We start from the raw sequence: 112,149 nt of genomic DNA, 5'->3' as shown, positions 1-112,149 counted from the left end.
GCCGACGCCGACGATGTCGTTCGGGCCGAGCAGCGCGGAGCCGCCCTTGGTGATCGGCTGGCCGTTGACGTACGTGCCGTTGTGCGAGCCCAGGTCGCGGATCTCGAAACGGCCGTCGGGCGTCGCGTGGAACTCGGCGTGGTGACGCGAGACCTGGAGGTCCGAGACCACCAGCTCGTTCTCCAGCGCACGGCCGATCCGCATCACACGGCCCAGCGAGAACTGGTGGAACGTGGTCGGGCTGCGGTCGCCGTAGACCGACGGCGCCCCCGCGCCGGCGCCGGATCCCTGCTGCGGCGGAATGTTCGCGCCGGCCACAGGAGCCTGATAACGCTGCTGCTCAGGCGTCTGCGCCGGAGCCTGCTGCGGTGGGGCCTGCTGCGCCCAGCCGGGGCCCGCCCCCTGTGCGGCGTACGGCTGTTGCTGCGGCTGCGCCTGCGGGGTCGCGACGGCCGCCGCGGCACCCGACAGGTTCAGGCGCGGGCCGTCGGTCGCGTTGCCCAGGTACACGGACGTGCCGGGGCCGATCTCCATCTGATGGATGCGCTGGCCCTGCACGAACGTGCCGTTGGTGCTGCCGTGGTCGTCGATGACCCAACTCCGGCCGCCCCAGCTGATCGTGGCGTGCCGCCAGGAGACCCTGGCGTCGTCGACCACGACGTCCCCCTGCGGATCACGTCCGAGGGTGTAGGACCGGGACGCGTCGAGCGTCCAGGTCCGTCCATTCAATTCCAGTACGAGTTCCGGCACTCCATGCCCCACTGAGTAGTCCCCCGAGTTACCCCCATCACAGGGAGTCTAGGGATGGCGAACATCGTCGGGAACTATTTCAGGCTGCACCCCCTGACCGAAAGTCGGGCCTTGTGAAGACCACGTCGGTACGCCTTCGCCGGTTCCGTTGACGGGGTTGAAACCGACCCGGAGAGTGGTAATCCACGCGAGGGGGACATGTGCGGTGTCCGCACCGCGCCGCGGATCGGGGGGTCTGTCATGAGCTCAGCGACGAGTGTCAGGACGACGCACGACGACACGAGGGTGCCCTGGAGCGACGTCCTGCTCTCCGCCGTCGCGGCGGTGAGCTGGGCCCTGATCGGCATGGCGGGCACGGCGGCCCTCGGCCTGCATCTGCTGGGCGCCGACGCGACCGGCTCGCTCGGCCCGATGACCGCGGCGGTGGTGGCCCTCGGCGCGGGCGGCTCGATCACCCCGACCGGCGACGTGTCGGCTTTCGGCATGACCGGCGCGCAGGCGAACACCGCCGTCACGATCACGCCGCTGGGCGTGAGCCTGGTGGGCGCCCTCCTGCTGTCGTACTTCTTCCTACGGTCCCTGCGGGCGGCCGGAGTCGTGATCGCGCCGGCCGAACTCCTCGCGCGCGCGGTCTCGGTGATCGCGCTCTTCGTGGCGATGCTGGGCGGGCTGGCGTGGGCCGGCCACGACGTCATCACGATCGACGGGAGCAAGCTGGGCCTCGACAGGCTGACGGGCGGCGGCGGGGGCGGGGGCGTGCACATCCCCGGCCTCGGCGACATCGGTGACATCGGCGGGCTGGTGCCGGGCAAGCTCGGCGACCTGGTCAAGGCGAAGGCGGCGGTCGGCTTCACGGTGGACACGGCACCGACCCTGCTGGGCGGGCTGGGCTGGTCGGCCGGCATCCTCCTGATCGCCCTGCTGGCCTCGCGCCGCACTCCCCTGCCGCGCGGCTGGGAGGCGGTCCACCGTGTCGTACGCCCGGCCGCGTCCGCCCTCGTCACGGTCCTGCTGGTCGCGGTGGCGGCGGGGCTCGCTGCGGCGGCGTACGCGGCGATCGGCGACGACCACCCGAAGCGGATCGCGGGCGCGGCCCTGCTGGGCGCCCCGAACGGCGTCTGGCTCGGCATCCCGCTCGGCCTCTTCGTCCCCTGGGACGGCCAGGCGACGGGCGAACTCTCGAAACTCCTCCCCCACCCCCTGGACCAACTCCTCAGCGCGAAGTCGAACCAGCCGGTGACGCTGGGCCGGCTGGCCGAACTGGACGGACGGGTCTGGCTGTTGGCGGTGGCCACGGCTCTGATGATGCTGCTGGCGGGGGTGCTGGCCGCCGCGCGGACGCCTGTGGGGATGGGCGCAGGTAGTCACGCCGGTGCACGTGGTCGGCAGGGTGCGGCGGGGTTCGCCGGGCGATGTGCCGTGCGGCTGGGGGTTGTCACCGCGCTGACGTTGCCATTGCTCGCATGGCTGACGGATGTGTCGGTGGACGCGTCGCTGTCGGTGCTCGGGTTCGACGCGTTCGGGGCGGGGATCGAGCTGCACGGGCACATGGGCATGGCGTTGGTGCTGGGTGCGGTGTGGGGAGCGGGGGCGGGGGGTGTCGGCGGACTGCTCGCGTACGCGACCGGCGCGGCGGGACAGCAGGCTTCGCGGCTGGCACGGGGTGACGTGGGGAAGTGGGGGTCAGGGACGGGGACGGGGACGGAGGAAGGGATCGGGGCCGGAGTCGGGGTGGGATCGGGGTCCGGGTCAGGGGCGGGTGGCTGGGGGCCTGGGGACCGTGGGGGCGGTTCGGGGCATGCGGGAGGGCCGGAGACCGCTGGCGACTCGGGGCCCTATGTGCCGAGCAGTCCCTACCGCGCGCCCAATCCCGCGACCAATCCGTATCTCCAAGTACCTGATGAGTTACGGCAACCGGAGGACCGCAGGCCGTCCGGGGATGCCCGACCTGGTGGTCCGGGGCCTGGCGGCGGAGGACCCGGCGGTGGAGGACCTGGAGGTGGGGATCGGTCCCGTGGGACTGCTCGGCCGACGGGTGCCGGATCACCCACGGAGGTCGTGTGGCCACCGAGTGCGGGTTCCCGGCAAGAGGGTCCGTGGCCGCCCGACGGACGGCTGCCGCAGCGAGGTGGCAGGCCCCAGGGTGGAGGGGAACCGGCCGCCGGTCACCCTCAACCGCCGGGCGGAGCTGGGCAGTTCGGGGCCGGTGGGGGCGGGCCGTACGCCGGAACCACGCGACCGCCCGGAGGCGTACCGCCCGACGACACCCAGCGCTACGACGGTCCGCAGCCACCCGGCCTCCCCCCGCCGCCCGGCGACATGTACGGCGCTCCGACCATGGCCCAGTCCTACGAGCCACCGTCCCGGTCACCCCGACGTCGGCCGGGGTCACGTTCGCGGGACTGGCCGGGGGACGACCCGGACGACGGTCAGCAACCTCCGCCTCCCCCGCCGACGACACCCCCACCGCCCCCTCCGGGGAGGCCCAAGGGGCGGCGGTGATCCATCCCGGTGCCGGGTGAGGCGTGGTTCCGGGTGCGGCGCGGTTCCGGGTACGGCGTGGTCGACGTCGGCCGGGGGACGGTCGAGGCATCTCACGGGCTGACGATGCTTACGCCGCTGGCGTTGCTAACGGTGCTGAGGGTGCTGACGGCTCAGCCTCCGACACACCGCGCCCCCACTCCCGACAACAGGTCACCCTCTGATCGACACCCCGCCCCAAAACGACCACCTCACCCCGCCTCCTGACCACTCCCGCCCCCTTCGTGATCGCCCCGTAAGGTCCGCGCCACCAGTCCGACACCCACTGTTCCGTGTCCGCTAGGCGGACCTCTGCGGCATAAGGCACTGCGTGCCGGATACGGTGGGTACACCATGAGCGCTTCGCAGACCTCTGACGTCCCCACTCTCCTCGTCAAGATCTTCGGCAAGGACAGGCCGGGCATCACCGCCGGGCTCTTCGACACCCTCGCCGCCTACTCCGTCGACGTGGTCGACATCGAGCAGGTCGTCACCCGTGGCCGGATGGTGCTGTGCGCACTCGTGACGCCGCCCCCCGCCGGGCTCGAAGGGGATCTCCGGGCCACCGTGCACAGCTGGGCCGAGTCGATGAAGATGCAGGCGGAGATCATCTCCGGCCTCGGCGACAACCGCCCGCGCGGGCTGGGCCGTTCGCTGGTGACGGTGCTGGGCCACCCCCTCACCGCGGAGTCCACCGCGGCCATCGCCGCCCGCATCACCCGCGCCGGCGGCAACATCGACCGTATCTTCCGGCTCGCCAAGTACCCCGTGACGGCGGTCGAGTTCGCGGTGTCCGGTGTGGAGACCGAGCCGCTGCGCACCGCCCTCGTCACCGACGCGGCGATGTTCGGCGTCGACGTCGCCGTCGTGGCGGCGGGACTGCACCGGCGGGCCCAGCGCCTGGTCGTCATGGACGTCGACTCCACGCTCATCCAGGACGAGGTCATCGAACTCTTCGCCGCACACGCCAGCTGCGAGGACGAGGTCGCCGAGGTCACCGCCGCCGCGATGCGCGGAGAACTGGACTTCGAGCAGTCGCTGCACGCGCGCGTGGCACTGCTGAAGGGGCTCGACGCGTCCGTCGTCGACAAGGTCCGCAGCGAGGTGCGCCTGACACCCGGCGCCCGCACCCTGATCCGCACGCTCAAGCGCCTCGGCTACCAAGTCGGCGTCGTGTCAGGCGGGTTCACCCAGGTCACCGACGACCTCAAGGACCGGCTCGGGCTCGACTTCGCCCAGGCCAACACGCTGGAGATCGTCGACGGGCGGCTCACCGGCAAGGTCACCGGCGAGATCGTCGACCGCGCGGGCAAGGCCCGGCTCCTGCGCCGCTTCGCCGCCGAGGCGGGCGTGCCGCTCGCCCAGACCGTGGCGATCGGCGACGGCGCCAACGACCTGGACATGCTCAACGCGGCCGGCCTCGGTGTCGCCTTCAACGCGAAGCCGGTCGTACGGAAGGCCGCGCACACCGCGGTGAACGTGCCGTTCCTCGACACCGTGCTGTACCTGCTGGGCGTCACCCGCGAAGAGGTCGAGGCCGCGGACACCCACGACGAGGACTGACCCCCCGACCCCGCACCACCCCGAACCGGACACGGGCCGAGGACCAAAGACCGAGGGTCGAGGCCCAGGCACCGGGCACCGGGCACCGGGCACCGATCCAGGCCTACGCCACTTTCAGGGGCCCGGCACCACACGGTGCCGGGCCCCTTGTCATGCACGGCCTGCACGGCCTGCACAGCACGCACGGGCCCGCACGGCCGATCCGACCGCCGTCCCGCCTGCTCAGCCCTGCCCTGCCTTGTCTGCTCAGCCCTGTCAGGTCCTGTCAGGCCTTGCCCTGCCTTGCCGTGCCTAGCCCGCTCCGTCTTACTCCGACGGCGCCCAGTAGTCGTCCAGCGTGGCCACACCCGGCTCCAGCGCCTTCCAGGAACCGGTGAAGGACAGCACGGCGAACCCTGCGGTCGCGAACCCCCTGCGAGCCAGCCGCTCCCGGGCCTCACCACCGGTGGGACCCGCACCCGGGAGAATCTCCGCCAGCGCCTGCACGCTCGGGTTGTGGCCGACGAGGATCACGTTCCGCGCGTCGTCCGGCGTCTCGTTCAGCACCGCGATCAGCTCGCCGGGAGAGGCTTCGTAGAGCCTCTCCTCGTAGACGGTTTTCGGCCGGTGCGCGAGCTCGTGGACGGCGAGCTTCCAGGTCTCCCGGGTCCGGACCGCGGTGGAGCAGAGGGCCAGATCGAAGGGGATGCCGGTGTCGGCCAGCCTGCTTCCGGCGGTGGCCGCGTCCAAGCGGCCCCGCTCAGCGAGCGGCCGCTCGTGATCGGTCACCTGGGGCCAGTCGGCTTTCGCATGCCGGAAGAGGACGATCCTGCGGGGTTCTGCGACGCTCATGGGATCCAGCTTCGCACGAAACAGGCCATGGGGCGCAGGGAGTTGACGGGGTGGCCGCGCGGATGCCCAGGGACTGCTCAGCGGGCTATGAGCTGGTGCGCGCGCTCGAAGAGGTGCGTGATCATCGGGTCCGAGCCGGCCGCTTGGGCGTCCGTCGGGTTGAGCATCAGCACGAGCAGCACGATGAACGCGAGCGTCGGCAGGGCGAGGGCCCACCACGGCAGCCTGATGTCGACGCCGCCCGTGGTCGCCGGGTGGGGCCGGGTGTGCGTAGGGGCCGACATGGATGCCTCCGCTGGTCTCCGAGTGGTCCGCGATCCGCTTCTCGCGGTCACACCATCGAAGTTACGGACGTTCCGGCCTCCAACCCATCCGGAGATCCACCCACTTGACCCTGAGCCTCACCCCCTAGGGGATGGTGGGGACAACCCCACCATCGGCCTGCGGAGGCACCTTGACGGGGACTCGGTCACGGACATCCGGTCACGGACGCCCGGTCACCGGGACGCGGTCACGGCGAGGCGATCGTCGCGATGATGGCGATGACGATGAAGATGGCGAAGAACGAGCCGAAGACGAGGAGCATCTTCCGCTGGCCGTTCTGGGGGTTCGGATCGAGCACTGGCATGCGCCCAGTCTCGCACCACCGGCCCGTACCGGACGCGCCGGGGTGAGGTCAGCGGACCGCCTCGTCCTCCACCGTGCGGTTGCGTCCCGCGAGGACGCCGACGGCCATCTGCGGGATCATCAGGCCTGCCATGAGGGCGATCGGGAGTCCCCAGCCGCCACTGCTCTGGTAGAGCACGCCGACCAGGAGCGGTCCCGGGATGGAGATCAGGTACCCGGTGCTCTGCGCGAACGCGGACAGCTGGGCGACGCCCGCACCGGTCCTGGCCCGCATGCCGACCATCGTCAGGGCCAGCGGGAAGGAGCAGTTGGCGATGCCGAGCAGTACGGCCCAGGCCCAGGCGCCGCCGGCCGGCGCGAGGTACAGGCCGGCGTATCCGGCGAGACCGCAGAGGCCGAGCGCGATGACGATCGGGCCCTGCCGGGGCAGCCGGGTGGCCAGCCGCGGGATGACGAAGGCCAGCGGCACGCCCATCACCATCGTGACGGCCAGGAGCAGCCCCGCCGTGCCCGCGGAGACCCCGGCGTCCCGGAAGATCTGTGCCATCCAGCCCATGGTGATGTAGGCGGCGGTGGCCTGGAGTCCGAAGAACACGGCGAGGGCCCAGGCGGTACGGCTGCGGGTGATCCGCAGCACCGGCTGCGCCCCGGTGGCGGGTGCCCTGTCGGCGCCCTCCCGCGCGCGGGGAGGCTGTTCCCCGGAGGGTGCTTCGCGGTGTCGTAGGAGTGCGATCCACGGGAGTACGGCCGCGGCGGCCAGCGTCGCCCAGACGGCGAGGCCCGAGCGCCAGCTGCCGCCCAGGGCATCGGTGACGGGGACGGTGATCGCGGCCGCGGCGGAGGTGCCGAGGGCCAGCGCCATCGAGTACAGGCCGGTCATCGAGCCGACCCGGTCGGGGAACCAGCGCTTGACGATCACCGGCATCAGGACGTTGCTGACGGCGATGCCCATGAGGGCGAGCGCGCTGCCGATCAGGAAGCCGGGTGTGCCGCCGATGTAGGGCCGTATGAGGAGGCCCGCGGTGATGGCCGCCATGCCCGCGCAGACCACCGCGGCCGGGCCGAAGCGGCGGGCGAGGCGGGGGGCCATGACGCCGAAGAGGGCGAAGCAGAGCGGGGGTACGGAGGTGAGCAGTCCGGCGACGCTGCCGCTCATGCCGAGGCCGTCGCGGACCTCTTCGAGGAGGGCGCCGAGGCTGGTGATGGCGGGGCGGAGGTTCAGCGCGGCCAGCACGATGCCGACGACGATCAGACGTTTGGTCCACGCGCGCGTGGGGGTGCCTCCGGTGGACTCCGGGGAGTCTGCCGGGGCCGGTTCGCCGATGTTCGTCGTGGACTTCAGTGCGCCTGTTTCCTCACGTACCATGTCGCCCATCATAGAATGATGGGATGATTGGTTGTCCATCCCCGGGTGGCCCGCTCCCGCCCCGCCCATGCGAAGGTGTGCCATGCCCCTGAGTCACCCCCGTCGCTCGGCGCTCTCCGAGCAGGTCATCGCCGCGCTGCGGAACCAGATCACCTCGGGCGAGTGGCCGGTCGGCTCCCGGATCCCGACCGAGCCGGAGCTGGTCGAGCAGCTCGGGGTCGCTCGCAACACGGTCCGGGAGGCCGTCCGCGCGCTCGCGCACAACGGCCTGCTGGACATCCGCCAGGGCTCCGGCACCTACGTCGTCGCGACGAGCGAGCTGGCGGGTGTGATGCACCGCCGCTTCGCGGACGCCGACCCCCGGCACATCGCCGAACTGCGCTCCACCCTGGAGTCGTCGGCGGCGCAGCTGGCGGCCGAGCGGCGCACGGAGAAGGACCTCAAGCAGCTGGACGCCCTCCTCGTACGGCGTGAGGAGGCGTGGGCGTCGGGTGACACGGAGGCCTTCGTGACGGCCGACGCGACCCTGCACATGGCCGTGGTGGCGGCCTCGCACAACGACGTCATGACGGCGATGTACGCCGACCTGGGCGAGGTGCTGCGGGAGTGGCTGCGCGCGGACGTCGGCGAGGCGCTGACCCCGGAGACCTACATGGACCACACGCGGCTGGTGGACGCGATCCGCGTGGGGGACGCGCAGGCGGCCGCCGAGGAGGCCGCGGGCTATCCGTTCGTGTGCCGTGCGCTGCGCTTCAGCTCGCCCGCTTCTGGTGACTGACCCACACCGCGCGGACGTCCTCCCAGCAGCGGCCGGTGAGCCGTACGGTCTGCGCCGGTCCCGCGTCGGTCGCGATGCCGTCGCTGTCGATGTCCCACCAGCGGTCGCACTCGATGTGCAGGCTGACGCGGTCGGTCCGGGGGTACGGGTTGTGGCAGTACGCGATCACGTGCGAGCCGTGGACGGCGGTGCGGCAGTCGGCGCCGAACAGCTGGGGCGCGGACGGTTTTCGTGCCTCCACGCGTGCGTGGGGCATCGCCTCGTAGGCCAGGGAGATGACGAGCGCGACGGCGACGGTCACTGAGGCCAGGCTGCGGGACAGGCGCACAAGGGGAACCTCCTCGGCGGTGCTGGGGAGGAAATCGTGTGGTGAACGCGTAATCCAGGGTGCGCAGTTGTCCTCGGTCCCCGCCCGGCCGGGTGGGCCGAACGGGTGACGCGCAAAGGGCCCGCCCCGTCTCCGGTGCGGGCCCTTTCCGTGCTTCCGTGGCGGTGTTACGCGCCGATGGCGTGCAGGCCGCCGTCGACGTGGACGATCTCGCCGGTGGTCTTCGGGAACCAGTCGCTCAGCAGGGCGACGACGGCCTTGCCGGCCGGCTCCGGGTCGTTGAGGTCCCACTCCAGGGGGGAGCGGTTGTCCCACACGGAGGCCAGCTCGCTGAAGCCCGGGATGGACTTGGCGGCCATCGAGCCGAGCGGGCCGGCGGAGACGAGGTTGCAGCGGATGTTCTGCTTGCCCAGGTCGCGGGCGAGGTAGCGGCTGGTGGCCTCCAGGGCGGCCTTGGCCGGGCCCATCCAGTCGTACTGCGGCCACGCGAAGGACGCGTCGAAGGTGAGGCCGACGACCGAGCCGCCGTTCTGCATCAGCGGCAGGCAGGCCATGGTCAGCGACTTCAGGGAGAACGCCGAGACGTGCATCGCCGTGGCGACCGACTCGAACGGCGTGTTGAGGAAGTTGCCGCCGAGCGCGTCCGCGGGCGCGAACCCGATGGAGTGGACGACACCGTCCAGGCCGCCCAACTCCTCGCCCACGACGTCCGCGAGGCGCGCCAGGTGCTCGTCGTTGGTGACGTCGAGCTCGACGACCTTGGTGGGCTTCGGGAGCTTCTTGGCGATGCGCTCGGTCAGCGTGGGCCGCGGGAACGCGGTCAGGATGATCTCGGCGCCCTGCTCCTGGGCCTGCTTGGCGGCGTGGAAGGCGATGGAGGACTCCAGCAGCACACCGGAGATCAGGACGCGCTTGCCCTCGAGGATTCCGCTCATGGTGATCAGTGACCCATTCCCAGTCCGCCGTCTACGGGGATGACGGCTCCAGTGATGTACGAGGCGTCGTCCGAGGCGAGGAACCGCACCGTCGCGGCGACCTCCTCGGGCTGCGCGTACCGGCCCATCGGCACCTGCTTCATGATCGTTTCGCGCTGCTCGTCGGTGAGCGCCTTGGTCATGTCGGTGTCCACGAAGCCGGGCGCGACGACGTTGAAGGTGATGTTGCGCGAGCCCAGCTCACGGGCGAGGGAGCGCGCGAAGCCGACCAGGGCGGCCTTGGAGGCGGCGTAGTTCGACTGGCCGGGGCCGCCCATCAGGCCGACGACCGAGGAGATCAGGACGACACGGCCCTTCTTGGCGCGCAGCATCGCGCGGTTGGCGCGCTTGACGACCCGGAAGGTGCCGGTGAGGTTGGTGTCGATGACCGAGGTGAAGTCCTCCTCGGTCATGCGCATGAGGAGCTGGTCCTTGGTGACGCCGGCGTTGGCGATCAGGACCTCGACCGGGCCGTGCTCGGCCTCGATCTCCTTGTAGGCCTGCTCCACCTGCTCGGGGTCGGTGATGTCGCACTTGACGGCCAGGAAGCCGGCCGGCGGCTCACCCGAGCGGTATGTGACGGCGACCTTGTCGCCGGCGTCGGCGAATGCGCGGGCGATGGCGAGGCCGATGCCCCGGTTGCCTCCGGTGACGAGAACCGAGCGGCTCAACGGATCACCCTTTCGATAGCGGTTCTGCACGCTTGCCAGATACACCTGGTTGACAGGCGGCTTTATCGAAAACCTATCGGTCCGCCCCGTCCGGCGGACAATCGGGCACCGACAGTGGCTTACGGGACTCGCTGTCGGGTCCCTACAGAAAGTGCCGACCGGGCGCGGAAACGTGTGGTCCCCGCGCCCGCTCGCGCGACATGATCGGACCCGACAGGCGACGACAGCAGGGAGACCTCCGTGCCTCATTCCATCGACGAAGCCTTCACGGCGCTTCCGCTACGTGCTCTGGCCGACGCGGCGCTCGCACGCGCGCGTGCCCTCGGCGCGGAGCACGCGGACTTCCGGTTCGAGCGGGTGCGCAGCGCGTCCTGGCGGCTGCGGGACGCCCGCCCGGCCGGTACGTCGGACACCACCGACCTCGGGTACGCGGTGCGGGTCGTGCACGGCGGCACCTGGGGGTTCGCGTCGGGCGTCGACCTGAGCCTGGACGCCGCCGCCAAGGTCGCCTCCCAGGCGGTGGCGATGGCGAAGCTCTCCGCCCAGGTGATCAGGGCGGCCGGGTCGGACGAGCGGGTGGAGCTGGCCGCCGAGCCGGTGCACGAGGAGCGGACGTGGATCTCGTCGTACGAGATCGATCCGTTCTCGGTGCCCGCCGAGGAGAAGGCGGGGCTGCTGGCGGAGTGGAGTGCCCGGCTGCTGGCGGCGGACGGCGTCAACCACGTGGACGCGTCGCTGCTCACCGTGCACGAGAACAAGTTCTACGCCGACACCGCGGGGACGGTGACCACGCAGCAGCGGGTGCGGCTGCACCCGCAGCTGAACGCCGTGTCGGTCGACGAGTCGACCGGTGAGTTCGACTCCATGCGCACCATCGCGCCGCCCGTGGGCCGCGGCTGGGAGTACCTCACGGGCACCGGCTGGGACTGGGACGCCGAGCTGGAGCGGATCCCGGAGCTGCTCGCCGAGAAGATGCGGGCCCCGAGCGTCGAGGCGGGCCTGTACGACCTAGTCGTCGACCCGTCCAACCTCTGGCTGACGATCCACGAGTCCATCGGCCACGCCACCGAACTGGACCGCGCGCTCGGCTACGAGGCCGCCTACGCCGGCACCTCCTTCGCGACCTTCGACAAGCTCAACAAGCTCAAGTACGGCTCCGAGCGGATGAACGTCACCGGCGACCGCACCGCCGAACACGGCCTCGCGACGATCGGCTACGACGACGAGGGCGTCGAGGGCCAGTCCTGGGACCTGGTCAGGGACGGCACCCTGGTGGGCTACCAACTCGACCGCCGCATCGCGAAGCTGACCGGCTTCGAGCGCTCGAACGGCTGCGCCTACGCCGACTCCCCCGGCCATGTGCCGGTGCAGCGCATGGCGAACGTGTCGCTCCAGCCCGATCCGGCGGGGCTGTCCACGGAGGATCTGATCGGCGGGGTCGACCGCGGGATCTACGTGGTCGGCGACCGGTCCTGGTCGATCGACATGCAGCGCTACAACTTCCAGTTCACCGGGCAGCGGTTCTTCAGGATCGAGAACGGCCGGATCACCGGGCAGCTGAAGGACGTCGCCTACCAGGCGACGACCACCGACTTCTGGGGCTCCATGGCGGCCGTCGGCGGCCCGCAGACCTACGTCCTGGGCGGCGCCTTCAACTGCGGCAAGGCCCAGCCGGGCCAGGTCGCCTCGGTGTCGCACGGCTGCCCGTCCGCCCTCTTCACAGGCGTCAACATCCTCAACACCACGCAGGAGGCCGGTCGATGAGTCCTCGTACGAACAAGCCGCACGAGATCGTCGAGCGCGCCCTCGAACTCTCCCGGGCCGACGGCTGTGTCGTCATCGCCGACGAGCAGTCGACCGCCAACCTCCGCTGGGCGGGCAACGCGCTGACCACGAACGGGGTCACGCGCGGGCGCACGCTCACCGTCATCGCGACCGTCGACGGCAAGGAGGGCACCGCCTCGGGGGTCGTGTCCCGGTCCGCCGTCACCCCGGAGGAGCTGGAGCCGCTCGTCCGGGCCGCCGAGGCCGCCGCGCGCGGGGCCGCGCCCGCCGAGGACGCGCAGGCGCTCGTCACGGACGTACCCTCGTCGCCCGACTTCACGGACGGACCCGCCGAGACCTCCTCCACGGTGTTCGCGGACTTCGCCCCGTCGCTCGGCGAATCGTTCGCACGCGCGCGTGCGGGCGGTCGCGAGCTGTACGGCTTCGCCTACCACGAGCTGGTCTCCAGCTACCTGGGGACGTCGACCGGGCTGCGCCTGCGCCATGACCAGCCCAACGGCACCCTGGAGCTGAACGCCAAGTCCCCGGACCGTACGCGCTCGGCCTGGGCCGGCCGCTCGACCCGGGACTTCAAGGACGTCGACCCGGCCGCGCTGGACGCCGAACTGGCCGTACGGCTGGGCTGGGCGGAGCGGCGGATCGAGCTGCCCGCCGGACGGTACGAGACGCTGCTTCCGCCGACGGCCGTCGCGGACCTGCTGATCTACCAGATGTGGTCGGCGTCGGGCCGGGACGCGGTCGAGGGACGCACGGTGTTCTCCCAGCCCGGCGGCGGCACCCGCGTCGGCGAGAAGCTCACCGAACTGCCGCTGTCGCTGCGCAGCGACCCGAACGAACCCGGCCTGGAATCCGCCCCGTTCGTGCTCGCGCACAGCTCCGGGGGCGACCAGTCGGTGTTCGACAACGGGCTGCCGCTGACCGCCACCGACTGGGTGCGTGACGGCGAGCTCCGGCATCTGCTGACCAGCCGGCACAGCGCGGGTCTCACCGGGCTGCCGGTGGCGCCGGCGATCGACAACCTGATCCTGAGCGGGGGCGAGGACCGTTCCCTGGAGGAGATGGTCGCGAGCACCGAGCGCGGGCTGCTGCTGACCTGCCTCTGGTACATCCGCGAGGTCGACCCGGCGACGCTGCTGCTCACCGGGCTGACCCGGGACGGCGTCTACCTCGTGGAGAACGGCGAGGTCGCGGGCGAGGTGAACAACTTCCGGTTCAACGAGTCGCCGGTCGACCTGCTGGGGCGGGCCACCGAGGCGGGGCGGACGGAGAAGACCCTGCCGCGGGAGTGGAGCGACTGGTTCACCAGGGCCGCGATGCCCCCGCTGCGGGTGCCCGACTTCAATATGAGCTCTGTCAGTCGGGGCGTATAACCTCGTACCTGATCCACGAGACCATCCCAAGGAGATACGAGAACCGTGACGGACATCGTCGACGAGCTGAAGTGGCGGGGCCTGTTCGCCCTGTCCACCGACGAAGATGCTTTGCGCAAGGCGCTCGCGGACGGTCCCGTCACGTTCTATTGCGGCTTCGATCCGACGGCGCCCTCGCTCCACCTGGGCCACCTGGTGCAGGTGCTCACCGTGCGCCGGCTCCAGCGGGCCGGTCACCGGCCGCTGGCGCTGGTCGGCGGGGCCACCGGCCAGATCGGCGACCCCCGCCCGACGGCGGAGCGCACGCTGAACGACCCGGAGACGGTGGCCGGCTGGGTCCAGCGGCTGCGCCGTCAGATCGAGCCGTTCCTGTCCTTCGAGGGCGAGAACGCGGCGGTCATGGTCAACAACCTCGACTGGACGGCGAACCTCTCCGCGATCGAGTTCCTGCGGGACATCGGCAAGCACTTCCGCGTCAACAAGATGCTCGCGAAGGACTCCGTCGCCAAGCGCCTGGACTCCGACCAGGGCATCAGCTACACGGAGTTCAGTTACCAGATCCTCCAGGGCATGGACTTCCTCCAGCTCTACCGCAGGTACGGCTGCACCCTCCAGCAGGGCGGCAGCGACCAGTGGGGCAACCTCACGGCGGGCCTGGACCTGATCCACCGCCTGGAGCCGGACGCCACGGTGCACGCCTACGGCACCCCGCTGATGACCAAGGCCGACGGCACGAAGTTCAGCAAGTCCGAGGGCACCGCCATCTGGCTCGACCCGGAGATGACCACGCCGTACGCGTTCTACCAGTTCTGGCTGAACACGGACGACCGGGACATCTCCACGTACGCGCGCATGCTGTCCTTCAAGTCCCGCGCGGAGCTTGAGGAGTTGGAGCGGCAGACCGAGGAGCGGCCGCAGGCCCGTGCCGCGCAGCGCGCGCTGGCCGAGGAGCTGACGACGCTGGTGCACGGCGCCGAGCAGACGGCCGCGGTGACCGCCGCGTCCCGGGCGCTGTTCGGGCAGGGCGAGCTGGCGGAGCTGGACGAGAAGACGCTGACCGCGTCGCTCTCCGAGGTGCCGCACATCCAGGTCGCCGAGCTCGGTCCGGTCGTCGACCTGTTCGCCGAGGTGGGGCTGGTGGCCAGCAAGTCCGCCGCGCGCCGGACCGTGAAGGAGGGCGGGGCGTACGTGAACAACGTGAAGGTCGCGGCCGAGGACGCGGTTCCCTCCGAGGAGGACCTGCTGCACGGGCGGTGGCTGGTGCTGCGGCGCGGCAAGAAGAACCTGGCCGCGGTCGAGGTGACCGGAGCGTAGACGCCGAAGGGGCGCGGGGGCCGGGCGGTACCGCCCGCTCGCTGTGGCCGGTCGTGCCACGCGGTCGGGCGGTACATCGCCACGGCCCCCGCGCCCCTTCGAGGCGCGCTCCGGAGCGCTGTCCTCAGGCGCGTTGCTTGTTCTTGCCGATGGTCGCCATGTACGCCATGTCGACGACGAAGACGATGATGACCGCGGCGATGAGCTGGAACGCGTGGCGGCTCCAGTCGATGCCGCTGGTGGCGGCGACGCCGGCCGCTCGGGCGATCGCGTTGCCGACGATGGCGCCGAGAATGCCGCAAATGGTGGTCAGCCAGAGGGGACTGTGCTGCTTGCCCGGGATGATCGCCTTCGCGATCAGGCCCAGCACGAATCCCACGATGATGGCCCACAACCAGCCCATGGCTGCCTCCTTGTACGGCTCTACGTGAGCATTACGCCAAGTGTGGGCCCGGTCGCGGTACGGCGCATGTCGGGTGGGGCCGTACGGGGTACGGCGCAGTCCGGTCGCCGTGACCGGAGGTCCCCCGGTCTCGAAGGCGGCGGAGGCGCGGCGTAACGTAGGACGTGTCGGGGCCCCGTTCCCGGATCGGCTGTGAACCGGGGTTGCGGGCCGGGGAGAGTCCGATGCGGGCGGATGGTGGAATGTGATGCGGAAGCAGCACGGCGAGGGCAACGCCCAGGTGTTCCGGATCACCGGAGCCCGCACGGGACTCGCGGAGGACATCCGCGGCCGGCAGCGCCGCTACATCATCTCGATGTCGATCCGTACGGTGTCGGTGATCCTCGCCTGCGCACTGTGGAACGTCGAACGGCACGTCGCAATCGTCGCGCTGGTGCTCGGTCTGCTCCTCCCCTATGTCGCCGTGGTGATCGCGAACGCCGGGCGGGAGAACGCGCCGGGGCTTCCGTCCACATTCGTCACCACGCCGCTGCGGCCGATGATCGCACCGCCGAGGTCGGACGAGGCGTTCACGGGAGCCGTCCCGGAAGAGGCCGTGACCGAGCCGCCACCGGCTCCGGGAGGCGAACCGTACGACCGGTCGTGACCATGGCGAACGCGTCCGAACCGGAAGCCCAGCCCTCGCCAAGCTCAAGAAAAGCTCAGATCAATCATGTTGTTCCGGTGCCGGGCGGCCGGTTCCGCGTGACATACTTCGTACGCGCTCCGCATCCCCCGTCGGAGCGACGGACCGACGCCGGGCAGCTCCCCCCGTGGCTGCTCGGCGTCGCCATGTGAGGCCCAGGCAGCACCCTTCGGAACCGGGCCCGCGTCCCTCCCCTCATCGGCAGAGCCAAGCGCTGCCCACGTCGCTCCACGCGAGCGCGTTCCGGGCGGTGGGGATCCTCCGGCAGGTCGTCGAGGTGCTGGTGTCGGGGCCACAGGACGACCGCGGGGAACGGCTGACGCACCGGCTCGGTTAGGGTCGGGCGTGTGATGCTGAACGTCGGCGGCTCCGATCCCGTCTCCCCGATCTGCTCCGCCAAGGGGTGCCGTGCCGCTGCCGTGTGGGTGCTGGCCTGGAACAACCCGAAACTGCACACACCGGAGCGACGCAAGACCTGGCTCGCGTGCGAGGAGCACCGCGAGCACCTGTCCCAGTTCCTCGGCGTACGGGGCTTCCTGAAGGATGTCGTCGGCTTCGAGGACTGGGAAGAGCCCGAAACCCCGTAGGGCCCGTCTCCCGCGAAGGGCCCCTCGCCTACGACGGCCGGTCAGCCGCCGATCGCCGACATCGGGCGGTCCGGCTGCAGGAACGACGGGTCGTCCAGGCCCGAGCCGGCCTTCTTGCCCCACATCGCCTCGCGCCAGACGCGGGCGATCTCCGTGTCCGGGGCGTCCGAGCGCAGGGCGGTGCGGAGGCTGGTCTCCTCGCGGGCGAACAGGCAGTTGCGTATCTGGCCGTCGGCCGTGAGGCGGGTGCGGTCGCAGGCCGCGCAGAACGGCCGGGTGACCGAGGCGATGACACCCACGCGGTGCGGGCCGCCGTCCACGGTCCAGCGCTCGGCCGGTGCGGAACCGCGCTCGTCGTCGCGCTCGGGGGTCAGTTCGAAGCGGGTGCGGAGGGAGGCCAGGATGTCGCCTGCCGTGACCATGCCGTCGCGCTTCCAGCCGTGCTGGGCGTCCAGGGGCATCTGCTCGATGAAGCGCAGTTCGTAGTCGTGCTCCACGGCCCAGGCCAGCAGGTCCGGGGCCTCGTCGGCGTTGAGGCCCGGCATCAGCACCGAGTTGATCTTCACCGGGGTCAGGCCCGCGTCGTGGGCGGCTTCGAGGCCCTCGATGACGTCCTTGTGGCGGTCGCGGCGGGTGAGGCTCTTGAAGACGTCGGGGCGCAGGGTGTCCAGGGAGACGTTGACCCGGTCCAGGCCCGCCTTCTTCAGGGCGGCGGCCGTGCGCTTGAGGCCGATGCCGTTGGTGGTGATCGACATCCGGGGGCGGGGCTCCAGGGCCGCGACCCGCTCGACGATGCCGACCAGGCCGGGGCGCAGCAGGGGCTCGCCGCCGGTGAAACGGACCTCCTCGATGCCGAGGGAGGTGACCGCGATGTCGATCAGGCGGACGATCTCGTCGTCCGTGAGGAGGTCGGGCTTCGCCAGCCATTGCAGGCCCTCCTCGGGCATGCAGTACGTGCACCGGAGGTTGCACCGGTCGGTCAGCGAAACCCGCAGGTCGGTGGCTACCCGGCCATAGGTGTCGATCAGCATGTGTGCCCCCTCCCTCGTTTCGGATCGCATGTTTTCCGACACCTGCGAGCCTACGCGACACCTCTGACAACAGGGGCGGCCCGATCCCACGAGGTACGGCACGGCCGCGTCGTAGGGATCTACGACGCGGCCGTCGGTGTGGGGGGATGCGCGGAGGGACGTGCAGGGGACGTGTGGGGGCTCAGCGGGGCCGGGCGGGGCCGGTCAGTGGGCTCCGGTGCCGGTCAGGGACCGTACCTCCAGCTCCGCGTACTTGCCGGTGTCCGGCTCCTCCTTGGAGAGGATCGTGCCGAGCCAGCCGAGCAGGAAGCCGACGGGGATGGAGATGATGCCGGGGTTCTCCAGGGGGAACCATTGGAAGTCGACGTGGGGGAACATCGACGTCTCCTTGCCGGAGACCACCGGCGAGAACAGGACCAGGCCGACCGCGGTGACGAGGCCGCCGTAGATCGACCAGAGGGCGCCCTGGGTGGTGAACCGCTTCCAGAAGAGGCTGTAGAGGATCGTCGGGAGGTTGGCGGAGGCGGCGACCGCGAAGGCCAGGGCGACCAGGCCGGCGACGTTCAGGTCGCGGGCGAGGGCGCCCAGGACGATGGAGACGGCGCCGATGCCGACGGTGGCGTAGCGGGCGGCTGCCATCTCCTGTTTCTCGGTGGCCTGGCCGCGCTTGATGACGTTCGCGTAGATGTCGTGGGCGAACGACGAGGACGAGGCAAGGGTCAGCCCGGCGACGACCGCGAGGATCGTGGCGAAGGCGACCGCCGAGATGGTGGCCAGGAGGATGGCACCCCAGTTGGAGTCGACTCCGCCCAGATGCAGTGCCAGGAGGGGGGCGGCCGTGTTGCCCGCCTTGTTGGAGGCGATGATCTCGTCGGGCTTGATCAGCGCGGCGGCGCCGAAACCGAGGGCCAGGGTCATCAGGTAGAAGGCGCCGATCAGGCCGATGGCCCAGTTGACCGACTTACGGGCGGCCTTGGCGGTGGGCACCGTGTAGAAGCGGATCAGGATGTGCGGCAGTCCGGCGGTGCCGAGGACCAGGGCGAGGCCCAGGGAGATGAAGTCCAGTTTGGTCGTGCCGGTGGCGCCGTACTTGAGGCCGGGGTTCAGGAAGGCGGACCCCTTGCCGCTGTTGGAGGCGGCCTTGCCGAGCAGGTCGGAGACGTTGAAGTTGAACTTCAGCAGCACCAGGAAGGTCAGCAGCAGCGCGCCCGCGATGAGCAGGCAGGCCTTGACCATCTGGACCCAGGTGGTGCCCTTCATGCCGCCGATCGTGACGTACACGATCATCAGGACGCCGACCAGGGCGACGATGCCGATCTTGCCCGCGTCGGTGGTGATGCCGAGGAGCAGCGAGACCAGGACGCCCGCTCCGGCCATCTGGGCCAGCAGGTAGAAGATCGACACCACGATGGTGGAGGTGCCGGCCGCGGTGCGGACCGGGCGCTGCCGCATGCGGTAGGCGAGGACGTCGCCCATGGTGTAGCGGCCCGAGTTGCGCAGTGGTTCGGCGACCAGGAGCAGGGCGACCAGCCAGGCGACCAGGAAGCCGATGGAGTACAGGAAGCCGTCGTACCCGAAGAGGGCGATCGCTCCGGCGATGCCGAGGAACGACGCGGCGGACATGTAGTCGCCGGAGACGGCGAGGCCGTTCTGGAAGGCGGTGAACTGGCGGCCGCCCGCGTAGAAGTCAGCGGCGCTCTTGGTCTGGCGGCCCGCCCATACGGTGATGACGAGCGTCGCGGCGACGAAGACCGCGAACAGGGTGATGATCAGCGGCCGGTGCTCGCTCGCCTCGCCTGCGGCGAGGGTGATCGCGGGGCTCATGCGCCGTCCTCCATCCGGGACTTGATGGCTTCCGCCTTGGGGTCGAGCTTCGCGGCGGAGTACCGCGCGTACCACCAGGCGATGAGGAACGTGGTGAGGAACTGGGCGAGGCCCAGGACCAGGGCGACGTTGATGTTGCCGACGACCTTGGTGTCCATGAAGTCGCCCGCGTAGTTGCACAGCAGCACGTACAGCAGGTACCAGACGATGAAGGCGACGGTCAGCGGGAAGGCGAAGGAGCGGTGGGCGCGGCGCAGTTCGGCGAACTCCGCACTCTCCTGGACCTGTTCGAACTCCTCGGTACTGGGGAGTTGGCGTTCGGCTTTCGAGGGGGGTGGTGTCTCGGTGGCCACGGTGTCTCCTCGCGTTGCGGACCTGCGGGTACTGAGTCGGCTTGGCGCTTCCTGCCCAAGGGCACGGCGCCGCACCCCGACCGGTTCAACTCCTTTGACTTCTTTCGGTAGTCGTCTTTGGGAAATCATTGCTGGCCAGCCGTCGCGGGAGATAGCTTCGGGTCTGCACCACTCGTCATGTACCTGCCCGAGCACCAATCGTGTCTCGGGCCGTTTCGTTTCCGGATGATGTGGAGATCCCATGGCTCATCTGCGCCCCAGACGCCGGCTCGCCCTCGCCGTGCCGGTCGTGCTGTCGCTGACCGCCTCGCTCGGTTTCCTCCCGTCCGCGGCCTCGGCGGTCCCGGCCGCGGAGACCGGGACAGCGGTCCAGGCCGCCGACGCCCCGACTCTTGCGTATGTGGTCAACACACGGCTGGACCACCGGACGATCAACTCGGTCAAGAAGGCGGTCAATGCGGCCGGCGGCACCATCGTGGTGACGTACGAGAAGATCGGCGTGATCGTCGTCCACTCGGCGAACCCGGACTTCGGTCCGGCCATCCGCAAGGTGCCCGGTGTGCAGTCGGCCGGCGCCACGCGCACCGCGCCGCTGAGCCTCGCCTCGACGACCGACGAGGGCGCGGTGCAGTACCTCTCCAAGGACCAGGCCGCGAAGACGGCGAAGGCCTCCGCGGCCGCCGGTGACAGCGAGCCCCTGGAAGCCGACCAGTGGGACCTGCCGGCGATCGGCGCCGACAAGGCCGCGAAGGTCAACCCGGGCAGCAAGAGCGTGACGGTCGCCGTCATCGACGTCGGCGTGGACGACACCCACCCGGACATCGCCCCGAACTTCTCCCCCTCGCAGTCCGCGAACTGCGTGGGCGGCAAGGCGGACACCACGTACGGCTCCTGGCGTCCCGTGGACTCCGCCCACTACCACGGCACGCATGTTGCGGGCGAGATCGCCGCCGCCCGCAACGGCATCGGTGTGGCGGGCGTCGCGCCGGGCGTGAAGGTCTCCGGGATCACGGTGGCCCAGCCGGACTCGACCCAGTTGTTCTACCCGGAGAGCGTGGTCTGCGCGTTCGTGTTCGCCGCGGACCACGGCGTGGAGATCACCAACAACAGCTACTACGTTGATCCCTGGCTGTACAACTGCATGAACGACCCCGATCAACGTGCCATCGTGGACGCGGTCAACAGGGCCCAGCTGTACGCGCAGAGCAAGGGCACGCTCAATGTCGCGGCGGCCGGCAACTCGAACGACGACCTCGACTCCCACGCCCTCGTCGACGACTCCAGCCCCGACGACTCGACCGCGACGACCCGGACGGTCGACCCGCACGAGTGCTTCGACGTACCGACCCAGCTGCCGGGCGTCGTCACGGTCAGCTCGGTCGGCGTCAAGAAGGCCAAGTCGTACTTCTCCAGCTACGGCAAGGGCGTCATAGACGTGGCGGCGCCCGGCGGCGACGCCCTGCAGATCCCGGACACCCCGTCGAAGAACGGCCGCATTCTGTCCACCCTGCCGAACAACTCGTACGGCTATCTCCAGGGCACCTCGATGGCGACCCCGCACGTCGCCGCGGTGGCCGCGCTGCTCAAGTCGACCCACCGGCACGCCGGTCCGGCTCAGCTGCAGGCGCTGCTGAAGGCCGAGGCGGACAACCCGGGCTGCCCGACCGAGCCTTACGACACCAACGGTGACGGCGTCGTGGACGCGACCTGCGTAGGCGGCAAGCGGGTCAACGGCTTCTACGGGTTCGGCATCGTCAACGCGCTGCGCGCGGTGAAGTAGCCGACTCCTCACCCTGTTCACGGGCCGGGCGGACTTCCGCCCGGCCCGTTCGCGTCCGTACAGCCATGAGTACAGCCGTGCGTACAGTCATCCGTACATATATTGATTGAATCAATACTGCATAGTTCAATCATGACTGATACCGATGACGTCGATGGCATCAAGGTGGCATGGACAGCGATGGGCGGCGATCCCGCCCTGCTCTCGCGCGTCTCGACCGTCGCACGCGCGGGAGCACTGCAAGCACGCCTTCCCGTACGGGAGTTGGCGCGGGCCTGCGTGGGAGCGTGCGCGCTGGCCGCCGCCGAGCTGGGGGCGCAGCGGGCCGGGCTCCCGGAGGTGCCCGGGGTGCGGGTGGACGACGGGGCCGTGGCCACGGCGTTCGTCAGTGAGCGTCATCTGTTGATCGACGGTCGGGCGCCGGTCAACTTCGCGCCGCTGTCGCGGTTCTGGCGGACGGCCGACGGGTGGGTCCGCACCCACGCGAACTACCCGCACCACCGGGCGCGACTGCTGGGCGCGCTGGAGCTGCCGGAGGACGCCGGCGTGGAGACCGTGGCCGACGTGCTCGCCGAGCGGTCCGCCCTGGAGGTGGAGCGGACGGTCTACGGCGCCGGGGGCCTCGCGGTCGCGCTGCGCACGGCGGAGGAGTGGGCCGCGCATCAGCAGAGGGCCGCGGTCGCCGCCCGGCCGCTCGTCGAGCGCGAGCAGATCGGGACGGCACGCGCGCGCGTACTGCCGTCGCTCGACGGCGACCCGTCGCTGCCCGCCGCCGGGGTGCGCGTGCTCGACCTGACCCGGGTCATCGCGGGCCCGGTCGCCACGCGGACGCTCGCGCTGCTCGGTGCGGACGTGCTGCGGGTGGACACCCCGCGGTTGCCCGAGGACCCGGACGCGCACGCGGACACCGGGTTCGGGAAGCGGTCGACCCGGCTGGACCTGGGTCTCGCCGCCGATCGGCGTACCTTCGGGGAGTTGCTCGAACGGGCGGACGTGGTCGTCACCGGGTACCGGCCGGGCGTCCTGGACCGGTTCGGGCTCTCCGCCGGGGCGCTGCTCGACCGTAGGCCCGGGCTGGTCGTGGCGCAGTTGTCGGCGTGGGGCGGGTACGGGCCGTGGGGTGAGCGGCGGGGGTTCGACAGCCTGGTCCAGGTCGCCACGGGCATCGCGGCGACCGAGGGGACACCGGAGCGACCCGGCGCGCTGCCCGCGCAGGCCCTCGACCACGGGACGGGGTATCTGCTGGCGGGCGCGGTGCTCCGGGCGCTCACGGAGCGGTCGGAGCGGGGCGGTGGCATCGCCCTGCGGCTGGCGCTCGCGCGGACTGCCGGGTGGCTGATCGCGGGCGAGGGCGTACGGGCCCGGGCGACGGCTCGCGAGCGGGGCGCGCTCACCCGCGACGACAGCGGGACGGCGTACACCCGGCCCGACGCCTGGCTGGCCGAGACGGACAGCGCCATCGGGCGTCTCCGGCACGCCCTGTCGCCGGTGTCGTTCACCGGTGGGCCCTCGAACTGGACGCGCCCGCCGGGGCGTTGGGGCACGGATCCGGCGCGGTGGGCCTGATTCCGCAGGTGGCCGCCAACGCCTTCACGGACGAAATACGGCTCTTCAAGTCATTCAGTTGCACTTGCCCGGTTCTGTGACGGCTGGTGAAGATCTTTGTGTGACTCTGATACGACCGACTGTCGAAGCGGCCGACACCAGCGGCCCCGGGCGGCGCCCCGGTACGCGTCGGGCCGTCGCCGTGCTGGCCCTGGTGGTCCTCGCCGCACTGATCCCGCTGCTCGGCCCGTCCGCCGCGCTGCACGGCACCGGGGATGCCGCCGCGCCCGGCGCCGGGGGCATCGCGCTGCTGAGGTCGGTGCTGTTCGGGGCTTTGTGCGTGCCCCTGGGTGAGCTGTTCGTGAACCGGCTGGCGCGCACCGTGCCCGGCGCTCCCCCGAACGGTCCCCTCAGCTGGGCCCGGTACGCGTCCGGTGCCGGTGTCGTCGCCGCGCTGGGGCTCGCGTGGTTCGCGGCGACGGGCAGCCTGACCCGGGCCGGCCTCGACGGCCTCTACCGGTCCCGGGACGGCAGGCTCGCCCTTCTGGAGGCCGGCGCGTTCGCCGTGGCGGCCCTGTGCGCGCGGTCCCGGCGGCCCGGCGTGCAGGTGTGGCCCCTTGCCGCCGTGGTTCTCGCGGAGGCGCTGCGCGCGCACCCGGCGGGCGAGTACAGCCCCCTGGTCGGCTCCGAACTGACCCTGGTTCATCTGACGTGCGCGGCCCTGTGGGTGGGCGGCCTGCTGCATGTGCTGCGCACACTGCGACAGTGGCGGGGCACCGAGGCGGGCACCGCGCTGCTGGGTCTCTACGCGCGCGTGGCGGTCGTCCTGCTCGCCGCGATCACCGCCACGGGGGTGTGCAGTTCGCTGCGCAGAATGCCGGTCGGCACGATCCTGGACCAGCTGACGACGACGGCGTACGGGCGCACCCTGCTCGCCAAGGTGCTGCTCGTCGCCGCCGTCGCCGTCCTCGCGCTGTGGGCCCGGTCCCGGCTGCGGCGGGCCGCGGATCCGCTGACCGCCTGCTCACCCGCGCGGGCGGAGGTCGCCGCCCTGGGAGTGGTGGTCGTGCTCTCCGGGGTGTTGACGGCGTTGCCGGTACCGATCCGCTGGCATTGATCAGCCGTTGGTGACCAGGACCTTCAGGGCCGTGCGCTCGTCCATCGCCTTGTAGCCGTCGGGCACGCCCTCCAGGCCGACCGTGAGGTCGAAGACGGGCGACGGGTCGATCGTGCCGTCCAGAATGTCGGGCAGCAGTTCCGGGATGTACGCGCGGACCGGCGCGACCCCGCCGCGCAGGGCGATGTTCCGGTCGAACATGACCCCGAGGTCGAGGCCGGTGCCGCTGCCGTGCGGTACGCCGACGAAGCCGATCGCGCCGCCGTCGCGCGTGATCTCGACGGCCGTGCGCATGGACTGCTCGGTACCGACGGCCTCGACGACGGCGTGCGCGCCCTGGCCGCGGGTGAGTTCACGGACGGCCGCGACGGCCTCCTCGCCGCGTGCGGCGACGACGTCGGTGGCGCCGAAGCGGCGGGCGATGTCCGTACGGGTCTCGTGGCGGCCGAGCGCGATGATCCGCTCGGCGCCGAGGCGCTTGGCGGCGAGCACGGCGCACAGGCCGACCGCCCCGTCGCCCACGACCGCGACGGTGGCGCCCTTGCCGGCGCCCGCGCCGAGCGCCGCGTGGTGGCCGGTGCCCATGACGTCGGACAGGGTCAGCAGCGCGGACAGCAGGCGGTCGTCGGAGGCCGCCTCCCTGGGCAGCCCTACGAGGGTGCCGTCGGCGAAGGGCACGCGCACGGCCTCGCCCTGGCCGCCGTCGTAGCCCACGGCGCCCCAGAAGCCGCCGTGCACGCAGGAGGTCGTGAGGCCCTCGCGGCAGTAGTCGCAGACGCCGTCCGACCACATGAAGGGCGCGACCACGAGGTCGCCGGTCCTGACTCCGGTCACCTCGGAGCCGGTCTCCTCGACGATCCCGAGGAACTCGTGCCCGATGCGCTGCCCCGGCTTCCGGGCCGCCTCGCCGCGGTACGCCCACAGGTCGCTGCCGCAGATGCAGGCGCGCAGCACCCGGACGACGGCGTCGGTCGGCAGCTGGACCAGGGGCTCGGGCACGTCCTCCACGCGCATGTCGAACGGGGCGTGGATGGTGGTGGCGCGCATGAGGGTCCTTCTCGTCGCGGAGGTGCTGGTGGGGTGCGCTCAGGGGGTGGTCGAGCGCACTTCACGGTACGCCGCCGTCGGTGCGCGGCGCTCGGCGAGGGTGCCGAGCACGCCCTGGACCAGCAGGAACTGTGCGGCGACGTACGTCAGCATGATCCAGAAGTCGGGCCTCGGAGGCTGCGGCCAGTCGGCGACGCCGGTCGCGATGAGGGTGTCGGAGACCATGAAGAGGGCTCCGCCGAGCCCCGCGACGAGGCCGAGCCGGACAGCCGCCGCGCACGCCATGGCGGTGAGGAGCGCGCTGTAGACGGCCACGGGGACACGCAGGTCCGCCGGGAGGTCGGGCCACAGCAGCGTGACGGTGACGGCCAGGGCGACGGCGTACCCGGCGGCGAGGAGACCGGCACGCACGCGTGGAGCACGTTCGAGGCCGCCGTCCCTCCTGAAGAGGGCGAGATAGCAGACGTGGCCCGCCGCGAAACAGGCCATGCCGGCGAGGAACGCGGGGTCGGCGTCCGAGAGCAGCAGGGTGTCGCCGCCCCAGCCGAGGAGAAGTGCGGCGACGAGGAGCCGGGGCGCGCCGCGCAGGGCCGCGTACGCGGCGAGGAGCGGCATCAGGAGGGGCTTGGCGACGACGTGGGCGAGGTGGTGGCCGACGGCGAGCGCGAGCAGGTCCACGAGGGCGGCGAGGCCGAAGGCCGCCAGGAGGACGTGCTGCGCGGCCGGGCGTCCGGGACGTGGGTTCACGCGGCCGCGGTCTCCTCGGCGGCCGGAACACCCTGGTCCACGGCGGGCGCCGGCTGCCAGCCCGGCCCCCGGAAGACGCGTCCCGCGCGCTCGCGCCAGCCGGCCGCCGCCCTCAGGTCCTTGGCGATGGCGACGTACTCGTGGGTGGCGACCTTGATCGGGTTGAACGTGTTGATGTTCTTCGTCAACCCGTAGACCGGCCGCTCGACCTCCGGCACGAAGGACCCGAAGAGGCGGTCCCAGAGGATGAGGATGCCGCCGAAGTTGCGGTCCAGATAGCCGCCCTGGGAGGCGTGGTGGACGCGGTGGTGGGACGGGGTGTTGAAGACGAACTCGAACCATCGGGGCATCCGGTCGATCCGCTCGGTGTGGATCCAGAACTGGTAGACGAGGTTCACCGAGGAGCAGAACGCGAGCGCGGCGGGATGCACGCCCAGGGCGACGAGCGGGACGTAGAACGGCCAGACCGTGAGGGTCGTCCAGGGCTGGCGCAGGGCCGTGGTGAGGTTGAACCTGCGGCTGGAGTGGTGGACGACGTGGCAGGCCCACAGGATGCGGATGACGTGGTGGCCGCGGTGGGACCAGTAGTAGAAGAAGTCCTGTCCGAGCAGCATCAGCGGGATCGTCCACCACAGGACGGGCACGCGCAGGGGGGTGAGTTCGTAGATCGCCGTGTAGATCGCGACGATCGGGATCTTCCAGAGGAAGTCGAAGACGAGGCTGCCGAGCCCCATGCCGACGCTCGTCGCGGCGTCCTTCGCCTCGTAGCCCGCCGCGTCCTCGTCGGGATGGACGCGCACGCTGATCATCTCGATCACGGTGAGCAGCACGAAGGCGGGTATCGACCAGAGCACGGCATCGGGCAGGTTCGGCATGGATGAACCGTAGGACCGCGCATCGGCCGCGACTAGACGTTGTTACCCACAAGTATTACTCGGGGTACGCGCTTGCTTGTTGGTGATCTCCGCCAACGCGTCACGCTCCCGCGGCCCCCAGGAGCGTCCCCGCCACGTACGTCACGGCCATCGCCAGCGCTCCCCCGGCCACGTTCCGCGCCATCGCCGGTCTCGGGGCGGCCGCGCCGAGGCGGGCGCTGGCCCAGCCGGTGAGGACGAGGGCCGCCAGGGACGAGACGACCGTGACGCCCAGGCGCCAGTCGGCCGGGGGCAGGACGATCGCCAGGAGGGGCAGCAGGGCGCCGACCGTGAAGGACAGGAAGCTCGCCCCGGCGGCGTGCCAGGGGTTGGTGAGGTCGTCGGGGTCGATGTTGAGCTCCACGCGCGCGTGGGCGCGCAGCGCGTCGCGTTCCGTGAGCTGGGCCGCCGCCTCCATGGCCACGTCCCGGGTCAGCCCGCGGTCCTGGAGGAGTTCGGTCAACTCCTCCAGTTCGGCCTCCGGCTGCTCCTTCAGCTCGCGCTTCTCCATGGCCAGGGCGGCCTTCTCCGAGTCGCGCTGCGTCGAGACGGACACGTACTCCCCCGCCGCCATCGACATGGACCCGGCGAGGAGACCCGCGAGCCCGGCCGTCAGCAGTGCCGTGCGGTCGTCCGTGGCACCGGCCACGCCGACGACGAGTCCGGCGGTCGACAGGATGCCGTCGTTCGCGCCGAGGACCGCGGCCCGCAGCCAGTTCAGCCGGGAGCCGAGGCTGCCGCCGTGGGCCTCGGAGTGGGAGTCGCCGTTGGTTTCAGTCACCCCCGGAGGATTCCATCCCGGGCCTCACCACACCCGTACCGACGCTCCCCGCGCGAACACCGGACTCGTCGCGCCGACCGGCGGTTCGGCGAGGGGCTCCGCGATCTCGCTCACCAGGGGGCCGACCTTCGCCGCGATCGGGTCCAGGGCGCCGAGGTCGAAGCCGTAGACGCGGGCCGCGTTGCCGCCGAGCATGGCGGCGACCTCGTCGCGGGGCACGCGCGCGTACGCGAAGCGGAGGCCCTCCCTGGAGTACGGGTACGTGCCCTCGTCGTGCGGGAAGTCGCTGCCCCACATGATCTTCTCGATGCCGATGCGGTCGCGCAGGGGCACCTCGTGGGGGCGCATGAAACTGGCGCCCACGAAGCAGTTGTCGCGCCATACCTCCGACGGACCCCGGCCCATGGAATCGGCCAGTCCCGCGCCGAACTTGGACTCCGCCGTGGACGCCTTCGTGGCCGCCGCGACGAGCCGCCCGTGGTAGTAGTCCAGCATGTCCAGCACCCCGGGTATCCACCCGGAGCCCTGCTCGGTCAGGACCAGTCTCAGGTCCGGGTGGCGGCGGAAGGCGCCGCCGAAGATGAGGTGCCACAGGGCGCGGTGCGAGAACCAGGTCGTCTCGACCATGTACACCGCGCGGGCGGCCGGTTCGTCGCCCAGGGGCGGGGACGCCGAGCCCGCGTGGTGGTTGACGGGGACGCCGAGTTCCGCGCACACGGCCCAGATCGGGTCGTACACCGACGAGTACAGCTCCGGCAGTCCGGAACCCGGAGGAGTGCCCGGCAGCAGGAGTCCGCCCCGGAGGCCCGCCGCGACCGCCCACCGGATCTCCTGGACGGCCTCCTGGACGTCGTTGAGGAGGATCTGGAAAACGCCCGCCCGCCGGCCCGGCGCGGCCGCACAGAAGTCCGCCAGCCAGCGGTTGTGGGCGCGCAGGCCCGCCCAGCGGCGCCGGAACTCCTCGGCCGTGGGCGCGGGCGCCATCAGGGAGCCGGACGGGAAGAACGGCGGGATGGTGTTCGGGAAGACGACCTCCGCGACGATCCCGTCCTGCTCCAGCTCCGCGATCCGCCGCGCGGAGTTCCAGTTCCGGTCGGCCGTGTCGGCGACCAGGTCCTCGTACGGATTGACGTACGTGGCCGCCCACGCGTCGAACTCGTCGTGGTACCGCTGCTCCAGGTAGGGCCTGTAGTCGAGGAGGTCGGCGCCCGCGTGGCAGTCGGCGGAGACGACCGTGTACCGGTCAGCGCCGTCGGGACCCGCGGAGTCCAGAGGGTCCGTCGCGCTCATGGCGTCGCCCCCAGGACCGGGAAGTCGTGATCGGTCAGCCAGTGCCGCCCCACCTCCCGCGAGCGCGCCCAGGACGCCGTCACGGCCTCCTGGTCGTCCTGCTGGCCGAGTTCGGCGGGCGTCGGACCGATCCGGCGGGCCAGCGGCGTCAGCGCGGCCACGTCGAAGCCGAAGGCGTCCGCCGCCGCGAGGCCCAGCATCCGGCGGGTCTCGGCCACCGGGATGTCATGGAAGGTCCGCTTCAGCCACGCGCGCGTGTCGGGCCAGGTGCCCTCGGGGTGCGGGAAGTCGCTGCCCCAGAGGATGTTGTCGACGCCGATCTCGTAGCGCTGCGCCAGTTCACGGCGCTTGGTGTTGGTGGCGCAGATGAAGACCTGCCGGTCGAGGTACTCGTGCGGCGGCCGCTTCAACTCGGCGAAGGGCGACAGCTTCTTGCCGCCGTGGGCACCCAGGTAGAGGCGGTCCATGAACCACAGCTGGTTCGGCAGCCACCAGCAGCCCGACTCCGCCACACCGAACTTCAGACCGGGATGGCGTTCGAAGACACCGGACCAGAGCAGGAACCAGAGCGGCCGGGCGGGCCACCAGGTCACCTCGCTCACGTAGATGCCCAGGTGGTCGCCGTACTCGTGGCGGGGCGCCGCCCCGGAGTGGGTCAGTACGGGCATCCCGCACTCGGCGGCGGCCGCCCACACGGGGTCGTAACGGCGGTCGTGGTAGGGCTCCTTGTCGACCCACATGGAGGGGATCATCAGCGCGCCGAGACCGGACTCCCTGGCGCGGCGGATCTCCGCCACGGCCTTCTCCACAGGGGCCGTTATCGGCAACAGGGCGACACCGCAGTGCCGTTCGGGGTGCTCGGAGACGAACTCGGCGAGCCAGCGGTTGTGCGCCTGGGCACCCGCCATGCCCAGCTCGGGGTCCTGGTCGCCGGAGAGGCCGAGTCCGACGCCGAAGGGCGCGGCCGTCTGGCTGTCCACGGCGTCGGCGTCCGGGAAGACCACCTCGGCGGCCACCCCGTCCCCGTCCAGCTCCTTGAGGCGCTGCGCGGTGTCCCAACCGCCGCGCAGGCCCTCCTCGTTGTCGTGGAACCACTTGGCGGCGAACGCCTCGTTGCGGATGCCCAGCCGGGTCATCTCCTCGCGGCGCCGGTCGCGTCCGGCGAGGAACTCGTCGAAGTCCCGGTGGAACCGGGCGTCCAGATAGGGCCGGTACTCCTCGGTGGGCAGCCCGGCGTGGCAGTCGGAGGAGATGATCAGGTACGGCTCCTGGTCGGTCACAACAGCCCCCTCAGTCCAGGATGAAGCTCTCGAGGTACGACGGGTTCGTCCGGTCGAGCATGGAGCCCGCCCGCGCCCGGATCTGGGCGTCGCTGTGCTCGCTCTGCGGCAGCAGCCAGAAGCGGTCCGCGCGGATGCCGTCCACCACGAGGTCGGCGACCTCCTCCACGGGCGTGAAGGCGACCTCCTTGCCGGCCTCCTTCATCGCGCTCTCCCACTGGTCGAGGCTGCGGTACGGCGTCCTGCGCGGGCGCTCCTTGGCGTACCGGGCGGGCCGGTTGCGGTGCGACTCCCACAGCCCGGTGCGCAGCATGTGCGGCCCGGGGAAGAGCACCGAGGCACCCACACGCGCGTGCTCCGCCCTCAGGTGCGCGTACAGGGACTCGGTCATGGTGACGACGGCCGCCTTGGTGACGGCGTACACGGAGGCGGTGGGCAGCGGGGCGATCCCGCCGTCCCCGGAGGACGTGTTGACGACATGACCGGGTTGACCCGACGTGATCATCCTCGGGAGGAACGCCTGGATGCCGTGGAAGACACCCCACACGTTGACGGCGAACGCCCACTGCCAGTCGTTCGGTTCGTGCTCCCACATCCGGCCCTCGGCACCCGAGCCGACCCCGGCGTTGTTGCACAGGACGTGGACGGCGCCGTACGTCTCGTAGGCCGACTCGGCCAGATCCAGGACCTGTTGGCGTACGCCGACGTCGACCACGCGCGCGTGCACGTCGGCTCCGTCGGCGCGCAGGTCCGCGGCGGCCCTGTCGAGGGCGCCCTGCTCGACGTCGGCGAGGACCACCTTGAGTCCCTCGGCGGCGAACCGCCGTGCCATCGCGAGCCCGATCCCGCTCGCCGCCCCGGTCACGACGGCGACCTGCCCCTCCCTCAGCTCCATCAGACGCTCCCCTCGGGAGGCCCGTCGTGGATCTGGAGCGGGTCGTCGTAGCGCTGGTGGATGTACGGCAACAGGGCCTGCGCGTCGACTCGTTCGACGACCTTGCCGCGCTGGTCGCTGGTCTTCTCGCCGATGGTGATGTCGACCAGGGTGCGCACGGGCAGGTCGGCGACCGGGTCGTACATGGACTCGCGCAGGACGACGTCCCCGGTGACGCGTTCCAGCCTGCGGACCTTCTCGTTGCGCAGGCAGTGCACGAGCACCGGGTCGGCGTCGAAGCCCGAACCGTCCACCGCGGGAAGGAACTTGAAGTAGAAGTCGGTCTTCCGAGTGGGCCCCGGGAGGGGCAGTTCCTCGCTGACCGCGCCGCGCACCTCGACGAAGGCGATGCCGTGCCGGGCCAGGGAGGCGTGCACGACGAGGCCCACGCGCTCGACGGTCACCTCGCCGAGTTTCTTGGGCTCCCCGAAGACCTCGCGTCCGCCCGTGAGGGCCCGTTCGTGGGTCATCGGCATCACCAGGGGGTACCAGCCCTCGACGCCGTCGTGCGCCGCGGCGACCGCCAACGAGCCCGCGCCCAGCGGGTATCCGGTCAGTTCGACCTTGCTGATGTTCACCCGGACCAGGGGTCGCCCGGTGGGCTTGAGGGGCGGCGGCAGGACCGCCGCGACCGCGTCCGGGTCGCTCTCCCAGACGGCCACCACACCGGTGGACCAGATGTCGGGAAGTCTGGAACTCGCCGTGCGCGCGGCGGCGATCTCCGCCTCGGTCCGTGCCCCGTACCGTACGCGTGCCATACGCCGTACCGCCCTTCGTAGGCCGTCATCCGTCAGGCGGGCAGCACGTTCGCACCGGGCGGGCAAAAGGTCCATAGCCACGCGCACGCGCATTCGGCGGACCCGAACGGGCGGGCGGGCCGGGCGACCTGAGGGACAGGGCTGTCAGTGGCGGCCCGTATCCTCAGTGACCATGCTCGAAGACCACTCGCCCGCAGTGTCCGCAGCCACTCCGTGGCCGGCCGCGTATCCCCAGGGGTACGCGGTAGTTGACGTGGAGACCACCGGCCTGGCCCGGGACGACCGGATCATCTCCGCGGCCGTCTACCGCCTGGACGCGCTCGGCGAGGTCGAGGACCACTGGTACACGATGGTCAACCCGGAGCGCGATCCCGGCCCCGTGTGGATCCACGGTCTGACGAGTGACGTCCTGGAGGGCGCGCCCCTCTTCAAGGACATCGCCGACGAGTTCGCGATCCGCCTGGAGGGCCGCGTGCTGGTCGCGCACAACGCGGTCTTCGACTGGCAGATGATCGCCAGGGAGTACGCGCGCGTGCAGATCGATCCGCCGGTCCGTCAGCGCCTGTGCACCATCGCCCTGTCGAAGGAGCTGAGCCTCCCGCTGCCCAACCACAAACTGGAGTCCCTGGCCGCGCACTTCGGCGTCGTGCAGCAGCGCGCGCACCACGCGCTGGACGACGCGCGCGTGCTCGCCGAGGCGTTCCGGCCCAGCCTGCGCGCGGCGGCCCAGGGCGGGGTGCGGCTGCCGCTGCACGAGTGCCGGCCGCTGACCGAGTGGGCGGACCGCCCCACCCCCCGGATCGGCCGGCAGGCGGGCGGCTACAGCGGCTACGGGGCGGGCAGTTGGCGCCCCGCGCGCAAGCGCCCCGCGTGCCCGTACCCGAACCCGGGGCGGTTCGAGGACGGCAGGCCGCTCAAGCAGGGGATGCGGATCGCGTTCTCCGGGGACACGTCCATCGAGCGCGAGCTGCTGGAGGACCGCGCCGTGGAGGCGGGCCTGCATGTCGCAACGAGCCTGTCCCGACTGACCAGCCTCCTCGTCACGAACGACCCGGACTCGGGCACCTCGAAGGTCGTCAAGGCCAGGCAGTTCGGCACACCGGTGGTGGACGAGGCGGCGTTCGGACAGCTGCTGCGGGACGTCGAGGCGGCGGACTGACCGTACGGACGGGTGATTGTCGTACGACTCGCCCCGCGCGCGCTCGCCCGTGCCGGGCGGACGGCCCACCCTGTGGCGCATGGCGAGATGCGAAGTATGCGGCAATGATTACGGCATGAGCTTCGAGGTGCACGCGCAGGGCGCGGTGCACGTCTTCGACTGCTTCTCCTGCGCGATCCATCGCATGGCCCCCATCTGCGAGCACTGCCGGGTGCAGATCATCGGCCAGGGCGTGGAGGTCGAGGGCCACTGGTTCTGCGGGGGCCACTGCGCCCGGGCGGAGGGGATGGTGGGGATCATCGACAAGGTGTGAGCCGCCGGCCTTCCGGAATCCGCGACCCGTATGCCTTCCGGTACCCCCCTGAATGCGCCCCACGACCGAGTTGTACGGTCGTGGGGTGTACCGCTTCCTGATGTCCCGGCAGTGGGTGATCCTCGCGTTGATCACCCTTCTCCTGATCCCGACGATGATCAGGCTGGGCATCTGGCAGATGCACCGCTACGAGATGCGCAGCGCCCGCAACCAGCTGGTGACGGACGCGCTGCACGCCGAGCCGGTCCCCGTGGAGTCGATCAGCTCCCCCGGGCACGCGGTCACCCGTACGGAGAAGTACCGCACCGTCACCGCGACGGGCACCTTCGAGACCTCTCAGGAAGTCGTCGTCCGGCGTCGTACCAATGACGACGACGAGGTCGGCTTCCACGTCCTCACCCCGTTCGTGCTGACGGACGGCAAGGTCGTGTTGATCAACCGTGGATGGATCCCGGCGACCGGCGTACAGACCGCGTTCCCGAAGATCCCCGCGCCGCCGGGCGGGAAGACCACTGTCACCGGGCGGCTGATGGCCGACGAGACGACCGCCGCGAGCGGCATCAAGGACATCAAGGGCCTGCCCGACCGCCAGATCATGTTGATCAACAGTGCGGAGCAGGCGCGGCGCCTGCACGCCACGGTGCTCGGCGGCTACGTGGAGCAGACCGCGCCCGAGGCGAAGGGCGGCTCCCCGGAGCAGATCTCCGACCCGGGCAAGGAGGACGCCCCGCTGAACTACGCCTACATGATCCAGTGGTGGCTGTTCGCGGCGGCCGTACCCGTCGGCTACGTGGTCCTCGCCCGCCGCGAGGCACGCGACCGCCGGGAGGCGGCGGCGAAGGACGAGGAGACGGCGGAGGCCGAGCCCGCGACCGTGTGAGCCGCGCCTCTCTTCACCCGCCCGGCCCCGAACCAAGATTGCTGCGTCGGCAGGGAGGGAACCCGCACCCCGTGCACCCACGTATCGAGGACTACGCCCTCATCGGCGACGAACAGACCGCGGCCCTGATCGGCATGGACGGCTCGGTCGACTGGCTGTGTCTGCCGCGCTTCGACTCGGCCGCCTGCTTCGCCAGACTGCTCGGCGACGAGGACAACGGCCACTGGCGCATCGCCCCCGCCGGAGCGGATCGCTGCACCCGCCGCGCCTACCGCCCCGACACCCTCGTCCTGGACACGGAGTGGGAGACCGACGAGGGCACGATCCGCGTCACCGACCTGATGCCCCAGCGCCACCGCGCGCCCGACGTCGTACGCATCGTCGAGGGCCTGAGCGGCAAGGTCACCGTCCGGAGCACCATGCGGCTCCGCTTCGACTACGGCGCGGTCGTGCCGTGGATGCGCAGGTCCGACGGGCACCGAGTGGCCGTCGCGGGCCCGGACTCGGTGTGGCTGCGCAGCGAGCCCGAAGTGCACACCTGGGGCGAGGACTTCGGCACCCACTCGGAGTTCACCGTCGAGGCCGGCGAGAAGGTCGCCTTCGTCCTCACCTGGCACCCCTCGCACGAGCCCCGCCCGGCGCTCGTCGACCCCTACGAGTCGCTCCGCGCCAGCGTCACGGACTGGCAGGCCTGGGCGGGCCGCTGCCGCTACGACGGCCCCTACAGGGACGTCGTCGTCCGCTCCCTGATCACGCTCAAGGCCCTCACCTACCGCCCGACGGGCGGCATCGTCGCCGCGGCCACCACCTCCCTCCCGGAGGAGATGGGCGGCGTGCGCAACTGGGACTACCGCTACTGCTGGCTGCGCGACTCGACCCTCACCCTGGGGGCCCTGGTCGCGGCGGGCTACCACAAGGAGGCGGAGGCCTGGCGCGACTGGCTGCTGCGTGCGGTCGCGGGCGACCCCGCCGACCTGCAGATCATGTACGGCGTGGCGGGCGAGCGGCGGCTCCCCGAATTCGAGCTGCCGCACCTCTCCGGGTTCGGCGGTTCGGCACCCGTACGGATCGGCAACGGCGCCGTCGACCAGCTTCAACTCGACGTCTACGGGGAGGTGATGGACTCCCTGTGGCTGGCCCGGCGGGCGGGTCTGTCGCCCAAGCCGCACATGTGGTCCCTGCAGAGTGTCCTCCTGGACTGGCTGCGCGACCGGTGGAAGCAGCCGGACGAGGGCCTCTGGGAGGTGCGCGGCGGGCGCCGGCACTTCGTGCACTCCAAGGTGATGGTGTGGGTGGCCGCCGACCGCGCGGTGCGCACCCTGGAGGAGTACGCCGACCTGCCGGGCGACCTGGAGGGCTGGCGCGCACTGCGCGACGAGGTGCACCGGGACGTGTGCGAGAAGGGCTACGACCCCGAACGCAACACGTTCACGCAGTACTACGGGTCGCAGGAACTCGACGCCGCCCTGCTGCTCATCCCCCGCTTCGGCTTCCTCCCGCCCGACGACCCGCGGGTGATCGGCACGGTCGACGCGGTCCGCGAGGCGCTCGGCCACGACGGCTTCGTCCGCCGCTACGACACCGCGGCCGACACTCCGGTGGACGGGCTCCCCGGTGACGAGGGCGCCTTCCTGGCGTGCTCCTTCTGGCTCGTGGACGCCCTCCAGATGACCGGTCGCAGGAAGGAGGCCCGGGTGCAGTTCGAGCGCCTGGTGGGCCTCGCGAACGACGTGGGACTGCTCGCGGAGGAGTACGACCCCGTGGCCGGCCGCCAGCTGGGCAACTTCCCGCAGGCGTTCAGCCACATCGGCCTGGTGAACACCGCCCTCGCCCTGTTCGGGGACGAGGAGGCAGGATAGAGACCATGGATCTTGGACTGAAGGACCGGGTGTACGTCGTCACCGGCGCCACCCGAGGGCTCGGCAACGCCACCGCGCGCGAGCTGCTGGCCGACGGCGCGAAGGTGGTCGTCACCGGGCGGGACGAGAAGCGGGCCGCCGACGCGGCGGCCGAGCTGGGGCCGAACGCGGTCGGCGTGGCCGTCGACAACGCCGACGCGGACGCGCCGGCCCGGCTGCTCGCCGCCGCGCGCGAGCACTTCGGGGGCTTCGACGGCATCCTCGTGAGCGTCGGCGGCCCGCCGCCCGGGTTCGTCGCGGACACGACCGACGAGCAGTGGCAGACGTCGTTCGAGTCGGTGTTCCTGGGGGCGGTGCGGCTCGCGCGCGCCGCCGCGGACGAGCTGGCCCCGGGCGGTGTCATCGGGTTCGTGCTGTCCGGTTCGGTGCACGAGCCGATCCCCGGGCTGACGATCTCGAACGCGCTGCGGCCCGGTCTCGCCGGGTTCGCGAAGTCCCTCGCGGACGAGCTGGGACCGCGCGGCATCCGTGTCGTGGGGCTGCTCCCGGCCCGTATCGACACGGACCGGGTGCGCGAGCTGGACGGCCTGTCCGCGGACCCGGAGGCCACGCGCGCGGCCAACGAGTCGCGGATCCCGCTGCGGCGGTACGGAGCCCCGGACGAGTTCGGGCGGGTGGCGGCGTTCCTGCTGTCGCCGGCCGCCTCCTACCTGACGGGGATCATGGTCCCTGTCGACGGCGGGATGCGGCACGGCTTCTGACCCGCCGTCAACCCACCCTTCAACTCGCCCCCCTCAACTCACCCTTTCCGCGCGGTGCTTGACGCCCGTCAGGCGGACCTCCGTCGGCAGCGTCTCCAGACCCGCCGACTCGCGCGCGTGGGAGAGGGCGTTGGCCGTCAGGTGGTCGAGGGCGACTCCGGGGTCCACGTGCGGCTCCAGGCTGAGCTGGACGCGGGCCTCGGGGGCCGTGCGGGTCCCGGCGAGCCGCACGTGCGCGTGGGCCACGCCCTCCAGGTCGCCCGCGTCACCCGCGAGGACGCCCTCCAGGGCCCGGCCCCGGAGCAGCGCGCCCTCACCGTCGCCGGTGCGGACGGCGACCTCGGTGAGCCGACGCCTCCGCAGCACCGCGACGAGCCACCACAGGGCCAGCAGGACGAGGACGGCGAGCACGGCGAGGACCGTGGGCCACCACCAGCCGTCGCCCCGCCAGCGGGTGCGCCGCGCGGCGCTCAGCAGGACGTCGTGACGTCCGTCGTAGATCCACCAGGAGGGCGGTTTCGCGCCGAGGCCGACGGCCAGGACGGAGCCGCCGAACACGAGGAGTACGAGGCCCACGACACCGATCAGCACGCGGTTGACGATCCTGAGCACCGGCCTCATCCCTTCCGTCCGGAACGGCCGACGCGCACCGACAGCGCGGGCGGCCGGGCGAGTCCGAGCCCGGTGATCGCGTCGCCGAGCACGGCGTCCAAGTCGGCCCGTACGTCGTCGAGTTCACGGAAATGCGACACCGCGCGGACGTCGGCCTTCGTCCGGCTCGTGCGGACGCGCACCGACTGCACGCCCGAGACCTCCATGGCCCGGTCGCGCAGCACCATCGCGGCGGCGGCGCGCTGCAGACCGGCCCGGACGTCGGCGTGGGTGCGGCGCATCGGCAGCACCTGCCGCAGTCCGGGGGTGAGCGCGAGCACGATCAGCAGCAGGCCGAGGGCGGCGGCGACACCGGCGCCCACGAGGACCCAGGTGTCGTCCAGGGGCCGTTCGGCGAGCTGCCGGGCCAGTACGCGGCGCCAGTGCATCGCGGGCCGCTCGGCGCGGACGGCGGCGACGTCGTAGAGCAGGACGCCCGCGCCGGCGAGCAGCAGGACGGCGACGACGGCCGCGGGGACGCGGCGCGCCGACCAGAAGCGGCCGCCCTTGCCGTCGCCGTCATGGACGACCGGGACGTCGTCGTCGGACGGGGCGGCGTACCCGCCGTGTCCGGGGTCGGTGTCCTTCTCGATGACCGGTAGTCGTTGGGTCGTGCCTTCGGAGCCCTGGGGCTCGCTCATCGCGTCCTCCCCTGCGCCACGCCGTGCGCGTGTGCCGGATGCAGCCGTTCCACATGGACGGCGACCTCGGGCACCTCCATGCCCACCAACGCGCGTACCCGCTGAACCACCTGTCGACGCACCCGAGTACAGCGGTCGCCGATATCGCACGGATAGCCGAGTTCGAGGTGCACGCGCACGCGTACCGCGTCGACGGGCGTCCCTCCGCTCGAACGAGGTTGGGAGCGGGAGAGTACGACCACGGTGGCGTGCGGCGGCGCGGCCTCCGGGGGCAGCGGTCCGACCGCCTCGCGCGCGGCCTGCGCGGCGATCTTCGCCACGACCCGGTCGGCGATCCGGGTGGCGCCCCGCTCGCCGGGCGCGATGACCGCCGCCGGTCCGCCGCGTTCGTCGACGGCGCTGTCCCCGCCGCTCACGGGAGTCATCGCCGCCGGTCGTCACGCGAGCGGAAGAAGTCGCCGAGTTCCAGGTCCCCCTCCAGGAACCGGCCGACGACGTACCCGATGGCGCCCAGGGCCGCCACCAGCAGGAACGCCCCGAACCCGCCGAAGTATCCGGCGAAGCCCAGTGCCATTCCGGCGATCATGCCGACCACGGCCCTGCTCATCCTGCGCTCCTCAACTCGTTCGTCGGCCCGCTCGTTGACTCGTTCGCCGGTCCGGTCACTGGAGCCTGGGCTCCGGTTCGTCGTCCTCCTCGTCCGGCAGCTTCACGTCGCTGACCGCGATGTTGACCTCGACGACCTCAAGGCCGGTCATCCGCTCCACGGCCGCGATGACGTTCTCCCGCACGGCCCGGGCGACGTCCGCGATCGACACGCCGTAGTCGACGACGATCTCCAGGTCGAGCGCGGTCTGCACCTCGCCGACCTCGGCCTTCACACCCCGGGACACCGATTTCGAGCCGCCGGGCACCCGGTCGCGCACGGCTCCGAAGGTGCGGGACAGTCCGCTGCCCATGGCGTGGACGCCGAGGACGTCCCGGGCGGCGAGCCCGGCGATCTTCTCCACGACGCCGTCGGCGATCGTGGTCCGTCCCCTGGACGCGGGGGCGCCGCCGCCGCGCTTGGTGGGGGGTTTGCGCATCTGCGGGGACTCCCGATCGCCGTCGGGGTCCTGTGTCCGGTTCCGCTCCGTCATGTCGGTCATCGCCGTACATCCCTTTCGGTCGTCGTCCCTTCGACCACGGTAGTTCCGGTTGCTCGGTCCCGCGCTGGACATGCGGCAGGCTGAGGGCATGACGGCGGACGCGTGGACGCGAGCGGTACGGCATCAACTCCGGCTCGGCAGGCTGCTGCCCCTGGGTGACCGGCGGGACGGCGCGTGGATCGCCGAGCGGGCGGCCGAGACGGTGCTGCGGGGCGCCGTGGAGGGGATGCGGGGCGTACGGCTGGGCACACTGCGGATCGCCCTCGCCGATCCCGAGGACACGCGGGAACCCGCCGTACCGCCTCCGCCGGGTGCCCTGCCGCCCGGCCCGCTGCGGATCACGGCCGACTTCGCGGCGGTGGCGACGGAACCCCTGCCGGAAGCGGCCTCCCGCCTGCGTACGGCGCTGGCGACGGCCTCGGCGGAGCGGCTCGGGCTGGTGGTGGCGGAGGTCGATCTACAGGCGACGGTGCTGCTGGACCATATGGACGACATGGACGACATTGGTGCCGTCGACGAGGTTGACGGCGCTGACGGCGTCAGCCGTATGGACGAGGCGGACCGAGTGGACGCTCCGGGCCGTGTGGACGATGTGGATCACGATCCTGCCGCCGACATTGACCAGGTTGATGACGTTGACCGTGTGGACGGTACGGATGACAGCGGCCCCGTGTCCCAGGTCGCCGCGGCTGCCCTGGCCGTCCCTGGCGTGGTCCGGCTGACCGGTGCGCTGGGTGGCCTCGGCCGGGCGGTGCACATCACGGAGGTCGCGGGTGAGGGGGCGCTGCCGCGTCCGCACGCGCGTGTGGAACTCGCGGTGCGCGCGGACCGCCGGGCCGTGGACGTGGCCCGGGAGGTCCGCGCGGCGGTCGGCGCGGCACTGCCGGCCCACCCGACCGTGGCCGTACTGGTCACCAAGGTGGACTGACGGCGGGTGGGTGGGCGGCACGGTGGACCGGCGGTCCTGGGGGTGAACCGGCGGGGTTACTCGCCGACGCCTGCCAGGTCCCGCAGGCGGCGTGCCTGCGCGGCCCGCTCGGCGGCGCGCTGGTCGTCGTAGGCGCGGCCCTGGACGCCCTGGAGGAGCGCCTTGGTCTCGATGACGGCGTCGCGCGGGGCGGCCAGCAGCGCGGTCGTCAGGTCGTGTACGGCGTCCTCCAGCTGGTCGGCGGGGACGGCGATGTTCGCGAGGCCGCTGCTGACGGCCTCCGCGGCGAGGACGGAGCGGCCGGTCGCGCAGATCTCGAGCGCGCGGGCGTAGCCGACGAGGCCCACCAGGGGGTGTGTGCCGGTCAGGTCGGGTACCAGGCCGAGGCTGGTCTCGCGCATGGCGAACTGCACGTCGTCGGCGACGACGCGCAGGTCACAGGCGAGGGCGAGCTGGAATCCGGCGCCGATGGCATGCCCCTGGACGGCAGCGACGGACACGATGTCGCTGCGCCGCCACCAGGTGAAGCCTTCCTGGTACTCGGCGATGGTCCCGTCGAGCACGGCGTCGTCGCTGCGCGCGAGGTCGATGAACGACGGTTCGCCGTCGAAGCCCTCGGGCGTGAACGCCTGCCGGTCCAGTCCGGCCGAGAAGGACTTGCCCTCGGCGCGCAGCACCACGACACGGACGGTGCCCGGCAGCGACCGTCCGGCCTCCGCCAACGCCCGCCACAGAGCGGGACTCTGGGCGTTGCGCTTGGCCGGGTTGGTCAGGGTCACCGTGGCGATCGCGTCGTCGACGGTGAGCCGTACGCCGTCCTTGTCGAGTACGGGACCGAGGTCCTTGTCGTCCTGTTCGGGCGAAGCCATGGGGTGCCTCCGATGTGTGCGGTCAGCAGAGCAGAGCTAAGTGACTGCACAGTAACCACCCGGCCGGTCAGTCGTCCGACCGGGTGGCCACCATCGAAACCGATGGGCCGCCCGGGATCAGGCAGGTCAGGCCGAAGCCTTCTTGCCCCGGGTCGCCCCGCCACGCCCACGGAGCGTGACGCCCGACTCGCTGAGCATCCGATGGACGAAGCCATACGAGCGGCCGGTCTCCTCGGCCAGCGCCCGGATGCTCGCACCGGAGTCGTACTTCTTCTTCAGGTCTGCCGCGAGCTTGTCGCGCGCGGCGCCGGTTACCCGGCTGCCCTTCTTCAGAGTCTCGGCCACCCGTGCCTCCTCATGGGAAGTGCGCTCTTGGTCTCCTCATGATCACCCCTCCAAGCGTTCATGGCCACCCATTCGGCAAGGTCCGTAAGACAAGGTTTTGACGACAGGAGCGCGTCCCCACATACGGAATATGGAATTCCCTAGGGCGTTGTCCGTACGGCCGAACGAGTTGTTTCGCGAAGTGCCTGGTCAGAGACGCGGAACGGCCGAGCCCTTGTCGATAAAGGGCTCGGCCGGGAAATCGATGTACGACACACCACGGTACGAGGAGACCTCACACAGATGGTGGATCAACGGTAGGCCGAATGATCCATACGCCGTGGATCAAGCATTCGGTCAAGCCGCACCGGCCCTCAGGCGAGCGCGACGAGATCCGCGTAATCCGCACCCCACAGGTCCTCGACACCGTCCGGCAGCAGGATGATGCGCTCGGGCTGGAGAGCCTCGACGGCGCCCTCGTCGTGGGTGACGAGAACGACGGCGCCCTTGTAGGTCCGCAGCGCGCCGAGGATCTCCTCGCGGCTCGCGGGGTCCAGGTTGTTCGTCGGCTCATCCAGGAGGAGGACGTTCGCGGACGACACGACGAGCGTGGCGAGCGCGAGGCGGGTCTTCTCGCCGCCGGAGAGGACCCCGGCCGGCTTGTCGACGTCGTCCCCGGAGAACAGGAACGAGCCGAGGGTCTTGCGGACCTCGACCAGGTCCAGGTCGGGGGCGGCGGAGCGCATGTTCTCCAGGACCGTGCGCTCCGGGTCCAGGGTCTCGTGCTCCTGCGCGTAGTAGCCGAGCTTGAGGCCGTGGCCCTCGATGACCTCTCCGGTGTCGGGCTTCTCGGCACCGCCGAGGAGCTTCAGGAGGGTCGTCTTGCCGGCGCCGTTCAACCCGAGGATGACGACGCGTGAACCCTTGTCGATGGCCAGGTCGACGTCGGTGAAGATCTCCAGGGAGCCGTACGACTTCGACAGGCCCTCCGCCATGAGCGGGGTCTTGCCGCACGGCGAGGGCTCCGGGAAGCGCAGCTTGGCGACCTTGTCGGAGACACGCACCGCGTCCAGCCCTGCGAGCAGGCGGTCGGCGCGCTTGGCCATGTTCTGCGCGGCGACCGTCTTGGTGGCCTTGGCGCGCATCTTGTCGGCCTGCGAGTGCAGGGCGGCGGCCTTCTTCTCGGCGTTCTGCCGCTCGCGCTTGCGGCGCTTCTCGTCGGCCTCGCGCTGCTGCTGGTAGAGCTTCCAGCCCATGTTGTAGTAGTCGATCTGAGAGCGGTTGGCGTCCAGATAGAACACCTTGTTGACGACCGTCTCGACCAGGTCGGTGTCGTGGGAGATCACGATGAAGCCGCCGCGGTACGTCTTCAGGTAGTCGCGCAGCCAGACGATCGAGTCGGCGTCGAGGTGGTTCGTGGGCTCGTCGAGGAGCAGCGTGTCGGCGTCCGAGAACAGGATGCGCGCCAGCTCGATACGGCGGCGCTGACCGCCGGAGAGCGTGTGGAGCGGCTGACCGAGGACACGGTCCGGGAGGTTCAGCGCGGCGGCGATGGTGGCGGCCTCGGCCTCGGCGGAGTAGCCGCCCTTGGTGAGGAACTCCGTCTCCTGGCGCTCGTACTGCCGCATGGCCTTGTCGCGGGTGGCGCCGCTGCCGTTGGCGATGCGCTGTTCGTTCTCGCGCATCTTGCGGATCAGGACGTCCAGGCCGCGCGCCGAGAGGATGCGGTCCCTGGCGAGCACGTCCAGGTCGCCGGTGCGGGGGTCCTGCGGGAGGTAGCCGACCTCGCCGGAGCGGGTGACGGTGCCGCCGGCGGGCTGGCCCTCGCCGGCCAGGACCTTGGTCAGGGTGGTCTTGCCGGCGCCGTTGCGCCCGACCAGGCCGATGCGGTCGCCCTTGGCGACACGGAAGGTGGCGGACTCGATGAGGACGCGGGCACCGGCGCGCAGCTCGATACCGGAGGCGGAGATCACGGACAGACTCCAGAGCGGGGTCGTAGGCGGAAGGGGCGGCTGAGGACGTTCCCGCCGTCTAATGCGCGAGGAGAATGGCCATGGGCCAAGTCTAACGGGGCCGTGCAAGGGCTTTTCCGGTGCGCGGTGGGTCGTCACCGCGGGGCGGGCGGCCCGGGGTGATCCGGTACGGGTCGTGCACGGCGGTGAGCTGCGCGGTCCTGCCGGGTGCCGGGTGCCGGGGCGGGTGCCAGGAAGGGGCGTGCGTCGTGACGTACGGCACGCGCGTGCGTGCGGGGTCGGTGGCCGTCCCCCGTTCGGCCCCTCGTCCGGCGCCCCGCCGGGAGCGGCGGGCGAGGATGACGCCATGCAGTTCGACGACGACGCGAATCTGGACACCTCCGAGGTGCAGGACGTGCGCGGCAGCCGGATTCCCGGTGGCCGGGCGACCGTGGGCGGTGGCCTCGCGGGGCTGATCGCGCTGCTGCTCGGGCTCTTCTTCGGTGTCGGTCCCGACAACCTGGGGTTGTCGTCGGGCGGCGACTCACCTGCGGCGACGGCGTCCTCGCTGGCCCAGGTGCAGTCGGCCTGCCGGACCGGGCAGGACGCGAACACCAAGGAGGACTGCCGCATCGTGGCGGTGGTCAACAGCGTGCAGGACTTCTGGGCGCAGGAGTTCCGGCGGCGCAACGGCACGTACACGCGGTCGCCCACGGTCTTCTTCAGCGGCCGGGTCGCCACGGCGTGCGGGACGGCGACCTCGGCGGTGGGGCCGTTCTACTGCCCCGGCGACCGGAAGGTCTATCTGGACCTGGGGTTCTTCGACGAGCTGCGGACGAAGTTCGGCTCCAGCGGCGGGCCGTTCGCGCAGGCGTACGTCGTGGCCCACGAGTACGGGCACCACGTCCAGGACCTGATGGGCACGCTCGGCAGGTCGCAGGACGGCCGGACCGGTGCGAACAGCAACGCGGTGAAGGTGGAGCTCCAGGCGGACTGCTACGCCGGGGTGTGGGCGCATCACGCGACCACCACGAAGGACGAGTCGACCGGGCGGCCGTTGATCACCAGCCTCACGGACGCCGACATCCGGGACGGGCTGGACGCGGCGGCGGCCGTGGGCGACGACCGGATCCAGGAGCGGTTCCAGGGCCGGGTGACGCCGGAGAGCTGGACGCACGGGTCGGCGGCGCAGCGGCAGCAGTGGTTCTACACGGGCTACCGGACCGGCGACATGGCCCAGTGCAACACCTTCCGCTGACGCCGGTCGCCGGTCCCGCCGCACGGTTCGCGAGGTCGTTGTCAGTGGCGGGTGCAAGACTCGTCGAAAGGGTTCAGAACAGCGGAAAACACCCGACGGACGACGAACACCCGACGCACAGGGAAGTGATCGGCATGACAGGCAAGGACAGCGGGCGTCCCAGCATCTACCCGTCGCTGCTGTACACGGACGCGAAGGCGGCGATCCGGCAGCTCACCGAGGCCTTCGGTTTCACCGAACTCGCGGTGTACGAGGGCGAGGACGGCTCGGTGATGCACGCGGAGCTGGTGCAGGGGAACGGCGCGGTGATGCTCGGTTCCAAGGGCCGCGGCGGCCGCTTCGACGAGGCGATGAAGAGCGCGGGTCCCGCCGGGGTGTACATCGTCGTGGACGACGTCGACGCCCATCACCGGCGGGCCGTGGAGCACGGCGCGGAGATCCTGATGCCCCCGACGGACCAGGAGTACGGCTCCCGAGACTACATGGCCCGGGACGCCGAGGGCAACATCTGGAGCTTCGGTACCTACGCTCCGGACACGGGGACCTGACCGCGACTAGCTGCCTCCCGTGTGCACCTGGAAGGCCGCCCGGCGTACGGCCTTGGCGAGTGCCGGGTCGGGGTGGGCGGCGGCGAGCGCGACGAGGACCTGCACGGTGCGGGGATGACCCACGGCGCGCACCTCGTCGAGGAGCATGGGCACCGTCGGCTGGATCGCGGACTCCAGGTGGCGCACCAGCAGCGGGGCCTCCCCGTGGTCGGCGACCGCGGCGGCCGTGTCGACCCACAGCCAGGTGGCCTCGGCACGGGTGAGCACCTCGTGGGCGTCCTCCGGGTCGATCCCGTCGTGCTCCGCGAGCCACAGCAGGGCGTACGGCCGCAGCGTCGCCTCGTCGGCGACGGAGCGGACGTCGGGCTCGGCGGGGGCGCCGACGACCCGCAGCGCCTCGAAGGCGAGGCCGCGCAGCAGGGCGTCCTCGCCGCGGGCGGCGGCGATCAGCTCGCCGACCGCGCTGCCCACGGTGCGGGCGGCGAGCCAGGCGCGGTACTCGGCGCGGGCGGCGTTCGGGCGGAGCTGGGAGCAGCCGCGGAGCATGTCCTCGGCGGACTGCTCGATGTTCCCGGCGGGGCTCTGCGCGGCCACGCAGATCTGCTCCAGCTTGACCCATACCGCCCAGCTGCCGAGCGGGGTGAGGGTGGCCTGGGCGTCGCCGTAGGTGAGGGCGCCGACGGAGGCGAGGGCGTGCAGGGCCCAGTCGAGGAGCGGGTCGAGCGGGTCCAGTGGCGCGTCGGCGGCCGGTGGCTGCGGGACGGGCTCGGGCTGGGGGCCGTAGGGGATCTCGCAGCGCTCGGTGCGGAGTTCGGTGACCCGTTGGCCGAGGAGGTCGAGGAGCTGTTCGACGGGGACGGGTCCGGCGGACAGCTGGAGGAAGGAGAGCACCTGAGGCATGGCCGAGACGACCTCGGCGACGGCTGAGGGCTCGTGCTCCCGGGGTTCGGGGTGGGCGAGCGACCAGGCGTCGAAGAGGGCGACCCAGCCGCGCAGTACGGCGCTGTCGTCGCGGTCCCAGGCGCGCAGCCGCCAGCCGGGGCGGGCGGTGTCGCCGTGCACCTCGACGAGTCCGGCGAGGCGGGCGGTGTCCCAGTCGGCGCGGACCTGAGCCGGGGTCAGGCCCAGTTCGGCGGCCGCCCGTTCGGCGGTCGCGTCGGAGAGGGTGCCCTTGCCGTCGGGGCTCGCGCTGTCACGGCCGGGGCGTAGTGCGGCGTCGGCCCAGTGGGCGACGCGGGCGGCTCCGGCCAGGCCGGAGCGTGCCATTCTGGCCAGTTCCGCGGGGGCCGGTGTGCCCTCCGGAGGGCGGGGTGCGGGGCGGCGCGAGCGCCGCTGGTTCATCGCTCGAGGGGCGGCGGCCAGGGGTCGCGGGCGGACGAGTCGAAGCCTGGAGTCGCGCGGGATACGGGACGTCACGGGTGCAGTCTTCCGGTTGACGGTCCGAAAACCCAAACGGAATGTCACGGCGGGCGACGGGGATGGCCAAGGGACGGGGTGTCGCGGGGTACCGGGGACCGCGATCAGGCCAGTGGTACAGGGCTAAACGGAAGGCCGGCGGGGGGTGGAGAGGGTGGAAGTCCGGGGTGGTGAAGGGGGGCGTCCGGTACGGGCCGGAGGATCACATGAGCGGGGTGAGGAAGCGGCGCAGGATCTCCTCGTAGCCGGCCGGGTCGGCGTTCCACATCGCGCTGTGCGGGGCGTGCGCGACCGGCTGGAGGGTGATCAGGTCGGGGCGCTGCGCGGCGAAGCGGCGGGAGAGGGACCAGGGGGCCACGGTGTCGTCGGGGCCGTGGAAGATCAAGGTCGGGACATCCAGCCGGGCCGGGTCCGCGGCCTCGGCGATGCGCTCGCCGTGCAGACCGGTGCGGCCCTGGGCGGCGCGGACCGCCAGCGGCAGCAGCGCGCCCGGGGTGTGCCGGGCGGTGGCGAGGGCGCGCAGCGTCGTCTCCCAGTCCAGCACCGGGGAGTCCAGCACCAGGCCGGAGACGCGCTCGCGCAGCGCGGAGTGGGCGGCGGCGCGCAGGGCCATGGTGGCGCCGGTGGACCAGCCGTACAGGACGACGTGCTCGGCGCCGTAGCGGACGGCGTAGCGGATCGCCGCGTCCAGGTCGCGCCACTCGGTCTCGCCGAGGTGGCCCAGGCCGTCGGGGTTGCGGGGTGCGCCGAGGTCGCCCCGGTAGGCGAGGGCGAGGACCGGGAAGCGGTTGCGGTGCAGGAACTCCATCAGGTTCATGGAGAGTTCGCGGGTGGCGGCCAGCCCGTGCACGGCGATCACCCAGGTGCCGCGTGCCCCGGGCACGAACCAGGCGGGCAGGGAGCCGAGCTCGCCGGGGATGTCGATGTCGGCGTGGTCCAGGCCGAGGGCGGCGCTCGGATTGCCGATGTGGACGTTCGGGGTGAGCCACACCTTGTCGCCCGGGTGGAGGGTGCCGTGGGTGACGCGTTCGAGGCGACGCACGACGGCGTCGGCGGAGGTGGAGGCGCTCTCCACCACGGGTCCGACGACCGCGTGGGAGCCGTCGCCCGCCAGACCGTACGTGCCCGGGCGGAGCGAGGCGAGATCCCGGGTGAGGGCGATCTGGCCGGCGGCGGTGGAGTGCACCGTGAGCCGGGGTTCGGTCGGCAGCGGGCGCCCGGGCGACGCCTTCAGCGCGGCGTCACTGGCGTACCGCCCGGCGACGACACCGGCGACACCGGCCGCGAGGGCCACGGAGACGGCTGCGGCCGTCGCTTTGACTGTGCGCACGGATCCAGTGTCGTGGGGGACGGGGGCGGGGGCCAGCGGGAGGGGTTCCGGGGTGGGTGGGGGCGGGTGTTTCGGGGGTGGGCCGGGCGGAGGCGGGTCACCGGGCCGCGCGGGTCACGCGGGCCGCGGGAGGCGGCTCGCCACCGCCGGTGGGCACCCCGGAAGGAAGCCGGCCGCAGACGCCTCCATCAGGCCTCGCCGCGCACCCACCCGCCGCCCCCGGCACCGGCACCGGCACCGGCACACCAGCGGCCCGGCACACCGGCACCATCAGCAGCCCGGCACACCGGCAGCCCGGCACCACCGGTCGGCCTCACCCACTCACCGCCCCCGCGTCCTCGCCCTCGCCCTCACCCCGGCTGCCCGTACCCCCTCAACCTCTCCCCCGCCTCGGCCACCTGTTCCCCCGTCAGCAGCGAAGGCGACAGGCCCGGTACCGATGACGCCGTGAGCCACAGCCGGCACATCCACTCCAACTGGGCCGTGCGGTCGAACGCCTGGTCCAGGGAGCCGCCGTAGGCGATCGTGCCGTGGTTCTGGAGGAGGCAGGCGGAGCGGCCGGTGAGGGCGTGGAGCATGTTCTCGGCCAGTTGCTCCGTGCCGTAGGTCGCGTACGGGGCGACCCGGACCGGGCCGCCGAGGGCGCCGGACATGTAGTGGACGGAGGGGAGTTCGGGGACGAGGGTCGAGACGGCCGTCGCGTGGACGGCGTGGGTGTGGACGACCGCCTGGGCGCCGGTACGGCGGTAGACGGCGAGGTGCATGGGCAGTTCGCTCGTCGGGAGCATCGTGCCCAGCACCTGTCGGCCGTCGAGGTCCACGCCGACCGCGTCGGCGGGCGTCAACCGGTCGTAGGGCACACCTGACGGGGTGACAAGAACGGTGTCGCCGACGCGCACGGAGACGTTCCCGGAGGTGCCGACGACCAGCCCGTCGGTGACGGTCCGGCGAGCGGTCGCGACGAGCGCGCCCCAGGCGTCCGCCTCCTCGGCACGCACACTCCTGCGTTGCGCCTCCCCCGAACTCCCGCCGCTCACCGTGCTCCCCGTCCCCTCACGGGCACTCCGCCCACCCCGCTGATCCACCCGTCGCTCAGCCATCCCCTGATCCTCTCAGCCGGTATCCCAACCCACGTTCGAGCGAAGGCACTTTAGGCCGGAAGCCATAGATCCGAAAGATACATATAGGCATAAACCGCCCACGCCGGCCGCCCGACCGGCAACCGGTCAGCAACCCACCAGCAGCGACGGATCCCCCAACACCCGCTGGGAGAGCCGCCGTCCACACCACCACCCAAGGGAAACATGGCCCGCCACCACGCACCGAACCCCACCCGCCCCCACACCCGCCTCCTCGCCGCCACCCTCACCGCCGCGGCCCTGGTCACCACGCTCACCGCCGTCACCACCACCCCGGTCTCCGCCGCCGGCTCCCCCAAGGGCCACGACGTCTCCTCCCACCAGAAGACCGTCAACTGGTCGAACGCGAAGGCGAAAGGCGCGACCTTCGCCTACGTCAAGGCGACCGAGTCGACCACGTACCGCAACCCGTACTTCAGCCAGCAGTACGACGGCGCCCGCAACGCCGGCATCATCCGCGGCGCCTACCACTTCGCCCTGCCGAACAAGTCGTCCGGCACGAGCCAGGCCGCGTACTTCGTGGCGCACGGCGGCGGCTGGAAGGCGGACGGCTGGACGCTGCCCCCGGCGCTGGACATCGAGACGAACCCGTACGACAAGAAGCACCCCTGCTACGGCCTGAGCAAGACCGGCACGGTCAACTGGATCAAGGCCTTCAGCGCCGAGGTGAACCGGCGGACCGGCCGCCGACCGGTGATCTACACGACCACCCAGTGGTGGAGGACCTGCACGGGCGACAGCGGCGCCTTCGCCTCGACGCACCCGCTCTGGATCGCCCGCCACGGCTCGGCGGACGCGGGGGCGCTGCCCGCCGGATGGTCGTACTGGACCTTCTGGCAGTACGCCAACAGCGGCGGCCTCCCGGGTGACCAGAATCTCTTCAACGGGACGATGGCCCAACTGCGGAAGTTCGCCCGCGGCCACTGAGCGCCGCCCGTAGCCACCACCGAGCGACCACCAGGCAATTCACTGAGCATCCGGACACCACGGATATCCCCTCAGTTCATCTTCCGTTCATTCAGGTTGCCTACGGTCAACGCGCCGATGACCTCGAACGATTGTCTGGGTAAATGGAAAACTTCTCGCTGATCCTCGCGATTGTGGTCATCACCGCACTCGCGTTCGATTTTACGAACGGTTTTCACGACACCGCCAATGCGATGGCCACCACCATCTCGACCGGTGCACTCAAGCCCAAGGTCGCGGTGGCCATGTCGGCCACCCTCAACCTGGTGGGCGCCTTCCTCTCCGTGGAGGTCGCCAACACGATCTCCAAGGGACTCGTCGACGAGAGCGGAATCCGGCCCGAGGTCATCTTCGCCGCCCTGGTCGGCGCGATCCTCTGGAACCTGGTGACCTGGCTCGTCGGGCTGCCGTCCAGTTCCTCGCACGCCCTGATGGGCGGGCTGATCGGCGCGACCATCGCCTCCGCCGGGACCGGCGCGGTCCACGGTGACGTCCTGGTCACCAAGGTGCTGCTGCCCGCGCTCGCCGCGCCGGTCGTCGCAGGCGTCGCCGCCCTGCTCGCCACCCGCTTCTCCTACGCCCTGAGCCGCGACGAAGGCGGCAAGGCCGCCGACAAGGGCTTCCGCGTCGGCCAGATCGCCTCCGCCGGACTGGTCTCGCTGGCCCACGGCACGAACGACGCGCAGAAGACGATGGGCATCATCACGCTGGCCCTGATCGCCGGCGGTTCGATCGCCCCCGACTCGGACCCGCCCACCTGGGTCATCCTCTCCGCGGGCCTCGCCATCGCGATGGGCACGTACATCGGCGGCTGGCGCATCATCCGCACGATGGGCAAGGGCCTCACCGACCTCCGGCCGCAGCAGGGCTTCGCCGCCCAGACCAGTGCCGCCGCGGTCATCCTGGCCTCCTCGCACATCGGCTTCTCCCTCTCCACCACGCACGCCGTCTCCGGTTCGGTGATGGGCGCGGGCCTCGGCCGCAAGGGCGGTGTCGTCCGCTGGTCGACCGCGACCCGGATGTTCGTCGCCTGGGGCCTCACGCTGCCGGCCGCCGCGCTGGTCGGCGCGCTCGCCGAGTCCGTGACCGACCTCGGGGACTGGGGCACCGCGCTGGTGGCCGTCTTCCTGGTCGCCTCCAGCGCCGGTATCTGGGCGCTCTCGCGCCGCCAGGTCGTCGACGCCTCGAACGTCAACGAGACCGACGAGCCGGCCGGCGTGATCACCACCGCCATCGCGGCCGTGACCCCGCCCCCGGCGGTCGCCCTCTCCGAAGGCCTCACGGCGACGATCCCCTCGCCGCCCGTCGTCGCCACGTCCGACCCGATGACCCCGATGACCCCGCCGACTCCGGCCACCTCGGCGACCCCGCCGGCCGCCGCCGTCTGAGCCCGCGTCCCCCGGTACGAAGGAACGAATCAGCATGGACATCGACTGGGCAGCCCTCGGCTCCGTCTTCGGCGTCAGCCTCGTGACCACCGTGGCCCTCGTGGCCGTCTTCACCCTCGGCATCACCGCCCTCTCCCGCCGCGAACGGGCCACCGCCCAGGGCGGCTCCGCGCCGCTCGCCCTGACCGGCGCCTACGCCTGCTTCGCGGCCTGCGCGGCGGCGGTGGCGTACGGGATCTATCTCATCGTGGCCTGACCGGCCGCCGGTCGACACGCGCGTGGGGTGCGGGACGGATCGCCGTCCCGCACCCCACGTCCGCGTGCCCCGCCAATCATGTGAACGCCCCCTCGCGTGTGGGCATCAGCACACTCCGTCCCCGCAGGTCAACAGCAAGTTGACGGCCGTTCCGGCAGCATGGTGGACTGCCAAGGCCATGTACGGCGGCAGAAGAGGAAGCCGGTGTGAATCCGGCGCGGTCCCGCCACTGTCACCGGGGTAGACACCCCCGGGAGCCAGGAACTCTCACCGCCGGTCTCGTCGAACCAGGGCGTGGACACCCTGAGTGAGGACATACCGCCATGCTCGGCTGTCGTTCGAGGTCCACCACCAGCGCAGTGCCCGATCCGGCGATCGGCTGAGCGGGTGCGTGCCGATCGCGTCTTCGCGTACGGCGCCGCCGCCGGCCTCCTCGGCGACCACCTGCTCGGCGATCCCCGCCGCGGGCATCCGGTCGCCGCGTTCGGCCGTGCCGCCGGCGCCGTGGAACACCTGCTGTGGCGCGACCACCGGGGCTGGGGCGCCCTGCACACCGCCGTGTGCGTGGGCGGCACCGTCGCCCTCGCCACCGCTGCCACCGCGGCCCTGCGCCCCTCTCGTACGGCTTCCGTCGCGCTCACCGCGGCCGCCACCTGGGCCGTCGTCGGCGGGACCTCGCTCGCGCGCGAGGCCGGGGTCGTCGGGCGCGCGCTGGAGGCCGGGGACATCGAGGCCGCCCGGGCGCGGCTCCCCCACCTCTGCGGACGGGACCCGCAGGCCCTCGACGCGGACGGGATCGCCCGGGCCGTCGTGGAGTCCGTGGCCGAGAACACCTCCGACGCGGTCGTCGGCGCCCTGGTCTGGGGCGGCATCGCGGGCGTCCCGGGCCTGCTCGGCTTCCGCGCCGTGAACACGCTGGACGCGATGGTCGGCCACAAGTCGGCGCGGTACCGCCGCTACGGGTGGGCCTCGGCCCGTCTCGACGACGTGGCCGGCTGGCCCGGCGCCCGTCTCACCGCCGCCCTCGCGACCGTCGCGGGCGGCGACCCGCGCGGCGCCGCCCGCGCCTGGCGCACCGACGCCCGCAAGCACCCGAGCCCCAACGCCGGTCCGGTGGAGGCCTCTTTCGCGGGCGCCCTCGGCGTACGGCTCGGCGGCACGCTCTCCTACGGCGGCCGGGTCGAGCACCGGCCCGTGCTCAACGGCGCCGGACGCCCCGTCGCCGTACCGGACATCGATCGGGCGGTACGGCTGTCCCGGCGCGTCGGGCTGCTCGCGCTCGGGGTCAGTGCCGCCGGGCGGCTGCTGCTGAAGGGACGTGCCTCATGAGCGGTGGCGGGCTGCTGGTCGCCGGGACCACCTCGGACGCGGGCAAGAGCGTCGTCACCGCCGGGATCTGCCGGTGGCTGGTGCGGCAGGGTGTGAAGGTCGCGCCGTTCAAGGCGCAGAACATGTCGCTCAACTCGTTCGTGACGCGCGAGGGCGCCGAGATCGGGCGGGCCCAGGCCATGCAGGCGCAGGCGTGCCGGATCGAGCCGACCGCGCTGATGAACCCGGTGCTCCTCAAGCCCGGCAGCGACCGCAGCAGTCAAGTGGTCCTGATGGGCAGGCCGGTGGGCGAGATGAGTGCGCGCGGCTATCACGGCGGACGTCAAGAGGCCCTGCTCGGCACGGTGTTGGACTGTCTCGCCGAGTTGCGGGGCACGTATGACGCGGTGATCTGTGAGGGAGCCGGTTCGCCCGCGGAGATCAATCTGCGGCGGACCGACATCGTGAACATGGGCATCGCACGCAACGCGCGGCTGCCCGTGCTCGTCGTCGGCGACATCGACCGCGGGGGTGTCTTCGCCTCCTTCTTCGGGACCGTCGCGCTGCTGAGCCCCGAGGACCAGGCGTTCGTCGCCGGGTTCCTCGTGAACAAGTTCCGGGGTGATGTGTCGCTGCTGGAGCCGGGGCTGGAGATGCTGCTCGGCCTCACCGGGCGGCGGACGTACGGCGTGCTGCCGTTCCGTCACGGGCTCGGGATCGACGAGGAGGACGGGCTGCGGATCTCGCTGCGCGGCACCGTGCGCGAGTCGAGCACCGCGCCGCCGGTCGGCGAGGACGTGCTGCGGGTCGCCGTCTGCGCGATCCCCCTGATGTCCAACTTCACCGACGTGGACGCGCTGGCCGCCGAACCGGGCGTCGTGGTGCGGTTCGTGGACCGGCCGGAGGAGCTGGCCGACGCGGACCTCGTCGTGATCCCCGGCACCCGGGGCACGGTGAAGGCGCTGGAGTGGCTGCGGGAGCGGGGCCTTGCGGACGCCCTCGTCCGCCGGGCCGCCGAGCAGCGGCCGATCCTGGGCGTCTGCGGCGGCTTCCAGATCCTCGGCGAGCACATCGACGACGAGGTCGAGAGCCGGCAGGGGGCGGTCGACGGACTCGGCGTGCTCCCCGTGCGTGTGCGGTTCGCGCGCGAGAAGACCCTCACCCGGCCCGTGGGCGAAGCCCTCGGCGAGCCGGTCGAGGGGTACGAGATCCATCACGGTGTGGCCCGACTGACCGGCGGCGAGGCCTTCTTGGACGGCTGCCGGGTCGGTCAGACCTGGGGCACCCACTGGCACGGTTCGCTGGAGTCGGACGGCTTCCGGCGGGCGTTCCTGCGCGAGGTGGCCACCGCCGCGGGCCGCCGGTTCGTGCCGGCGCCCGACACCTCGTTCGCCGCGCTGCGCGAGGAGCAGCTCGACCGGCTCGGCGACCTCATCGAACAGCACGCGGACACGGACGCGCTCTGGCGACTCATCGAGTCCGGCGCGCCGCAAGGACTGCCTTTCATTCCACCGGGAGCGCCCGCATGAGCACAGTGTTGTTGTTGTCGACCGCCGACACGGATCTGCTGGCGGCCCGCGCCTCCGGCGCCGGGTACCGGATCGGCAACCCGTCCCGGGTGGACGCGGCGGAGGACCTCCCCACCCTGGTCTCGGGTGCGGACATCGCCGTCGTACGACTGCTCGGCGGCAAGCGTGCCTGGGAGGACGGGCTCGCCGCGCTCAGGGCCTCGGGCATCCCGACCGTGCTGCTGGGCGGGGAGTCCGTGCCCGACGCGGAGTTGATGGCCGAGTCGTCGGTGCCGGCCGGTGTGGTCGCCGAGGCGCTGCGCTATCTCGTCGAAGGCGGTCCCGACAACCTCACCGAGCTGGCCCGGTTCCTCTCGGACACCGTGCTGCTCACCGGCGAGGGCTTCGAAGAGCCCAGGAAAACGGCCGAGTTCGGGGTCCACGGCGAGCGCGCTCTCGTCGCGGGCCGTCCGACGGTCGGCGTGCTCTTCTACCGGGCGCACCACCTCTCCGGCAACACCGCGTTCGTGGACACCCTCTGCGAGCAGATCGAGGCGAAGGGCGCCAACGCCCTTGCCGTGTACTGCGGTTCGCTGCGCGGCGCCGACTCCGGCCTGTACGAGATCCTCGGCACGGCGGACGCCCTGGTCGCCACCGTCCTCGCCTCCGGCGGCACCCACGCCTCGCAGGCCTCGGCCGGCGGCGACGAGGAGGCCTGGGACATCGGCGCGCTGGCCGACCTCGACGTCCCGGTCCTGCAGGGACTCTGCCTGACGTCGTCCAGGGCAGCCTGGGACGCGTCGGATGCCGCCCTGTCCCCCATGGACGCGGCGATGCAGGTCGCGATCCCGGAGTTCGACGGCCGCCTCATCACCGTCCCGTTCTCCTTCAAGGAGCAGGGCCCGGACGACGTCCCGGTCTACGTCGCCGACCCCGAGCGGGCCGCGCGGGTCGCCGGGATCGCCGTCCGGCACGCGCGGTTGAAGCACAAGCCGAACGCCGAGAAGAAGCTCGCGCTCGTGTTCACCGCGTACCCGACGAAGCACTCGCGCGTCGGCAACGCGGTCGGCCTGGACACGCCCGCCTCCGCGGTGCGGGTGCTGGACGCGCTGCGGGACGCCGGGTACCGGGTCGACGAACATCCGGACAACGGCGACGAGTTGATCCACCGGCTCATCAACGCCGGTGGCCACGACGTCGAATGGCTCACCGAGGAGCAGCTGGCCGCCGCGCCCGCCCGGGTGCCGCTCGCCGACTACCGGGCCTGGTTCGACACGCTCGAACCGGATCTCAAGCAGGGCATGGTGGACGCGTGGGGCGAGCCGCCCGGCAGCCTCTACGTCGACGGCGACGACATCGTGCTCGCGTCCCTGCAGTTCGGGAACGTGGTCGTGATGATCCAGCCGCCGCGCGGCTTCGGGGAGAACCCGATCGCGATCTACCACGACCCCGACATGCCGCCGTCGCACCACTACATGGCCGCGTACCGCTGGCTGGACAACAGCTTCGGCGCCGACGCGGTCGTCCACATGGGCAAGCACGGCACGATGGAATGGCTGCCCGGCAAGGGACTTGGGCTCAGCAGCGGCTGTGCGCCGGACGCGGTGCTCGGCGAACTCCCCCTGGTCTACCCGTTCATCGTCAACGACCCCGGCGAGGGCACACAGGCCAAGCGGCGCGGTCACGCGACGGTCGTCGACCACCTCGTGCCGCCGATGGCGCGTGCCGACACCTACGGCGACCTGGCGAAGCTGGAGCAACTCCTCGACGAGTACGCCCTGGTGTCCGATCTGGACCCGACGAAGGCACCGGCCGTGCGGGCGCAGATCTGGACGCTGGTGAAGGCGGCCGAGCTGCACCACGACCTGCATGTCGACGACCAGCCGGACGACGCGGCGTTCGACGAGTTCGTGATGCACATCGACGGCTATCTGTGCGAGATCAAGGACGTGCAGATCCGCGACGGGCTGCACATCCTGGGCGGCGGCCCGGTCGGCGAGGCGCGGGTGAACCTCGTGCTGGCCGTGCTGCGCGCCTCGCAGGTGTGGGGCGGGCAGGCCAACGCGCTGCCGGGGCTGCGGGCCGCGCTGGCGGAGCACTTCGGCCTGGTCGAGAAGGAGTTGCTGGCCGAGCCGGGCGCGCCCGTGAAGGTGCCGGTGGAGCTGACCGAGCTGGTCGACGGGCCCGCCCGGTCGGCCGCCGACGCGGTCGACCTGCTGGAGCAGCTGTGCCGCCGGTTCGCCGAGGGCATGGAGTCCCAGGAGTGGGAGGTCACGACCGTGCCGGCCCTGGTCCGCGAGGTGATCGGCACCGAACTCCCGGACGCCGTGGCGGTGTTGGAGTTCGCGTGCGTGGAGGTCGTGCCGCGGCTCGCCCGCACCACCGACGAGATCGACCACATCCTGCACGCCCTGGACGGCGGTTACGTCCCGGCCGGCCCCTCGGGCTCCCCGACCCGCGGTCTGGTCAACGTCCTGCCGACCGGACGGAACTTCTACTCCGTCGACCCCAAGGCCATCCCGTCCAGGCTGAGTTGGGAGGTCGGGCAGTCCCTGGCCGACTCCCTCGTGCAGCGCTATCTCCAGGACACGGGCGAGTTCCCGAAGTCGGTCGGCCTCACGGTGTGGGGCACGTCCGCGATGCGCACCCAGGGCGACGACATCGCCGAGATCCTCGCGCTGCTGGGCTGCCGTCCCGTCTGGGACGACGCCTCGCGCCGGGTCACCGGTTTCGAGATCGTGCCCGTCACGGAGCTGGGCCGCCCGCGCATCGACGTCACCGTGCGGATCTCCGGCTTCTTCCGGGACGCGTTCCCGCACGTCGTCGGGCTGATCGACGACGCGGTCCGCGCGGTGGCCGAGCTGGCGGAGCCGCCGGAGTCCAACTACGTCCGCAAGCACGCCGACGAGGACACCGCCGAGCACGGCGACCGGCGGCGCGCCACGGCCCGTATCTTCGGCTCCAAGCCGGGCGCGTACGGTGCGGGCCTGCTGCCGTTGATCGACGCGCGCAACTGGCGCAGCGACGCCGACCTCGCCGAGGTGTACGCGGTGTGGGGCGGTTACGCGTACGGGCGCGGCCTGGACGGGCGGGCGGCGCGCGGGGACATGGAGACGGCGTTCCGGCGGATCGCGGTGGCGGCGAAGAACGTCGACACCCGTGAGCACGACCTCGTCGACGCCGACGACTACTTCCAGTACCACGGCGGCATGGTCGCCATGGTCCGCCACCTGACCGGCGCCTCCCCCGAGGCGTACGTCGGCGACTCCGCCACCCCCGACCAGGTCAGGACCCGCACGCTGGGCGAGGAGACTCACCGCGTCTTCCGCGCCCGCGTGGTCAACCCCCGCTGGATGGCGGCGATGCGGCGCCACGGCTACAAGGGCGCCTTCGAGATGGCGGCGACCGTCGACTACCTCTTCGGCTACGACGCGACGGCCGGGGTCGTCGACGACTGGATGTACGAGAAGCTCAGCGCGGAGTACGTCTTCGACCCGGAGAACCAGGACTTCATGAAGAAGTCCAACCCGTGGGCGCTGCGCGGGATCACCGAGCGGCTGCTCGAAGCGGCCGAGCGCGGACTGTGGGCCGAGCCGGACGCGGACACGCTGGAACGACTGCGGGCCACCTACCTGGAGCTCGAAGGCGACCTGGAGGGCGACGACCAGTGACCACCCCCTTTCCGTTCACGGCCGTTGTCGGCCAGGACGACCTGCGGCTCGCGCTGCTGCTGAACGCCGTGTCGCCGGCGGTCGGCGGTGTGCTGGTGCGCGGCGAGAAGGGCACCGCCAAGTCGACGGCGGTACGCGCCCTTTCGGCACTGCTGCCCGAGGTCGCCGTCGTGCCCGGCTGCCGTTTCTCCTGCGACCCCGCCGCGCCCGACCCGGCCTGCCCGGACGGGCCGCACGAGACCGGGCCCGGGGCCGGACGCCCGGCGCGCATGGTCGAGTTGCCGGTCGGCGCCTCCGAGGACCGGCTCGTCGGCGCGCTCGACATCGAGCGGGCCCTCGCGGAGGGCGTCAAGGCCTTCGAGCCGGGCCTGCTGGCCGACGCGCACCGGGGCATCCTCTACGTCGACGAGGTCAACCTCCTCCACGACCACCTCGTCGACCTGCTGCTGGACGCGGCGGCGATGGGCGCGTCGTACGTGGAGCGCGAGGGTGTCTCCGTCCGGCACGCCGCGCGTTTCCTGCTCGTGGGCACCATGAACCCCGAAGAGGGCGAGCTGCGCCCGCAGTTGCTCGACCGGTTCGGCCTGACCGTGGAGGTGGCCGCCTCCCGGGAACCCGACCAGCGGGTCGAGGTGGTGCGCCGCAGGCTGGCCTACGACGACGATCCGGAGGGTTTCGCGGCCCGCTGGGCGGACGAGGAGTCCTCGGTGCGGGCGCGGATCGTGGCGGCGCGTGCCCTGTTGCCGTCCGTGCGGCTGGGCGACGGGGCGCTGCGGCAGATCGCGGCGACCTGTGCCGCCTTCGAGGTCGACGGCATGCGCGCGGACATCGTGATGGCCCGTACGGCGACCGCCCTGGCCGCGTGGGCCGGGCGCACGGACGTGCTGGCCGAGGACGTCCGGCAGGCCGCGCTGCTCGCGCTGCCGCACCGGCGGCGGCGGAATCCCTTCGACGCGCCGGGACTTGACGAGAACAAGCTCGACGAGACGCTGGAGGAGTTCGCGGAGCAGGAGCCCGAGGGTGACGATCCGGACCCGGACGGCGGTCCCGACGGTCCCGGTGGCGGCGGTCAGCAGCCGCCCGGGCCGGACTCCGACGGGCCCCGGGGCGATGACACGGGCGCGCGGCCCGAGGCCGGTGAGGGCGGGGAGCCGCAGCCTTCCGGTGCCGGTGAGCAGCAGCCCGTACGCGCCTCCGAGCCGTTCCGCACCAAGGTGCTGAGCGTGCCGGGGATCGGCGAGGGCGCGGCCGGCCGGCGGTCGCGGGCGCGGACCGAGCACGGGCGGACCACCGGGGCCAGGCGGCCCCGGGGGGCGCTCACCAAGCTGCATCTGGCGGCGACCGTGCAGGCCGCCGCGCCGCACCAGGTGGCGCGCGGCCGGGCCGGGCGCGGTCTGGTGGTGCGCCGGGACGATCTGCGGCAGGCCACGCGGGAGGGGCGCGAGGGCAACCTCGTGCTGTTCGTCGTGGACGCCTCCGGGTCGATGGCGGCGCGGCAGCGGATGAGCGCGGTGAAGGGGGCGGTGCTGTCGCTGCTGCTGGACGCGTATCAGCGTCGGGACAAGGTGGGGCTGGTGACCTTCCGCGGGTCCGCCGCGGAGGTCGCGCTGCCGCCGACCTCGTCGGTGGACGCCGCCGCCGTACGGCTGGAGTCGCTGCCGACGGGTGGGCGGACGCCGCTGGCGGCCGGGCTGCTCAAGGCGCATGACGTGCTGCGGGTGGAGCGGTTGCGGGATCCGGCGCGGCGGGCGCTGGTCGTCCTGGTGACGGACGGGCGGGCCACCGGTGGGCCCGAGCCGGTCGCGCTCGCGGGGCGGGCGGCGCGGCTGTTCGCGGCCGACGGGGTCGCCTCGGTGGTCGTGGACTGCGAGTCCGGGCCCGTACGGCTGGGGCTGGCCGGGCAGTTGGCCGCTGAGCTGGAGGGCACGGCGGTGACGCTGGACGAGCTGCGGGCCGACTCGATCGCCGGGCTGGTCCGGGATGTGCAGGGGAATCAAGGGCGTTCGGGTTCGAGGAGGGCCGCGTAGTGCCGCAGGGTCAGCCGAGTGTCGTACCGGACGACGGTCTGACGACGCGTCAGCGCCGGAACCGGCCACTTGTCGTCGTGCACACGGGAGTCGGGAAGGGCAAGTCCACCGCCGCCTTCGGGCTCGCGCTGCGGGCCTGGAACCAGGGGTGGCCCATCGGGGTGTTCCAGTTCGTCAAGTCGGCGAAGTGGAAGGTCGGCGAGGAGAACGCGCTGCGGGTGCTGGGGGCGTCCGGCGAGGGCGGGTCCGTCGACTGGCACAAGATGGGCGAGGGGTGGTCGTGGGTGCAGCGCGACTCCCAGATGGACAACGAGGAGAAGGCCCGCGAGGGCTGGGAGCAGGTCAAGCGGGATCTCGCCGCCGAGACCTACCGGCTCTACGTGCTGGACGAGTTCGCCTATCCCCTGCACTGGGGGTGGGTCGACGTCGACGAGGTCGTCTCCGTGCTGCGGGACCGGCCGGGCACCCAGCACGTCGTCATCACCGGGCGGAACGCGCCCGCGAAGCTCGTCGAGTGCGCCGATCTCGTCACCGACATGTCCAAGGTGAAGCACCCCATGGACGCCGGGCAGAAGGGTCAGCGGGGTATCGAGTGGTGAAGCCGTCGTGACGCCCCCGCCGATCCCTTCGACCTCGTCGCCGTCGTCGCCTTCGTCGATCTCCTCCGTGCCTCGGCTGGTCATCGCCGCGCCGTCCTCCGGCAGCGGCAAGACCACCGTCGCCACGGGGCTGATGGCCGCGTTCACCGAGCGGGGTGTCGCCGTGTCCCCGCACAAGGTCGGGCCGGACTACATCGACCCCGGGTACCACGCGCTCGCGACCGGGCGGGTGGGGCGGAACCTCGACGCGTACCTGTGCGGGCCCGAGTTGCTCGGTCCGCTGTTCGCGCACGGCGCGCGCGGCTGTGAACTCGCCGTGGTCGAGGGCGTGATGGGGATGTACGACGGGGCGGCGGGGGAAGGGGAGCTGGCGTCCACGGCCCAGGTGGCGAAGGTGCTGCGGGCGCCCGTCGTGCTGGTCGTCGACGCGTCCTCGCAGTCCCGGTCCGTCGCCGCGCTGGTGCACGGGTTCGCGTCCTGGGACCCGGAGGTGCGGGTCGGGGGCGTGATCCTCAACAAGGTGGCGTCGGACCGGCACGAAGCCTTGCTGCGGGAGGCGTTGGACTCGGCCGGGGTGCCGGTGCTGGGTGTGCTGCGGCGGGCGCCGCAGGTGGAGACGCCGTCCCGGCACCTGGGGCTGGTGCCGGTCGCGGAGCGCCGGACGGCGGCCGTCGAGGCGGTCGCGGCGATGGCGGCCCAGGTGCGCGAAGGCTGCGACCTGGAGGCCCTGTTCGCGCTGGCGCGGAGCGCGGGCGCGCTGACCGGTGGGGCGTGGGAGGCCCCGGTCACCGACACGACGGCACGCGAGGTGGTCGCCGTGGCCGGCGGCCCCGCCTTCACCTTCTCCTACGCCGAGCACACCGAACTCCTCGCCGCCGCCGGTGCCGAGGTCGTCGTGTTCGACCCGCTGCGCGACGAGCAACTCCCGGACGGAACACGCGGGTTGGTCATCGGGGGCGGGTTCCCCGAGGTGTACGCGGCGGAGTTGTCCGCCAACGAGCCGTTGCGGAAGGCCGTCGCAGCGCTCGCGGGGAGCGGTGCGCCCGTAGCCGCCGAGTGCGCCGGACTCCTGTACCTGTGCCGGGAGTTGGACGGGCTGCCGATGTGCGGGGTGCTGGACGCGGCCGGGGAGATGAGCGGGCGGCTGACGCTGGGGTACCGGGACGCCGTCGCGTTGAGCGACAGTGTGCTGGCCGTGGCGGGGACGCGGATGCGGGGGCACGAGTTTCATCGCACGGTCGTCGAGCCCGGCTCGGGGACCGCGCCCGCCTGGGGGGTCCGCACCCCCGAGCGGCGGGTCGAAGGTTTCGTACAACAGGGTGTGCACGCGAGTTATCTGCACACGCACTGGGCGGCCGAGCCCGGTGTGGCCCGTCGGTTCGTGGAGAGGTGCCGGACGTCATGAGCAGCAGGCTGATCGGAGTCGGGGTGGGTCCCGGCGATCCGGAGCTGGTGACCGTCAAGGGCGTCAACGCTCTGCGGGAGGCCGATGTGATCGTGGTCCCCGTCATGGACACCGGGGAGCGCGGGCGGGCCGAGGCCACCGTGCTGCACTACGTGCCCGCGGAGAAGGTGCTGCGGGTGGTGTTCGCGCTCAACGAGCGGACCGACCGGGCTCGGCGTGAGGCCGCCTGGGATGCCGCGGGGGCCAGGGTCGCGGAGTTGCTCGGAAGGCACGGCGTGGTCGCGTTCGCCACCATCGGGGACCCGAACGTCTACTCCACCTTCACCTATCTCGCCCTGACCATCGGTGAGCTGGTGCCGGGAGTCGTCGTCGAGACGGTGCCCGGGATCACCGCCATGCAGGATCTCGCCGCGCGCTCCGGGGCCGTGCTCACCGAGGGGACCGAGCCGTTGACGCTCGTGCCGGTGACCGCCGGGTCGGAAGTGCTGAAGGACGCGCTGGCCGGGCCGGGGACGGTCGTGGCGTACAAGTTCGGGCGGCAGGCGGCGGAGGTCGCCGAGGCGCTGCGCGAGACCGGGCGGATCGGGGACGCGGTGTGGGGGTCGGCGCTCGGGCTGCCCGAGGAGTCGATCCGGCCCGCCGCCGAACTGGACGGGGAGCCGCTGCCCTATCTGTCGACGCTCATCGCGCCCGCGCGGCGCGAGGGCGGGCGGGGCGGGAAACTGTGACCGGTCGGGGATCAGGCCGCCGCGAGGCCGACCACCAGCCAGATGAACGCCGCTCCCGCGACCGTGCACAGCAGGGTCGCGGGTGCGGGGTGTTCGTGGTGGGCCTCGGGGAGGATCTCCGCGGCGGCGAGGTAGAGGAGCACACCGCCGAAGAAGCCGAGATAGCCGCCGAGCAGCGCCTCGGGGATGGTGAGGAAGGCCGTCGAGGCGGCGCCCGCCACCGGGGCCGCCGCGTCCGCGAACAGCATCGCGATGGCCTTGCGGCGGGCGTTGCCGTACAGACTCGTGATCGTGTACGTGTTGAAGCCGTCCGCGAAGTCATGGGCGACGACCGCGAGCGCGACCGCCGTGCCCATGCCGCCGCCCACCTGGAAGGCGGCGCCGATCGCGACCCCGTCCATGAAGCTGTGGCCGACCATCGCGGAGGCCGCCGTGAGGCCCACCTCGGGCGCGCGGCCGTCGCGAAGGCTGGGGGGCGCGTCGGTGCCGAGCGGTCGAGCGCCCGGAGGCGGAGCGACGTGGACGGTCTCCTCGGCGCCGTGCGAGGCCTGGCGGGCGGCGAGCAGGCGTTCGACCAGATGGGCCACGAGGAAGCCGGCCACGAAGAGCAGCAGGGCGGCCGGTACGCCGAAGACCTCGCGGCCCACCGCGTGCAGTGCCTCGGGGAGCAGGTCGAGGCCGACCACGCCCAGCATCAGGCCGCCGGCCAGGCCCAGGACGAGATGGCGGCGGTCGGTCACGCGCTGTGCCGTCCAGCCGCCGGCCAGCGTCATCAGGAACGCGCCGAGCGCGACGAAGACCGCCATAGTCCCCTTGCTATCCGATCAACCCCTGTTCGCGCACATCCTGGCCCACTTCCGCCCCCCTCGCATTGACGTTCCCCACGCTCCCCACGCCCCGTCCATCCCGTCCGTCCCGTTTGTTCGATCTGTTCCGCTTGAGAGGACCCAGCCCCATGGCCGATGCCGATTCCCCCACCGGCAAGGTGACCTTCGTCGGCGCCGGCCCCGGCGCCGCCGACCTGCTGACCTTCCGTGCCGCGCGCGCCATCGCCGAGGCCGATGTCGTGATCTGGGCGGCCAGCCTGGTGCAGGCCGAGGTCCTCGACCACGCGCGCGAGGGCGCCGAGATCCTGGACTCCGCCACGATGTCCCTGGAGGACGTCGTCGCCGTCTACGAGCGGGCCCACGCCGAGGGGCTGCGCGTCGCGCGCATCCACTCCGGCGATCCGGCCCTCTGGGGCGGTACACAGGAGCAGGTGGACCGGTGTGCCGCGCTCGGCATCGCGACCGAGATCGTCCCCGGTGTCTCCGCGTTCTCCGCCGTCGCCGCGCTCGCGCAGCGCGAGCTGACGATCCCCGAGGTCGCGCAGTCGGTCGTGCTGACCCGGCTCGGCGGCGGCAAGACACCGATGCCGCCCGGCGAGGAGGTACGGGAGTTCGCGCGGCACGGCACGACCATGGCGATCTTCCTGTCGGCGGCCCGCAGCGGGCAGCTGGTGCGGGAGCTGCTGGAGGGCGGCTATCCGACGGACACCCCGGTCGTCGTCGCCTACCAGGCGACCTGGCCGGAGGAGCTGGTCGTGAAGTGCACGGTCGGCACGCTGGAGGAGACGGTCAAGGAGCACAAGCTCTGGAAACACACGCTCTTCCTGGTCGGCCCGGCGCTCGACGCCCACGGCACCCGCTCGCACCTCTACCACCCGGGTCACTTCCACGGCTATCGCAAGGCCGACCCGGAGGCCCGCAGGGCCCTGCGTTCCCGGGGTGCGAGCACGTGATCACGGTCGCCGGGACGGGGACCGGGGCTCCCCTCGCGGAGGACGTGCTCGCCGGTGCCCGGCTGGTCGTCGGCGGCCGGCGCCACCTCGCCGCCGTCACCGTCCCGGAGGGCGCCGAGCAGATCGTCCTCGGCCCGCTCGCGCCCGCGCTCGACACCATCGAGGCCTACGTCGGGAAAGGCGAGCCGGTCGTCGTGCTGGCCTCGGGCGACCCCGGGTTCTTCGGGATCGTCCGGGCTCTGGCGGAACGGTTCTCCAGTGACCTGCTCGACGTACGCCCCGGTGTCTCCTCGGTGGCCACCGCCTTCGCCAGGATCGGGCTGACCTGGGACGACGCGGTCGTGGTCAGCGCGCACGGCCGCGATCTGCGTACGGCCGTCAACGCGTGCCGTGCGCACCCCAAGGTCGCCGTGCTGACCGGCCCGGGCGCCGGACCCGCCGAACTGGGCGCCGCGCTCACCCACCGGGCCGCCGGACGCGTCCTCGTCGTCGCCTCCGCGCTCGGTTCCGGTGAGGAGCGGGTCGACCGGGTCACGCCCGCCGAGGCCGCAGCCCGGGACTGGGGTACGGCCGTGAGCGTGGTGCTGTGCCTGGACGGGACGCGGGCGCCCGGTGCCGTGCGGACGGTCGCCGGGGCCGCCGCCGGACCCGCCCGATGGGCGCTGGACGAGCGGGAGTTCGAGCACCGGGACTCGATGATCACCAAGTTCGAGGTACGGGCGCTGGCGCTGGCCCGGCTCGGGCCGCGGCTCGGCGAGCTGGTCTGGGACGTCGGCTCGGGCTCCGGGTCCGTGGCCGTGGAGTGCGCGCGGCTCGGCGCCGCCGTCAGCGCCGTCGAGAAGACCCGGGACGGTGTCGAGCGGATCCGCGCCAACGCCGAGGCGCACGGCGTCGACGTGCACACCGTGCACGGGTCGGCGCCGACCGTGCTGTCCGATCTGGACGATCCCGACGCCGTGTTCGTCGGCGGGGGCGGGCGCGAACTGCCCGCCATCGTCACCGCGTGCGCGCGGCGGGCCCGGCGGACCGTGGTCGTCGCGATGGCCGCGCTCGACCGGGTGCCGGCCGTGCGGGAGGCTCTCTCGGCGGCCGGACTCGCGGTCGACGGGGTGCTGCTGCAGTCGTCCCGGCTCGCGCCGCTGCCGGGTGACGTGACCCGGCTCGCGGCGACCAATCCCGTTTTTCTGCTGTGGGGGATCCGAACCCCGGACCAGCTCCAGGTCCGGACCCCCGTGTCTCCAGAAGGAGTTGCTCTGTGATCGGCCTCATCTCCGCCACCGCGGCGGGCGCGGGTGCGCGGGACCGGCTGGCCGCCGCGTGGCCGGACCGTACGCGTGTCTACGAGGGTCCCGTGGCGGACGCCGTCCGGGCCGCGTTCGCGGAGTGCGAGCAGCTCGTGTGTTTCCTCGCCACCGGAGCCGTCGTCCGGCTGATCGCCCCGCTGCTGGGCGACAAGCGGACCGACCCGGGGGTCGTGTGCGTCGACGAGGGCGGCCGGTTCGCCGTGTCGCTGGTCGGCGGGCACGGCGGCGGTGCCAACGGACTCGCGCTGGAGGTGGGCGAGTTGCTCGCCGCCCAGCCGGTGGTGACGACGGCGACGGACGCGGTGGACGTACCCGGCCTCGACACCCTCGGGTTCCCCGTGGAGGGCGATGTCGCCGGCGTCTCACGGGCCCTGCTCGACGGTGAACCGGTCGCCCTGGAAGCCGAGTTGGCGTGGCCGCTGCCGCCGCTGCGGGTGTCGGACGAGGGCGGCGCGTACGTCGTCCGGGTCACCGACCGCGCCGTCGAGCCCGCCGCGCGGGAGGTCGTGCTGCGACCGCCCTCCCTTGTCGTCGGGGTCGGCGCCTCCAAGGGCGCGCCGGTGGACGAGGTGCTCGGGCTCGTCGAGAGCGCGGTGCGGGACGCGGGGCTGTCCCTCGCGTCCCTCGCCGAACTCGCCACCGTGGACGCCAAGTCGGACGAGCCCGGCATCGTCGGGGCGGCGAGCCGGCTGGGGGTGCCGCTGGTGACGTACTCGGCCGAGGAACTGGCCGCCGTAGAGGTGCCCAACCCCTCGGACGCGCCCCTGGCCGCCGTGGGCACGCCGTCGGTGGCGGAGGCCGCCGCGCTCCTGGGCGGGGGTGAACTCCTCGTCCCGAAGCGGAAGTCGGAGCGCGCGGACGGACAACCGGCCATGGCGACCTGCGCTGTCGTACGACGGGTCGCGCGCGGGCGGCTCGCGGTGGTCGGGCTCGGGCCCGGCGCCCGGGATCTGCTCACCCCGCGTGCGAAGGCCGAACTCCGGCGCGCCGCCGTGCTGGTGGGGCTCGACCAGTACGTCGACCAGATCCGGGATCTGCTCCGGCCGGGGACCGTGGTCCTGGAGTCGGGACTCGGCGCCGAGGAGGAACGGGCCCGTACCGCCGTAGCCGAGGCGCGCAAGGGGCAGGCGGTCGCGCTGATCGGCAGCGGGGACGCCGGGGTCTACGCGATGGCCTCGCCCGCGCTCGCGGAGGCGTCCGACGACATCGACGTGGTCGGAGTCCCGGGTGTGACCGCCGCGCTGGCCGCCGCCGCGATCCTCGGGGCGCCGCTCGGCCACGACCACGTCTCCATCAGCCTCTCCGACCTGCACACGCCGTGGGAGGTCATCGAGCGCCGGGTGCGGGCGGCGGCGGAGGCGGACATCGTGGTGACGTTCTACAACCCGCGTAGCCGGGGCCGGGACTGGCAGCTCCCGAAGGCCCTCGCGATCCTCGCCGGGCACCGGGAGCCGGGGACACCGGTCGGTGTCGTACGGAACGCGTCGCGCCCCGACGGGTCCAGCCGGCTCACCACCCTGGCCGCGCTGGATCCGGCGACGGTCGACATGATGACGGTCGTGACCGTGGGCAACACGGCCACCCGGGACATCGCGGGGCGCATGGTGACGCCGCGCGGGTACCGCTGGCAGGCCTCGCAGGAGTCACGGGAGGTGGCGAAGTGAGTTCCGTGGACCGGGTGATCCATCCGATCGAGCTGGAGTCCTACCGGCGGCTGCGCGCCCGCCTCGACACCTCGCACTTCCCGCCGCTCACCCGCGCGGTCGTGGAGCGGGTCGTGCACTCCGCCGCCGACCTCGACTACGCGTCCGATCTCGTCCTGGACGAGGACGAGTTGGCGACCGCGCACCGCGCGCTGCACGCCGGGGCGCCGGTCGTCGTGGACGTGGAGATGGTCGCCGCCGGCATCACCCGGCGCGACACCGTCTGCCGGCTCCGGGACGCCGAGGCCGGCCCCGGGCTGACCCGTTCGGCGCACGCGATCCGGCTCGCCCACGAGGAGGTCGGGCCCGGCGCCCTGTGGGTGATCGGCAACGCGCCGACCGCCCTGGAGGAGCTGCTGCGGCTGGACGCCTCCCCCGTGCTCGTGATCGGACTGCCCGTCGGCTTCGTCGGCGCGGTCGAGTCCAAGGCCGCGCTGCGCGAGAGCGGGCTGCCCGCCGTGAGCAACGTGTCCGAGAAGGGCGGTTCGGCGGTCGCCTCGGCGGCCCTCAACGCCCTGCTGTACCACCCCGTTCCAGATCCTGAGGAGACATCGTGACCACCCCCCCGCCCGCCCTGCTCATCGCCGGACACGGCACCCGGGACGAGGCCGGAGCCGAGGCGTTCCGGGCCTTCGTAAGGGAGTTGGGCCGCCGTCACCCCGAACTGCCCGTCGCGGGCGGGTTCATCGAGCTGTCGCCGCCGCCGCTGGGCGACGCGGTGACCGAGCTGGTGGAACGCGGGGTGCGCCGGTTCGCCGCCGTACCGCTGATGCTGGTGTCCGCCGGGCACGCCAAGGGGGACATCCCGGCGGCGCTGGCCCGGGAGAAGGAGCGGCACGACGGCATCTCGTACACCTACGGCCGTCCGCTGGGCCCGCACCCGGCGCTGCTGAACGTGCTGGAGCGGCGGCTCGACGAGGCGCTCGGTGCCTCGGCGCGCACCCCCGCCGACCGGGCCGACGTGACCGTGCTGCTGGTGGGCCGCGGCTCGACGGACCCGGACGCCAACGCCGAGGTGCACAAGGCGGCGCGGCTGCTGTGGGAGGGACGCGGATACGCGGGCGTGGAGCCGGCGTTCGTGTCCCTCGCGGCACCGGACGTGCCGAGCGGTCTTGACCGGTGTGTGAAGCTGGGCGCGCGACGGATCGTCGTCCTGCCCTACTTCCTGTTCACCGGGATCCTGCCGGACCGGGTGCGGCAGCAGACGGAGGGCTGGGCGGCGGCGCACCCGGACGTCGAGGTGCGGTCGGCCGAGGTCATCGGCCCCGAGCCGGAGTTGCTCGACCTGGTGATGGAGCGGTACCGGGAGGCGGTGAAGGGTGATCTGCGGATGAACTGCGACTCGTGCGTGTACCGGATCGCGCTGCCCGGCTTCGAGGACAAGGTGGGGCAGCCGCAGCAGCCGCACTTCCATCCGGACGACGACGGTCACGACCACGGGCACCACCATCACGGTGGGCACGCCCATGCACACTGACAGAGTCCACGGTCCGACGGACAGGGCGCACGACCTGCGTCATCACGGTGACGCCGAAGTCCTGGACGACGGCGCCCTGTTGACCGATCTCGCGGTGAACGTCCGCGCGGACACGCCCCCCGCCTGGCTGCGCGAGCGGATAGCCGGCTCGCTCACCGGCCTCGCCGCCTACCCGGACGGGCGGGCGGCGCGGGCGGCGGTCGCGGCGCGGCACGGGCTGCCGGTGGAACACGTCCTGCTGACGGCGGGCGCCGCCGAGGCCTTCGTCCTGCTCGCCCGTGCCCTGAAGGTCCGTCAGCCGGTGGTGGTGCACCCGCAGTTCACCGAGCCGGAGGCGGCCCTGCGGGACGCGGGGCACACGGTGGAGCGGGTGCTGCTGCGGGAGGCGGACGGGTTCCGGCTGACCCCGGGGGCCGTATCGGAGGACGCGGACCTGGTGCTGGTCGGCAACCCGACGAACCCGACGTCCGTCCTGCATCCCGCCGCCGCCCTCGCTCAACTCGCGCGTCCCGGGCGGACGCTGGTGGTCGACGAGGCGTTCATGGACGCGGTGCCGGGCGAGCGGGAGGCCCTGGCCGGCCGGACCGACATCCCCGGCCTCGTCGTCCTCCGCAGCCTCACCAAGACCTGGGGTCTCGCGGGGCTGCGGATCGGGTACGTCCTGGCCGCCCCCGAGACCATCGCCGAGCTGGAGCGGGTCCAGCCGCTGTGGCCGGTCTCCACGCCCGCGCTCGCCGCGGCGGAGGCCTGCATGGACGCGCAGGCTCTCGCGGAGGCCGCGCACGCCGCCCACCGCGTCACCGCCGACCGGGCCCATCTCGTCGCCGGTCTCGCGGAGTTCGCCCCCGACGGCCTCCGCGTCACGGAACCCGCCGAGGCGCCCTTCGTGCTGGTCCGGGTCCCTCACGCGACGGCCGTCCGCCGCCACCTCCGCGACCTGGGCTTCGCCGTCCGCCGGGGGGACACGTTCCCGGGGCTGGACGACCAGTGGCTACGGCTCGCCGTCCGGGACCGGGCGACCGTGAACCGTTTCCTCCAGGCCCTGGACCAGGCGGTGACGCTGACGGGCCGGTGAGGGGCGGGAATGCGGTCGGCTCAGCCGCGGCGGCGGCGTGTCATCAGCACCGCCGCTCCTCCCGCCGCGAGCAGCACCACCGCCGCGCCCGCGATGTACGGCGTCGTGGAGCTGCCCCCGGTCTCGGCCAACCCCGCCTCCGCAGGCGCTCCTTGGGGCTTCACGTCCGGCGCGGGCTCGGCGGACGGCGGCGTCACGGAGGCGGTCCTCGGCGTCTCGCAGGTGGCCTGGGCCAGTGTCACCGTGCCCTCGACGTCCGCCACGTTCAGCTTCAACGGGTTGACGGACACCTTGAGTTCGAGCGCGGTCGCGGCGGCCGTACGGGACGTGGTCGACGTCTTGGACAGGTCGAGGCTGACGGAGCCGACCCCGGGCACCTGAACCTCCGTGGGGCCGCTGGCGGTGACCGTGATCCGCTTGCCGAGCACCGTCACCGCCCCCGGCAGGTGCGACGTGGCGACCGGCGCCTTCCCCGCCTCGCACGTCGCCTTCGAGGTGACGGCGTCGATCTCGATGAGCGAGAGCAGCGGAAGGCCGGGAACGTGGAGCCGGGCATGGGCGAGGTTCGTGTATCCCTCGGCCTTCGTCGCGGAGACCGTCGCCTTCGCCGTGGCGACGTCCGCGGCGAGCACGCTGAAGGGCTGTCCGCCGTTCACCCCGTCCAACTGGGCGGTGAGCGCGGTCTTCTCGGCACTCTGCGGGGCGTGGACCTCGTTGAGGGAGACCGCGAGCGGGACGTCCACGGTCTTGTTGAGCAGGGAGACGTCGAGCCCGGTACGGAGCACGACGGCGCTCGCGCGCCCTTGGTCGGTGGTCGCGTGGGCGGAGCCGGCGCCGGCCAGCGCCACCGGACCGGCGGCGAGGGCGGTCACCGTGGCCACGGTGGCCCAACGGCGTGCGGGCATGCGGAAGTTGGTGCCGTTCAAGGTGTGGGACCCCCAGAAGAGACATGCTTGGGACCCGGTAAGAATTGCTCACGAGGGGTGAACCGTCAGCGATCCGGCGTCACTTCACCCCATCGTGGGTTTTCCGTGAACGCATTCGAATCACCTGGCGGCTATTCGACCACCAGCCCGTTCAGCACCACCCGACGCGGCGACGCGAGCACGCGCACATCGGCGCGCGGGTCCGTCTCGTACACGACGAAGTCCGCCGGCGCGCCCTCCTCGATCCCGGGCCGCCCGAGCCACTCCCGTGCCCCCCACGCGGTCGCCGACAGCGCCTCCACGGCGGGGATTCCGGCGGTGACGAGTTCGGCGACCTCCGCCGCGACCAGGCCGTGGGCGAGGGAGCCTCCGGCGTCGGTGCCGACGTAGACCGGCACTCCGGCGTCGTAGGCGGCGCGCACGGTGTCGTAGCGCCGCTCGTACAGTCGCCGCATGTGGGCCGACCAGCGGGGGAACTTGGCGTCGCCGTCGGCGGCGAGCTTCGGGAAGGTCGCGATGTTGACGAGGGTCGGGACGATCGCGACGCCCCGCGCGGCGAACAGCGGGATCAGCTCCTCGGTGAGGCCGGTCGCGTGCTCGATGCAGTCGATACCGGCCTCGACCAGGTCGCGCAGCGCGTCCTGTGCGAAGCAGTGCGCGGTGACGCGGGCGCCGAGGCGGTGGGCCTCCGCGATGGCCGCCTCCACCGCGTCGCGCGGCCAGCACGCCGACAGGTCGCCGAGGTCGCGGTCGATCCAGTCGCCGACCAGCTTGACCCAGCCGTCGCCGCGCCGGGCCTCCTGGGCGACGTAGGCGACGAGTTCGTCCGGTTCGATCTCGTGGGCGAAGTTGCGGATGTAGCGGCGGGTGCGGGCGATGTGCCGGCCGGCGCGGATGATCTTCGGGAGGTCGTCGCGGTCGTCGATCCAGCGGGTGTCCGAGGGCGAGCCGGCGTCGCGGAGCAGGAGCGTGCCGGTGTCCCGGTCGGTGAGGGCCTGTTGCTCGGCGGTGCCGGCGTCCACGGGGCCGTGCGTGCCCAGGCCGACGTGGCAGTGGGCGTCGACCAGGCCGGGGAGCGCCCAGCCGTCCACCGTCCGGATGTCGCGTCCGTGGGCCGGCCGGTCGTAGGTGATGCGGCCGTCGATCACCCAGAGTTCGTCGCGGACGTCCTCGGGGCCCGCCAGGACTCGGCCCTTCATGTGCAGCACCGGTTGATCGCTCATGGGACGCACGATAGTTCGTCGGATGCGGGTCCGTTGTGGCTGGTCGGGCCCGCGCTCCTTCAGGGCGCGCCGTCCTCGTCCTGCACCTCGGCCATCGCGGGATCCAGCAGACGGGACAGGAAGTGGCGGGTGCGGTCGTGCCGTGGGGTGGTGATGACCTGGTGCGGGGTGCCCTCCTCGATGATCACGCCCGCGTCCATGAACACGACCCGGTCCGCCACCTCGCGCGCGAACGTCATCTCGTGCGTCACGACCATCATCGTCATGCCCTCGTTGGCGAGCATCCGCATGACCGCGAGCACGTCTCCGACCAGTTCGGGGTCGAGCGCCGACGTGGGTTCGTCGAACAGCATGACCTCGGGGTCCATCGCCAACGCCCGTGCGATGGCGACGCGTTGCTGCTGCCCGCCGGAGAGGGACGCGGGGTGGGCGTCGGCCTTCTCGGAGAGGCCGACGCGGCGGAGGTTGTCGGCGGCGACCCCGGCGGCCCGCGCCTTGTCGCGGCGCAGGACGCGGCGCTGCGGGAGGGTGAGGTTCTCGGTGACGGTCAGGTGCGGGAAGAGGTTGAACTGCTGGAAGACCATGCCGATACGGCGGCGTACGGCGTCGATGTCGACATCGGGGTCGGTGATCTCGGTGCCGCCGACGAACACCCGCCCGGCGGTGGGTTCTTCGAGCAGGTTCACGCAGCGCAGGAGGGTCGACTTGCCGGAGCCCGAGGGGCCGATGACGCAGACGACCTCGCCCTGCGCGATCTCCAGGTCGATGCCGCGCAGCACCTCGTCGGCGCCGAACGACTTGTGCAGGCCCTGTACGTGGATCTCCGGGGTACCGGTCATCGGATCGCCTCCCCCGTCCTGGTCTCCATCCGCCGGACGACGAAGCTCAGCGGGATCGTCACCAGGAGGTAGCACAGGCCGGCCACCAGGATCGGCGTGGAGTTGGCCGTCGTACTCGCCAGGTCCCTGCCGTATTTGGAGAGTTCGCGTTCCTCCAGGGTGACGCCGAGGAACAGGACCAGGGAGGAGTCCTTGAAGAGGAGGACGAGTTCGTTGGTCAGCGGCGGGAGGATGATCCGGAAGGCCTGCGGGACGACGATCGACACCATGGCCCGCGCCTGCGAGAAGCCGAGCGAGCGGGCCGCCTCCAACTGCCCTGTGGGCACGGCCTGGATGCCCGCGCGGATCGTCTCCGCCATGTACGCGGCCGACACCAGGCCGAGCGCGAGGGCGACCTTGCCGTAGGTACCGCCGACGATCTCCGTGCCCGGGAACGCGAGCGGGACGGCGACGCCGACGAAGATGAAGATCAGCAGGGCGGGCAGGCCGCGGAAGATCTCGATGTAGACCCCGGCGAGCCAGCGGTAGGGCCCCACGGACGACAGGCGCATCAGCGCGACGGCCATGCCGAGGACGAGACCGAACACGAAGCCGGACAGGGTGTACAGCACCGTGTTCTTCAGGGCCAGCGTGATGACGTCCGGGAACATCTGCCGGGCGATGCTCCCCTGCGCGAACTGGTTCCTCAGGCGGCCCCAGTCGGCGGTGACCGCGAAGACGATCACGACGGCGGCGAAGACGGCGTACTGCACGCCTCGGGACAGCCTGCGCCGCTGCCGTCTGCTCAACCCCTTTCTCCTGGGCTGGAGTCGGGGTTGTGCCGGGGCGCCGGTCATGAGGCCGACGGGGAGGCGGCCGAGGCGTCGTAGGGGCCGATCCACTTCTCGTAGAGCTTCTTGTAGGTGCCGTCGGCCTTCGCGTCCTTGATGGCCCTGTTGATCGCGGCGAGGAGTCGGGTGTTGCCCTTCTTGACCGTGAAGCCGTACTGCTCACCGGTGTTGAGGTTGCCGACGACCTTGAACGCGTCGGCGTTGGCCTTGGTCCTCAGCCAGCCCTGGACGACCGGGTAGTCGATGATGACGGCCTGGACCTGGCCGGTGCGCAGGCCGTTGAGGACGGCGTCGGAGGACTCGAAGGAGACGGGGTCGAAGCCCTGCTTCTTGGCGTAGTCCTCACCGGTGGTCTGTGCCTGGGCGCCCAGCTTCCGGCCCTTGGCCCTGACGTCCGCGAGCGAGGTCAGGCCGCTCTTCCTGTCCACGAGGACGGCCTGGGTGGCGTCGAAGTAGGGGTCGGAGAAGTCGACGTTCTTCTTGCGCTCGGCGGTGATGGTCATGCCGGCGGCGGCGAGGTCGCACTCGTCGGCGTTGAGGAAGGCGCCGGTCTTGAAGTTCTCGAAGGGGGTGTCGAGGATCGTCTGCTTCACGCCGAGGTTCTTGGCGACCAGGTCGACGAGGGAGACGTCGAAGCCCTGCACCTTGCCGTCGATCTCGGACTGGAACGGCGGGTACGGCAGGTGGGTGCACGTGGTGAGCTGACCGGCCTTGACGAGTTCGACGCCACCGGCGGCGGTCTTCGAGCCGCTGCCGCCGCTGCCGCTCGACGTGCAGCCGGCCACGAGGACGAGTGCGGCGCTCACAGTGGTGGCGGCCAGGGTGCGGGTCCGGCGGCCGGAGAGCGTGTTCACGGAGGCCTCCTGTGACGGAACTATGGGTTCCGATTATTGGGAGGGGCGCGGCGGGGCGCTCACCAGGACGGTGGCCAGGGGGCCGTCCGGGCTAAGAAGTCGCCGGTTACGCTCGTCTCCGTCGATCAGGACCGTCCCGCCCGGCCCCTCCCCGCGAGCGAAAGAGCACCGCCATGACCCATCCCTTCCTCGACCTGGCCCCGCTGAGCGCCGCGCACTTCGCCGCGATCGAGGACCGGGTGGCCCGGCTGCTCGGCACCGAGCAGGATGTCGTGATCATGCAGGGCGAGGCGCTGCTGCCGCTGGAGGGGGCGATCCGTTCGACGGCGGGTCCGGGCACGCTCGCGCTGAACGTCATCACCGGCCCCTACGGGCAGACCTTCGGGAACTGGCTGCGGGACTGCGGCGCCGAGGTGATCGACCTCTCCGTGCCGTTCCACACGGCCATCACCGCCGACCAGGTCCGGGAGGCCTTCGCCGCGCACCCCGGGATCGACTTCGTGTCCCTCGTCCACGCGGAGGCGGCGACCGGCAACACCAATCCGGTCGCGGAGATCGGCGAGATCGCGCGGGCGCACGGCGCGATCTTCTACGTCGACGCGGTGGCGTCCATCGGCGCGGAGCCGGTGCTGCCGGACGCGTGGGGGGTCGACCTGTGCGTGATCGGGGCACAGAAGGCGATGGGCGGTCCCGCGGGGGTCTCGGCGGTGTCGGTGAGCGAGCGGGCGTGGGCCCGCATGGCCGCGAACCCCGGGGCTCCGCGCCGCTCGTACCTCTCCCTCCTGGACTGGAAGGACCGCTGGACGGACGCCGGCCGCACAGCCCTGCCGCACGCTCCGGCCCAGCTGGAGATGCTGGCCCTGGAGGCCTGCGTCGAGCGGATCGAGTCGGAGGGCCTGGACACGGTGATGCGCCGCCACGCCGAGGCCGCGGCGGCGACCCGGGCGGGCGTGCTCGCCCTGGGCGGCGGTCTCGAACCGTACGTCCACAAGGCCTCGGAGGCGGCTCCCGTCGCCACCACCCTCAGGACCCCGCCGGGCGTCGTCGCCTCGGACCTGGTGGCCAGGGCCCTGAAGGCGGACCCCGCCCTGCCGCTGGCGGCGGGCGGCGGCGCCCTGGCCGCGGAGATGATCCGGGTCAACCACTACGGAGTGGACGCGACGGCGGAGGCGGTGCGGAAGTCGCTGGCGGCCCTGGGCGCGGCACTGGCCGAGCAGCGGGCATGACGGTCGTCACCGGATCATGACGGCAATCACCGGCCGACGCCTCCCGGGAATTGCATCACAATTCCCGGGAATTTAATCACCGCATTCAGCGGGGCAGCTTCCCCTTTCCTCCTGCCCGATTTCCCGGCACTCAAACGCAAATAATTCGCGCAGATTTCGTGCGGGTCACACCCTTGTGACCCATTACACAAGGTGCCCGATTCACCCGTTACCTGACGGTCAAAACCGTACATATCTCATGCACTCGCCCGCGTGATAACACAGTGGCACCTCAGACGTAACCCTTTCCCTCCATGCAATTTAGAATTTCCCTCGGTAAATTCAATTCGCATGACTGCCACCCAAGCAGACCTGCACATCGACCGCCCCACGGTGGCCGACGGCGCCGCGTTGTGGCGTATTGCCAAGGACTCGAACGCCCTCGACCTGAACTCGTCGTACAGCTATCTGCTGTGGTGCCGGGACTTCTCGCACACCTCGGTCGTCGTCCGTGACGAGCGCGGTGAACCGGTCGGCTTCGTCACCGGGTACGTGCGGCCCGAGCGGCCGGGCACGCTGCTCGTGTGGCAGGTGGCCGTCGACGCCGCGCAGCGCGGTCGCGGGCTGGCCGCGCGCCTGCTCGACGCACTCACCGAGCGGGTCACGGAGGAGTACGGCGTGACCGAGGTCGAGACCACGATCACGCCAGGCAATACCGCCTCCGAGCGCCTCTTCACGTCGTACGCCGAACGCCACGGCGCCCCCGTCGAGCGCACGGTCCTGTTCGAGGCCGGTGACTTCCCGGACGGACCGCACGACCCCGAGGTGCTCTACCGCATCGGCCCGCTGGGCCACTGAGCCCTCGACCGACGCCCGCCACCCGCATCCCCACACCGAGGAGCCATCCGCGTGACCATCACCCAGCCCGATCTGAGCGTCTTCGAGACCCTGGAGTCCGAGGTCCGCAGCTACTGCCGCGGCTGGCCCACCGTCTTCGACCGGGCCCGGGGCAGCCGTATGTACGACGAGGACGGCCACGCCTACCTCGACTTCTTCGCGGGCGCCGGCTCGCTGAACTACGGGCACAACAACCCCGTCCTGAAACGGGCGTTGATCGACTACCTGGAACGCGACGGCGTCACGCACGGGCTCGACATGTCGACCGGTGCCAAGCGCGCGTTCCTCCAGGCCTTCCAGGACCTGGTGCTGCGCCCGCGCGACCTGCCGTACAAGGTGATGTTCCCGGGCCCGACCGGCACCAACGCCGTCGAGTCCGCGCTGAAGCTGGCGCGGAAGGTGAAGGGGCGCGAGGCGATCGTCTCGTTCACCAACGCCTTCCACGGGATGTCGCTCGGCTCGCTCGCCGTGACCGGCAACGCCTTCAAGCGCGCCGGCGCCGGGATCCCGCTGGTGCACGGCACGCCGATGCCGTTCGACAACTACTTCGAGGGCAAGGTCCCCGACTTCCTGTGGTTCGAGCGGCTGCTGGAGGACCAGGGCTCGGGCCTCAACAAGCCCGCCGCGGTGATCGTCGAGTCGGTGCAGGGCGAGGGCGGCATCAACGTCGCCCGCCCCGAATGGCTGCGCGCGCTGGCCGAGTTGTGCGAACGCCAGGACATGCTGCTGATCGTCGACGACATCCAGATGGGCTGCGGACGGACCGGCGCGTTCTTCTCCTTCGAGGAGTCCGGCATCGTCCCGGACATCGTCACCGTCTCCAAGTCCATCAGCGGCTACGGCCTGCCGATGTCGCTGTGCCTGTTCAAGCCCGAGCTGGACATCTGGGAGCCGGGCGAGCACAACGGCACGTTCCGCGGCAACAACCCGGCGTTCGTCACCGCCACCGCCGCCCTGGAGACGTACTGGGCGGACGGCTCCGCGATGGAGAAGCAGACCCGGACCCGCGGTGAGCAGGTCGAGCAGGGGCTGATCTCGATCACCGAGGAGAACCTCGCCGACATCAAGGAGTACCGGGGCCGCGGCCTGGTCTGGGGCATCGAGTTCAAGGACCCCGAGCGCGCCGGCCGGATCTGCGCCCGCGCCTTCGAACTCGGCCTGCTGGTCGAGACGTCGGGCCCGCAGAGCGAGGTCGTCAAGCTACTGCCCGCGCTGACCATCACCCCCGAGGAGCTGGACGAGGGCCTGAGCATCCTCGCCCGCGCCGTGCGCGAGACCGCCTGACCCCGCACCCGCACCCTCGCACCGCCATCTGATACTGCGTCAAGGAGGCGTCACCACACCGTGATTGTCCGTTCGTTCAAGGAACTCGAAGGCACCGACCGGCACATCAAGTCCGCGTCCGGCACCTGGGAGAGCAAGCGCATCGTCCTCGCCAAGGAGCGGGTCGGTTTCTCGGTGCACGAGACCATCCTCTACGCGGGTACCGAGACGTCGATGTGGTACGCGAACCACATCGAGGCCGTCGTCTGCGTCGAGGGCCACGCCGAACTCACCGACAACGAGACCGGGCAGACGTACACGATCACGCCCGGGACCATGTACCTCCTCGACGGCCACGAACGGCACACGATGCGGATCAAGGAGGACTTCCGCTGCATCTGCGTCTTCAACCCGCCCGTCACCGGACGGGAGGACCACGACGAGAACGGCGTCTACCCGCTGCTGACCGAGCCCGAGGAGGTGTGACGAGCATGACCACCGTCACCAGCGTCACCGACCTGTACCCCAGCCGCGGCACCACCGAGGTGTCCGTCCCGCGCAAGGACCCCGTCGTCTGGGGCTCCCCCGACACCCCGGGACCGATCCCGACGGCCGACCTCCAGGCCTTCGAGCGCGACGGCTTCCTCTCCATGCAGGAACTCCTCCGGGACGACGAGGTCGAGGTCTACCGGCAGGAGTTGGAGCGGCTGGTCACGGACCCGGCGATCCGGGCCGACGAGCGGTCGATCGTCGAGCCGAAGTCCAAGGAGATCCGGTCCGTCTTCGAGGTGCACCGGATCAGCGAGGTGTTCGCGCGCCTCGTACGCGACGAGCGGGTCGTCGGACGGGCCCGGCAGATCCTCGGCTCGGACGTGTACGTCCACCAGTCGCGGATCAACGTGAAGCCGGGCTTCGGCGCGAGCGGCTTCTACTGGCACTCGGACTTCGAGACCTGGCACGCCGAGGACGGCCTGCCGAACATGCGCACCGTGTCCGTGTCGATCGCGCTCACCGAGAACCACGACACCAACGGCGGCCTCATGATCATGCCGGGCTCGCACCGCACGTTCCTCGGCTGCTCGGGCGCGACCCCCGAGGACAACTACCGCCAGTCGCTGCAGATGCAGGACGCGGGTACGCCGTCCGACGAGGCGCTGACCGGCATGGCATCCGAGTACGGCATCAAGCTGTTCACGGGCAGGGCCGGTTCGGCGACCTGGTTCGACTGCAACTGCATGCACGGCTCCGGCGACAACATCACGCCATTCCCGCGCAGCAACGTCTTCATCGTGTTCAACAGCGTGGAGAACAAGGCCGTCGAGCCGTTCGCGGCTCCGGTACGACGCCCCGAGTTCATCGGCGCCCGGGACTTCACCCCGGTGAGGTGACGGCGAGGCGGCTCACCGCGAGGGCACCCCGGTCACCGTGACCGGGGTGCCCTTCCGCGGGTCAGCCGGCCAGCGCCGCCAGCAGCCGGTCGACGTCCCCGGGGGTGTTGTAGAGATGGAAGGCCGCCCTCAGGTTCCCGGCCCGGTCGGAGACCTCGATCCCGGCCGCGCTCAACTCCCGCTGCCTGCGGCCGAGTCCGGGCACGGAGACGATCGGTGACCCGGGCGACGCCACCGGTTCGTGCCCGAGGGCGTCGAGCCCCGCGCGGAAGCGGTCGGCGAGGGCCAGGTCATGGGCGCGCACGGCGTCGAGCCCCACCTCCTCCAGCAGCGCGAGCGAGTGGCGGGCTCCGGCGTAGGAGAAGAGGGCCGGGCTCTCGTCGAACCGGCGGGCGGAGTGGGCGAGTTCCTCGACCGGGCCATAGCAGCTGTCCCAGGGCGCCTCGCCCGCGACCCACCCGGCGAAGATCGGGTCGAGGCCGCCGAAGTCCTCCGGGGTGACCAGGAAGGCGACCCCGCGCGGGCAGAACAGCCACTTGAAGCCGACGGAGGCGACGTAGTCGTAGGCGCCCGCGTCGAGGTCGAACCAGCCGGCGGCCTGGGACGCGTCGACGTACGTACGCGCCCCGTGTTCCTGTGCCGCCGCCCGCAGCGCGGGCAGGTCGGCGACGCGGCCGTCGGCGGACTGGGCGGCGCTGACCGCGACCAGCGCGGTGCCGGGGCGTACCGACTCGGCGATCCGCTCCAGCGGGACCGCGCGCACCTTGAGGTCGGGGCGCATGTGGAAGGGGTTCACCACGGAGCTGAAGTCGGCCTCGGCGGTGAGGACTTCGGCGCCCGAGGGCAGGGCGGCGGCGATCAGCCCGCTGTACACCGCGACCGAGGCCCCGGCCGCCACCCGGCCGGCCGGTACCCGGGTCAGCCGGGCGAAGGCGGCGCGGGACGCCTCGACGTCGTCGAACATGTCGGTCGGCGTACCGACCGCGGCGGCCTCGATGGCGGTCCGCATCGCGGCGACGGTACGGGCCGGGAGGAGGCCGGTGCTCGCGGTGTTGAGGTAGGTGTTCTTCGGGGCGAACTCGGCGCGGACGAGGCTCTCGAAGGTCTCCATGCCCCCACTCTGCGGCGCCGGAGAGCCCTCGTCCATTGCGGATTTTTACGTGGATCCACTAAGGAACGCTTATACGTGACCGGCCGAGCGCCCCTGACCAGCACCTTTCCGGCGCGGGCGCACGGGGGTCAGGCCTGCGGCACCGCGCATCCGTCGGGCCCGCACGCCTCCGCGTCGCCGCCGCCGGTCCCGCCGTCGATCAGCTTGAGCGGCGCGTGCTCGCCCCACGCCTGGGTCAGCGCCTGGGCGAAGACCTCGGCGGGCTGGGCACCGGAGACGCCGTACTTGCGGTCCAGGACGAAGAAGGGGACGCCGTTCGCACCCAGCTCGGCGGCCTCGCGCTCGTCGGCGCGGACGTCGTCGGCGTACGCGGCCGGGTCGGCGAGCACCGTGCGGGCGTCCTCCGCGTCGAGCCCGGCACCGACGGCCAGCTCGACGAGCCGCTCGTCGTCGCCGAACACGGACCGCTCCTCGGCGAAGTTCGCCCGGTACAGGGCCTGGATCAGCTCGTCCTGGCGGCCGTGCTCCTTGGCGAAGTGGAGGAGGCGGTGCATGTCGAAGGTGTTGCCGTGGTCGCGGTCGCGGGTGCGGTAGTCGAGCCCCTCGGCGGCGGCCTGCGCGCCGAGGTTGTCCTCACCGGCCTGCGCCTGCGCCTCGCTCATCCCGTACTTCCTGGTGAGCATCGTGAGCACGGGCTGGGTGTCGCCCTTGGCGCGGCCCGGGTCCAGCTCGAAGGACCGGTGCACGACCTCGACGCCGTCACGGTGCGGGAACGCGTCGAGCGCCTTCTCGAAGCGGGCCTTGCCCACGTAGCACCACGGGCAGGCTATGTCGGACCAGATCTCGACGCGCATTCTTCGGCTCTTTCCAGGACGTACGGAGGGACGGAGACTCCCTCCGTCTCCCCCGTGAACGTTCAAGCATCTCGCTTCATTCCCCCGCCACCACCAGCCGCATCCCCAGGTGGTGCCCGCCGTCGCCCGGCTCCGCGACCCATCCCTGCCGGACGTAGAACGCCTGCGCCCGCTCGTTGTCGACGTGCACGTCGAGCACGGCGCCGCGCCGCCCGTCGGCCCGCCACTGCTCGACGCAGGCCGCGTGCAGGACCGTGCCGAGCCCGGAGCGCCACCGCTCGGGCTCGACATGGAACTGGAACAGCTTGACCGTGTCCGCCGTCCCGCCCTCGGGCGTGCGGAAGGAGGCGACGGCGACGATACGGCCGCTCTCGACGACGCACAGCACATGGGCGTCGGGCCGCTCGATGACTCCGCGCCAGGCGGCGAGCCAGTCCTGCCCGTCCTCCGGGACACCGTCGGGGTAGTACGTCGCCCGGGCCCGCGCGTGCAGCGCGGCGACGCTCTCCGCCTCGGCGGGCAGGGCCGTACGGATCACCCGGGCTCGACTGACTCGGTCACTGATCATGCAACCGATGACGTGGCCCCGGCCCCTCCGGTTCCCCCGTGCGGGACCTCCGGCTTCCGGGTGGGGACTTCGTCAGCTTCCGTCGCGCAGATCGTTCGGCCAACTGGGCCTGAACTCAAGGTGGTCGTACGTCACGACACATCCCTCGCCCATCGGCGACTGGGCCATGAACCCGACGAGGGCGGCATCCGTCTCCTTCTCGTCACCGAGCGTGAAGAGCCGGACGAATATCCACTTCTTGCCGTCCCGGGACGCGTGGAAGGCGAACGCCCGCCCGGTCCTGCTGACCCGCAGCCATACCGAACTCCCGTCCACGGTGAAGGAGTTGGCGTCGTCGGAGTGCCCGCGCGTCACCACCGTGCACACGGTGGGCACGTCGGGCGAGTACTCCAGACACAGCTTCGCCCAGGCCCGCTCCCCCACGTGGACGTACAGCACCCCGGCGTCGAACGACCCCGCGAACCCGACGGTGACACGGGCGATCAGCTGGAAGTCCCCGTGCGGCGCCCCGAGCAACCGGGGCGCGTCGGAGGCGGGTTCCAGCCCTTCCCCGGTGGGCGGCACGAACCGGTCCTGCCGGGGACCGGCCCACCCCGTCAGCACACCGTCCTCGGAGGACCAGTGCCCGTCGGGCCCGTAGGTACGGAGGGGAAACGGCAGTTCGGAGAGCTCTACGTCCATCGGTTCATCATCTCAGGCCGGGGAAGACGTTGTCAGGGTGCGGGGCCGTGGATCACCGCACCCCGACAAGCGCTAGCGCTCCAGACGCCCGTCGTAACGCCGGGGCAGGCCCAGGGGGTTGGCGTCCCGGAGCTCCAACGGCAGCAGTGCTTCAGGGGTGTTCTGGTAGGCGACGGGCCGCAGCCACCGCTCGATGGCCGTACCGCCGACGGAGGTCGAGGTGGACGTGGTGGCCGGGTAGGGCCCCCCGTGCTGCTGCGCGGGCGCCACCGCGACCCCCGTCGGCCACGCGTTGACGAGCACTCGCCCGGCCAGCGGGGTGAGCTCCGCGAGGATCTCCGCCCCGCGCCCCTCCCCGGCCGCCTCCTCCGCCGACAGGTGGACGGTCGCCGTGAGGTTCCCGGGCAGTCGCGACAGCACGGCGTTCGCCTGCGCGTCGTCGTCGTAGCGGGCCACCACCGTGACCGGCCCGAAGCACTCCTCCAGCAGCAGGTCGTACGCACCCTCGGCCGTCAGCCTCCCCGCCGGGACCGTGAGGAAGCCGGGGCTCACCGTGTGCTCGCTCCCCGCCCCCGGCGTCACCGGCGACTCCACCTCGGGCAGTCCGGCCCGCTCGGTGACGCCGGCGAGGAAGTTGTCCCGCATCCGGTGGTCCAGCAGCACCCCGGAGTCCGTGTCGCTGACCGCGTCGGTGAGGGACTTGACCAGTCCGTCGCCCGCGGAGCCGGACGGCACGAGCACCAGCCCCGGCTTCACGCAGAACTGCCCGACGCCCAGCGTCATCGAACCGGCGAGCCCCGTACCGATCGCCTCGGCCCGCTCGGCCGCGGCGCCCTCGGTCACCACCACCGGGTTCAGGGAGCCCAGTTCACCGTGGAACGGGATCGGGACCGGCCGCGCCGACGCCGCGTCGAAGAGGGCACGACCGCCCCGTACGGACCCGGTGAACCCGGCCGCGGAGACCAGCGGGTGCCTGACCAGCTCGACGCCCGCCTCGAAGCCGTGCACCAGGCCGAGGACACCGGCCGGGACGCCCTGCTCGGCGGCGGCCCGGCGCAGCACGCTCGCGACCAGCTCGGACAGGCCGGGGTGGTCGGGGTGCGCCTTGACGACGACCGGGCAGCCGGCCGCGAGCGCGCTCGCGGTGTCGCCGCCCGGGACGGAGAAGGCGAAGGGGAAGTTGGAGGCCGCGTACACGGCGACGACGCCCAGCGGCACCTTGTAGCGGCGCAGGTCCGGGATCGGCGGGGTCGCGGTGTCGTCGGGGTGGTTGATCACCACGTCGAGGAAGGCGCCCTCGTCGACGATGTCCGCGAAGGCCCTCAACTGGTAGCAGGTACGGGCCAGTTCACCGTTCAGCCGGACCGGGCCGAGTGCGGTCTCCGCGTCGGCGACCTCGACCAGCTGGTTCCTGGCCGCTTCGAGCTGGTCGGCGGCACCGCGCAGGAAGGCGGCGCGGACGGTACGGTCGGCGAGCGAACCGCGCGCGGCGTGCGCGGCGCGGACGGCGGCGTCCACCTCCTGGGCTGTGGCCTCCACCGCAACCTGTTCCCGCTGCTTCCCGGTTCGGGGGTCGACACTCCAGACTGGTGATGCTGCCACCGGGGGTCCCTCCAGATGTAATGCCGCGGTTCTGGGTCATTCATCAGGGTCGTTCGATATGCTGAACGCTGTCTCTGATGATGAATATGCTCTCGGAGACTATTTCCCGTCGAACGAAGGGGTCAAGGGCGATGTCGGCAGGCGAGACAGGCGGCGGGGCACAGGTCAAGTCCGCGGTGCGGACGGTGGAGCTGCTCGAATACTTCGCGGGCCGGCCCGGAATGCACTCCCTCGCGGCGGTCCAGGAGGCCGTCGGATATCCCAAGTCCAGCCTCTACATGCTGCTGCGCACACTGGTGGAACTGGGCTGGGTGGAGACGGACGCGACGGGCACGCGGTACGGCATCGGGGTGCGGGCGCTGCTCGTGGGCACCTCCTACATCGACGGCGACGAGGTCGTGGCGGCGGCCCGCCCGACCCTGGACCGGCTCTCGGACGACACCACGGAGACCATCCACCTGGCCCGCCTCGACGGCACGAACGTCGTCTATCTGGCCACGCGCCAGTCGCAGCACTATCTGCGGCCCTTCACCCGCGTCGGCCGGCGGCTCCCCGCGCACTCGACCTCGCTGGGCAAGGCGCTGCTGAGCACGTACTCCGACGAGCAGGTCCGCAAGATGCTCCCGGAGACCCTGCCCGCGCTCACCGAGCACACGATCACCGACCGCGAGAAGCTCATCGAGGAGCTCCACCAGATCCGCGACCAGGGCTTCTCCGTGGACCGCGAGGAGAACACGCTGGGTCTGCGCTGCTTCGGCGTGGCGATCCCGTACCGCACCCCCGCGCGGGACGCGATCAGCTGCTCGGTGCCGGTGGCGCGGCTGACGCCCGCGCACGAACAGATGGTCAAGGACGCCCTGTTCGACGCCCGTGACCGGCTCACGCTCGCCACCCGGAGGCTCTGAACCCATGCAGGTCTCGCTCCGCCCGATCCACGACAGTGACCTGCCGGTCTTCTTCCGGCTGACGAACGACCCCGAGTCCGTCCGGATGGCCGCCTTCACCGCGGAGGACCCGACCGACCGGGACGCCTTCGACGCCCACTGGACGCGCGTCCGCGCCCTGCCCGGCGTGCTGAACCGCACGGTCCTGGCCGACGGCGACGTCGTGGGCAGCGCCGCGGTCTACGGCGATCCGGGCGAGCGCGAGGTGACGTACTGGATCGACCGCGCCTACTGGGGCAAGGGCATCGCGACGGCCGCGCTGCGCGACCTGATCGCCGAGGAGCCCGGGCGCCCGCTGCACGCGCGCGTGGCCGCCGACAACACGGGCTCGCGGCGGGTGCTGGAGAAGTGCGGGTTCCGCGTGACCGGGCACGACCGGGGATTCGCGAACGCGCGGGGCGAGGAGATCGACGAGCTGGTGCTGACGCTGGAGCCGTAGCGGACCGCCGGGTGCCCGGGCGGCGGCCGGCTTCCTGCTTCCTGAACGGCCGCTGAGTTCATGAGCGCTCGATGAAAAACGGCGACGTCAGGGAACGTTTCGGTCCCGTCCGGTCGTCTTCAGAGCGGGATGAACAAGACGATCAGGCGCGCCTCCGTCTTCGCACTGCTCCTGGTACTCGCCCTCCTGGCGCGGGCGACCTGGGTGCAGTTCTACGAAGGCCAGGCCCTCGCGGACGACAAGGACAACCGGCGGAACATGATCGCGATGTACGCGAACCCGCTCGGGAACATCATCGTGGCCGGGAACGCGATCACCGGCTCGGCCCGGACGGAGAGCAGCAGCGACCTCGCGTACAGACGCACGTACACGGACGGCACGCTGTACGCGGCGGTGACGGGCTACGCCTCGCAGGCCTACGCGCCGACGCAGCTGGAGGGGATCTACGCGAACCTCCTCGACGGCACGGACAACGGCCTGAAGACGGTCATGGACACGGTCACCGGCGAGCGGGCCGCCCCCGGCAACGTGGTCACGACGATCGACCCGGCCGTGCAGAAGGCCGCGTACAGCGCGCTCGGCGACAAGAAGGGCGCCGCCGTCGCGATCGATCCGAGCACCGGGAAGATCCTCGCCGTCGTCTCGACCCCGTCCTACGACCCCTCGTCCCTGACGGACGCCGACACCGCGGGTGCGGCCTGGAAGAAGCTCACGGCGGACGCCGACAAGCCGCTGACCAACCGCGCGCTGCGCCAGCCGCTGCCACCGGGGTCGACGTTCAAGCTGGTCGTGGCGGCGGCGGCCCTGGAGAGCGGGCTCTACTCCTCGGTGGACGAGAAGACGACCAGCCCGTCGCCGTACACCCTGCCGGGCACGGTGACCCCGCTGCGGAACGAGAGCTCGTCCGCGCCCTGCACGAACGCCTCGATCCGGGTCGCGCTCGAATACTCCTGCAACACGGTGTTCGCGAAGATGGCCGTGGACCTGGGGCAGGACAAGGTCAGGGCGATGGCGGAGAAGTTCGGCTTCAACGACGACAAGCTGGACGTCCCGGTGCGGGCGTACCCAAGTGTGTACCCGACGAACATGAACCAGTCGTCCACGGCCCTGACCGGTATCGGCCAGTACGACGTGACGGCGACCCCGCTCCAGATGGCCATGGTGTCGGCCGCCATAGCCAACGAGGGGAAGCTGGTCTCGCCGCACATGGTGTCGGAGACCACCGACAGCGGCGGCGATGTCCTGAAGAACTACGACGACAGCGCGACCACCCGGCAGATCGTCAGCTCCCGCACCGCACAGCAGCTCCAGTCCGCGATGCAGTCGGTCATCACCGACGGCACCGGCACGAACGCGCGGATCTCGGGCGTCACCGTGGGCGGCAAGACGGGCACGGCCCAGCACGGTGTGAACAACGACCAGTCGCCGTACGCCTGGTTCACCGCGTACGGCAGGTCCGACTCGTCCGGCAAGCAGGTCGCGGTGGCGGTGCTCGTGGAGCAGTCGAACGCGGCACGGTCGGAGATCAGCGGCAACGGCCTGGCCGCCCCCGTGGCCAAGGCCATGATGGAGGCGGCCCTCAAGCACTGAGTCCGACCGGCCGCTTCGCCGTCGCCGGACGCTACTTCACACCGAGAATCTGCTCCACGGGGTCGATGGCGAAGTACACGAGGAACAGCGCGGACACGCCCCACAGCAGCCAGTTGACCTCCTTCGCCTTGCCGAGGACCGCCTTGATCACGACGTAGGAGATGAAGCCCGCGCCGATCCCGTCGGTGATCGAGTACGTGAACGGCATCGCGGCGATGGTGAGGAACGCCGGAATGGCGATCTCGTACCTGTCCCAGTCGATGTGCTTGACGTGCGTCATCATCAGGAAGCCGACGGCGATCAGCGCGGGCGCGGCGGCCTGGAGCGGCACGATCGTGAGCAGCGGCGTGAGGAACAGCGCCAGCCCGAACAGCCCTCCGGTGATCAGGTTGGAGAACCCGGTCCTGGACCCCTCGCCGACGCCCGAGGCCGACTCGATGTAGGCGGTGTTGGAGGAGGCGGACCCGATGCCGCCGGCCACGGCGGCGGCGCCGTCGATGAACAGCACGCGCCCGATGTTCGGCACCTGCCCGTCCTCGTCCAGGAGCCCGGCCTCCGCGCTGATACCGACGATCGTGCCCATCGCGTCGAAGAAGTCCGACAGGATCAGCGTGAAGATCAGCAGCACCACGGTGATCGCGCTGGTCTCGCCGAACGCCCCGAAGAGACTGAAGTGGCCGATGAGCCCGAAGTCGGGCGCGGCCACGATCTTGTCCGGCACCTTGGGGGTCATCAGTCCCCAACTCTTGATGTCGGCGACGGAGTTGATGATGATCGCGAGGACGGTCATCGTGACGATGCTGATCAGGATCGCGCCCTTCACCTTGCGGGCGACGAGCGCGATGGTGAGCAGGACACCGAGGCAGAAGACGAGGACGGGCCAGCCGGTGAGATGGCCGACGGCGCCGAGCTGCACCGGGACCGTGGTGTCGGCGGCGTCCGGTATGCGGCTGACGAAGCCCGCGTCGACGAAGCCGATGAACGCGATGAACAGCCCGATGCCGACGCCTATCGCCTGCTTGAGCTGCTGCGGGATGGCGTTCATGATCGCCTCGCGCAGTCCGGTGAGGACGAGCACACAGATCAGGACGCCCTCGATGACGACGAGGCCCATCGCGTCGGGCCAGCTCATCAGCGGCGCCAGCTGGAAGGCGACGACGGCGTTGAGGCCGAGCCCCGCCGCGATGGCGAGCGGCAGGTTGCCGCCGACGCCCATGATGACCGTCATCACACAGGCCACCAGGGCGGTGGCGGTGACCAGTTGGCCGGTGTCGAGCGAGTGCCCGAACTTGTCCTTGGCGCTGCCCAGAATGATCGGGTTCAGGACAAGGATGTAGGCCATCGTGAAGAACGTGGCGAAGCCGCCGCGTATCTCACGGCCGAAGGTGGATCCCCGTTCGGAGATCCTGAAGAACCGGTCGACACCGTTCGCCGCCGGTGGTTCGGCACTTGGCCGGTCGGCCACCTTCTGTGACTCGGACATGCGGGTACTCCTCGTGGCTCAATGATCGGTGCGCGGATGCTGGCTGGATTGTTCCCGCGTTGAACCTGTTTCAGGTTTTCCCCGTGTTACGGAATCGGGGTCGGCCGGTCCCTTCGCGGTCGGCCTGCCAGACACTGTTCGAAGGTCCGTACCAAATGGTCCGGTTGAGCACTGCTACGCTTCCGGATCTCGCCGGGACACCCCCGCATCCACACATGTCAGCTACATGACACGCACACACCGCAGCGGAGGAGAGGTTCGCCGTGGGCACTGTCGTCGACGACGCCGCCTCCGAGGAGTTCCACGCCTTCTTCGAGCGGCACTACGCCGAACTGTCGCGCCTCGCCCACCTGTTGACGGGCGAGGCGGACGCCGCCGACGATCTCGCGGCCGACGCGCTGCTCGCGCTGTGGCACCGCTGGGACCGGGTGCGCGCCGCCGACCATCCGGCTGCCTACGCCCGCGGAGTCGTCGCCAACCTGGCCCGCACCCGGATCCGCAGCGCGGTGCGCGAGCGGCGCCGGGTCGCCCTGTTCTGGTCGCAGCGCGAGGAGAGGGCCGAGAACCCGGACGTGGCCGGCGTGGTCGACGTCCAGGAGGCCCTGCGCAGGCTGCCGTTCCGCAAGCGGGCCTGTGTGGTGCTGCGGCACGCGTTCGACCTGTCGGAGAAGGACACCGCGCTCGCCCTCGGTGTGTCCGTCGGTACGGTGAAGAGCCAGACGTCGAAGGGCATGGCCGAGTTGCAGCGGCTGCTCGGACCGCAGAGCCCTCCGCTGCGGATGCACGCGGCGCTGGCACGTGGCGGCGAGAGCGGAGGGAGGACCCGATGAGGCACCAGGACGTGCGCGACGACGAGTTGATCGCCCGGCTGCACGAGGCGGCCGAGGGACACGAGCCCGACCGCTCCCGCGTCCTCGCCCGGCTCGAACGCGGGATGGCCGCGCGGTCCCGCCCCGACCACCGGGCCACCCGGCCGCCCGTGTTCGGCTGGGTGCGGGTGGCCGGCGCGACGGCCGCGGTGGCGGGCGTCCTCGCGGTCGGCGGCTACGCGGTGGCGTCCGCGGTGAAGGGCGGCTCCCCCGCCGAGCAGACGGTGTCCGTCTCCCCCACCCCGACACCCACGCCGTCACCGGACGCGACCCGGCGTACACCGGCCGACTCCGGTGCTCCGCAACCGAGTTCGGGCTCGGACACCACGCACGGCACCCCTGGGGCAAGCACCTCGCCCACCGCCCCCGCGACCCCGTCGACCTCCGCGCCTCCCGCGCCGCCGGCCGCCTCCGGCACCCAGGACGGCCCGCTCTGGTCGGACGGTTCGATCGACCCGGGCAGCAACGACTTCTGGGCGCAGAGCGACATCACCCTGAAGACGACGAAGCAACTCACCGCGCTCACGGTCCGGTTGAAGGTGAGGCAGACCGGCGGGGTCACCTCGTCGGGCGCCTGGCGCTCGCTGCCCGAGCAGGACTTCACGCAGACCGTGACCGAGCAGGACGGCTTCCTCGTCTACACGTGGGTGCTCAGACAGGGCCGTACGGTCGCGGTCGGGGAGTGGGTCTTCGCCGGGCAGTACAACCATGATCGGGGCGGCCGGGACGCCAGGGACGACAGCTACGCGGCGGCGGGCACGGCGGCCGGCCGGCAGCTCGCGGTGCAGGGCGGCTTCGCGGCCCGGACGCCGTAGTCCCGGCGGGTTCCCGGCACGGAAACAACCACACGTTCGTTTTCGACGTCCTCTCCGGTGCGGGCTTCCACAGCCCGGCACGACGTCCGACCGCACAGACCTGCTGACCCGACCCCCCTCGGTCAGCAGAGCGACGCCCCTGCCGGTGACGATCGGCAGGGGCGTCGCGTTGTGCGCGGAAAGGGATCTAGCTCACGAAGTACGTCGGGTTCGGGATCTTGTACGTCTTGTCGGCGTAGCCCCCGTCGAGGTCCGAGTACTGGTCGCCGAAGTTGGCGATGATGTCGTACCCGAGGGACTCGATGTGCTTCCGGGTGCCGGACTTGTACTGCACGGTGGTGCAGGTCCAGGTGCCCGCGGTCGCGCAACCGCTCAGGTACGACGGCGGGTTGGCCGTGTTCTTGAGGAACATGTGGTCGGCGTCGAGGTTGACGTCGGCGCCGACCTTCTTCAGGTTGTCGACCGCGGAGGTGCGCTGCGCCTCGCTGAGACCCGAGTTGTAGAAGACCGTGACGCCCTTGGACGCGGCGTACCGGACCAGCTCGGGGCTGCCGAACACCTCCGGGCGGTTGGCCTGGGCGACGTACGCGGCCCAGGTGGCCGAGCTGTAGCCGTAGTTGTTCTTCTTCTCGTAGTCCAGGCTGAGCAGCAGCGTGTCGTCGATGTCGAAGACGACCGCCGGCTTGGCGCCCCTGTGGTGCTTGCGGGCCGCCTGGTCGATGTACTTCTTGGCGGACGCGTCGATGCGCGCGAGGTCCTTGGCGTAGGGGCTGGTCGCCGAGGCCTGGTAGACGCCGTTGCTGTCGAGCGTGGTGCCGTAGTAGGTGTCGATGTCCTTCGTCAACAGGCCGATGTTGTACGGCTCGTGGGTCGAGTTGGCCGTCGACTGGCCGGCGGTGGCGACGCCACTGCCGTACAGGGCGGCACCAGCGACGACACACGCGGCGCCGAGGGCGGCCGCTCTGAGGGACTTCCGCATGGGATCTCCGGATCTGGTTCCGATGGGTGCTGCACCAGGTCAGAGACTGTCTACGCGCATCACGCGCCGGACGCGAGGTGCGTTATCCGATCGATACGGAATCCACAAGGCGGCCAATTACCCGCCCATGGGCCCCACTTGACCTTCCCTTGGTCGGCTTCCCCCCGGGGTCGTGCGGGCCCGGGCCGGCGGCACCCGGACCGGGCCCGCGTGCCGGGTCAGTTCATCGTCGCGCCGATCGTCGTGCTGCCCGTCGTCAGGAACGTCGTGGACGGCAGGGTGCCGCTGGACGAGCGGGCGTTGTACGTCGTCGAGGCGTCCGTGGAGACGAAGGACGGGGTGGAGACGCCGGAGTCCCAGTTGTTGCCGGCGGAGGTGACGGCGGAGCCCTTGGAGACTGAGCCGCCGCCGTTGCTCACGGCGAGGTTCTTGCCGAGTTTGGCGGAGCTGGTGGCGAAGTAGTAGCCCGCGCCGCTGTTGGCGTAGGCGGTGGTGCGGTTGATGACGATCGCGCCGGTGTTGGAGTTCTCGGTGAAGCCGTTGCCCGCGTTGCCCCAGGCGGCCGAGTTGTTGACGACGTGGGCGACCGTGACACCGTTGCCGCCCAGCTTGTAGCCGTTGCCGTTGCCCTCGAACGCGGAGTCGCCCCAGCGGTTGACGCCGTTGCCGAAGGACCAGCTGTGCTCGATGGTGACCGGCGACGAGAAGGACCAGAGGTCGATGCCGTCGTCCGAGTTGTTGTACAGGCGGGCGCCGGTGACGAGGTTGCCGGTGCCCGAGCCGAACTTGATGGCGACACCGTCCGCGTTCTGGCCGTGCGTCGCGGCGTCGTAGTTGCCGTACGAGTCGAGGTTCTTGACCGTGTTGTTGACGGTGCCGTCGCCGGTGAGGGTGAAGCCGGAGTCGCCGCCGTTGATGGTCTTGACGTTGTTCCAGTTGGTGCCGGTGCAGGACTGGCAGACGACGGCGCTGTCCGGGGAGTTCTGGAAGGTGATGTTGGAGACGTTCCAGTAGTCGGCCGTGAGCTTGAAGATCCAGGATCCCGACGGCAGCGACGAGCCGTCGATCTTCACCGTCTCCGAGCCGTACGCGGTGAGGGTGACCGGCGCCGAGGAGGTGCCGTTGGCCGTCGACTGGAGGGTGGCCGTCGGATAGTAGGTGCCGCCGCGGACCTGGATGACCGTGCCGGCGGTGGCGTTCTTGATGGCGCTGGTCAGATCGGTGGAGTTGCTGACCACGACGGTCGCCGCGTGTGCCGGGGTGGCGAGCACGGCGAGTCCGAGCGAGGCCGTGGTCACGGCGAGCGCGGTGAAGGTGCTGATACGACGCATGACGTGCGGGTCCTTTCGTCGATCAGGGGGAGAGGACGGGTCGCCAGTCGCCGAGGTAGGCGGCGGGGGTGTGCAGACCGGCCTCGGCGGGCGGCAGTTGGGGCCGGTTCTCCGGGACGGTGATCACGGAGCCCGGCCCTGTGTTGCGGTACTCGGCGAAGCGCATCGACTGCCAGGGATAGGCGTCGCGCATGTTCGTGTAGGGCGCGACCGGGTCGATGCCGGGCCCGATCCAGGAGTCCCGCACGACGAGGGACGGCCAGGCCGTCGTCTCGTACGACGGGACCCACGGCCGGGCCAGCTTGTAGGCGGCGTCCTCCGCGCCGGAGGTGATCCGCGAGCGGACCGCGAGGATGCCGTGCGGGTTGGCGCGGGCGGTGGACGGGGCGAAGACCATGCCCTTGGGGGTGAAGGCCACGTCCCGCTGGAGGGTGTGGAAGTGGCAGTCGGCGAAGACCGCCGTCGCCCGCCCGAAGACGAAGTCGACGTCCCCCTCGACGTAGCAGCGCGAGAAGTACTGCCGGCCGAAGGCGTCCAGCGCCGACGTGTCCGCGAACAGCGTGTCCTGGTGGGCGAGGAGGCGGACCCGCGAGAACCGTGAACGGTCGCCCGTCACATACGCGGCCACCGCCTGGGTCCCGGTGATCTCCGGATGGTCCGCGCGCAGCCAGTCGTTGGCGAGGGTGAGGTTCCGTACGGTCAGTCCGGGCGCCGCCGAGGTGAAGGTCGCGGAGCCCGCCGTGCCGTACGTCCCCGAACCGTCCGGCTTCGGCGTCCCGTTGGCGTTGTCGTGGACGATGACGGCGTCACGCGGGTCGGGCGTGGCACCGCGCAACGTCAACTCGCCCGCTTCCACCGGCACGTCGACGACTTCGCGGTACGTCCCCGGGTGCACGACGATCGTCCAGCCGGCGCCGGCCACCGCGTCGACGGCGGCCTGCACGGAGTCACCGGGCCGGACGTGCAGCACACGACGACGGCCGAGACCTGCGGCGGGCCCGGCACCGGCGGCCACCAGCCCACCGGCGATCCCCGTCAGGAGGGTGCGTCTGGGCACGGCCATCTCAGCGCCTCCGCCCCGGGACCCAGTCGCCGAGATACGCCTCGCGGGTCGCCGACTCGGCCTGTGCGGGGGTGAGTTGGGGCCGGTTCTCCGGCACGCTGATCACGGCACCGGGCCCCGTGTTCCGGTACTCGGCGAAGCGCTGGCTCTGCCAGGGGTAGGTGTCCGACATGTTGGTGTAGGGCGCCACCGCGTCGATCCCCGGGCCGAGCAGTGTGTTCCGCACGGTGAGCATCGGACGGGCGGTGGTGTCCGAGCCGGGCACCCAGGGGCGGGCCAACTTGTAGAAGCCGGGCGGGGCTTGACCGCTGACGCGGCTGTGCGTCACGAGGTAGCCGCGCGGGTTCGCGACCGCCGTGGAGGGCGCGAAGACGAAGCCGTACGGTGCCGTCGCCAGGTCGGTGCGGTCCAGGGTACGGAAGTGGCAGCGGTCGTAGACGGCGGTCGCACGTCCGAAGACGAAGTCGACATCCCCTTCGACGTAGCAGCGCGCGTAGTACTGCCGGGCGAAGACGCCGAGCGCCGACGAGTCGGCGTACAGGGTGTCCTGGTGGCCGAGGAAGCGGCAGTCGAAGAACGCCGAGCGGTCGCCCTGCACCTTGACCGCGACCGCCTGGGTGCCGGTGATGCCGGGGTGGTCGGCGCGCAGCCAGTCGTTGGCGAAGGTGATCCGGTGGGCGGTGAAGCCGTCGGTGCGCAGAGTCGTGGTCGCCGACCCGGAGGTGCCGTAGGTGCCCGAACCGTCGGGCTTCTGGGTGCCGTTGGCGTTGTCGTAGACGATGACGACGTCACGCGGGTCCTCGCTCGCGCCGATCCAGGTCATCTCGGTGGCGGCGGCGCCGAGTCGGCCGGTCGCCGGGTCGGTGACCCCGGTGATCACCGTCTCGCGGTAGACGCCGGGCGCCAGGACCAGGGTGTGTCCGGCACCGGTCGCGGCGTTCACGGCGGACTGGACGGTGGTGAAGTCGCCCCGGCCGCGCGGGTCGACGTACAGCGTGAGCGGGGTGAGGCGCGCGGCGGGTGAGCCGTAGCGGCCGAACGGGCGGGGTCCGCCGACGGCGAGGGCGGGGGCGGTGGCGAGGCCGAGCGCGAGGCCCGCGCCGGCGCTCGCCCGGAGGAATCCCCTTCTGGACAGGGGCGGTTGGAGGGAGTGGTGCGAGGGCATGCGGGTGCTCCTTCGCGGTGCGGCTCGTGAGGTGGGCGCGGGTGCCGGGCCGGCCGGTCGGGACCGGCCCGGTGTCCGGAGTGGTGTCAGCGCAGACGGCCCGCGCCCGCGCCCCGGTCGACGAGGAACGGCACGGCCTTCGCGGGGTCGACCTTCGTGCGCAGGGTGGGTGTCCAGCCCGCGCCCGACTGGAGGATCTCGGTCGGGACTCCCGCGTTGTGGACGGCGATCAGGTCGGTGAGCCTGCCGTTGACGTAGTTGTCGTCGGCGGTGAGCGGTGCCTCGGACCACTTCTTGAGGATGGTGGCCTCGTCGATGCCGGACGGGACCGTGAACGCGTTGTGCTCGGCGACGAGTTGGGACTCCAGGCCGATGCCGTAGCTGTAGCCGTAGCCCGGCTCGGCGACGAAGTGGTTGTTGTACGAGTCGACTTGGCCGAAGCGGACGCGGGGTGCGCGCTCGACCAGGTCGGCGAAGAGGTTGTGATGGAGCGTCACCTTCAGATGGCCCCGGTCGACGGCGGCCGTGGAGGCGCTGTCGCTGTTGCCGATGAGGATCGTCTTGTCGTGGTCGGTGAAGACGTTCCAGGAGGCGGTGACGTAGTCGGCGCCCTTGACGATGTCGAGTTCACCGTCGTGCTGCTCGAAGATCCGTCCGAAGTAGGTGGGCAGCGAACTGTCCGGGTGGGCGCCGTCGGTGAACGTGGTGTGGTCCAGCCACACATGGGTGGAGCCGTAGATGACGGCGCTGTCGTACTCGGAGTTCCAGTTGCCGACGGCGGTGTCGGTCGGGTCCCACTGGGGGAAGCAGTCGAGCGGGCTCTCGAAGGAGAGGTTCCGGACGATGACGTTGTCGACGGCCGTGATCTGGAGGCTGGCGCCCTTGAAGCCGGCGTTCCCGCCGGTGCCGATGATGGTGGTGTTCGCGGGGACGGACACCTTGATGGCCTTGCCCTGGGTGGCGGCCGACACCCGGCGCAGGCCCTCGGGGCTGTCGTCGGGTTCGTTGTCGAGGTTCCGGTCGTAGCCCCAGACGGCGGGGTCGTAGGTGGCGAGGTACTGGGCGAAGTCGTAGCCGGGCGCGGCGAAGGAGTCGCAGCCGTCGGCGTTGGCGTCGATCACGCCCTTGACTCTGATGATCTTCGGCGCGGTGCCGGCGGCGGCCAACGCGGCCTTGAAGTCGGCCCAGTCGGAGACGGTGTAGACGTGATCGGGGGTGGCCGTCGCGCCGCCGCTGGTGCCGGTGCCGTAGGAGGCCCAGCCGTCGGCGGCGCCGAGGGTCTGCCGGTCGAGGGGGCGGGGACGGGCCTGGGCGGTGGTCGTGGTGACGGCGAGGGCCAGGGCGGTGCAGCCCACCAGCACCGCTATGACGCGTCCATGACATTTCTGTGTACGCACTGTGCGGGTCTCCTTGTTCAGAGGACCGGGGCGTCCGTCGCCTCGGGCCAGGTGATCCAGGACGTCGGAATGTCCTCGTGCAGCCGGACGACATCGCGCGACGCGAGCACCCGGGTGCGCAGCGACTCCCGCGCCACGAGCCGCGCCACGGCGATCGCGCCGGGCGGATTGAAGTGCGTGTTGTCCTGCTCGGTGCCGGTCCAGTTGAAGTAGACCTTGGTCTCCTCCACCCCGAGCCGCTGCCACAGCGCGAGCGACAGCGCCTCGATGTCGAGCAGCGCGACACGTTCCTCCCGCGCCAGCGCCCGCATCGCCGCCGGGTAGTCCCCGTGCGTCGGCAGCGCGTCGCCGTCCGCGTCGAACCTGCGCCGCTCCACCGGGGTGGCGAGCACGGGCCGGGCGCCATGGGCCCGGGCGCCTTCGACGTACAGCCGCAGATGGTCCTGGTACGTCGTCCACGGCTCGGTGTAGCGAGTGGGGTCCTCGCTCTTCTCGTCGTTGTGCGCGAACTGCACGAGGAGGAGATCACCGGGCTGGATCACGGAGAGGATCGCGTCCAGCCGCCCCTCGTCGACGAAGCTCTTCGAACTCCGCCCGTTCACGGCCTGGTTGGCGACCTTGACGTCCTTCCCCAGAAAGAAGGGCAGTGCCATTCCCCAGCCGGTCTCCGGAGCTTCGGTGGAGTACTTCTGGGCGGCGGTGGAATCACCGGCGATGTAGAGCGTGCGACCCTTCGGCCCTCCGGGTCGAAGAGGAACGGCGGCCAGCGCCGCGAGGGTGACCTGCCTACGGCTTAAGGACACAGGGGTGCCTTTCAACGCAGCTGAGGTGCATGTCCTTTCGGGGCGCGGGGAACTGCGCGACCAGCCACGAGCCGCCCGGCAGTCCCCCGCCATCCGCAACCACCCGACTCAGTGGTTCTTCTTCCAGTCCGCCTGCGCCTTGTTCAACTGGTCGGCCAACGTGTCCAGGAACTCCTTCGCCGTCATCTTCCCCAGCAGCAGCTTCTGGAAGTTCGGCTCGTTGTCCGCCTTGGAGATCGTGTTCCAGTCCGGGAGGTAGTACGGCAGCTGCACGATCTTCGTGTCGGCCCCGTTCAGCGCCGCCGCCGCCAGCTGCGTGGGCTCGGACTTCTGGATCCACGCCGCGTCGGCCGCGTCCGTGTTGGCCGGCACCTGCCCGGCCGACTCGTTGTACTTGGAGTTCTCCGCCGCGGACACCGCGAACTCGATGAACTTCCAGGCCGCTTCCTTGTTCTTGCCGGACTTGAACAGACTCAGCCCGTCCACGGGGTTGGAGATCTGCACACGCGTTCCGTCGTCCAGCGTCGGATTGGGAATTCCCTTGAACTTGTCCGCGCCCAGCGCCTTCAGATGGTCCTGGTACGACCCGAGGTTGTGACTCAGCATCCCGATCGTGCCGCTGTCCCACTGCGCGACCATCTTCGTGAAGTCGTTGTTGAGGTCGGCGGACGGGGTGTCCTTCTTGAACAGCCCGACGTATTTCGCCAACGCGGCAACGTTCTTGGGGTCGTTGACGGTCGTCTTGTCGCCGTCCCAGAAGGACGTGATCCCGGTCTGTCCGTACACCGCGTCCAACGCGGGCGCGATGGAGCCCTCGCCACCGCGAATGGTGAATCCGAACCTGTTCTTCGCCTTGTCGGTGAGTTTGTCGGCGGCGGCGTAGAACTTCGACCAGGTCGTCGGCGCGTCCAGTCCGGCCGCCTCGAACAGATCGGTGCGGTACCACAGCGTGCCGTTGTTGGCGGAGGTGGGAATCTGGTACAGCGTGTCCCCGCCGCCCGCGCTCTTGCTGACGTCGAGCAGGTTCTGGCTCAACTTGCCGTTCAGGGAACTGGACTTGAGCCGGCTGTCCAGCGGCTCCAGCGCCCCCTGCACCGCCACCTCGGCCAGCACCGCCGTCCCCACCCCGCCGACGTCGGGCAGCCCGCCGCCCTGGATCGCGGTGTCGTACTTGGACTGGGCGCTCGCCGCGGGTATCCCGACGTACTTGACCTTGATGTCGGGGTTCTTCTTCTCGAAGTCCGCGATGATCTGCTTCCAGATGTCGGTGCGGACACCGCCGTTGTTGTCCCAGAAGGTGATCGTGCCCTTGCCGGACCCCTCGCCGCCCTTGTCCCCCGCGGCGCCACTGCCGTCGTCGCCGCAGGCGGTGGCGGTCAGCGCGAGCACGGAGCCCAGGGCGACGGCCAGTGCGGCACGCCTGTTTCTGCGGATGCTGGTCTTCATAGGTCGGCTCTCTTCCGATGGGTCCAAAGGGGTGGCGGCGTCACACAGGACGGGCAAGCGCTTGCTACGGAGGTGCGTCATGGCGACTCCCAACAGGCGTACGTGCAGGGCGGGTTAGTGGAGCGGACTGATCCGGAACCGCGCGAAGGCAGCAGCGCCGGCATGTCCCGTGCCGACGGGCGCGAGCGCGAACAGCCCGAGCAGGGCGCCGACCCAGCGCCAGGGGGTGGCGGCGAAGACCTGGCCGCTGGGACGCGGACCGTCCCCGACGTCGTAGCGGAAACGGCAGCGCGCGCCCGTGCCGATCTCGATGCGGAGGCGGACCCGGCCCGCGGGGGCGGGGCAGGTCTCGCCCGCGTCGCGCTCCCGCTCGGCGCCGGGTTCGGCGAAGCGGTGGACGAACGTCACCGTGCCGTCCGCGCCCCGCCGCAGCCCGATCCAGCTGTACGCGTCACCGAGCACGGCGAGTCCGGCACACGCTCCCGGCTCCTCGCTGTGCAGGCGCAGTTCGACCTCGACGGCCACGGGGTCGGCGGGCAGTCGCTGGGTGAGGAGGTTCGGGAGGCGGCGCAGGTCGTGGGTGTCGGCGGTGCGGACGCAGGCCAGGCGGAGGCCGTCGCCGGAGTGCTGGGTGGCCCAGCCGTCCTGCGGGTTCGCCGTCCACTGCCACTGGCGGCCGTACCGTCCGCCGGGGAAGTCGTCGTCGGTGGCGGGCACGGCGGGCGGCTGCGGCGGAAGACCGGGTCTCGGGTGCACGGCCACGGGGGTGCCCGCGTCACCGATGACCGGCCAGCCGTCGTCCCAGCGCATCGGCTGGAGGTGGACCAACCGGCCGTAGGCGCCGCGCTGCTGGAAGTGCAGGAACCAGTCCTCGCCGGACGGTGTGTCCACCCACGCCCCCTGGTGGGGGCCGTTGACGTCGGTGTCCCCCTGCTCCAGGACGACCCGCTCCTCGTACGGCCCGAAGAAGCCGCGGGAGCGGAACGCGCCCTGCCAGCCGGTCCCGACTCCCCCCGCGGGGGCGAGGATCCAGAACCAGCCGTCGCGCAGATGGAGTTTGGGGCCCTCCAGGGTGAACCAGCCGGGGATGCGGTCGGCGTCGACGATGACCTTGCCGTCGTCGAGGAGGGTCGTGCCGTCGGGGTGCATGCGGTGGCCGGTGAGGCGGTTCTTCACGCCCGCGCGGGACTTGGCCCAGGCGTGCACCAGGTAGGCCTCGTCGTGGTCGTCGTCCCACAGGGGGCAGGGGTCGATGAGGCCCTTGCCTTCCTTGAGGAGGTGCGGGCTGGTCCAAGGGCCGCGTATCTCCGGGGCGTTGACCTGGAAGATGCCCCGGTCCGGGTCGCCCCAGAAGATCCAGAAGCGTTCGTCGTGATACCTCAACGCCGGTGCCCACACACCGCAGTCGTGCCGTGGCGTGCTGAACTCCGCGGCGGGCTCTAGGCGTTGGAGGGCATGGCCGACCAGGGTCCAGTTGACCAGGTCGCGGGAGTGCAGCAGGGGCAGTCCCGGGACGCGGCCGAAGCTGGACGCGGTGAGGTAGAAGTCGTCGCCGACGCGGATGACGTCCGGGTCGGACCAGTCCGCGTTCAGGACGGGGTTGGTGTACGTCCCGCGGGTCACTGGCCGACCGCCTTCCGCACGAGCGCGGCGGCCTCGGCGCGGTCCAGGCGGCCGTCGGCGACGACGGTGACGATCCGCCGTACGACCGTGTCGCCCGGCGGGATCGGCAGCCGTTCCTCGGTCGCCAACGAGGAGCCCACACCCGGGTATTCGGCGGTGCGGACGAACCACGGGTCGCGGCGGGTGCGGTCGGTGGCGCCGGCCAGGACGAGGGTCCAGCCGCTCCCGGCGAGGGCGAGCCAGTCGGCGCGGGTGCCGTGGATCTCCGCTTCGCCCTCGCCGTCGGCGGTGAAGACGCCCGGGGGCTCCGCCTCTTTGCGGGCCCGCCAGAAGAAGCCGCCGTACGCGGCTCCCGGGCGGCCGTTGGTGGCGGGGCTGCCGATCGAGAGGGGGTCCGGTGTGATGTTGGTGAGGGAGAAGGTGAAGTCCAACGCCCAGGCGGTGTCCGTGAGTTCGGTGGCGCCGACGGTACGGCGCTCACGGAGCAGCTCGGAGCCGGAGGCCACCCAGCGGAGTTCCTCGACGAAGCCGTCGGGGTCGCGGAGCTGGAAGGCGGAGTGGCGTTGGGCGCCGTGGTTGTCCAGTTCCGTGGGGCCCTGACCACGGACGTAGGTGCGCCCGCCCCAGAAGTTGTGCCCCTCGACGTCGGGAACGGCGACACCGACGCCGAGGTGGTGGGTGTGGTCGACCGGGCTCAGCTCGGTGACCGCCGTGCCCGCGAGAGTGGTCACGGGGTGCAGATACGGGCGCGGGGAGAGCCGGTCGGGCAGCTCGGGCCGGGTGACGTAGCGGGCGACCGGGCGGCCCGCGACGCGCAGCACCGGCGTGTCGTGGGTGATCATCAGGTGCTCACCTCTTTCGGTGGGGCCCAGACGGCGCCCAGTTCGGAGTAGAGGGCGAGGGTGTCGGCCGCCGCCGTGACCAGTGCGTCGATGCCGGGGACGACCCGGCGGTGCTCGGCGGGGATCATCCGCCAGGCGTCGGTGGGCAGTGGGGCCGGGTCGGGGGCCCGGCGGATCGCCTCGACGACCTTCATGAAGGCGCCTGTCGCGTCGGGTTCGACCAACAGGGCGTCGCCGTCGGTGAGACGGCCGACGAGGTTCTCCAGCAGGTCGGTGCGGCCGTACTCGAACTCCTCGGGGCCGTGGCCCGCGCGCTGGAGCAGGACGCGGTCCTGCTTGTACCAGTAGGTGATCCGGCCCTCGCTGCCGTGCACCACCACATAGGGCTCACCGGGGTGTTCGGCGCACAGGGTCGCGGCGACGGTGACCGGACGGCCCTGGACGGTGGTGACACGGACGCAGGAGGTGTCGTCGGACTCGATGTCGTTGGCCCGCAGGAGTTCGGTCTCGATGCGGACGACGTCCTCGGCACGGGTCGTCTCGTTGAGGGCGAGGGCGGTGGCGACGGCGTGGGCGAGGGGGTTGGTGAGCGCGCCGTCGATCACGTCGACGCCGTTCAGCCGCCGCTTGCCCGCCCAGGGCGCGCGCCGGTAGTACGCCTCGTCGCGGGCCCAGGCACCGGCGCCGCCGACTCCGGTGACCGTACCGATCGCGCCCTTCTCGATCAGTTCGCGGACCGCGGGCACGGCGTGCGAGCCGAGCGACTGGAACCCGATCTGGCAGACCACTCCGGCCGCGGCGACCCCGTCGGCCATCCGGCGGAACTCGGCGTACGACGGCGCGGGCGGCTTCTCCAGCAGCAGGTGCACGCCCCGCTCCGCGGCGGCCAGGGCGAGGTCGGTGTGGGTCGGGATCGGGGTGCAGACCACCGCCACCCGGGCGCCGGTGGAGTCGAGGAGGGCGCCGAAGTCAGGTGACTGCGCGGGGAGTTCACCGCCGAACTCCTCCTCGGTCAGCGGGGTCAGCTCACAGATCCCGGCGAGGCGGACGAGCCCCTTGTCCTGGAGCCTGCGGATGTTGTCGACGTGCCAGCGGCCGTGGCCGCGCGCGCCCGCGAGGACGACGGGGACGGGCGTGGAGACGGGCGGGGACACGAGTGCGGGGGCGGGTACGGAAACGGGTGCGGAGGCGGTCGTGGGACCGGTGGTGGGGCTCATGGGGTTCTCCCTGCTTCGACGATCTTCGTCAGCAGGGTAAGCGGTTTCCTCATCCCTTCACCGCCCCCGCGCTGAAGCCGGTGATCAGCCACTTCTGGATGAAGGCGAACACGATCACCACCGGTACAGCCGCGATGATGCCGCCCGCGGCGAGCGCGCCGAGGTCGACGCTGTCGGCGCCCATGAGGGTGTTGAGGCCGACCGGGATCGTCTGCTTGCTCTGGTCGGACAGGAACATCAGGGCGAACAGGAAGTGGTTCCAGGCGTGCACGAAGGCGAAGGAGCCGACGGCGATCAGCCCGGGCCGCAACAGCGGGAGGACGACGATGCGGAACGCGGCGAAGCGGCTGCAGCCGTCGACCCAGGCGGCCTCCTCCAGGGACTGCGGGACGTTCCGGATGAAGCCGCTGATCAGGATCATCGACAGCGGCAGCTGGAAGACGGTCTCCGCGATGACGACACTGCCGAGCGAGTTGATCATCTGGAGCTTGGCGAAGATCTGGAACAGCGGCACCAGCAGCAGGGCGCCCGGCACGAACTGGGAGCAGAGCAGGGCCAGCATGAACGCGCGCTTGACCCGGAACTCGAAGCGGGCCAGCGCGTAGCCGCCGGCCAGGGCGACCACCGTGGTGAGGACCAGGGTGGCGACACCGACGTAGACGCTGTTCTGGAAGTAGACGCCGAAGCTGCGGTCGGTCCACACCTTCTGGAAGTGGTCGAAGGTCATCGGCCAGGGCACCAGGGAGGTCGAACCGGCCGGGCGGAACGCGAAGAGGAGGATCCAGTAGAAGGGGATCAGGGTGAAGACGAGGTAGATCCCCAGGGGGACGTAGATCTGCCAGCGCGGGACCTCGTCCCAGGCGCGGCGGACCTTGCGCGGCTGCTGCGGGACGGTGGTCTCCCGCTCGCGGGCCGGGGCGATCTCGGTGATCACTTGTCGCCGCCTCCGAACTTGCTCAGCCGCAGATAGACGATCGAGAAGAAGAGCAGGATCACGAACGCCACCGTGGTCAGGGCCGACGCGTAGCCGAAGTTGTGCGCTTCGACGCTGGTGTTGGCGACGTACAGCGGGAGCGTGGTCGTCTCGCCGGCCGGGCCGCCGCCGGTCAGGGTGTAGAGGAGGTCGACGTTGTTGAACTCCCAGACCGCGCGCAGCAGCGTGGACAGCACGATCGCGTCCTTGAGGTGCGGCAGGGTGATGTTGCGGAACTGCTGGAAGCGGCTCGCGCCGTCGACCTCGGCGGCCTCGTAGAGATCCTTCGACACGGACTGGAGGTCGGCGAGGATGAGGATCGCGAAGAAGGGGACGCCTCGCCAGAGGTCCGCGACCACGGCCGCGGAGAAGACGGTCGAGGGGTCGGAGAGCCAGCTCGTGCCGTACTGGCCGATGCCCATGTCGGCGAGGTAACGGGTCACGCCCGTCTGGGAGTTGTAGAGCAGCACCCAGATCGCGGAGGTCAGCACGCCCGACACGGCCCATGGGGAGAACACCAGCGCGCGGCCGATGGAGCGGCCCACGAACGTCTGGTTGACGATCAGTGCGAGGGCCAGGCCGAAGAGCAGCTGGAGGCCCACCTCCACGACGACCCACTTGGCGCTGAACGTCAACGTGTCCCAGAACTGTGGGTCGTTGGTGAACGCGTGGGTGAAGTTGTCGAGGCCCGCGAAGCCGTTGCGCCACGGTTTGGTGGGGTTGTAGTTCTGCAGGCTGTAGTAGAAGACGCTGATGACCGGGTAGGCGATGAAGCCCAGCATGAGCAGCGCCGCCGGGGCGATCAGCAGGTACGGGAGCCTGCGCGGGGTCGCGGAGGCACGGCGCCGCCGGGGTGGCGCGGGCGGTTTCGCCACGGCTGCGGCTTGGGCCATGACTGTTCTCCGTTCGCTTGCGGTGGGTCGGGTACGAGTCGCTCGGGGTGGGTCGCGTAAGGGGTGAAGCGCTTTCTCGATGGGTGCGGTGCGGTGCTGTGCGCTGCGCGGGAGGGACTGGGGGGCTAGCCCGCGTACGGGTCGGCGACCTTGCCCGGGCGGGCCAGGAACTCGAAGTCGCAGCCGGTGTCCGCCTGGGTGATCTGGTCGTTGTAGAGCGCGCCGTAGCCGCGTTCGTACCGTGCGGGCGGCGGTGTCCACTCCGCGCGGCGTGCCGCCAACTCCTCGTCATCCACGTTGAGTTGGAGGGTGCGCGCCTCGACGTCCAGGGTGATGGTGTCCCCGGTCCGGACGAGTGCCAGTGGCCCGCCGACGTACGACTCGGGCGCGATGTGCAGCACGCACGTGCCGTAACTCGTCCCGCTCATGCGGGCGTCGGAGATGCGGACCATGTCCCGGACGCCCTGCTTGAGGAGGTGGTCGGGGAGCGGGAGCATGCCGTACTCGGGCATGCCGGGGCCGCCCTTGGGGCCCGCGTTGCGCAGCACCAGGACGCTGTCGGCGGTGATGCCCAACTCCGGGTCGTTGATGGTGCGTTGCATGGTCCGGTAGTCGTCGAAGACGACCGCGGGGCCGGTGTGCTTCAGCAGGTGGGGTTCGGCGGCGATGTGCTTGATGACGGCGCCGTCCGGGCAGAGGTTGCCGCGCAGGACGGCGACCCCGCCCTCGGACGCGACCGGGTTGTCGCGCGGGCGGATCACGTCGTCGTTGTGCACCCGGGCGCCCGCGAGCTGCTCGCCGAGGGTGTCGTGGGAGACCGTCGGGCGGTCGAGGTGGAGCAGGTCGGGGATGCGGGAGAGGAAGCCGGGGAGGCCGCCCGCGAAGTGGAAGTCCTCCATGAGGTACGTCCGGCCGCCGGGCCGTACGTTGGCCAGGACCGGGACCGTGCGGGCGATGCGGTCGAAGTCGTCGAGCGTGAGGCGGACGCCCGCGCGGCCGGCCATGGCGATGAGGTGGATCACGGCGTTGGTGGAGCCGCCGAGGCCGAGGATGGTGGTGACCGCGTCCTCGAAGGCCTCCTGGGTGAGGATCGACGAGAGGACACGTCCCTTGTGGACCTGTTCGACGATCCTCATGCCGGACTGCGCGGCCATCCGATCGTGCCCGGAGTCCACGGCGGGGATGCTCGACGCGCCCGGCACGGTCACCCCGAGCGCCTCCGCGGCGGCCGTCAGCGTGGACGCGGTCCCCATGGTCATGCAGTGCCCGGGTGAGCGCGCGAGGCCGCTCTCCAGCTCGGTCAGCTCGCAGTCGCCGATGAGGCCCGCGCGGCGGTCGTCCCAGTACTTCCACATGTCGGTGCCGGAGCCGAGGACCTCGTCGCGCCAGTGGCCCGGCAGCATCGGCCCGGCCGGGACGAAGACGGTGGGGAGGTCGACGGAGGCGGCGCCCATCAGCAGCGCGGGCGTCGACTTGTCGCAGCCGCCCATCAGCACCGCGCCGTCCACGGGGTAGGACCGCAGCAGCTCCTCGGTCTCCATCGCGAGGAGGTTCCGGTAGAGCATCGGGGTCGGCTTCTGGAAGGTCTCGCTGAGGGTGGCGACCGGGAATTCGAGGGGGAAGCCGCCCGCCTGCCACACCCCGCGCTTCACGGCCTGCGCGCGGTCACGGAGGTGTACATGGCACGGGTTGATGTCCGACCAGGTGTTGAGGACGGCGATGACGGGCTTGCCGAGGTGTTCCTCGGGGAGGTAACCGAGCTGACGGGTGCGGGCGCGGTGGCTGAAGGAACGCAGCCCGTCGGTGCCGTACCACTGGTGGCTTCTGAGCTCTTCCGGTGACTTCATGTCGACCATCCGGCGGCTATCGCGGCGACCTCGGCGCGCTCGCTCTCGGGCAGGGTCTTGCTCGGCGGGCGGACCTCGCGGCGGCACAGCCCGAGGGACGCAAGCGCTTCCTTGACGATCGTGACGTTGTTCGCGGAGCCGTTCGCGGCCCTCAGTTCCTCGAAGCGGCGGATCTGCTCCCACACCTTCATCGCGCCCGGGTAGTCGCCGGACCGCAGGGCCTCGATCATGTTCAGCGAGACGGACGGGGCGACGTTCACGAGCCCCGAGGTGAAGCCGGTGGCGCCCGCCGAGAAGTAGGAGGGCGCGTACGGTTCGGCCAGCCCCGCGATCCACACGAAGCGTTCGAGCCCCGCGTCCCGGGCGAAGGCGGCGAAGCGGGCCGCGTCCGGGACGGCGTACTTGACCCCGATCACGTTCGGGCAGGCGTCGGCTAGTTCGGCGAGGCGGGCGCCGGGCAGCTGGGCGTTGCGGATGTACGGGACGACGCCCAGGTCGGGCACGGCCTCGGCGATGGCCCGGTGGTAGTCGACCCAGCCGCCCTGCGAGACGTACGGGTGGACGGGCTGGTGGACCATCACCATCCGGGCGCCGAGGCCGCGGGCGTGCCGCGCGGAGGCGACGGCGGTGGGCACGTCGTGCCCGACGCCGACCAGGACCGCGGCGCGGTCGCCCGCCTCGTCGACGGTCAACTCCGTTACCAGTTGCCGCTCTTGAGGGGTGAGGGCGTAGAACTCGCCGGTGTTGCCGTTCGGCGTGAGGATGCCGATCCCGCCGTCGAGCAGGCGGCGGAGCAGGGCGCGGTGGGTGTCCTGGTCGATGCCGCCGTCCTCGGCGAACGGGGTGACCGGGATCGCCACCACGTCGGCCAGGGCGGTGCGTTGGGCCTCGAACGCCGCTGTCATGCCTGACCGTCCTCTCCCTGGGATCCCAACCCGGTTCCGGGGAAGGCGCGTTGCACGAACGACGCGATGTGGGCGTGCAGTGCGGTGGCCGCGCCGTCCGCGTCGCCGTCCAGCGCGAGGCGCAGGATCTCGCGGTGTTCGCCGGCCTCCCGTTCCCAGGAGGGCGAGGCGGCCCAGGCGACGGCGGAGACCAGGGCGGCCTGGTCGCGGACCTCGTCGAGCATCCGGCCGAGCAGCGGGTTGCCGCACGGCAGGTACAGGGCACGGTGGAACTCCCGGTTGGCCAGGGAGCGTTCGGCGGTGTCGGTGGCCTCGTCGGCGCGGGTCAGGGCGTCGCGGGCGTCGTCGAGGGACGCGCTCAGCCGTACGGCCCGGCGGAGCGCCTCGGGTTCGAGGAGCAGCCGTACGTCGTACACCTCGCGCGCCATGTCCGCGTCCACCATGCGCACCGTGACGCCCTTGTACTGGTTCATCACGACGAGTCCGGTGCCGGCCAGGGTCTTGAGCGCCTCGCGCACGGGGGTCTTGGACACCCCGAACTGTGCGGCGAGTTCGGTCTCGACTAGGGGCTGACCCGGGGTCAACCGACCGGTGAGGATGCGGCGTTTGATCTCCTCCTGCACGTACTGCGTGCGGGACGGGATCGGCGTGGGCACAGAGGTCATGCGCGCCTCTCGGATGTCACGTGGCTGCGGTCGCGTATCTGATCTCGCGTATCGCGTCTCATATATGACGTACGAAGTACGACGCGTTGAAGGTAGGAGCGCGCTTTTGTTTCGTCAATGCTTCTGACAGAAGAACCCGCGACGGACCGCCGCACGGCGTCACATGGTCTTGGTGACGCCTTCGAGCGCGACGGAGGTCCGGCCGGGGAAGATCGCGGCGGCACGTTCCAGGGCCGCTTCGCGGGTGAGGGTGGGTCCCACGTGGGTGATGAGGAGTTCGCGCGCGCCCTTGGCACAGGCACCGGCGTCCTCGGGCGTGAGGTGAACCCGCCGTTCGCCTTCGCGATGCCGGTCGAGGTCGGCCTCGCAGAGGAACACGTCGGCGCCGCCCGCGAGTTCGGACAGCGCCTCGCAGGGTCCGCTGTCCCCCGAGTAGCCCAGGACACTGCCCTGGCACTCGGCGCGCAGCCCGTACGCCTCGGTGTCGTGGACGACGGCGCGTGTGGTGAGCCGGAGGTTCCAGTGCCGGACGGTGTGCCCGTCGTAGAGCGGCCGGAAGTCGAAGACGCCGTTGAGGAACCGGACGTCCGGGCGGCCGAGGAACCCGGCGAGGCGGCTCGCGCAGTCCTGCGGGGCGTAGAGCGGGATCGGGGCGGCCGGGGCCATCCCGCCGAAGGCGAACGCGTAGGCGGCGGCGAGGAGATCGGCGCTGTGGTCGGCGTGCAGGTGCGAGATCCAGATCGCCGTCAGCCGCGCCGGATCCGTGTGCCGCTGCAACTCGGCGAACGTTCCGGTGCCCGCGTCCACCCACACCTCGGCGCCCCCGCCGCGCAGCAGGTACCCGGAACAGGGCCGGCCGGGGCGCGGGTGGGGAGAGGCGGTGCCGAGGGTGGTGAGGCTGAGGGGCATGGTGCGGAAGAGTACGGTTCCGGAGGCCCTGGCGCTCACCTTTCGGGTGGTGTGCCAGGGCCCGCGCGGTGGACGGGCCCATGGGCCACAAGGCCGGGGCCGTCGCTACGGCTTCCACCCCGGATCGCGCCCGCTGAGCCCCAGCGCCCGGTCCAGCAACGGCGCGTCCGCCGCCACCGCCACGACCGGGCCGAAGATGCCGCCCCCGCGGCTCGGGTCCTCGGTCGCCGCGAGGAGGAAGTCGTACGACATCCGCAGGGCGGCCGGGTCGGGGGCGTAGGACTGGCCGGTGACCGTGGCCAGGTCCCAGCCGTGGATGACCAGTTCGTCGGCGGCGACGGCCGCGGCGACCGCGCCGGGGAGGTCCACGCCGCCCGCGCGGGTCATACCGGTCCAGGCGGCCGGGTCGCGCCAGGCCTCGGCGAGTCCGTCCAGGGCCTTGGGGAGTTCGGCACGCCAGTCGGGGCCGATGTCGGGCAGGGCGGCGAGGGTCGGGCTGGTGTCGGTGGTGGCGCCCAGGTCCTTGCGCGCGGCGTCGCGGAAGGCGACGGACAGACCGAGCACATGGGCCAGCAGATGCCGTACGGCGTAGTCGGGACACGGCGTCCCGTCGCCGAGCCGGTCGTCCGGGATGCCCTCCGCGAGGCGGGCGACGACCCGGGTCTGCGGTCCGAAGTCGAACAGGTTGTCACTCATGCGCTGCCCTTCCGGGGAGGTAGGCGGTCACGTGCGTCGGGCTCGTGGGCCGCGTTCACCAGGTAGACCGACGGCACGCCCGAAACTCATCGCTCCCCCGTCCCGCACCCCTGCCACCCGCCCTTTTCTACGGCACCTGCCCGATGCCGCCTCCCCCGCCTTAGACCCACGATGACCAGGCATGACGACAAACTGGACGGTGACGCGCATCCTGCGGGACCGCGACGCGGGCCTCTATCTCGCGGGCCTGGTCGTGTCCGCCTTCGGCTCGTCCGCGCTCGGGCTCGCGGCCGGGGTGTGGGTGAAGGACCTCACCGGTTCGAACGGCCTCGCCGCACTGTGCACCTTCGCCGTGTGGGCCCCGACCCTGTGCGGCCCGGCCCTCGGCACGATCGCCGACCGCGTCCGCCGCAAGCCCCTGCTGATCGGGACCGACCTCGGCCTGGCCGCCCTCCTCCTCACCCTCCTCGCCGTCGACTCCCGCACCGACCTGTGGCTCCTGTTCACGGTCCTCTTCGTCTACGGCACCACCGCCGCCGTCCAGGACCCCGCCGAGTCCGCCCTCCTCGGCGCCGTCGTCGACCGGGACCTCCTCGGCGACTTCAACGGGCTGCGGATGACGGCCGTCGAGGGCATGAAGCTGGTCGCGCCGCTGACGGGCGCGGGCCTGTACGCCGCGTTCGGCGGGCCCTCGGTGGCCGTCCTGGACGCTTTCACCTTCGCGGTGGCGGCGGTCCTGTGGCTGCCGATCCGCGCCCGGGAGGAACGGCCGTCGCGCCCCGACGGCAGCTGGCGGGCCCAAACCGCCGAGGGCGTGCGGGAGTTGTGGCGTCATCCGGTGCTGCGCCCGCTCGTCCTGGCGGGCGGGGCCACGATGTTCCTCGCCGCCCTGAGCAGCTCAGCGACCTACGCGATCGTCGACGCCCTGGGCCACTCCCCCGCCTACACGGGTGTGTTGTACGTGACCCAGGGCACCGGCTCGGTCGCGGTCGGACTGGTCTCGGGGCCCGCGCTGCGACGGCTCGGCGAGCGGCGGTTCGGGGCGGCCGGGATCGCGCTCACGGCGCTCGGGGTGACGGCGCGGGCCGTGCCGTCCGACGCGGTGGTGCCGGCGGGCGGTGTGGCGATCGGGCTCGGGCTGCCGTGTGTGCTGATCGCCGCGTTCACCGCCGTGCAGCGGGAGTTGCCGGGACCGCTGCTGGGGCGGGGCACCGCGACCGCCAACACCCTGGTCTTCACGCCCAACGTGATCGGGCTGGGGGTGGGGGCCGGACTGGTCGAACTGGTGGATGTGCGGCTGCTGTTGACCGTGACCGGGCTGGGGCTGTTCGCCACGGGGGCCTGGCTGGGGGTGGCCGGGGCGGGTGCGCCCGCTCCGGCCCGCGGCTCGGACCAGGCGCCGGACAAGGGGCCGTCTCAGAGCTCCGCGAGTGCCGACCGCACCTCCGCCAAGTCGCCCTCCGACGCCAACCCCGCGTGATACAGCCGTAGTTCGGTCGCGCCGAGGCCACGGGCCCGTTGCGCGTCCGCCGCCAGCGCCCCCGGTCGTCCGCCCATCCCGGAGACCACCGTGAAGTTCGCGGCCAACACCGTCGCGTCACCCGCGTGTTCGGCGAACGGGGTCAGCATCCCCGCTCCCGCGGTGCAGGGCACGACCACACCGTCCGCCACCGAGAGGATGTGCCCCGGGTCCACGCCCACGTTGGCGCCGCAGTGGTACGACTCAGGGTCCGCGTGCAGCAGGACCTGGAAGCCGGCGGGTGCGGCGGCACGGACCGCTGCGACCGCCGCCTCCTGGAGGGTGCGGGCCCGTTCGTCGCGCCACGCGCGGGTGGCCGTCGCGTTGGCGTCGCCGAGGAGTTTCTCGACCCCCGCCCAGCCGCCGTCGGAGGGCGCCCCCTGCCACACCGGCTCCAGTGCGGCGCGCACCGACGTCGCCAACTCCTCGGCGTCGAGGCCGTGTTCGCCGTAGCCCTGGCGGCAGGTCGGGCAGAAGCACAGGGACATGAGGTACTGGCCGGCCTCCCCGAGCCCGACCCCGGCGGTCTTGTCGTGGGCGTGCAGGTGGGTGAGGCCGTACCAGCCGAGGGACTCCAGCTCGGTGCCGCGCGCGCCGGGGCGTACGGCGGCCTCGGCGGCGAGGTCGGTGAGGTAGGCGCGGGTGGCGGGCTGGGCGATGCAGGGGGCCCAGGGGTAGCGGTCGCCGTAGGCGTTGACCACCGAGGTGTCCGGACGGTCGGCGCCCAGGCGGGAGTTGTGGGCGAGGACGACCCAGGTGTGGACCTCAAGGCCCGCGTCGGCGAGAGCCGCGGCGGCCTCCCCGAAGGCGTCGCCCGGCGCCCAGTCCCCGGCCGGGTACGGGCTCAGCTCCCGTCCCTGCCACCGGTCGTCCGGCGGATACAGCACGGCCGCGTGCTCGGCGGTGACGACGCGGTGGCGCGGGTGGCGGGGGGTCAGCGCGCGCGTGGAGTGGTACGCGGAGGCCAAGGTCGCCTGCTGGACGCCGAGTCGGGCGATCCTGTCGCCGGCCTCCGGGTCGCCGTTGACGTCCCAGGGGTAGACGAACGTCGATGCCTTCACGCGTCCTCCTCGATCCGCGACTCGATCCGCGACCCGATCCGTGAATCTGCCTGCGGCTCGGCGTGCGGCGCGATCTGCGGCTCGATCAACGTATAGCCCCGCTCGACGAG

General features: G+C 71.6%; 108 protein-coding genes and 1 riboswitch (2 of these 109 cut by a window edge). Of the genes, 46 read left to right on the top strand and 62 right to left on the bottom strand.

What is annotated here, in order from left to right; all coding sequences use genetic code 11:
- On the bottom strand, positions 1-750 hold the 5' end (the start) of the coding sequence (locus ACIPTO_RS26390) for an FHA domain-containing protein (protein ID WP_401196114.1). The gene continues 1,770 nt to the left of window position 1, outside the view; only the first 750 of its 2,520 coding nucleotides appear in the window; the start codon lies at positions 748-750; the stop codon falls past the left edge of the window.
- 240 nt (positions 751-990) lie between these two features.
- Here ACIPTO_RS26390 and ACIPTO_RS26385 point away from each other — a divergent pair, with 240 nt between their 5' ends.
- Together ACIPTO_RS26385 and serB are read left to right on the top strand one after the other, a co-directional pair.
- Positions 991-3,252: a streptophobe family protein gene (locus ACIPTO_RS26385; RefSeq protein ID WP_401196112.1), complete on the top strand. Its 2,262-nt coding sequence runs from the start codon at positions 991-993 to the stop codon at positions 3,250-3,252.
- Positions 3,253-3,624: 372 nt separating this feature from the next.
- Positions 3,625-4,833, top strand: a complete 1,209-nt coding sequence (gene serB / locus ACIPTO_RS26380; RefSeq protein WP_401196109.1) for a phosphoserine phosphatase SerB — start codon at positions 3,625-3,627, stop codon at positions 4,831-4,833.
- Positions 4,834-5,139: 306 nt separating this feature from the next.
- On the opposite strand, the gene ACIPTO_RS26375 is transcribed toward serB, so the two are convergent.
- From ACIPTO_RS26375 to ACIPTO_RS26360, 4 genes are all read right to left on the bottom strand, one after another.
- Positions 5,140-5,664, bottom strand: a complete 525-nt coding sequence (locus ACIPTO_RS26375) for a SixA phosphatase family protein (RefSeq protein ID WP_401196107.1) — start codon at positions 5,662-5,664, stop codon at positions 5,140-5,142.
- 77 nt (positions 5,665-5,741) lie between these two features.
- The gene (locus ACIPTO_RS26370; protein WP_352184505.1) at positions 5,742-5,948 is read right to left on the bottom strand and encodes a hypothetical protein; all 207 of its coding nucleotides are present in this window, start codon (positions 5,946-5,948) and stop codon (positions 5,742-5,744) included.
- A gap of 227 nt (positions 5,949-6,175) precedes the next feature.
- Positions 6,176-6,292 carry an SGM_5486 family transporter-associated protein gene (locus ACIPTO_RS26365; RefSeq protein WP_086021959.1) on the bottom strand — a complete coding sequence of 39 codons (117 nt, stop codon included), beginning with the start codon at positions 6,290-6,292 and terminating at the stop codon, positions 6,176-6,178.
- 48 nt (positions 6,293-6,340) lie between these two features.
- Entirely contained in the window at positions 6,341-7,657 is a 1,317-nt protein-coding gene (locus ACIPTO_RS26360) for a CynX/NimT family MFS transporter (protein WP_401196103.1), read from the bottom strand.
- Positions 7,658-7,739: 82 nt separating this feature from the next.
- Between ACIPTO_RS26360 and ACIPTO_RS26355 the strand changes: the two genes are divergently transcribed.
- On the top strand, positions 7,740-8,435 hold the full coding sequence (locus ACIPTO_RS26355; RefSeq protein ID WP_366319251.1) for a FadR/GntR family transcriptional regulator: 696 nt from the start codon (positions 7,740-7,742) through the stop codon (positions 8,433-8,435).
- Here the strand turns inward: ACIPTO_RS26355 and ACIPTO_RS26350 are convergent.
- The 3 genes from ACIPTO_RS26350 to fabG form a co-directional block, all read right to left on the bottom strand.
- Positions 8,410-8,763 (bottom strand): hypothetical protein, encoded by a 354-nt coding sequence (locus ACIPTO_RS26350; RefSeq protein WP_366319253.1) that lies wholly within the window; start codon positions 8,761-8,763, stop codon positions 8,410-8,412. The genes ACIPTO_RS26355 and ACIPTO_RS26350 overlap by 26 nt on opposite strands.
- Before the next feature lie 167 nt (positions 8,764-8,930).
- On the bottom strand, positions 8,931-9,698 hold the full coding sequence (fabI, locus tag ACIPTO_RS26345; protein WP_366319255.1) for an enoyl-ACP reductase FabI: 768 nt from the start codon (positions 9,696-9,698) through the stop codon (positions 8,931-8,933).
- Between the two features lie 5 nt (positions 9,699-9,703).
- Positions 9,704-10,408, bottom strand: coding sequence for a 3-oxoacyl-[acyl-carrier-protein] reductase (gene fabG / locus ACIPTO_RS26340; RefSeq protein WP_366319257.1), 705 nt, complete (start codon positions 10,406-10,408; stop codon positions 9,704-9,706).
- A gap of 240 nt (positions 10,409-10,648) precedes the next feature.
- Here fabG and ACIPTO_RS26335 point away from each other — a divergent pair, with 240 nt between their 5' ends.
- From ACIPTO_RS26335 to tyrS, 3 genes are read left to right on the top strand one after another with little or no spacing between them, the layout of a single operon-like run.
- Complete coding sequence (locus tag ACIPTO_RS26335; RefSeq protein WP_366319259.1) at positions 10,649-12,172, top strand: TldD/PmbA family protein; 1,524 nt, start codon at positions 10,649-10,651, stop codon at positions 12,170-12,172.
- Positions 12,169-13,563 carry a metallopeptidase TldD-related protein gene (locus tag ACIPTO_RS26330; protein ID WP_366319261.1) on the top strand — a complete coding sequence of 465 codons (1,395 nt, stop codon included), beginning with the start codon at positions 12,169-12,171 and terminating at the stop codon, positions 13,561-13,563. The genes ACIPTO_RS26335 and ACIPTO_RS26330 overlap by 4 nt, the downstream gene beginning before the upstream one ends.
- A 45-nt stretch (positions 13,564-13,608) precedes the next feature.
- Positions 13,609-14,877: a tyrosine--tRNA ligase gene (gene tyrS / locus ACIPTO_RS26325; protein WP_366319263.1), complete on the top strand. Its 1,269-nt coding sequence runs from the start codon at positions 13,609-13,611 to the stop codon at positions 14,875-14,877.
- 124 nt (positions 14,878-15,001) lie between these two features.
- Here the strand turns inward: tyrS and ACIPTO_RS26320 are convergent, their stop codons facing one another.
- Positions 15,002-15,280: a GlsB/YeaQ/YmgE family stress response membrane protein gene (locus ACIPTO_RS26320; protein ID WP_366319265.1), complete on the bottom strand. Its 279-nt coding sequence runs from the start codon at positions 15,278-15,280 to the stop codon at positions 15,002-15,004.
- 247 nt (positions 15,281-15,527) lie between these two features.
- Here ACIPTO_RS26320 and ACIPTO_RS26315 point away from each other — a divergent pair, with 247 nt between their 5' ends.
- Together ACIPTO_RS26315 and ACIPTO_RS26310 are read left to right on the top strand one after the other, a co-directional pair.
- Complete coding sequence (locus ACIPTO_RS26315) at positions 15,528-15,926, top strand: DUF3099 domain-containing protein (RefSeq protein ID WP_401196098.1); 399 nt, start codon at positions 15,528-15,530, stop codon at positions 15,924-15,926.
- Positions 15,927-16,315: 389 nt separating this feature from the next.
- Entirely contained in the window at positions 16,316-16,552 is a 237-nt protein-coding gene (locus tag ACIPTO_RS26310) for a hypothetical protein (RefSeq protein WP_401196161.1), read from the top strand.
- Positions 16,553-16,593: 41 nt separating this feature from the next.
- Here the strand turns inward: ACIPTO_RS26310 and moaA are convergent, their stop codons facing one another.
- The 3 genes from moaA to ACIPTO_RS26295 form a co-directional block, all read right to left on the bottom strand.
- Positions 16,594-17,583, bottom strand: a complete 990-nt coding sequence (gene moaA / locus ACIPTO_RS26305; protein WP_401196095.1) for a GTP 3',8-cyclase MoaA — start codon at positions 17,581-17,583, stop codon at positions 16,594-16,596.
- Positions 17,584-17,787: 204 nt separating this feature from the next.
- Positions 17,788-19,407 (bottom strand): cation acetate symporter, encoded by a 1,620-nt coding sequence (locus ACIPTO_RS26300; protein WP_366319271.1) that lies wholly within the window; start codon positions 19,405-19,407, stop codon positions 17,788-17,790.
- The gene (locus ACIPTO_RS26295; RefSeq protein WP_366319273.1) at positions 19,404-19,760 is read right to left on the bottom strand and encodes a DUF485 domain-containing protein; all 357 of its coding nucleotides are present in this window, start codon (positions 19,758-19,760) and stop codon (positions 19,404-19,406) included. Before ACIPTO_RS26295 ends, ACIPTO_RS26300 begins: the two co-directional genes overlap by 4 nt.
- A gap of 241 nt (positions 19,761-20,001) precedes the next feature.
- On the opposite strand from ACIPTO_RS26295, the gene ACIPTO_RS26290 reads away from it, so the two are divergent.
- The 3 genes from ACIPTO_RS26290 (at position 20,002) to ACIPTO_RS26280 (ending at position 24,202) form a co-directional block, all read left to right on the top strand.
- Positions 20,002-21,540, top strand: a complete 1,539-nt coding sequence (locus ACIPTO_RS26290; protein WP_401196093.1) for a S8 family peptidase — start codon at positions 20,002-20,004, stop codon at positions 21,538-21,540.
- A gap of 132 nt (positions 21,541-21,672) precedes the next feature.
- The gene (locus tag ACIPTO_RS26285) at positions 21,673-23,106 is read left to right on the top strand and encodes a CoA transferase (protein WP_401196091.1); all 1,434 of its coding nucleotides are present in this window, start codon (positions 21,673-21,675) and stop codon (positions 23,104-23,106) included.
- A 100-nt stretch (positions 23,107-23,206) separates the two neighbouring features.
- Entirely contained in the window at positions 23,207-24,202 is a 996-nt protein-coding gene (locus ACIPTO_RS26280) for a CopD family protein (protein WP_401196089.1), read from the top strand.
- On the opposite strand, the gene ACIPTO_RS26275 is transcribed toward ACIPTO_RS26280, so the two are convergent.
- From ACIPTO_RS26275 to ACIPTO_RS26240, 8 genes are all read right to left on the bottom strand, one after another.
- Entirely contained in the window at positions 24,203-25,249 is a 1,047-nt protein-coding gene (locus ACIPTO_RS26275) for a zinc-dependent alcohol dehydrogenase family protein (protein ID WP_401196086.1), read from the bottom strand.
- A gap of 39 nt (positions 25,250-25,288) precedes the next feature.
- Positions 25,289-25,996 (bottom strand): lysoplasmalogenase, encoded by a 708-nt coding sequence (locus tag ACIPTO_RS26270; RefSeq protein ID WP_401196084.1) that lies wholly within the window; start codon positions 25,994-25,996, stop codon positions 25,289-25,291.
- Positions 25,993-26,871: a sterol desaturase family protein gene (locus ACIPTO_RS26265; protein ID WP_401196082.1), complete on the bottom strand. Its 879-nt coding sequence runs from the start codon at positions 26,869-26,871 to the stop codon at positions 25,993-25,995. The genes ACIPTO_RS26270 and ACIPTO_RS26265 overlap by 4 nt, the downstream gene beginning before the upstream one ends.
- Before the next feature lie 100 nt (positions 26,872-26,971).
- On the bottom strand, positions 26,972-27,691 hold the full coding sequence (locus tag ACIPTO_RS26260; protein ID WP_401196080.1) for a VIT family protein: 720 nt from the start codon (positions 27,689-27,691) through the stop codon (positions 26,972-26,974).
- Positions 27,692-27,715: 24 nt separating this feature from the next.
- Positions 27,716-28,981 (bottom strand): amidohydrolase family protein, encoded by a 1,266-nt coding sequence (locus ACIPTO_RS26255; RefSeq protein ID WP_401196078.1) that lies wholly within the window; start codon positions 28,979-28,981, stop codon positions 27,716-27,718.
- Positions 28,978-30,261, bottom strand: a complete 1,284-nt coding sequence (locus ACIPTO_RS26250; protein WP_401196076.1) for an amidohydrolase family protein — start codon at positions 30,259-30,261, stop codon at positions 28,978-28,980. Before ACIPTO_RS26250 ends, ACIPTO_RS26255 begins: the two co-directional genes overlap by 4 nt.
- A gap of 10 nt (positions 30,262-30,271) precedes the next feature.
- Entirely contained in the window at positions 30,272-31,156 is an 885-nt protein-coding gene (locus tag ACIPTO_RS26245; RefSeq protein ID WP_401196073.1) for an SDR family NAD(P)-dependent oxidoreductase, read from the bottom strand.
- The gene (locus tag ACIPTO_RS26240; protein WP_401196071.1) at positions 31,156-31,953 is read right to left on the bottom strand and encodes an acetoacetate decarboxylase family protein; all 798 of its coding nucleotides are present in this window, start codon (positions 31,951-31,953) and stop codon (positions 31,156-31,158) included. The genes ACIPTO_RS26245 and ACIPTO_RS26240 overlap by 1 nt, the downstream gene beginning before the upstream one ends.
- A 172-nt stretch (positions 31,954-32,125) precedes the next feature.
- Between ACIPTO_RS26240 and ACIPTO_RS26235 the strand changes: the two genes are divergently transcribed.
- The 5 genes from ACIPTO_RS26235 to ACIPTO_RS26215 all read left to right on the top strand — a co-directional run bounded on the left by ACIPTO_RS26235 (position 32,126) and on the right by ACIPTO_RS26215 (position 36,925).
- Positions 32,126-33,112 (top strand): DEDDh family exonuclease, encoded by a 987-nt coding sequence (locus ACIPTO_RS26235; protein WP_401196069.1) that lies wholly within the window; start codon positions 32,126-32,128, stop codon positions 33,110-33,112.
- Between the two features lie 79 nt (positions 33,113-33,191).
- Positions 33,192-33,425, top strand: coding sequence for a hypothetical protein (locus tag ACIPTO_RS26230; protein ID WP_078623033.1), 234 nt, complete (start codon positions 33,192-33,194; stop codon positions 33,423-33,425).
- A gap of 85 nt (positions 33,426-33,510) precedes the next feature.
- A complete protein-coding gene (locus tag ACIPTO_RS26225) occupies positions 33,511-34,305 on the top strand; it encodes an SURF1 family protein (protein ID WP_401196066.1) in 795 nt (264 codons plus the stop codon).
- A 71-nt stretch (positions 34,306-34,376) separates the two neighbouring features.
- Positions 34,377-36,164: a glycoside hydrolase family 15 protein gene (locus ACIPTO_RS26220; RefSeq protein WP_366319301.1), complete on the top strand. Its 1,788-nt coding sequence runs from the start codon at positions 34,377-34,379 to the stop codon at positions 36,162-36,164.
- A 5-nt stretch (positions 36,165-36,169) separates the two neighbouring features.
- Entirely contained in the window at positions 36,170-36,925 is a 756-nt protein-coding gene (locus ACIPTO_RS26215; protein WP_401196063.1) for an SDR family oxidoreductase, read from the top strand.
- A gap of 33 nt (positions 36,926-36,958) precedes the next feature.
- Here the strand turns inward: ACIPTO_RS26215 and amaP are convergent, their stop codons facing one another.
- The 5 genes from amaP to ACIPTO_RS26190 are packed head-to-tail and all read right to left on the bottom strand — an operon-like array spanning position 36,959 to position 39,365.
- Positions 36,959-37,546, bottom strand: a complete 588-nt coding sequence (gene amaP / locus ACIPTO_RS26210; RefSeq protein WP_401196061.1) for an alkaline shock response membrane anchor protein AmaP — start codon at positions 37,544-37,546, stop codon at positions 36,959-36,961.
- On the bottom strand, positions 37,543-38,217 hold the full coding sequence (locus tag ACIPTO_RS26205; RefSeq protein WP_401196059.1) for a DUF6286 domain-containing protein: 675 nt from the start codon (positions 38,215-38,217) through the stop codon (positions 37,543-37,545). The genes amaP and ACIPTO_RS26205 overlap by 4 nt, the downstream gene beginning before the upstream one ends.
- Positions 38,214-38,642 (bottom strand): Asp23/Gls24 family envelope stress response protein, encoded by a 429-nt coding sequence (locus ACIPTO_RS26200; protein ID WP_401196056.1) that lies wholly within the window; start codon positions 38,640-38,642, stop codon positions 38,214-38,216. Before ACIPTO_RS26200 ends, ACIPTO_RS26205 begins: the two co-directional genes overlap by 4 nt.
- Entirely contained in the window at positions 38,639-38,824 is a 186-nt protein-coding gene (locus ACIPTO_RS26195; RefSeq protein ID WP_266767328.1) for a hypothetical protein, read from the bottom strand. Before ACIPTO_RS26195 ends, ACIPTO_RS26200 begins: the two co-directional genes overlap by 4 nt.
- 55 nt (positions 38,825-38,879) lie before the next feature.
- Positions 38,880-39,365 carry an Asp23/Gls24 family envelope stress response protein gene (locus ACIPTO_RS26190; RefSeq protein WP_366319311.1) on the bottom strand — a complete coding sequence of 162 codons (486 nt, stop codon included), beginning with the start codon at positions 39,363-39,365 and terminating at the stop codon, positions 38,880-38,882.
- An 88-nt stretch (positions 39,366-39,453) separates the two neighbouring features.
- Between ACIPTO_RS26190 and ACIPTO_RS26185 the strand changes: the two genes are divergently transcribed.
- Positions 39,454-40,293, top strand: coding sequence for a nucleopolyhedrovirus P10 family protein (locus tag ACIPTO_RS26185; protein ID WP_401196054.1), 840 nt, complete (start codon positions 39,454-39,456; stop codon positions 40,291-40,293).
- Between the two features lie 56 nt (positions 40,294-40,349).
- Here ACIPTO_RS26185 and ACIPTO_RS26180 read toward each other — a convergent pair whose 3' ends face one another.
- The 3 genes from ACIPTO_RS26180 to ACIPTO_RS26170 form a co-directional block, all read right to left on the bottom strand.
- Positions 40,350-41,162 (bottom strand): enoyl-CoA hydratase/isomerase family protein, encoded by an 813-nt coding sequence (locus ACIPTO_RS26180; protein ID WP_401196052.1) that lies wholly within the window; start codon positions 41,160-41,162, stop codon positions 40,350-40,352.
- Between the two features lie 126 nt (positions 41,163-41,288).
- Positions 41,289-41,507, bottom strand: a complete 219-nt coding sequence (locus ACIPTO_RS26175; protein WP_019060653.1) for a helix-turn-helix domain-containing protein — start codon at positions 41,505-41,507, stop codon at positions 41,289-41,291.
- A 353-nt stretch (positions 41,508-41,860) separates the two neighbouring features.
- A complete protein-coding gene (locus tag ACIPTO_RS26170) occupies positions 41,861-43,459 on the bottom strand; it encodes an ABC-F family ATP-binding cassette domain-containing protein (RefSeq protein WP_366319317.1) in 1,599 nt (532 codons plus the stop codon).
- Between the two features lie 346 nt (positions 43,460-43,805).
- On the opposite strand from ACIPTO_RS26170, the gene ACIPTO_RS26165 reads away from it, so the two are divergent.
- Together ACIPTO_RS26165 and ACIPTO_RS26160 are read left to right on the top strand one after the other, a co-directional pair.
- Positions 43,806-44,696, top strand: coding sequence for a neutral zinc metallopeptidase (locus ACIPTO_RS26165; RefSeq protein ID WP_366319319.1), 891 nt, complete (start codon positions 43,806-43,808; stop codon positions 44,694-44,696).
- Between the two features lie 134 nt (positions 44,697-44,830).
- On the top strand, positions 44,831-45,244 hold the full coding sequence (locus tag ACIPTO_RS26160) for a VOC family protein (RefSeq protein WP_366319321.1): 414 nt from the start codon (positions 44,831-44,833) through the stop codon (positions 45,242-45,244).
- A 6-nt stretch (positions 45,245-45,250) separates the two neighbouring features.
- On the opposite strand, the gene ACIPTO_RS26155 is transcribed toward ACIPTO_RS26160, so the two are convergent.
- The 3 genes from ACIPTO_RS26155 to ACIPTO_RS26145 all read right to left on the bottom strand — a co-directional run bounded on the left by ACIPTO_RS26155 (position 45,251) and on the right by ACIPTO_RS26145 (position 49,090).
- Positions 45,251-46,660 carry a hypothetical protein gene (locus ACIPTO_RS26155; RefSeq protein WP_366319323.1) on the bottom strand — a complete coding sequence of 470 codons (1,410 nt, stop codon included), beginning with the start codon at positions 46,658-46,660 and terminating at the stop codon, positions 45,251-45,253.
- Positions 46,661-46,862: 202 nt separating this feature from the next.
- Positions 46,863-47,990: an alpha/beta hydrolase family protein gene (locus tag ACIPTO_RS26150; protein ID WP_401196048.1), complete on the bottom strand. Its 1,128-nt coding sequence runs from the start codon at positions 47,988-47,990 to the stop codon at positions 46,863-46,865.
- Positions 47,991-48,340: 350 nt separating this feature from the next.
- On the bottom strand, positions 48,341-49,090 hold the full coding sequence (locus tag ACIPTO_RS26145) for a class II aldolase/adducin family protein (protein ID WP_401196046.1): 750 nt from the start codon (positions 49,088-49,090) through the stop codon (positions 48,341-48,343).
- 204 nt (positions 49,091-49,294) lie between these two features.
- Between ACIPTO_RS26145 and ACIPTO_RS26140 the strand changes: the two genes are divergently transcribed.
- From ACIPTO_RS26140 to cobI, 10 genes are all read left to right on the top strand, one after another.
- The gene (locus ACIPTO_RS26140; protein WP_401196043.1) at positions 49,295-50,056 is read left to right on the top strand and encodes a lysozyme; all 762 of its coding nucleotides are present in this window, start codon (positions 49,295-49,297) and stop codon (positions 50,054-50,056) included.
- Positions 50,057-50,199: 143 nt separating this feature from the next.
- Complete coding sequence (locus ACIPTO_RS26135; RefSeq protein ID WP_401196041.1) at positions 50,200-51,483, top strand: anion permease; 1,284 nt, start codon at positions 50,200-50,202, stop codon at positions 51,481-51,483.
- A 34-nt stretch (positions 51,484-51,517) separates the two neighbouring features.
- Positions 51,518-51,739 (top strand): hypothetical protein, encoded by a 222-nt coding sequence (locus tag ACIPTO_RS26130; protein WP_366319333.1) that lies wholly within the window; start codon positions 51,518-51,520, stop codon positions 51,737-51,739.
- 145 nt (positions 51,740-51,884) lie between these two features.
- Positions 51,885-52,027, top strand: a riboswitch (cobalamin riboswitch).
- 99 nt (positions 52,028-52,126) lie between these two features.
- Positions 52,127-53,068: a cobalamin biosynthesis protein gene (locus ACIPTO_RS26125; RefSeq protein WP_401196038.1), complete on the top strand. Its 942-nt coding sequence runs from the start codon at positions 52,127-52,129 to the stop codon at positions 53,066-53,068.
- Entirely contained in the window at positions 53,065-54,576 is a 1,512-nt protein-coding gene (locus ACIPTO_RS26120; RefSeq protein ID WP_401196036.1) for a cobyric acid synthase, read from the top strand. The genes ACIPTO_RS26125 and ACIPTO_RS26120 overlap by 4 nt, the downstream gene beginning before the upstream one ends.
- Positions 54,573-58,226 carry a cobaltochelatase subunit CobN gene (gene cobN / locus ACIPTO_RS26115; protein WP_401196033.1) on the top strand — a complete coding sequence of 1,218 codons (3,654 nt, stop codon included), beginning with the start codon at positions 54,573-54,575 and terminating at the stop codon, positions 58,224-58,226. Before ACIPTO_RS26120 ends, cobN begins: the two co-directional genes overlap by 4 nt.
- On the top strand, positions 58,223-60,253 hold the full coding sequence (locus tag ACIPTO_RS26110; protein WP_401196030.1) for a putative cobaltochelatase: 2,031 nt from the start codon (positions 58,223-58,225) through the stop codon (positions 60,251-60,253). The genes cobN and ACIPTO_RS26110 overlap by 4 nt, the downstream gene beginning before the upstream one ends.
- Positions 60,253-60,852, top strand: a complete 600-nt coding sequence (gene cobO, locus ACIPTO_RS26105) for a cob(I)yrinic acid a,c-diamide adenosyltransferase (protein WP_366319343.1) — start codon at positions 60,253-60,255, stop codon at positions 60,850-60,852. Before ACIPTO_RS26110 ends, cobO begins: the two co-directional genes overlap by 1 nt.
- Before the next feature lie 58 nt (positions 60,853-60,910).
- Positions 60,911-62,257 (top strand): cobyrinate a,c-diamide synthase, encoded by a 1,347-nt coding sequence (locus tag ACIPTO_RS26100; RefSeq protein WP_401196159.1) that lies wholly within the window; start codon positions 60,911-60,913, stop codon positions 62,255-62,257.
- A complete protein-coding gene (gene cobI / locus ACIPTO_RS26095; RefSeq protein ID WP_401196027.1) occupies positions 62,254-62,985 on the top strand; it encodes a precorrin-2 C(20)-methyltransferase in 732 nt (243 codons plus the stop codon). The genes ACIPTO_RS26100 and cobI overlap by 4 nt, the downstream gene beginning before the upstream one ends.
- A gap of 11 nt (positions 62,986-62,996) precedes the next feature.
- On the opposite strand, the gene ACIPTO_RS26090 is transcribed toward cobI, so the two are convergent.
- A complete protein-coding gene (locus ACIPTO_RS26090; protein ID WP_401196024.1) occupies positions 62,997-63,791 on the bottom strand; it encodes a ZIP family metal transporter in 795 nt (264 codons plus the stop codon).
- 149 nt (positions 63,792-63,940) lie between these two features.
- Between ACIPTO_RS26090 and cobM the strand changes: the two genes are divergently transcribed.
- The 6 genes from cobM to cobC are packed head-to-tail and all read left to right on the top strand — an operon-like array spanning position 63,941 to position 70,324.
- Complete coding sequence (gene cobM, locus ACIPTO_RS26085; protein WP_366319351.1) at positions 63,941-64,765, top strand: precorrin-4 C(11)-methyltransferase; 825 nt, start codon at positions 63,941-63,943, stop codon at positions 64,763-64,765.
- Positions 64,762-66,024, top strand: a complete 1,263-nt coding sequence (gene cbiE / locus ACIPTO_RS26080; protein WP_401196021.1) for a precorrin-6y C5,15-methyltransferase (decarboxylating) subunit CbiE — start codon at positions 64,762-64,764, stop codon at positions 66,022-66,024. Before cobM ends, cbiE begins: the two co-directional genes overlap by 4 nt.
- Entirely contained in the window at positions 66,021-67,733 is a 1,713-nt protein-coding gene (gene cobJ / locus ACIPTO_RS26075) for a precorrin-3B C(17)-methyltransferase (RefSeq protein WP_401196019.1), read from the top strand. The genes cbiE and cobJ overlap by 4 nt, the downstream gene beginning before the upstream one ends.
- A gap of 5 nt (positions 67,734-67,738) precedes the next feature.
- Positions 67,739-68,329: a precorrin-8X methylmutase gene (locus ACIPTO_RS26070; RefSeq protein WP_366319977.1), complete on the top strand. Its 591-nt coding sequence runs from the start codon at positions 67,739-67,741 to the stop codon at positions 68,327-68,329.
- Positions 68,326-69,249, top strand: coding sequence for a sirohydrochlorin chelatase (locus tag ACIPTO_RS26065; protein ID WP_366319357.1), 924 nt, complete (start codon positions 68,326-68,328; stop codon positions 69,247-69,249). Before ACIPTO_RS26070 ends, ACIPTO_RS26065 begins: the two co-directional genes overlap by 4 nt.
- Complete coding sequence (gene cobC, locus ACIPTO_RS26060; RefSeq protein ID WP_401196016.1) at positions 69,239-70,324, top strand: Rv2231c family pyridoxal phosphate-dependent protein CobC; 1,086 nt, start codon at positions 69,239-69,241, stop codon at positions 70,322-70,324. Before ACIPTO_RS26065 ends, cobC begins: the two co-directional genes overlap by 11 nt.
- A gap of 20 nt (positions 70,325-70,344) precedes the next feature.
- Here cobC and ACIPTO_RS26055 read toward each other — a convergent pair whose 3' ends face one another.
- From ACIPTO_RS26055 to ACIPTO_RS26035, 5 genes are all read right to left on the bottom strand, one after another.
- Entirely contained in the window at positions 70,345-71,250 is a 906-nt protein-coding gene (locus ACIPTO_RS26055) for an SCO1860 family LAETG-anchored protein (protein WP_401196013.1), read from the bottom strand.
- Between the two features lie 131 nt (positions 71,251-71,381).
- Positions 71,382-72,473, bottom strand: a complete 1,092-nt coding sequence (locus ACIPTO_RS26050) for an amidohydrolase family protein (RefSeq protein ID WP_401196011.1) — start codon at positions 72,471-72,473, stop codon at positions 71,382-71,384.
- A 59-nt stretch (positions 72,474-72,532) separates the two neighbouring features.
- On the bottom strand, positions 72,533-73,312 hold the full coding sequence (locus ACIPTO_RS26045; RefSeq protein WP_366319365.1) for an amino acid ABC transporter ATP-binding protein: 780 nt from the start codon (positions 73,310-73,312) through the stop codon (positions 72,533-72,535).
- Positions 73,309-74,148 (bottom strand): amino acid ABC transporter permease, encoded by an 840-nt coding sequence (locus tag ACIPTO_RS26040; protein WP_366319367.1) that lies wholly within the window; start codon positions 74,146-74,148, stop codon positions 73,309-73,311. Before ACIPTO_RS26040 ends, ACIPTO_RS26045 begins: the two co-directional genes overlap by 4 nt.
- Positions 74,145-74,996 (bottom strand): transporter substrate-binding domain-containing protein, encoded by an 852-nt coding sequence (locus tag ACIPTO_RS26035; protein WP_366319369.1) that lies wholly within the window; start codon positions 74,994-74,996, stop codon positions 74,145-74,147. The genes ACIPTO_RS26040 and ACIPTO_RS26035 overlap by 4 nt, the downstream gene beginning before the upstream one ends.
- A 173-nt stretch (positions 74,997-75,169) precedes the next feature.
- On the opposite strand from ACIPTO_RS26035, the gene ACIPTO_RS26030 reads away from it, so the two are divergent.
- The 5 genes from ACIPTO_RS26030 to thpD all read left to right on the top strand — a co-directional run bounded on the left by ACIPTO_RS26030 (position 75,170) and on the right by thpD (position 79,749).
- Positions 75,170-76,222 (top strand): pyridoxal-phosphate-dependent aminotransferase family protein, encoded by a 1,053-nt coding sequence (locus tag ACIPTO_RS26030; RefSeq protein ID WP_401196009.1) that lies wholly within the window; start codon positions 75,170-75,172, stop codon positions 76,220-76,222.
- Positions 76,223-76,552: 330 nt separating this feature from the next.
- On the top strand, positions 76,553-77,059 hold the full coding sequence (ectA, locus tag ACIPTO_RS26025) for a diaminobutyrate acetyltransferase (protein WP_366319373.1): 507 nt from the start codon (positions 76,553-76,555) through the stop codon (positions 77,057-77,059).
- 51 nt (positions 77,060-77,110) lie between these two features.
- The gene (gene ectB, locus ACIPTO_RS26020; RefSeq protein ID WP_366319375.1) at positions 77,111-78,382 is read left to right on the top strand and encodes a diaminobutyrate--2-oxoglutarate transaminase; all 1,272 of its coding nucleotides are present in this window, start codon (positions 77,111-77,113) and stop codon (positions 78,380-78,382) included.
- 60 nt (positions 78,383-78,442) lie between these two features.
- Positions 78,443-78,847 carry an ectoine synthase gene (locus ACIPTO_RS26015; protein WP_329555627.1) on the top strand — a complete coding sequence of 135 codons (405 nt, stop codon included), beginning with the start codon at positions 78,443-78,445 and terminating at the stop codon, positions 78,845-78,847.
- Between the two features lie 5 nt (positions 78,848-78,852).
- Positions 78,853-79,749, top strand: a complete 897-nt coding sequence (thpD, locus tag ACIPTO_RS26010; protein ID WP_401196007.1) for an ectoine hydroxylase — start codon at positions 78,853-78,855, stop codon at positions 79,747-79,749.
- Between the two features lie 61 nt (positions 79,750-79,810).
- Here thpD and ACIPTO_RS26005 read toward each other — a convergent pair whose 3' ends face one another.
- From ACIPTO_RS26005 to ACIPTO_RS25985, 5 genes are all read right to left on the bottom strand, one after another.
- Positions 79,811-80,860, bottom strand: a complete 1,050-nt coding sequence (locus ACIPTO_RS26005; RefSeq protein WP_401196005.1) for an aminotransferase class V-fold PLP-dependent enzyme — start codon at positions 80,858-80,860, stop codon at positions 79,811-79,813.
- 128 nt (positions 80,861-80,988) lie between these two features.
- Entirely contained in the window at positions 80,989-81,714 is a 726-nt protein-coding gene (locus ACIPTO_RS26000) for a DsbA family oxidoreductase (RefSeq protein WP_366319384.1), read from the bottom strand.
- A gap of 76 nt (positions 81,715-81,790) precedes the next feature.
- On the bottom strand, positions 81,791-82,282 hold the full coding sequence (locus ACIPTO_RS25995) for a GNAT family N-acetyltransferase (protein WP_401196002.1): 492 nt from the start codon (positions 82,280-82,282) through the stop codon (positions 81,791-81,793).
- Between the two features lie 72 nt (positions 82,283-82,354).
- Complete coding sequence (locus ACIPTO_RS25990) at positions 82,355-82,963, bottom strand: DUF1349 domain-containing protein (protein ID WP_401196000.1); 609 nt, start codon at positions 82,961-82,963, stop codon at positions 82,355-82,357.
- Positions 82,964-83,035: 72 nt separating this feature from the next.
- On the bottom strand, positions 83,036-84,565 hold the full coding sequence (locus tag ACIPTO_RS25985; RefSeq protein ID WP_401195997.1) for an aldehyde dehydrogenase (NADP(+)): 1,530 nt from the start codon (positions 84,563-84,565) through the stop codon (positions 83,036-83,038).
- A gap of 131 nt (positions 84,566-84,696) precedes the next feature.
- On the opposite strand from ACIPTO_RS25985, the gene ACIPTO_RS25980 reads away from it, so the two are divergent.
- From ACIPTO_RS25980 to ACIPTO_RS25970, 3 genes are all read left to right on the top strand, one after another.
- Positions 84,697-85,470: an IclR family transcriptional regulator gene (locus ACIPTO_RS25980; RefSeq protein WP_366319392.1), complete on the top strand. Its 774-nt coding sequence runs from the start codon at positions 84,697-84,699 to the stop codon at positions 85,468-85,470.
- 4 nt (positions 85,471-85,474) lie between these two features.
- Positions 85,475-85,948, top strand: a complete 474-nt coding sequence (locus ACIPTO_RS25975) for a GNAT family N-acetyltransferase (RefSeq protein ID WP_401195994.1) — start codon at positions 85,475-85,477, stop codon at positions 85,946-85,948.
- A gap of 129 nt (positions 85,949-86,077) precedes the next feature.
- Entirely contained in the window at positions 86,078-87,538 is a 1,461-nt protein-coding gene (locus ACIPTO_RS25970) for a peptidoglycan D,D-transpeptidase FtsI family protein (protein WP_401195991.1), read from the top strand.
- A 31-nt stretch (positions 87,539-87,569) separates the two neighbouring features.
- On the opposite strand, the gene ACIPTO_RS25965 is transcribed toward ACIPTO_RS25970, so the two are convergent.
- Positions 87,570-89,021, bottom strand: coding sequence for an NCS2 family permease (locus ACIPTO_RS25965; RefSeq protein WP_366319398.1), 1,452 nt, complete (start codon positions 89,019-89,021; stop codon positions 87,570-87,572).
- 263 nt (positions 89,022-89,284) lie between these two features.
- Here ACIPTO_RS25965 and ACIPTO_RS25960 point away from each other — a divergent pair, with 263 nt between their 5' ends.
- Positions 89,285-89,851, top strand: a complete 567-nt coding sequence (locus ACIPTO_RS25960; RefSeq protein WP_366319400.1) for a SigE family RNA polymerase sigma factor — start codon at positions 89,285-89,287, stop codon at positions 89,849-89,851.
- Positions 89,848-90,705: a hypothetical protein gene (locus ACIPTO_RS25955; protein WP_401195987.1), complete on the top strand. Its 858-nt coding sequence runs from the start codon at positions 89,848-89,850 to the stop codon at positions 90,703-90,705. Before ACIPTO_RS25960 ends, ACIPTO_RS25955 begins: the two co-directional genes overlap by 4 nt.
- 187 nt (positions 90,706-90,892) lie before the next feature.
- Here ACIPTO_RS25955 and ACIPTO_RS25950 read toward each other — a convergent pair whose 3' ends face one another.
- The 17 genes from ACIPTO_RS25950 to ACIPTO_RS25870 form a co-directional block, all read right to left on the bottom strand.
- A complete protein-coding gene (locus tag ACIPTO_RS25950) occupies positions 90,893-91,684 on the bottom strand; it encodes an HAD family acid phosphatase (protein ID WP_401195985.1) in 792 nt (263 codons plus the stop codon).
- Positions 91,685-91,902: 218 nt separating this feature from the next.
- Complete coding sequence (locus tag ACIPTO_RS25945) at positions 91,903-93,015, bottom strand: right-handed parallel beta-helix repeat-containing protein (protein WP_366319406.1); 1,113 nt, start codon at positions 93,013-93,015, stop codon at positions 91,903-91,905.
- 22 nt (positions 93,016-93,037) lie between these two features.
- Positions 93,038-94,078 carry a pectinesterase family protein gene (locus tag ACIPTO_RS25940; RefSeq protein WP_401195982.1) on the bottom strand — a complete coding sequence of 347 codons (1,041 nt, stop codon included), beginning with the start codon at positions 94,076-94,078 and terminating at the stop codon, positions 93,038-93,040.
- 1 nt (position 94,079) lies between these two features.
- Positions 94,080-95,243 carry a pectinesterase family protein gene (locus ACIPTO_RS25935; protein WP_401195980.1) on the bottom strand — a complete coding sequence of 388 codons (1,164 nt, stop codon included), beginning with the start codon at positions 95,241-95,243 and terminating at the stop codon, positions 94,080-94,082.
- An 86-nt stretch (positions 95,244-95,329) separates the two neighbouring features.
- Positions 95,330-96,640 (bottom strand): polysaccharide lyase family 1 protein, encoded by a 1,311-nt coding sequence (locus ACIPTO_RS25930; protein ID WP_401195977.1) that lies wholly within the window; start codon positions 96,638-96,640, stop codon positions 95,330-95,332.
- Positions 96,641-96,657: 17 nt separating this feature from the next.
- The gene (locus ACIPTO_RS25925) at positions 96,658-97,443 is read right to left on the bottom strand and encodes a rhamnogalacturonan acetylesterase (RefSeq protein WP_401195975.1); all 786 of its coding nucleotides are present in this window, start codon (positions 97,441-97,443) and stop codon (positions 96,658-96,660) included.
- A gap of 108 nt (positions 97,444-97,551) precedes the next feature.
- Positions 97,552-98,889 carry a sugar ABC transporter substrate-binding protein gene (locus tag ACIPTO_RS25920; RefSeq protein WP_366319412.1) on the bottom strand — a complete coding sequence of 446 codons (1,338 nt, stop codon included), beginning with the start codon at positions 98,887-98,889 and terminating at the stop codon, positions 97,552-97,554.
- A gap of 114 nt (positions 98,890-99,003) precedes the next feature.
- Complete coding sequence (locus ACIPTO_RS25915; protein WP_401195972.1) at positions 99,004-100,512, bottom strand: family 43 glycosylhydrolase; 1,509 nt, start codon at positions 100,510-100,512, stop codon at positions 99,004-99,006.
- Positions 100,509-101,354 (bottom strand): PmoA family protein, encoded by an 846-nt coding sequence (locus ACIPTO_RS25910; RefSeq protein WP_401195969.1) that lies wholly within the window; start codon positions 101,352-101,354, stop codon positions 100,509-100,511. The genes ACIPTO_RS25915 and ACIPTO_RS25910 overlap by 4 nt, the downstream gene beginning before the upstream one ends.
- A complete protein-coding gene (locus ACIPTO_RS25905) occupies positions 101,354-102,571 on the bottom strand; it encodes a Gfo/Idh/MocA family protein (RefSeq protein ID WP_401195966.1) in 1,218 nt (405 codons plus the stop codon). Before ACIPTO_RS25905 ends, ACIPTO_RS25910 begins: the two co-directional genes overlap by 1 nt.
- Positions 102,572-102,620: 49 nt before the next feature.
- On the bottom strand, positions 102,621-103,505 hold the full coding sequence (locus ACIPTO_RS25900) for a carbohydrate ABC transporter permease (protein ID WP_366319420.1): 885 nt from the start codon (positions 103,503-103,505) through the stop codon (positions 102,621-102,623).
- Complete coding sequence (locus ACIPTO_RS25895; RefSeq protein WP_318015563.1) at positions 103,502-104,437, bottom strand: sugar ABC transporter permease; 936 nt, start codon at positions 104,435-104,437, stop codon at positions 103,502-103,504. Before ACIPTO_RS25895 ends, ACIPTO_RS25900 begins: the two co-directional genes overlap by 4 nt.
- 125 nt (positions 104,438-104,562) lie before the next feature.
- A complete protein-coding gene (araD, locus tag ACIPTO_RS25890) occupies positions 104,563-106,293 on the bottom strand; it encodes an L-arabinonate dehydratase (protein WP_401195962.1) in 1,731 nt (576 codons plus the stop codon).
- Positions 106,281-107,189 (bottom strand): dihydrodipicolinate synthase family protein, encoded by a 909-nt coding sequence (locus tag ACIPTO_RS25885; protein WP_366319424.1) that lies wholly within the window; start codon positions 107,187-107,189, stop codon positions 106,281-106,283. Before ACIPTO_RS25885 ends, araD begins: the two co-directional genes overlap by 13 nt.
- A complete protein-coding gene (locus ACIPTO_RS25880; protein ID WP_366319426.1) occupies positions 107,186-107,854 on the bottom strand; it encodes a GntR family transcriptional regulator in 669 nt (222 codons plus the stop codon). The genes ACIPTO_RS25885 and ACIPTO_RS25880 overlap by 4 nt, the downstream gene beginning before the upstream one ends.
- A gap of 159 nt (positions 107,855-108,013) precedes the next feature.
- Positions 108,014-108,763 (bottom strand): MBL fold metallo-hydrolase, encoded by a 750-nt coding sequence (locus ACIPTO_RS25875; RefSeq protein ID WP_401195960.1) that lies wholly within the window; start codon positions 108,761-108,763, stop codon positions 108,014-108,016.
- Between the two features lie 105 nt (positions 108,764-108,868).
- Positions 108,869-109,459, bottom strand: a complete 591-nt coding sequence (locus ACIPTO_RS25870) for a TIGR03086 family metal-binding protein (RefSeq protein WP_366319430.1) — start codon at positions 109,457-109,459, stop codon at positions 108,869-108,871.
- 181 nt (positions 109,460-109,640) lie between these two features.
- On the opposite strand from ACIPTO_RS25870, the gene ACIPTO_RS25865 reads away from it, so the two are divergent.
- On the top strand, positions 109,641-110,939 hold the full coding sequence (locus ACIPTO_RS25865; protein ID WP_401195958.1) for an MFS transporter: 1,299 nt from the start codon (positions 109,641-109,643) through the stop codon (positions 110,937-110,939).
- Here the strand turns inward: ACIPTO_RS25865 and ACIPTO_RS25860 are convergent.
- On the bottom strand, positions 110,876-112,039 hold the full coding sequence (locus ACIPTO_RS25860) for a hypothetical protein (RefSeq protein ID WP_401195956.1): 1,164 nt from the start codon (positions 112,037-112,039) through the stop codon (positions 110,876-110,878). The genes ACIPTO_RS25865 and ACIPTO_RS25860 overlap by 64 nt on opposite strands.
- Positions 112,036-112,149 carry the 3' portion of a 5-dehydro-4-deoxyglucarate dehydratase gene (locus tag ACIPTO_RS25855; RefSeq protein ID WP_401195954.1) on the bottom strand. 900 nt of this gene lie beyond the right edge of the window, so 114 of the gene's 1,014 nt are visible here — the last part of the coding sequence; the start codon falls outside the window, past its right edge; its stop codon occupies positions 112,036-112,038. Before ACIPTO_RS25855 ends, ACIPTO_RS25860 begins: the two co-directional genes overlap by 4 nt.

Source organism: Streptomyces sp. NPDC090083, from assembly GCF_044747445.1.
Lineage (GTDB): Bacteria > Actinomycetota > Actinomycetes > Streptomycetales > Streptomycetaceae > Streptomyces.
The sequence above is the reverse complement of the archived record's forward strand: the minus strand, read 5'-3'. Positions and strand labels throughout refer to the sequence as shown.

What these genes read in the sequence shown, in the direction of transcription:
- ACIPTO_RS25865 (WP_401195958.1), top strand. Translation starts at nt 109,641, where the DNA reads ATGACGACAAACTGGACGGTGACGCGCATCCTGCGGGACCGCGACGCG.
- ACIPTO_RS25970 (WP_401195991.1), top strand. Translation starts at nt 86,078, where the DNA reads ATGAACAAGACGATCAGGCGCGCCTCCGTCTTCGCACTGCTCCTGGTA.
- amaP (WP_401196061.1), bottom strand. Translation starts at nt 37,546, where the DNA reads ATGAGGCCGGTGCTCAGGATCGTCAACCGCGTGCTGATCGGTGTCGTG.
- ACIPTO_RS26300 (WP_366319271.1), bottom strand. Translation starts at nt 19,407, where the DNA reads ATGAGCCCCGCGATCACCCTCGCCGCAGGCGAGGCGAGCGAGCACCGG.
- moaA (WP_401196095.1), bottom strand. Translation starts at nt 17,583, where the DNA reads ATGCTGATCGACACCTATGGCCGGGTAGCCACCGACCTGCGGGTTTCG.
- ACIPTO_RS26145 (WP_401196046.1), bottom strand. Translation starts at nt 49,090, where the DNA reads ATGGCTGAGCGACGGGTGGATCAGCGGGGTGGGCGGAGTGCCCGTGAG.
- ACIPTO_RS26200 (WP_401196056.1), bottom strand. Translation starts at nt 38,642, where the DNA reads ATGACTCCCGTGAGCGGCGGGGACAGCGCCGTCGACGAACGCGGCGGA.
- ACIPTO_RS26285 (WP_401196091.1), top strand. Translation starts at nt 21,673, where the DNA reads ATGACTGATACCGATGACGTCGATGGCATCAAGGTGGCATGGACAGCG.
- ACIPTO_RS26330 (WP_366319261.1), top strand. Translation starts at nt 12,169, where the DNA reads ATGAGTCCTCGTACGAACAAGCCGCACGAGATCGTCGAGCGCGCCCTC.
- ACIPTO_RS26375 (WP_401196107.1), bottom strand. Translation starts at nt 5,664, where the DNA reads ATGAGCGTCGCAGAACCCCGCAGGATCGTCCTCTTCCGGCATGCGAAA.
- ACIPTO_RS26045 (WP_366319365.1), bottom strand. Translation starts at nt 73,312, where the DNA reads ATGACCGGTACCCCGGAGATCCACGTACAGGGCCTGCACAAGTCGTTC.
- ACIPTO_RS25965 (WP_366319398.1), bottom strand. Translation starts at nt 89,021, where the DNA reads ATGTCCGAGTCACAGAAGGTGGCCGACCGGCCAAGTGCCGAACCACCG.
- araD (WP_401195962.1), bottom strand. Translation starts at nt 106,293, where the DNA reads ATGGTCGACATGAAGTCACCGGAAGAGCTCAGAAGCCACCAGTGGTAC.
- fabI (WP_366319255.1), bottom strand. Translation starts at nt 9,698, where the DNA reads ATGAGCGGAATCCTCGAGGGCAAGCGCGTCCTGATCTCCGGTGTGCTG.
- cobI (WP_401196027.1), top strand. Translation starts at nt 62,254, where the DNA reads ATGAGCAGCAGGCTGATCGGAGTCGGGGTGGGTCCCGGCGATCCGGAG.
- ACIPTO_RS26230 (WP_078623033.1), top strand. Translation starts at nt 33,192, where the DNA reads ATGGCGAGATGCGAAGTATGCGGCAATGATTACGGCATGAGCTTCGAG.
- ACIPTO_RS26265 (WP_401196082.1), bottom strand. Translation starts at nt 26,871, where the DNA reads ATGCCGAACCTGCCCGATGCCGTGCTCTGGTCGATACCCGCCTTCGTG.
- ACIPTO_RS25990 (WP_401196000.1), bottom strand. Translation starts at nt 82,963, where the DNA reads ATGGACGTAGAGCTCTCCGAACTGCCGTTTCCCCTCCGTACCTACGGG.
- ACIPTO_RS26205 (WP_401196059.1), bottom strand. Translation starts at nt 38,217, where the DNA reads ATGAGCGAGCCCCAGGGCTCCGAAGGCACGACCCAACGACTACCGGTC.
- ACIPTO_RS26355 (WP_366319251.1), top strand. Translation starts at nt 7,740, where the DNA reads ATGCCCCTGAGTCACCCCCGTCGCTCGGCGCTCTCCGAGCAGGTCATC.
- ACIPTO_RS26120 (WP_401196036.1), top strand. Translation starts at nt 53,065, where the DNA reads ATGAGCGGTGGCGGGCTGCTGGTCGCCGGGACCACCTCGGACGCGGGC.
- ACIPTO_RS26090 (WP_401196024.1), bottom strand. Translation starts at nt 63,791, where the DNA reads ATGGCGGTCTTCGTCGCGCTCGGCGCGTTCCTGATGACGCTGGCCGGC.
- ACIPTO_RS26320 (WP_366319265.1), bottom strand. Translation starts at nt 15,280, where the DNA reads ATGGGCTGGTTGTGGGCCATCATCGTGGGATTCGTGCTGGGCCTGATC.
- ACIPTO_RS26255 (WP_401196078.1), bottom strand. Translation starts at nt 28,981, where the DNA reads ATGAGCGCGACGGACCCTCTGGACTCCGCGGGTCCCGACGGCGCTGAC.
- ACIPTO_RS26050 (WP_401196011.1), bottom strand. Translation starts at nt 72,473, where the DNA reads ATGAGCGATCAACCGGTGCTGCACATGAAGGGCCGAGTCCTGGCGGGC.
- ACIPTO_RS26240 (WP_401196071.1), bottom strand. Translation starts at nt 31,953, where the DNA reads ATGGCACGCGTACGGTACGGGGCACGGACCGAGGCGGAGATCGCCGCC.
- ACIPTO_RS26215 (WP_401196063.1), top strand. Translation starts at nt 36,170, where the DNA reads ATGGATCTTGGACTGAAGGACCGGGTGTACGTCGTCACCGGCGCCACC.
- ACIPTO_RS26005 (WP_401196005.1), bottom strand. Translation starts at nt 80,860, where the DNA reads ATGGAGACCTTCGAGAGCCTCGTCCGCGCCGAGTTCGCCCCGAAGAAC.
- ACIPTO_RS26135 (WP_401196041.1), top strand. Translation starts at nt 50,200, where the DNA reads ATGGAAAACTTCTCGCTGATCCTCGCGATTGTGGTCATCACCGCACTC.
- ACIPTO_RS26370 (WP_352184505.1), bottom strand. Translation starts at nt 5,948, where the DNA reads ATGTCGGCCCCTACGCACACCCGGCCCCACCCGGCGACCACGGGCGGC.
- ACIPTO_RS26165 (WP_366319319.1), top strand. Translation starts at nt 43,806, where the DNA reads ATGCAGTTCGACGACGACGCGAATCTGGACACCTCCGAGGTGCAGGAC.
- ACIPTO_RS26360 (WP_401196103.1), bottom strand. Translation starts at nt 7,657, where the DNA reads ATGGTACGTGAGGAAACAGGCGCACTGAAGTCCACGACGAACATCGGC.
- ACIPTO_RS25905 (WP_401195966.1), bottom strand. Translation starts at nt 102,571, where the DNA reads ATGAGCCCCACCACCGGTCCCACGACCGCCTCCGCACCCGTTTCCGTA.
- serB (WP_401196109.1), top strand. Translation starts at nt 3,625, where the DNA reads ATGAGCGCTTCGCAGACCTCTGACGTCCCCACTCTCCTCGTCAAGATC.
- ACIPTO_RS25945 (WP_366319406.1), bottom strand. Translation starts at nt 93,015, where the DNA reads ATGCGTCGTATCAGCACCTTCACCGCGCTCGCCGTGACCACGGCCTCG.
- ACIPTO_RS26180 (WP_401196052.1), bottom strand. Translation starts at nt 41,162, where the DNA reads ATGGCTTCGCCCGAACAGGACGACAAGGACCTCGGTCCCGTACTCGAC.
- cobN (WP_401196033.1), top strand. Translation starts at nt 54,573, where the DNA reads ATGAGCACAGTGTTGTTGTTGTCGACCGCCGACACGGATCTGCTGGCG.
- ACIPTO_RS26385 (WP_401196112.1), top strand. Translation starts at nt 991, where the DNA reads ATGAGCTCAGCGACGAGTGTCAGGACGACGCACGACGACACGAGGGTG.
- ACIPTO_RS25885 (WP_366319424.1), bottom strand. Translation starts at nt 107,189, where the DNA reads ATGACAGCGGCGTTCGAGGCCCAACGCACCGCCCTGGCCGACGTGGTG.
- ACIPTO_RS26185 (WP_401196054.1), top strand. Translation starts at nt 39,454, where the DNA reads ATGACGGCGGACGCGTGGACGCGAGCGGTACGGCATCAACTCCGGCTC.
- ACIPTO_RS26140 (WP_401196043.1), top strand. Translation starts at nt 49,295, where the DNA reads ATGGCCCGCCACCACGCACCGAACCCCACCCGCCCCCACACCCGCCTC.
- ACIPTO_RS26040 (WP_366319367.1), bottom strand. Translation starts at nt 74,148, where the DNA reads ATGACCGGCGCCCCGGCACAACCCCGACTCCAGCCCAGGAGAAAGGGG.
- ACIPTO_RS25980 (WP_366319392.1), top strand. Translation starts at nt 84,697, where the DNA reads ATGTCGGCAGGCGAGACAGGCGGCGGGGCACAGGTCAAGTCCGCGGTG.
- cobC (WP_401196016.1), top strand. Translation starts at nt 69,239, where the DNA reads ATGCACACTGACAGAGTCCACGGTCCGACGGACAGGGCGCACGACCTG.
- ACIPTO_RS26365 (WP_086021959.1), bottom strand. Translation starts at nt 6,292, where the DNA reads ATGCCAGTGCTCGATCCGAACCCCCAGAACGGCCAGCGGAAGATGCTC.
- ACIPTO_RS25950 (WP_401195985.1), bottom strand. Translation starts at nt 91,684, where the DNA reads ATGCGGAAGTCCCTCAGAGCGGCCGCCCTCGGCGCCGCGTGTGTCGTC.
- ACIPTO_RS25920 (WP_366319412.1), bottom strand. Translation starts at nt 98,889, where the DNA reads ATGAAGACCAGCATCCGCAGAAACAGGCGTGCCGCACTGGCCGTCGCC.
- ectA (WP_366319373.1), top strand. Translation starts at nt 76,553, where the DNA reads ATGACTGCCACCCAAGCAGACCTGCACATCGACCGCCCCACGGTGGCC.
- ACIPTO_RS26235 (WP_401196069.1), top strand. Translation starts at nt 32,126, where the DNA reads ATGCTCGAAGACCACTCGCCCGCAGTGTCCGCAGCCACTCCGTGGCCG.
- ACIPTO_RS26275 (WP_401196086.1), bottom strand. Translation starts at nt 25,249, where the DNA reads ATGCGCGCCACCACCATCCACGCCCCGTTCGACATGCGCGTGGAGGAC.
- ACIPTO_RS25935 (WP_401195980.1), bottom strand. Translation starts at nt 95,243, where the DNA reads ATGCCCTCGCACCACTCCCTCCAACCGCCCCTGTCCAGAAGGGGATTC.
- ACIPTO_RS25880 (WP_366319426.1), bottom strand. Translation starts at nt 107,854, where the DNA reads ATGACCTCTGTGCCCACGCCGATCCCGTCCCGCACGCAGTACGTGCAG.
- ACIPTO_RS25875 (WP_401195960.1), bottom strand. Translation starts at nt 108,763, where the DNA reads ATGCCCCTCAGCCTCACCACCCTCGGCACCGCCTCTCCCCACCCGCGC.
- ACIPTO_RS26315 (WP_401196098.1), top strand. Translation starts at nt 15,528, where the DNA reads ATGCGGAAGCAGCACGGCGAGGGCAACGCCCAGGTGTTCCGGATCACC.
- ACIPTO_RS25895 (WP_318015563.1), bottom strand. Translation starts at nt 104,437, where the DNA reads ATGGCCCAAGCCGCAGCCGTGGCGAAACCGCCCGCGCCACCCCGGCGG.
- ACIPTO_RS26245 (WP_401196073.1), bottom strand. Translation starts at nt 31,156, where the DNA reads ATGGAGCTGAGGGAGGGGCAGGTCGCCGTCGTGACCGGGGCGGCGAGC.
- ACIPTO_RS25975 (WP_401195994.1), top strand. Translation starts at nt 85,475, where the DNA reads ATGCAGGTCTCGCTCCGCCCGATCCACGACAGTGACCTGCCGGTCTTC.
- ACIPTO_RS26160 (WP_366319321.1), top strand. Translation starts at nt 44,831, where the DNA reads ATGACAGGCAAGGACAGCGGGCGTCCCAGCATCTACCCGTCGCTGCTG.
- ACIPTO_RS25955 (WP_401195987.1), top strand. Translation starts at nt 89,848, where the DNA reads ATGAGGCACCAGGACGTGCGCGACGACGAGTTGATCGCCCGGCTGCAC.
- ACIPTO_RS25910 (WP_401195969.1), bottom strand. Translation starts at nt 101,354, where the DNA reads ATGATCACCCACGACACGCCGGTGCTGCGCGTCGCGGGCCGCCCGGTC.
- ACIPTO_RS26000 (WP_366319384.1), bottom strand. Translation starts at nt 81,714, where the DNA reads ATGCGCGTCGAGATCTGGTCCGACATAGCCTGCCCGTGGTGCTACGTG.
- ACIPTO_RS26130 (WP_366319333.1), top strand. Translation starts at nt 51,518, where the DNA reads ATGGACATCGACTGGGCAGCCCTCGGCTCCGTCTTCGGCGTCAGCCTC.
- ACIPTO_RS25995 (WP_401196002.1), bottom strand. Translation starts at nt 82,282, where the DNA reads ATGATCAGTGACCGAGTCAGTCGAGCCCGGGTGATCCGTACGGCCCTG.
- ACIPTO_RS26290 (WP_401196093.1), top strand. Translation starts at nt 20,002, where the DNA reads ATGGCTCATCTGCGCCCCAGACGCCGGCTCGCCCTCGCCGTGCCGGTC.
- thpD (WP_401196007.1), top strand. Translation starts at nt 78,853, where the DNA reads ATGACCACCGTCACCAGCGTCACCGACCTGTACCCCAGCCGCGGCACC.
- ACIPTO_RS26190 (WP_366319311.1), bottom strand. Translation starts at nt 39,365, where the DNA reads ATGACCGACATGACGGAGCGGAACCGGACACAGGACCCCGACGGCGAT.
- ACIPTO_RS26310 (WP_401196161.1), top strand. Translation starts at nt 16,316, where the DNA reads ATGCTGAACGTCGGCGGCTCCGATCCCGTCTCCCCGATCTGCTCCGCC.
- ACIPTO_RS25940 (WP_401195982.1), bottom strand. Translation starts at nt 94,078, where the DNA reads ATGGCCGTGCCCAGACGCACCCTCCTGACGGGGATCGCCGGTGGGCTG.
- ACIPTO_RS26030 (WP_401196009.1), top strand. Translation starts at nt 75,170, where the DNA reads ATGACCCATCCCTTCCTCGACCTGGCCCCGCTGAGCGCCGCGCACTTC.
- cobM (WP_366319351.1), top strand. Translation starts at nt 63,941, where the DNA reads ATGGCCGATGCCGATTCCCCCACCGGCAAGGTGACCTTCGTCGGCGCC.
- ACIPTO_RS25870 (WP_366319430.1), bottom strand. Translation starts at nt 109,459, where the DNA reads ATGAGTGACAACCTGTTCGACTTCGGACCGCAGACCCGGGTCGTCGCC.
- ACIPTO_RS26195 (WP_266767328.1), bottom strand. Translation starts at nt 38,824, where the DNA reads ATGAGCAGGGCCGTGGTCGGCATGATCGCCGGAATGGCACTGGGCTTC.